This is a genomic window from Streptomyces sp. NPDC007896, assembly GCF_042959425.1.
In the GTDB taxonomy this organism is placed as follows: domain Bacteria; phylum Actinomycetota; class Actinomycetes; order Streptomycetales; family Streptomycetaceae; genus Streptomyces.
In genome coordinates this window covers 57,672-172,440 of sequence record NZ_JBIBKX010000018.1, presented here as the reverse complement: position 1 = coordinate 172,440, position 114,769 = coordinate 57,672, and the positions used below count along the sequence as shown (strand labels likewise).

The window sequence follows — 114,769 nt, the reverse complement described above, 5'->3', positions numbered from 1 at the left end:
CGATCCTGCCAGCCGGGGTGCCGTCCTGACCAGGGCGGGGCCGAGAGGAGGCCGGGAGGGGGGCGAGAGGGGGGCGAGAGGGGGCCGGTAGGGGCCCGTAGGGGTGCGACATCGGGCCGGCGGGGGTGGGGTATCGGCTCGGTAGGGTCGGCGGATGCAGACCTCGCCCGACTCCCCGGTCACTTCTTCCCCGTCTCCCGTTCCCTCCCCGGCTTCTCCCTCCCCGGCTTCCCTGGTCCGTGAGTTCCATCTCGCCTTCGGGCTCGACGCGCGCAGCACGCCGACCGAGGTCTCCCCGGCGCTGGCCGCCCACCGCGGTGAACTGCTCGCCGAGGAGGCCGCCGAAGTCGCCGAGGTCTCGGTCGCGGGCCCGCTGGACCGGCTGGCGCACGAGTTGGCCGACGTCGTGTACGTGGCGTACGGCACCGCGCTCGTCCACGGCATCGACCTCGACGCGGTGATCGCCGAGGTCCACCGCTCCAACATGACGAAGCTGGGTCCCGACGGCCGCGTCGCCCGCCGGGCCGACGGCAAGGTGCTCAAGGGGGAGCACTACCGGGCGCCGGACGTGTCGGAGGTGCTGCGGGGGCAGGGGTGGAGGGGCGCGGACGCGTAGGCCCCTCTGCTCGATCGGCCCGGCTCAGTCCCCGACGGCGGTCTGCTGCCGGGCCTCACCCTCCGCCTCGGGCCGTTCCGGTTCCGCCCCCTCGGGCTGTGCCGCGCGGCCCCGGCGCTCAAAGAGGCCGAACCGGGCCGTGAGCCGTTCGGCCAGCGGCTGGGTGTAGCGGGCGGTGAGCGGGCCGAGTACGACCAGGATCAGCACGTACGCCGTGGCCAGCGGGCCGAGTGAGGGCTCGATGCCGGCCGTGACCGCGAGCCCGGCGATGACGATGGAAAACTCGCCGCGCGCGACCAGCGCGCCGCCCGCCCGCCACCGGCCACCCACGGAGATACCGGCCCGGCGCGCCGCCCAGTACCCGGTGGCGATCTTCGTCAGAGCCGTGACGACGGCCAGCGCGAGCGCGGGCAGCAGCACCGGCGGGATGCTCGCCGGGTCGGTGTGCAGTCCGAAGAAGACGAAGAAGATCGCCGCGAAGAGGTCCCGCAACGGGCTGAGCAGCGTGTGCGCGCCCTCCGCGACCTCCCCGGACAGGGCGATGCCGACCAGGAACGCCCCGACGGCGGCGGAGACCTGGAGCTGCTGCGCGATGCCCGCGACGAGGATCGTCAGGCCCAGCACGACGAGCAGCAGCTTCTCGGGGTCGTCGCTGGAGACGAAGCGGGAGATGACACGGCCGTAGCGGACGGCCACGAACAGGACGAGTCCGGCGGCTCCCAGGGCGATCGCGAGCGTCACACTGCCCGCGGCCAGCCCGACCCCGGCCACCAGCGCGGTGACGATGGGCAGGTAGACCGCCATCGCCAGGTCCTCCAGGACGAGGATGCTGAGGATCACCGGTGTCTCCCGGTTGCCCACCCGCCCCAGGTCGCCCAGCACCTTGGCGATGACACCGGACGAGGAGATCCAGGTGACGCCCGCCAGGACCACGGCGGCCACCGGACCCCAGCCGAGCAGCAGCGCGGCGGCCGCGCCGGGCAGAGCGTTGAGGGTGCAGTCGACCAGGCCCGAGGGGTAGTGGGCCTTGAGGTGGGAGACCAGATCGCTGGCCGTGTACTCCAGGCCGAGCATCAGCAGCAGCAGGATGACGCCGATCTCGGCGCCGGTGGCGACGAACTCCTCGCTCGCGCCGAGCGGGAGCAGCCCGCCCTCGCCGAAGGCGAGACCGGCCAGCAGATACAGCGGGATGGGGGAGAACCGCAGCCGGGCGGCGGCCCGCCCGAGCAGCCCGAGACACAGGATGATGGCGCCGAACTCGATCAGCAGAACAGCAGAGTGCACGCGCTCACTCCCGTCCGAGTATCGCCGCGGCGCCGTCGACGCCTTCGCGGGTGCCGACGACGATCAGGGTGTCCCCGCCCGCCAGCCGGAAGTCCGGGGTCGGGGAGGGGATGGCCTCGGCGCGGCGCAGCACCGCCACCACCGACGCGCCGGTCTCGGTCCGCATCCGGGTCTCGCCCAGTACCCGGCCGTTCCAGCGGGAGGTCGCGGCGATCTCGATGCGCTCGGCGATCAGTCCGAGGTCGGTGGTGTAGAGCAGGCTCGGGCTGTGGTGGGAGGGCTTCAGCGCGTCGATCAGCGAGGCCGCCTCGCCGCTCGTCAGCCGCAGCGACTGGGCGCAGGAGTCGGGGTCGTCGGCGCGGTACACGCTCACGGTACGGGCGCCGTCGCGGTGCGCCACCACCGACAGGTGGCGCTGTTCGCGCGTCATGAGGTCGTACTGGACCCCGATGCCCGGCAGTGGCGTCGCCCGAAGGCGTGGCGTGGACATGATCTCCCCTTGTTGGTCGAGTCGCGGTCCTGCGTTCCCGTGCAAAACGGTCATGCTGCCATCCCCCGTACGGTGGCGACATGGGTGCTGGCACGGATGGACACGACCGCTCGACAGGCGCGAAGCTGACCGGGACAGCGGCGTCGCCGCAGCTCGGAAGGGCCGCAGGGGCGGGAAGGGACGGACAGAAGAACGTGTCGCTGTTCCGGCGGATCTTCCTGCTCAACGCCGCGGGCCTGACCGTGGCCACCGCGCTGCTGCTGGGCCCGGTCACCGTGTCGACGCCGATACTGCCGGGCGAGGTGCTGGTCGTCGTCGCGGGGCTCGCGGTGTTGCTCGTCGTCAACGCGCTCGTGCTGCGGATAGGACTGGCCCCGCTGCAACGGCTCGGCCGGGCCATGGCCGCCGCCGACCTGCTGCATCCCGGGGCCCGGGCACCCGTGACCGGCCCCGCGGAGGTCGCCGGGCTGATCACCACGTACAACACCATGCTCGACCGGCTGGAGACCGAGCGCGCCACCAGTTCGGCCCGCGCGCTCTCCGCGCAGGAGGGCGAGCGCCGACGCATCTCCCAGGAGCTCCACGACGAGGTGGGCCAGACCCTGACCGCCGTGCTGCTGCAGCTCAAGCGGGTCGCCGACCAGGTGCCCGGGGAGCTGCGGGAGGAGGTACGGCAGGCGCAGGAGGCGACCCGCGGCAGCCTGGACGAGATCCGCCGCATCGCCCGCCGGCTGCGCCCCGGTGTCCTGGAGGAACTCGGGCTGCACAGCGCGCTGCGGTCGCTGGCGGCCGAGTTCACCACGCACGGCCTGTCCGTACGCCATCACCTCGACGGAGATCTGCCGTCGCTGACGAAGGAGACGGAACTCGTGGTCTACCGGGTGGCTCAGGAAGGGCTCACCAACACGGCCCGGCACGCTGGCGCCGATCGCGCCGAACTGCGGTTGCGGCGGGTCGTCGGCGTGGACGGCGGCGACGGCGTCGAGCTCCTCGTACGGGACAACGGCAGGGGCCCCGGCCGGCTGCGGGAAGGGGCGGGGATCAGCGGTATGCGGGAGCGGGCCCTGCTGATCGGCGCCGCGCTCTCGGTCGGGGCCGGGCCGGGGGTGGGCACCGACGTACGGCTGCGGATCTCGGCGAAGACCGGCGCGGCGAAGACCGGCGCACCGAACACTGGCGTACCGCCGCAGCTCCGTGCCGCGACCGCATGCGAGGGAGACCGATGACGTCTGTGCCGCCTGTGCCGTCTGTGCCGTCTGTGCCGTCCGTGCCCGACCGGCAGTCCGGCTGGGGTCGGCCCACTCGGGTTCTGCTCGCCGACGACCACACGCTCGTGCGCCGTGGCGTACGGCTCATCCTGGACGGCGAACCGGACCTGAGCGTCGTGGCCGAGGCCGGGGACGGGGCCGAAGCGGTCGCGCGGGCCCGCGACACGGACGTGGACCTCGCCGTCCTCGACATCGCGATGCCCCGGATGACCGGGCTCCAGGCGGCCCGCGAGCTCTCCCGCCGCCTTCCGGACCTGCGCATCCTCATCCTGACGATGTACGACAACGAGCAGTACTTCTTCGAGGCGCTCAAGGCCGGGGCCTGCGGTTACGTGCTGAAGTCGGTCGCCGACCGCGACCTGGTCGAGGCATGCCGGGCGGCGATGCGCGACGAGCCGTTCATCTATCCCGGCGCCGAGACCGCGCTCGTACGCACCTACCTGGAGCGGATGCGACGCGGCGAGGGACTGCCCGTGCGGACCGTCACCGACCGCGAGGAGGAGGTGCTCAAGCTGGTCGCCGAAGGCCATACGACGAAGGAGATCGCCGAACTGCTCTACATCAGCGCCAAGACCGTGGAGAGCCATCGGGCGAACCTGCTGCAGAAGCTCGGCCTGCGCGACCGCCTCGAACTCACCCGGTACGCGATCAGGGCCGGACTCATCGAACCGTGAAAGGGCCGACCCATGCCGGGTCGGCCCTCTCGTCGCGGTGCCGGCGGGTCACTTCACCGTCACGAGGACGGTCGGCGAGACGATCTTGCCCGCCATGACCCGGAGCTGCTCCGTGCCCTTGTTGTTGAGCTTGGTGATCAGGGAGTAGCTGCTGCCGTTCTTGAGCACGGTGCTGGACTTCAGAGCGGTCCACTTACCGTTGCGCATGTGCAGCAGTACCACCTTGGTGCCGACCTTCACTCCCTTGGCGCGTCCGGTGAGCGTCACCGACTGCCCGGGGTGCACCTGGGCCTTGCTCACCTTGGCGGTGATCGAGCCGTTGGCCATGCCCATGCCGGTCCTGGTGGGCTTGGGCATGCCGGTCTTGGTGGGCTTGGGCATGCCGGTCTTGGTGGGCTTGGCGGTGCCGGTGATGTGCGGCTTCGCGCTGCCGGTCATGGTCGGCCTCGGGCTCGGTGAGGCCGCGCTCGGGGACGCGGCGAAGGCGCCCGCCGTCCCGGCCGACAGCAGAGTGACGGAGAGCGCGCCGGCGCCGATCGCCTTGGCGCAGCGGCTGCGGAGTGTGGAATTCACGTGTGGCTCCTGACGTGACGGGTCCCCCCACAAACGGATCACGCCCATATGGGCGAAATGTTCGCTTTTGAGGTTATCCATGTCATTGCCGAGCCTGCGACCGGACGAAGGCTCCATCCTCGTGCGAAAAGCGCCGAAAACCCCCATGATTCGACAAAAACGCCTGGTCGGCGGGGTTGCGGAGGGTTATCAAGTTCTTACCCAACGTCCGCGGTGGCCGCTGGAAGGAGACGGTTGATCACGCACGCCCCGGTCGTCGGTTCGCCGCGGATGACACCCCGAGGGGCCAACCGCGGCGAACCGGCGCCGTATCAGCCGTCGATGCGGTGCTGGGTCCAGAACGAGGTCAGGTCCGTGGTCGTGGCGGCCTGGGCGGCCGCCTTGAACTCGGCCGTGGTCGAGACGCCGTACCAGTGCGACGTGGCGTAGTCCTTCAGCAGCTTGGCCATGGTGGTGTCACCGAGGACGCGCCGCAGATCGTGCAGGGCGCACTTGCCGTATCCGTAGACGACGGTGGAGTACCGGGACGAGTGGGCGTCCCAGTAGGCCATCGAGTTGGTGATCTTCTCCGCCGTCGAGGCCCAGGAGACGCTGTTCCAGCAGTTCGTGCCGGTACTGCCCAGCGCCAGGTCGGTGGCGTAGTCGGTGAACGCCTCGTCCAGCCACGGGCTGTTGTACTCGTCGTCGCCGACGATCCCGTAGAACCACTGGTGCCCGATCTCATGGGTGAGCGCCGTGGTGGAGACCAGGTCGAGGACGAACCCCGGGTACTCCATGCCGCCGAACCAGAAGTTGTTGTCGATCACGGCGTCCAACTCGCCGTACGGGTAGGCGCCGAAGCGGCCCGCATGGGCGTCCACCGCGGTCTTCGCGGTGGTGAGCATGGACTGTGCGCTGGACGAACTGATCCCCGAGACGGAGTAGATGTTGATCGGGGTGCCCGCCGTCGACGTACCCGAGATCTTGGTGAACGGGCCCGCCGCCCACGCGAAGTCACGGACCTTGGAGGCGGTGGCCGTGGTGACCGTGCGTCCGCTGGAGCCGGGGGTGTCCACCGAGGTGCCCGTGGCCGGGACCAGCAGGGTGGTCGGGTGGTCGAGGGTCACCTTGAAGTCGGCGGCCAGGGAGTAGAACGACTCGCCGTTGTTGGTGTACGGGTCCAGGTGCCAGCCCGAGCCGTCCTTGATGGCGAGGACCGGCAGCGCGTTGCCGATCATGCTGAACGCGCCGTCGTAGCCGAAGCGGTCGGCGCCGCTGGGGACGGTGATCCCCAGGTCGAAGCCGATCGTGGTCGACTGGCCCTGCGCCAGCGGGGTCGGGAGGGCGATCTGCAGGGCGGTGCAGCCGACCGACAGGGCGCCCGCGGTACCCCCGGTGACGTTGCTGACCGTGATCGGCATCGCGGAGCAGGTGCCGTGGTAGTTGTCCCACAGCCTCAGGTACACCTCGCTGAGCGCGGTGGAGGAGGCGTTGGTGAACGTCGCGCTCTCGTGGCCGGTCCAGCCCGTGCCGCTCGAGTTGCTGCTCAGGCTGACGGTGTACGAGGGGGCGGCCGGCGTGCGCGTGGAGTCCGCCGGCGGGGTCGTGCCGCCGGAGGTGTCGAGGGCGATGTCGTCGAGGACGAAGCTCGTCTGGAGGCTGGAGTCCTCGGTCCCGGTGAAGGCGAGGCTCACGGTCTGGCCCGCGAACGCCGACACGTCGAACGACTTCTGCACGTAGCCGGTGGCCTTGTTGAGGTTCGAGTACGTCGCCAGTGTCGTACTGCCGATCTTCGCCGTCAGCTTGTCGTACGCGGTCGACGAGGTCGTCTCGGCGGTGTCGATGTGCAGCCAGAAGGTGAGCGTGGCGCTGCTGCACCCGGACGGGATCGTGACGCTCTGCGAGAGGGTGTCGGTGTGCGTACTGCCGACACCGTTCAGCCAGGCGAAGCTGGTGCCGCCGTGGGCGCTCTGACCGGAACGGCTGGTGATCACGGTCGACGACGACTGGGTCCAGGGCGAAGTCCCGCTCTCGAAACCACCGTTGGTGACCACCTGGGCCGGAGTGCATGCGGCGGCCAGGGGTGCGGCGTTGGGCGGAGCGGCTGCCGCCGGGGTGACGGGGAGCAGGGCGGCGGCCAACGCGGCGATGCCCAGTGCGCTCGCGGCGAGGGCCTTGTGGGGGGTCGGTCTCACACGAAACTCCTTTGAGGCGGCCGGGATTCCGGCCTGCTCGGTGGCCGCCCTGACGGCCTGGGTGCGCCGGGGGCAGCCGGGGGCTGCGCGCATCGCTTGCGCGATCGCTGGGGTGAGATTTCCGTTGCGTCTCCCTGTGGTCAGGGCGACGGCTGCGGGAAGCCTGGCAGATTTGACCGGGTCATGCCATCAGTGGCGGGTAAAAGTGTTCGCTGACCTCAAGCGTTCGGGCTCCGGCCGCGGCCGGTACGAGTCGGTCGAACTCGGTGATCAGTGGTCCGGGAGCGCGCTGCGCGGGGCGAGCTGCCGGGCGCAGACGTCCCGGGCCGGGGCGGACAGCAGGTCGCCCGCTCCGGCCAACAGCCGGCACGGGGCTGGGCCGTACCGCTCGGCCAGTTCCTCGTTGTGGGCCAGTACGTCGAGTTCGTCGGCGGCGGTGATCTCCAAGAACGCTCGCAGGCCGTCGTCCGCGGGAATGTGCTCGCGGCCGGTGAAGCGATCACGGCAGACCACGGGCCGATCGCGTCCGATCAGGAGCCGCCGGACACGGCCGAGACGCTCCAGCAGCGTGCCGCCCGGAAGCGGCATCTCGGCGGTTCCCCGCGCACGCCCCATCCCGAGGGGGCTGAAGTGGCCTAAGCGCCGGAAGGATTCAACGTCTCGGCAGGCCACTGAGAGACTCCCACCATGGAGACGACTGCGGGGGCGGACCGGACACGGCCGGGGCGGGCGCTGCCCGGGAACGGGTCGGGCCGAGGTTCGGACCGTTCCATGGAATGGGCGCTGCGCTCCGCGGAGCAGGCGGATGTCGAGGTGATCGCCGAGCTGCGGGCGACGGTGATGCGCCCGGACCTGGAGCGGCTGGGCCGGTTCGACGAGCGCCGGGTCCGCCGGCGGCTGCGGGAATCCTTCTCCCCGGGGCACACGTCGGTCGTCATCGCCGACGGCGACTTCGCGGGCTGCGTCACGCTGAGGCCGGCCGAGGACGGGCTGTGGCTGGAGCACTTCTATCTCGTTCCGGGCCTGCAGGGCCGGGGGCTCGGTTCGGCCGTCCTGAGCACCCTGCTGGACCGCACCGACGCCGACGGCATGCCCGTCCGTCTGAATGTTCTGCAGGGCAGCGCCGCCCGGCGGCTCTACGAGCGCCACGGGTTCACCGTGGAGGTTCAGGACCCGATCGACGTCTTCATGGTGCGACGTCCGGGTGCGGGCATCCTCGGCCCGTGAGGGAAGAGGTCCGTGAGGGAAGAGGTCCGTGCGGGAAGGGGGCCATCCGGGACGAGGGCTGCTCCTAGGCCGCGTTGCGCCAGACCTTCACGTCCAAGGTGGCGTACGTCGTCCCGGACGAACCCCGATACGTCACGAGCCCCACGTGCCCCGTCCCGCTGACCACGCACATCTGCTGGCCGACGGTGAGGTCCTTGACCCAGATGTAGCTCTTGTAGCCGGTCGCCGCCTTGCACGCGTCCAGGCTCCCCAGCCGCCCCACGGGCAGCAGGGCGAGGGAGCTGCCGGAGTCGGTGCCGGGGGCGAGGACCGCCCCCGAGGAGTAGACGGCGTACGTCAGATCCTCGTCGGAGGTCCCGGTGTCCGCCTTGGACTGCACCGGAGTGTCCGCGAGATACAGGTCGTGGCTCGCGGTCATCCGGATCCCGGCGTACGTCACCGGGACGGGGGCCGTCGGGGCCGCGGGTTTGCTGGACGCGGCGGTCGGGGGAGCCGAGGCAGCGGTCCGCGTGGGCGTCGGGGGCCCCGAAGGGCCGGGCGGCAGAGCGGACTCGGCCGTCTTGGGCTTCTTCGAGGCCCGGGGGGACGGGGAGCGGGACGCCGACGGCGAAGAAGCCTCGGCGGCCGTGGCCGACTGCGACGCGGCCACGTCCTGCGCCCGGCTGTCGTTCTTGTCGCCGTTCCCCGGGACGAGCAGCAGCGCGGCGGCCGCGCCACCGGCGACGAGTACGACCGCGGCTGCCGCCCATACCCAGCCCCGGGCCTTGCGGCCCTTGGCGCCCGTGCCCACCGCGGAGGTCCGGGCGGCGTCCGGCTCCTGCGGCTGCGGCCAGGGATGCGGAGCGTACGGACCCGGCGCGGCCCCTGGCCCCATCACGAAGGGCCCGGGCAGCGCGGCGTGGGACGGCGTGGCATGGGACGGCGCGGTGGGGGAGTAGGCCATCGGAGGCCCGAAAGCGCCGGGACCGGCCGGACCGGCCGGACCGGCCGGACCGGCGGGTCCGAAGGCGCCGGATCCAGCGGGTCCGAAAGCCCCCGAGGCACCGGACGCCCCCGAAGCCCCCGAAACTCCCGAAGCCCCCGAAGCCCCCGAAGCCCCCGAAGCCCCCGAAGCCCCCGAAGCCCCCGAAGCCCCCGAAGCTCCGGAAGTGTGAGTGTCCGGAACCGCCTCCGCCCGGGCCAGATTCGCCCCTTCGGACCGAGCCGCGATACCCGCCGCCAGTTCGCCCGACAGCCACGCCCCGGACGCGGACCGCGCTTCGGCACCGAGATCCGCCTGGATCGTCTGGACGGAGCGTATGACCTCCTCGACGGAAGGCCGCTCGGCGGCGGGCTTGCGCAGACACCGTGCCACCAACTCCCGTATCTCCACCGGTACGCGGCTGAGATCGGGCTCCTCGTGCACCACCCGGTAGAGCACCGCGTGCGGATCCCCGTCCCCGAAGGCGCCGCCGCCCGTCGCCGCGAACACCGCGGTCTGACCCAGTGCGAACACGTCGGCCGACGGCATGGCATCCCCGCCGAGCACCTGCTCCGGCGCCATGTAGGCGACGGTTCCAAGAGCCGTGCCGCTCATCGTCACCGACGTGGCGTCCGCGGCCCGCGCGACACCGAAGTCGATGACCCGCGGGCCGTCCGCGGCGAGCAGCACGTTCGACGGCTTGAGGTCCCGGTGCACGATGCCCTCGCGGTGCACCGCCTGCAGGGCCTCCGCGACACCGGCGATCAGCCGCAGCACGGTGTCGACGGGCAGCGGACCGTGATCGCGTACCGCGTCGGCGAGGGAAGGCCCCGGCACATAGGCGGTCGCACACCACGGCATCGATCCCCCGGTGTCGCTGTCCACGACCGGAGCCGTGTAGAGCCCGTGCACCCGGCTCGCGGCGGCCACCTCGGCCTGGAACCGCTTGCGGAACTCGGCGTTCTCGGCCAGCTCCGGCCGGATCACCTTGACCGCGACGGCCCGCCCGCCCGGCGTGTGCGAGAGATAGACCCGTCCCATGCCCCCGGACCCGAGCCGTGCCACCAGCCGGTAGCCGCCGACGACCCGAGGATCGCCGTCCTCCAGAGGCTGGAAACTCCCCGCATCGGCCCCATCGTCGCTCAACACGCCCCACTCCACCCCGAGATCCGTTCTGTGGTGCCCCATTGCATCACGGGCCCCCTCGGCCCGGCGGGGACGGCTGCCGACCTCGTGGTCGGGCCCGGCCCGCTCCTCGAAACCCTCGGGCGGGGGCTCTCCCGGAACCGCCTACCCTTGAGCCATGACCAGCAGCAGCGACCGGAGTCAGGCAGTGGACGTTCAGGAACCCAAGACCTATGAGGTGCGCACCTACGGGTGCCAGATGAACGTCCACGACTCCGAACGGCTCTCCGGGCTCCTCGAAGGCGCCGGTTACGTGCGCGCGCCCGAGGGGTCCGACGGCGACGCGGACGTCGTCGTCTTCAACACCTGCGCCGTCCGGGAGAACGCCGACAACAGGCTGTACGGCAACCTCGGCCGCCTCGCGCCGATGAAGACGAAGCGCCCCGGGATGCAGATCGCCGTCGGCGGCTGCCTGGCCCAGAAGGACCGCGACACCATCGTGAAGAAGGCGCCCTGGGTGGACGTCGTCTTCGGTACGCACAACATCGGCAAGCTGCCGGTCCTCCTGGAGCGCGCCCGCGTACAGGAAGAGGCGCAGGTCGAGATCGCGGAGTCGCTGGAGGCGTTCCCGTCCACGCTGCCGACCCGCCGCGAGAGCGCGTACGCGGCCTGGGTCTCCATCTCTGTGGGCTGCAACAACACCTGCACCTTCTGCATCGTCCCGGCGCTGCGCGGCAAGGAGAAGGACCGCAGGACCGGCGACATCCTCGCCGAGATCGAGGCACTGGTCGGCGAGGGCGTCTCCGAGATCACGCTGCTCGGGCAGAACGTCAACGCGTACGGCAGCGACATCGGCGACCGCGAGGCGTTCAGCAAGCTGCTGAGGGCCTGCGGGCAGATCGAGGGCCTGGAGCGGGTCCGGTTCACCTCCCCGCACCCCCGTGACTTCACCGACGACGTCATCGCCGCCATGGCCGAGACGCCGAACGTGATGCCGCAGCTGCACATGCCGCTGCAGTCCGGTTCGGACCCGGTCCTGAAGGCGATGCGCCGGTCCTACCGACAGGACCGCTACCTCGGGATCATCGAGAAGGTGCGTGCCGCCATTCCGCACGCCGCCATCACCACCGACATCATCGTGGGCTTCCCCGGAGAGACCGAGGAGGACTTCGAGCAGACTATGCACGTGGCGCGGGAGGCGCGCTTCTCGGCGGCTTTCACGTTCCAGTACTCCAAGCGCCCCGGCACCCCGGCCGCCACCATGGAGAACCAGATCCCCAAGGAGGTCGTCCAGGCGCGCTACGAGCGTCTCGTCGCCCTCCAGGAGGAGATCTCCTGGGACGAGAACAAGAAGCAGGTCGGCCGCACTCTGGAGCTGATGGTCGCCGAGGGCGAGGGCCGCAAGGACGGCGCCACCCACCGCCTCTCCGGCCGTGCCCCCGACAACCGCCTGGTCCACTTCACCAAGCCCGACCAGGAAGTGCGCCCCGGTGACGTGGTCACCGTCGAGATCACCTACGCCGCCCCGCACCACCTGCTCGCCGAGGGCGCCGTCCTGGACGTGCGCCGCACGCGCGCGGGGGATGCCTGGGAGAAGCGCAACGCGGCCGAGGCGCCGAAGCCCGCCGGTGTGATGCTGGGGCTGCCGAGGATCGGTGCCCCGGAGCCGCTGCCGGTCGCCACCGGCAGCGGGTGCGGCTGCGACTGACCCCGGGCGGGGGCTCCGGGAGCGGCCGGGCGGGGCTACGCTGCCGATCATGCTTGTAGCCGCCGCAGTCTGCCCCTGTCCGCCGCTGCTCGTCCCCGAGGTCGCCGCCGGTGCGGCACCGGAACTGACCGCCGCGCGCGCGGCCTGCACGGACGCTCTGGGGGTGCTGGCCGCCTCGCGCCCCGACCTGCTGGTCGTCGTCGGGCCCGCCGAACAGAGCGGGCGCGGGCCGTTTCCGGAGGGGGCGCCGGGCTCGTTCCGCGGGTTCGGTGTGGACCTCGACGTACGCCTAGGGGGAGGGGTGTCGCTTGCCGGGGCGCCGGAGCGCCCGCTTCCGCCCTCGCTCGCCGTCGCCGCCTGGCTGCTGGAGCGCACAGGCTGGTCCGACGCCCCCGTCGAAGGCCTCGGGGTGGGCGAACCTCTCGAGGCAGGGCGCTGTGTCCGGGCCGGGGCGGAGATCGTCACGCGGGCCGACCGGGTGGCCCTGCTGGTGATGGGCGACGCCAGCGCGTGCCGGACGCTCAAGGCACCCGGCTATCTCGACGAACGCGCGGCGGGCTTCGACGCGGAGGTCGCGAGGGCGCTGGGCGCGGCGGACGTGGCGGCCCTGAAGGCGCTGGACGCCGAGCTGGCGTACGAACTGAAGGCCTCCGGGCGGGCCCCTTGGCAGGTACTCGCGGGCGCGGCCGAGGGTGCGGACCTGGGCGGCGCCCTGCTGTACGAGGACGCGCCGTACGGGGTCGGGTACATGGTGGCGGCCTGGTCCTAGGGTTCCTGGGGTTCCTAGGACTCCGCCCGGAAAGCCGCCGGCCGACAGAGTCGAGCCCCGATACGGCGGCCCGGACACGGCGGACGGCCGGGAGCCCGGTGTGCTCCGCGGCCGTCCGCCGATGTGTGACGCGTGCTGATATGTGCCGATATGTGCCCGTCAGGGCGCCGGAGGCGGTGGGGGCACGTCCGGCGGCGGCGTGGCGCCGTCGGTTTCCTTGTGCGCGAGTCGGTCCATGGCGCCCTTCGCCTTGCCCGTGCCCGTCTGGATCTTGTCGCTGTACTTGCCCTTGGTCTTTTCGTCGACCACCTTCGCGGCCTTGTCGAGACCGTGGGTGACCTTGTCCCCGTGCTGTTGCGCGAGGTCCGAGACCTTGTCCTTGGCGGGTGCCAGCTTGGCTTTCAAATTGTCCAGGAGACTCATGGTCCACCTTCCCTCGCGGGACAGTTACGTGCGGGCGCCTTCGCCGGCCTCGTTGTCCGCGGCCTTCTCTGCGGTCTGCTGCTGGGGGATCTCGACATCGTCCGACGCGGCGGACCCCGCGGGCTCCGTCGCGGCGGCCCCGTCTTCGCCCGCGGAGCCGGCCGGGCTCGCGGAGCCTTCGGACTTCTCGGGCGAACCCTTCGCCTCCTCCGTCACCTCCGCCTCGGTATCGGCCGTTTGTGTGTCGGCCTCCACCGCGGCGGTTGACGCCTCCTCCGTAGCCTTCGACCTTCCAAGAAGTCGTGCAAAAACGCCCATATCCACTCCATACGTTACTCGTGAGGGCGAAATCCCGCGTCACCCGGTGCGTCCCATTGCGTCGCACGGGTCACCGGCTCTCGAAAACCGGCGGCTGGAACCTCGCAACAGGCAACGACCCGGGGCCCGTGGCGTCACGTAGCTCGTTCGAGGAGAGGCCCCGAGGTTTGCGAGACTGTGGCGGTGAGTAGCGCACCCCCCGCCCCCCGGGTCATCGCCGTCGTAGGACCGACCGCCGCAGGAAAGTCCGATCTGGGCGTTTACCTCGCCCAACGGCTCGGCGGTGAGGTCGTCAACGCCGACTCCATGCAGTTGTACAGAGGGATGGACATCGGTACCGCCAAGCTGACGCCGCAGGAGCGCGGCGGGATCCCGCACCATCTCCTGGACATCTGGGACGTGACCGTCACGGCCAGCGTCGCCGAGTACCAGCGGCTCGCCCGCGCCCACATCGACGCACTGCTCGCCGAGGGCCGCTGGCCGATCCTGGTGGGCGGCTCCGGGCTGTACGTCCGTGGGGCCGTCGACAATCTGGAGTTCCCCGGCACCGACCCCGAGGTGCGGGCCCGGCTGGAGGAGGAGCTCACGCTGCGTGGCTCCGGAGCGCTGCACGCGCGTCTGGCCATGGCCGATCCGGAGGCCGCGCACGCGATCCTGCCCAGCAACGGCCGCCGTATCGTCCGTGCCCTCGAGGTCATCGAGATCACCGGAAAGCCCTTCACCGCCAACCTCCCCGGTCACGACTCCGTCTACGACACCCTGCAGATCGGCGTCGACGTCGCGCGCCCCGAGCTCGACGACCGCATCGCGCGCCGCGTCGACCGTATGTGGGAGGCGGGGCTCGTCGACGAGGTGCGTGCGCTGGAGGCGCACGGACTGCGTGAGGGGCGTACGGCATCGCGTGCGCTCGGGTACCAGCAGGTGCTCGCGGCGCTCGCCGGGGAGTGCACCGACGCCGAGGCGCGCGCCGAGACCGTACGCGCCACCAAACGCTTCGCGCGGCGTCAGGACTCCTGGTTCCGGCGCGATCCCCGGGTGCACTGGCTGAGCGGCGCTGCGGCGGATCTCACAGAACTCCCGCAGCTCGCGCTGGCGTTGGTCGAACGACCGGTCACAGCCTGATCACGTCATGGCATCGGGACGCTCCGGCCGCCGTCCGGGCCTTCGGCGCCGTGCCATCATCGAGCTTCGATCGACCAAGTGGAGTCCGAGTTGGGAGGGCGCGTGGCGATGGAGGCCGGCCCTCGCGACACCGCACAGGACGCGGAGCACGACACCGCGCAGGAGCAGCAGAAGCCGCTGGAACCGCTGGATCGTCAGGACTTCGTCGGAGATCGCCTGGGCCCTGACGGGGACCGGCTGGGCGGCGACGGTGAGCGGCCGAGTGCCGACGGCGCGCCGCTGAGCTCCGACGGGCCCGATGAGTCTTCCGGCGGCGTGAGCGCCGACGGGCCGGCACCGGACGAGATGGTGCCGCCCGAGGTCGAGGTCGAGCTGCGCCCGCAGCGCCGACTGCGGATCTGGCAGCTCGCGCCGATCGTGATCCTGGCCGCGACGGGCTCCTTGATGTTCGCCTTCCCGCTGGCCTTCGAGTTCGGTGACGGCGGCGCGGTGGTCGCCATGCTCGGCCTGCTGATCTGCTCGTGCGCCGCGGGCTGGGGCATGATGGCGGCCCGCCGGGTCGGCTACGTCTGGCCGGGCCTGCCGCCGCGGGGCTCCGGCCGCCGTCTGGACTGGCGTGTCGTGCTCGTGTACGTCGTGGTGGTCGCGGCGGTGGCGGTACTGGCCGTCTGGCGCGTCGCCCGCCTCCGCTGAGGTCCGCCGTCACCTGGGTCCCCTGCCGGGACCGGGGTGTCGGACCGACCCCGTAGGATCGAGGAATGAGCACGCGGATCGCCTTCCTCAAGGGTCACGGGACCGAGAACGACTTCGTGATCCTCCCGGACCCGGAGAACGCCATCGACCTGCCCCCGACCGCCGTGGCCGCCCTGTGCGACCGCCGCGCGGGCATCGGCGGCGACGGTCTGCTGCATGTCGTCCGGTCCGCCGCGCACCCCGAGGCCAAGGAGATGGCGGCCGAAGCGGAGTGGTTCATGGACTACCGCAACGGCGACGGCTCCGTCGCGGAGATGTGCGGCAACGGAGTGCGGGTGTTCGCGCGCTACCTCCAGCGTGCCGGACATGTGGCCGAGGGAGACATCGCGGTCGCCACGCGCGGGGGCGTGAAGAGCGTGCACCTCGCCAAGGACGGCGGCATCACCGTCGGCATGGGCAAGGCGGTCCTCCCCGAAGGGGACGTCACCGTGAGCGTCGGCGAGCGCAGCTGGCCCGCGCGCAACGTCAATATGGGCAACCCGCACGCCGTCGCCTTCGTGGACGACCTCGCGCACGCCGGCAACCTGTTCACGCCGCCGCCCTTCGCTCCGGCCGCGGCCTACCCGGACGGGGTGAACGTCGAATTCGTGGTCGACCGGGGGCCGCACCACGTCGCCGTGCGCGTCCACGAGCGCGGCTCCGGAGAGACCCGCTCGTGCGGGACGGGCGCGTGCGCCGTGGCCGTCGCGGCGGCCCGCCGCGACGGAGCCGACCCGGCCGTGACGGGGACTCCGTCGACGTACACCGTCGACGTGCCCGGTGGCCGCCTGGTGATCACCGAGCGCCCGGACGGCGAGATCGAGATGACGGGCCCCGCGGTGATCGTCGCCGAGGGCGAGCTCGACGCGGAGTGGCTGGACACCGTCCGGTTCTGAACGGACGTCCCGGACGATGTCGTAACCCCCGTTCCTTCCAAATCCTCGCGTCCGTAAACCCCCTGAACCTTCGCTCGAATGGGTGATCCGTTTCACGCTCGGCGAGAGGCGGTCAGCCGGGCGTGGTGGGCTCGGTAGCATCAAGCACCGGCCCGGACGGGGGAATCGGGACCAACCCCTGAGCCGTGTACGCCATGGGGCACCCCGTCCGCCGGTCTACGCAGCCGGAGGTGCCCATGAGTGCGGAGGCGACGAACCCCGCGACGCCAGCCCCTGCAACGCCCTCCCCCGGGCTCTCGGCTTCTCCCCCACTCTCGACTTCGCTCGAGCGGGGGGACCCCCATGAGCAGGGGGTACCCCCATCGCACCGCAGGAAGAGCCGTCCTCGGATCGATCTGCGCCGCCTCGGCCGCGCCGCGCTGCTCGGCACCACATCCCGCGACCGGCTGCCCGACGCGATCGGCCACGTGGCCGAGGCACACCGCGCCCACCACCCCGACGCGAACCTGGAACCGCTGCGCCGGGCCTACGTACTGGCGGAGTCCTCGCACCGCGGCCAGATGCGCAAAAGCGGTGAGCCGTACATCACCCATCCGCTCGCCGTGACCCTGATCCTCGCCGAACTCGGCGCGGAGACCACGACGTTGACCGCCTCCCTGCTCCACGACACCGTCGAGGACACGGAAGTGACGCTCGATCAGGTACGCGATGAGTTCGGCGACGAGGTCTGCTATCTCGTCGACGGCGTCACCAAGCTGGAAAAGGTGGACTACGGGGCGGCCGCCGAGCCCGAGACCTTCCGCAAGATGCTCGTCGCCACCGGCAACGACGTCCGCGTGATGTCGATCAAGCTCGCCGACCGGCTGCACAACATGCGCACGCTCGGCGTCATGCGCCCCGAGAAACAGGCGCGCATCGCCAAGGTCACCAGGGACGTGCTGATCCCGCTCGCCGAACGGCTCGGAGTCCAGGCGCTCAAGACCGAGCTCGAGGACCTCGTCTTCGCGATCCTGCACCCCGAGGAGTACGAGCACACCAGGGAACTGATCGTCGACAACGCCTCGCGCGCGAGCGACCCGCTCGCCGAGATCGCAGAGGAGGTGCGCGCGGTCCTGCGCGAGGCCGGGATCCAGGCCGAAGTCCTCATAAGGCCACGGCACTTCGTCTCGGTGCACCGCGTGTCACGCAAACGCGGCCCCATGCGCGGCGCCGACTTCGGACGTCTCCTGGTGCTCGTGAACGAGGACGCCGACTGCTACGGCGTCCTCGGCGAACTGCACACCTGTCTCACCCCGGTCGTCTCGGAGTTCAAGGACTTCATCGCGGTCCCCAAGTTCAACCTGTACCAGTCGCTGCACACGGCCGTGGCGAGCGGTGACGGCGAGATCGCCGAAGTCCTCATCCGCACCCACCAGATGCACAAGGTCGCCGAGGCCGGGGTCATCGCACTCGGCAACCCCTACGCCCCTCCTTCGGAGGAGCAGTCGGACGAGCAGTCCGAGGGCCGGCCGGGCGGCGGACGCCCGGTGGACGGCGAGCGGGTGGACCCCACCCGCCCCGGCTGGCTCTCCCGGCTCCTCGACTGGCAGGAGGGCGCCCCGGACCCGGACACGTTCTGGTCCACGCTGCGCGAAGACCTCGCCCAGGACCGCGAGATCACCGTCTTCCGCGCAGACGGCGGCTCGTTGGGCCTTCCGGAGGGCGCCAGTTGCGTGGACGCCGCGTACGCGCAGTACGGCGAGGACGCGCACGCCTGCATCGGCGCCCGCGTCAACGGCCGCCTGGCGACGCTCAGTACGGTCCTGAAGGACGGCGACACCGTGCAGCTCCTCATGGGCCAGGACCCCGCCTCGGAGCCCTCCAGAGAGTGGCTGGAGCACGCGCACACGCCCGCCGCGCGGATCGCCATCCAACGCTGGCTGGCCGCACACCCCTCGCCCGTCGACACGGAGGACCTGGCGGCCAGGGAAGCCCCGGAGACCCACGAGACCCCGGCCGCGGCCCTCAGGCCGTCCGCCGAGGCACCCACGGCCCGCCCCACGGACGCATCCGCCCCCCGCCCCACCGACGCCCCTGCCGCCCGCCCCGCTGCCGCGAACGCCGTCGTCGACCAGCCCGGCGCCTCCGTACGCCTCGCGGGCTGTTGTACGCCCGTACCGCCCGACGAGGTGACCGGCTTCGCCGTACGCGGGGGAGTGGTGACCGTCCACCGCGTGGAGTGCGCCGGAGTGGCGCGCATGAAGAGCTCGGGGCGCGCGGAGGTGGAAGTGCGCTGGGGCGACACCACCGAGTGCCGGGTCACGCTGGTCGCCGAGTCCTTCGGACGCCCGCATCTGCTGGCCGACCTCACCGAAGCCATCGCCCTGGAGGGCGTCGCGATCGTCTCGGCGACCGTCGAACCCCCCAGCCAGCAGCGCGTACGCCACACGTACACGCTCCAACTCCCGGACGCGGCCCACCTTCCCGGGCTGATGCGCGCGATGCGGAACGTGCCGGGCGTGTACGACGTGAGCCGGGCGCAGCACGCGGCGGCTGCCACGCCGTAGCACCCGATCGGGTGGGTCCGGCGCGAGTCGTCGCCGTGGGGCGGGTGCGCGCTGGTAGCCGTGGTTCATGCTGCTCACCCCCCGCACCAGGAACCGTCGTATCCAGGGGGCGCTCCTCGCCTCAGCCGTCTCGGTCTGTCTCGTCGCCGCGAGCGCCCCGTCCCCGGCCACGCCCCTCGGCATCGGTGACCGCCTCTTCCCGTACCTGGGCAATCCCGGGTACGACGTCAAGTCGTACGACCTCTCCTTCACCTACCCCGGCGTCAACGACAGGCCGCTGGCGGCCATCACCACGATCGACGCCGTGACGTCCGAGCGGCTCGAGCGCGTCAATCTGGACTACACCCACGGCAAGGTGGAGTCGGTCGAGGTCAACGGCGCGCCGGCGACGTTCACGAACGCCGGGGAGGACCTGGTGGTGACGCCCAGGGATCCGGTGCCCGCGGGCGGCTGGATGCGGATCACCGTGCGGCACTCGAGCGACCCGGTCAACACCGGGAGCGGGGACGGCGGCTGGGTGCGGACGAAGGACGGCCTCGCCATGGCCAACCAGGCCGACGCCGGGCACATGGTCTTCCCGTGCAACGACCACCCCTCGGACAAGGCGATGTTCACCATCCACGTCACCGTGCCCGACGGGTACACGGCCGTGGCCAACGGACTGCCCAGCGGGGTCGACCGCGCCGGCAAGTCCACCACGTGGACGTACCGCACCGCGCACCCCATGGCCACCGAACTCACCCAGGTGTCCATCGGCCGCTCCAGCGTGCTGCACCGCGAGGGTCCGCACGGCCTGCCGGTCCGCGACGTCGTGCCCACCAAGGACAGCAAGCTGCTCGAACCGTGGCTCAAGAAGACGCCCGACCAGATCGCCTGGATGGAGAGCAAGGTCGGCCCGTACCCCTTCGAGACCTACGGGCTGCTGATGGCCGAGGCGCAGACCGGTTTCGAGCTGGAGACGCAGACACTCTCCCTCTTCGAGAGAGGGCTCTTCACGGAGCCCGCGCTGCCGAAGTGGTACGTCGAGTCGATCATGGTGCACGAGCTGTCGCACCAGTGGTTCGGCGACAGCGTCAGCCCCCGCGCCTGGTCCGACGTGTGGCTCAACGAGGGACACGCGACCTGGTACGAGGCCCTGTACGCGGAGGAGAAGGCGGACAAGCCCATGGAGACCCGCATGAAGGCGGCCTACCGCGCCTCCGACTCCTGGCGGGCCGCCGGAGGGCCGCCCGCGGCGCCCAAGGCGCCCTCCCCTGGGCAGAAGATCAGCATCTTCCGGCCGAGCGTCTACGACGGGGCCGCGCTCGCCCTGTACGCACTGCGCCAGGAGATCGGACACCCCGCCTTCGAGCGCCTGGAGCGCGCCTGGGTCGCCCTTCACCGGGATGGCACGGCCACGACCGCGGACTTCGAGCGGCTCGCGTCCGATCTCGCGAACCGTGACCTGAGCGGGTTCTTCCGGACCTGGCTCTACGACACGAAGACGCCGCCGATGCCCGGGCACCCGGACTGGAAGAGCGACGCCCCGAAGGCGCGCAAAGGCGCCTGAGAACTCGGGTGACGAGACGGGACGTGCCGTGCGACCATCATCAGGTCGGCGGCGTGGCCCCGCGGAGGGTTGGCCCGGCGCAATCCGGGAATCTCCCGGTGGTCCCGGACGTTCTTGCTTGTGACGGGCGGTGTCCGTCGCCGAACAGGTTTCACCAGTGACGCCATCGATACCTCCAGTGACGTATCGGTGTCCCCATCGACGTAAGGATCCAATGACCTCCTCTTCTTCCCCTTCCCAGGACGCGCAGAGCCTCGCGCAGAACTACCCCGAAGGTCTTCGGGCCGATGCCCTGATGGAAGAGGACGTCGCCTGGAGCCACGAGATCGACGGAGAGCGGGACGGCGAGCAGTTCGACCGCTCGGAGCGCGCGGCCCTGCGCCGTGTGGCGGGCCTCTCCACCGAGCTCGAGGACGTCACCGAGGTCGAGTACCGACAGCTCCGTCTGGAGCGCGTCGTCCTCGTCGGTGTGTGGACCACGGGAACCATTCAGGACGCGGACAACTCCCTCGCCGAGCTGGCAGCCCTCGCGGAGACCGCGGGCGCACTCGTGCTCGACGGCCTCGTCCAGCGCCGTGACAAGCCCGACGCGGCCACGTACATCGGATCCGGCAAGGCCAACGAGCTGCGGGACATCGTCCTGGAGTCCGGCGCCGACACCGTGATCTGCGACGGTGAGCTGAGCCCCGGCCAGCTGATCCACCTCGAGGACGTCGTCAAGGTCAAGGTCATCGATCGTACGGCCCTGATCCTGGACATCTTCGCCCAGCACGCCAAGTCCCGAGAGGGCAAGGCGCAGGTCGCGCTCGCGCAGATGCAGTACATGCTGCCGAGGCTGCGCGGCTGGGGTCAGTCGCTGTCCCGTCAGATGGGCGGCGGCAAGGGCGGCGGCCTCGCCACCCGTGGTCCCGGTGAGACCAAGATCGAGACGGACCGGCGTCGGATTCGCGAGAAGATGGCGAAGATGCGCCGGGAGATCGCGGACATGAAGACCGGTCGCGAGATCAAGCGCCAGGAGCGCCGCAGGAACAAGGTGCCCTCGGTCGCCATCGCCGGGTACACCAACGCGGGCAAGTCCTCCCTGCTCAACCGCCTCACCGGCGCGGGCGTGCTCGTCGAGAACGCGCTGTTCGCGACCCTCGACCCGACCGTGCGCCGGGCCGAGACCCCGAGCGGGCGGCTGTACACCCTGGCCGACACGGTCGGGTTCGTACGCCACCTGCCGCACCACCTCGTCGAGGCGTTCCGCTCCACGATGGAGGAGGTCGGCGACTCCGACCTGATCCTGCACGTGGTGGACGGCTCGCACCCGGCGCCGGAGGAGCAGCTGGCCGCCGTGCGCGAGGTCATCCGCGACGTCGGTGCGACCGAAGTGCCCGAGATCGTGGTGATCAACAAGGCGGACGCGGCCGACCCGCTGGTCCTCCAGCGGCTGATGCGGATCGAGAAGCGTTCCATCGCGGTCTCGGCCCGCACCGGGATGAACATCGACCAGCTGCTCGCGCTCATCGACAACGAGCTGCCCCGCCCCTCGGTCGAGATCGAGGCGCTCGTGCCGTACACGCACGGCAGGCTGGTCGCCCGCGCCCACTCCGAGGGCGAGGTGATCTCCGAGGAGCACACCCCGGAGGGCACCCTGCTCAAGGTGCGGGTGCACGAGGAACTGGCGGCTGACCTCACGCCGTACGTTCCGGCGCCGGTCGCGCTCTGACTCTCTCGTTGCCGCCCGCAGCGACGTACGAAGGCCCGCCCCCTCTCGCAGGGGGCGGGCCTTCGCCGTGGCCGGGTGAGCGCGGCCGGGCCTTCGCCGTGGCCGGGTGAGCGCGGCCGGGCCTTCGCCATGGCCGGGTGAGCGCGGCGCCTACTGTCCGTCGTACCGCTTGCTCATGTTCTCGTAGAGCGCCTGCGCGCCCTTGCCGAGCTGCGGCCCGGCGAGCCAGGTGTTGTCGGCCGGGCCGATCGAGGTGTTCGAGACCAGCTCGGCCTTGCCGTCGACGACCCGGAACCAGCCGCCGCCGGAGGAACCGCCGGTCATGGTGCAGCCGATGCGGTACATCGTCGGCAGGCCCGGGCTCAGCGACAGCCGGCCCGGCCGGTCGACGCACTTGAACATCTTCAGACCGCTGTACGGCGGCGCGGCCGGGTAGCCCCAGGCGCCCATCGTGCTGACGTCCCGGGCGGAGGGTGCCGAGAAGTCCACGTCCAGCGCGTTGCCGACCGTCTCCTCCAGGGACTTCGAGCCCTGCTCCGGCTTCACGTGCAGGAGCGCGTAGTCGTACGGGGCGCCCGCGCCGCCCGTCTCGTCGCCGCCCGCGATCCACTGGTTCGAGGTGGAGGCCCAGTCGGCCCACCACTGGCCGTACGGGGCGATCTGCGCGGCGGAGGCGCTCCTCAGCTCGGACTCGGACCTGCCCTGGTCGTTGTACGCGGGCACGAAGGCGATGTTGCGGTACCAGCCGCCCTTGCCGCCGGCGTGCACACAGTGGCCCGCCGTCCACACCAGGTTGGACTTGCCCGGGTGGTTGACGTCCTTGACGACGGTCCCGGAGCAGACCATCGAGCCCTCGGGGGAGTCGAAGAAGACCTTCCCGACCGGGGCGGCGTGGTCGTGGTACGGGGTCTTCTCCGCCGTGGCCTCGACCGGCGCCGGATCCGGGTCGCTGACGCCCTGGTCGGCCGCCGCGTCCTTCGCCGAGATCGTCTTGTCGGGGTCCTTGGCGGACTTCATGCGCGCGGGCTTCCACAGCCCCGCGATCACCGGGTTGACGAAGTCCCTGGCCTCACTGAGCCACTTGTCCTTGTCCCAGTTCTTCCAGCCGGCGTTCTTCCACTGGTGTAACCCCCGTTGAAGTGCTGACACCTCACTATGCCCGGGCAATTGAGGACGAACGCCGGTGGAGTGGTGAAGGTTCCTGTGCGCCACCCCACCGGCGCCCGTGCGGCCCGTGTGCGAGCCCTGTCAGGTCCGCCGGGTCACCGGCCCGCGCGTCGTCGTCTCACTGGCTCGCGAACTTCTTGCTCACCGAGTCGTACACACCCTTGGCGACCGCACCCAGGTGCGGACCCGCCAGCCAGCCCGCGCTGACCGGGCCGATCGAGGTGTTGGACACCAGGGCGGGCTTGCCGTCCGACCCGGTCGCCACCCAGCCGCCGCCGGACGAACCACCGGTCATGGTGCACCCGATGCGGTACATCGTCGGGTCCGCCTTGGCGATCGACAGCCGGCCGGGCCTGTCGGTGCACTGGTAGAGCTTCTGCCCGTCGAACGGCGCCGCCGCCGGGTAACCGGTCGCCGTGATGCTCGTGACCTTGGGCACGGCCGGGGCGTTGAAGTTCACCGGGAGCGCCGAACCGACCGTCTCTTCAAGGGACTTGCCGTTGCTGCCCTTCTCCGGCGTCACATGCAGGACCGCGTAGTCGTACGACGCGCCCTGGCCGCCGGTGGAGCCGCCCTGGGCGATCCACTGGTCCGAGGTCTGCGCCCAGTCGCTCCACCAGACGCCGTAAGGAGCGACCTCCGTCCTGGCGGCGTTCTGCAACTGCGCGGACGTCCTGCCGGCGTTGTTGTACGAGGGTACGAAGGCGATGTTGCGGTACCAGCCGCCCTTCTTGCCGGCGTGCACACAGTGGCCCGCGGTCCACACGAGGTTCGACTTGCCCGGGTGCGCGGGGTCCTCGACCACGGTCGCCGAGCAGACCATCGTGCCCTCGGGAGAGTCGAAGAACACCTTGCCCGCCTCAGGCACGCTGTCGTGATAGGCGGCGCTCACGGCCTTCGCCGCCACGGGCGCCGGAGTGGCGTCGGTGACGCCCTGGTCACCGGAGAGGTCGTTCTCGTCGACGCCCTTGTTCTTGTCCGGGTCGTCGGCGCCGCGCATCCGGTCCGGGTTCCACAGCCCCTTGATGATGGGGTTGACGAAGTCGTTGGCCTCGCGCAGCCAGTCGTCCTTGTTCCAGTTCTTCCAGGCGCCGTTCTTCCACTTGTCGATGTCGATGCCGTGCTCTTTGAGCTTGTTCTTGATGTCGTCCGGGATCTTGATCTTGTCGTCGCCGCTCTGGGACGCCGACGCGCCGGCCTGGCCGCTCGCGTTGCTGTCGCCCGAGTTGCAGCCGGTGGCGGTCAGCGCCAGCACCGCCGTCAGGCCGACGGCGGCCAGTACGGGGGAGGTTCTGCGGCGCGGGCTCCTCCCTCGACGAGCGGCGAAGGGCGGGCGTGTGGATCGCATGGTGTAACTCCCCCTGGACGTAAGAGAACCTGTCAGGATCCGCCGATCCGGAGTCCCTGGGTGCGGGACACAGGTGCATCGTTCGGTGTCTCTGAACGGCACCACACACTATGCGCTCGCTGTGGGGGACATCCTCCGGAACGGCAACGGTTTCGCTACGGGCTGCCTGATCCGGCCGGCATCCAGGGATGCGATCACCCATGGCCGAGATCTGCTTTCGTGCGCGGCCTGCACGGGGCCGGGCGGCGGCCGCCGTAGGAAGCCTGTAGAGCGGCTCGCCAGGATCGTCGGGTGGTCCCACACGGCCGTGGGGTCGACGCTGATCGCGAGCCGGTCCTCGACATCGGCGGCGAAGGCCACCACCACTATGGAGTCCAGACCTTAACTCGCCGAGTTCCCGGTGCGGGTCGACCGGCTCCTGCTGGTCGGGCGGGTACTGGCCGAGGCGTTCCAGGAGCCGGTTCTCCATCTCCTCGAGGTCGGCCGGGGCGAGAACGCGGATGTCCATCTGATTGCTCCTCAGGTGTCGTGGGTTCTTTGGCGGTTCGGGTGCGGTCAGCGGTACGGACGTGCGGACAGCCCGAAGCTCACCGAGCGGTCCGCGCGGTCCAGCAGCTCCTCCACGAGCGGGCCCTCCGTCTCGGCGGGCACCTCGTCGGACCGTCCGGCGCCCATGCCCCCGAGCCGGGTGAGCGCGGACACCAGCCACTCGGGCCGGGCGAGGAAGCCGCCCTCCGGGGCATGTCGGGCCACACCGACGCACGCGGCGGCGGCCAGGGCGGTGGCGTATCGGGATGCCAGGTCGCGCACCTCGACGGGGGCGGCGATCGACAGATCCTGCGGACCGAGGCGCGCGCACGCGTCGGCGACCGCCGCCAGGCCGCGTGCGTGACTCTCGACCGGCGGGCGTACCGGCTCCGGCAGGTCGTCGTCGAGAGCGGCGGCGAGCGAGGGGGCGACCGAATCCCGCCCGCCCGTCATGAGCCGCAGCCCGGCGAGGTCCAGGGACGGGAGCCCGGCGTCCGGAGTGAACAGCGCCGCCGGGTCTCCCACGGCACTCCCGTCAGACTCTCCGGCACCAAGATCCACACCGCGCTCGGCACCCTGCTCCTGGCCCGCGGCCGGTCGGTGACCTACGAGCAGCTCAGCGCACGCCTGTGGGGCTGGTCCCCGCCCTCCTCGACGCACGCACCCTCGCCGTCGCCGCCGAAACCGGCGCGCAGTGTGTCGCCCTCGGCCACGGCGAGCGTGACGGCGTGGCGCAGCACCTCGGCGTCGAACGGCCCGGAGTCGTAGTACACGGCGCACTGGTACAGCGGGCTCTCGGGCTCCATCCGCCCCGCTACCCACGCGCCGAGCTGCGCGGCGGTGACCGGCAGGCGGACGTCGCTGTGAACCTCGGAAAGTGCCAACCGACGCACGCTCCCAGAACGGTGGTGCGGCTCTCGGTCGCACGCTGACCGCACCGCTGACGTACGTGGCAGATGCGCAGCCACCCCTGCTCGTGCTCGTGGTGGTGCCGTGCGGAGACTCACCGCCAGGCCTATCGCGCTCCTGTAGCTGTCCGGGTGAGGGGAGTTATAGGTGGGACATAGTGAGGTCGCCCATGGTGGGCGCATGGACACTCCGGTCGGGCCCGTTCCGCATCGGTCTCCGCGTCGCTGGGCGACCGCGTGCCCCTCCCGCCCCTCGTGAGTGACGACAACGGGCCGGACACTCCCAAGGATCTTCGACTCACCCGCTTCCCCGAGCGAGTCGCGTCGTTGGTACGTACGGGGGACCTGCCGCCTGCGCTCAGAGTCCCCTGCCAACTCGCCTCTGGACAGCGGGAGGACCTGAAGTCGTGGCCGTGACCGAGTCTGCGGTGGTACCGGTGGGGCGCGAGCCCGAGGAGACGCGGGAGGGCGTGTCCGGGACGGGGCGAGAGGGGCCGGACGGTGTGCCCGTGGCGTCCGAGCGGGCGCGGGAGAGGGTGCCTGGGGCGGCCGGGAGGGCGCGAGAGACGGTGCCCGGAGTGTCCGAGGGGGCGCGCGCGGCGCACGAGGGGATTCTGCGGCGTCAGTCGGCGCGCGAGTCGGCGGCCCGCACCTACGCGCGCGCCCTGCCGATCGTCCCCGTGCGGGCGCGGGGGCTGACCATCGAGGGAGCGGACGGGCGCCGTTACCTCGACTGCCTCTCCGGCGCGGGCACCCTGGCCCTGGGACACAACCACCCGGTGGTCCTGGAAGCGATCAGAAAAGTCCTCGACTCCGGGGCGCCACTGCACGTCCTCGACCTGGCCACACCCGTCAAGGACGCCTTCACCACCGAGCTGTTCCGCACGCTGCCCCCGGAGTTCGCCGCCCGCGCGCGGGTGCAGTTCTGCGGACCCGCCGGGACGGACGCCGTCGAGGCCGCGTTCAAACTGGTGCGCGCAGCAACAGGACGCACCGGGATGCTCGCGTTCACCGGTGCCTATCACGGGATGACCGCGGGGGCGCTCGAAGCATCCGGGGGCGCGACCGAGGTACGGGTCGCGCGCCTGCCCTACCCCCAGGACTACCGCTGCCCGTTCGGTATCGGCGGTGAGCGCGGTGCCGAACTCGCCGCGCGCTGGACCGAGTCCCTGCTCGACGACACCAAGTCCGGCGTGCCACACCCCGCCGGGATGATCCTCGAACCCGTCCAGGGCGAGGGCGGGGTGATTCCCGCGCCCGACGACTGGATGCGCCGGATGCGCGAGATCACCGCGGCGCGCTCCATTCCCCTGATCGCGGACGAGGTCCAGACCGGCGTCGGGCGCACCGGCGCCTTCTGGGCCGTGGAACACAGCGGGATCACCCCGGACGTGATGGTCCTGTCCAAGGCCATCGGCGGCAGTTTGCCGCTGGCCGTCGTCGTCTACCGTGACGACCTCGACGTCTGGCAACCGGGCGCCCACGCCGGCACGTTCCGCGGCAACCAGCTGGCCATGGCCGCGGGCACGGCGACCCTCGCGTACGTCCGCGAGAACGGACTGGCCGAGCGCGCGGCGACCCTGGGCTCCCGCATGCTCACTCAACTCCGCCGACTCGCCGAGGAGTTCCCCTGCATCGGTGACGTACGGGGCCGCGGGCTGATGATCGGCGTCGAGCTGGTGGATCCCGAGACACCCCCGGACACCACCACCGACGGCCCCCGGCCCGCCGCCCCCGAACTCGCCGCCGCCGTGCAGCGCGAGTGCCTGCGCCGCGGTCTGATCGTGGAGCTGGGCGGCCGCCGCGCCAGCGTGGTGCGACTCCTCCCGCCCTTGACGATCAGCGACGAACAGGCGACCGCGGTGCTCGACCGACTGGCGGACGCGGTGGCGACGGTGGCGCGAGCGGGACTGGCCGGGCACGGCCGGGGTTCCGTGTCCGGTGACCACGCCGGATAGGACCTGCAACCGCCACGGGCCGCCCGCACGGCGCCCCCTCGACGGGCCCCCGCCCCCGGACGGGACGCGGACCTCACTCGGACCACCCCGCTCGAACCACCCCCTCGAACCGAACCACCGCCCGCCCGCCCGGACCGACCAGGAACCCCCCACGCCCCACGCACGCCAGTACCGCCCCGGTTCGTCGCCGCACGAGCCTGAACGACCCCGAGGAACTCTCTTGAACGCCACCCCCGCCCCCGACGGCCGTCCCGACACCCACGAGCGAGCGGCCTGTGGCACGCAGACCCCGCCGGTTTCGGGGGCCGACTCGGTCCCCCGGCAGAAGGGAGGGGCCCGGGAGACCGAGCGGCTGCGCGGCGCCACCGCCGATCTGCTGGAGCACCCCTCCGCCCACACCGCGGCCCAGGCGGCGGCGGTCGAGAACCTGTTGCGCTGCTGGGTACGGGAAAACAACCTGCCCGCCCCCACCGACGGCACCCTCCGTATCCCCCTCCCGGCCAGCGGCACGTCCCTCCTGACACCGGTCCACCACTGGTCCCCGACCGGCTGGCACCGCTTCGGCCTCCCGCATCTCACCGACGCTCCCGAGGGGGCACCTCCGGCCGACGCCGTCACCGTGGCGGCGCTGCTCGCGCGTCAGGCGGCGACGGTCGACGGGACGACGAGCACGGCCGAGGGGACGTCGACGCCCGTTTGCGAATCCGGCCCCGCCGGGGACGGCGCCGACCTGGTCGGCCGTGTCGCCGACTCGGTGCGGCGGACCGCCGTGTTCATCAACGACCGCAGGCAACGGCCCGCCGACACCCCCGACTTCTTCCTCGCCGCCGAACAAGCACTGGTGCTGGGGCACCCGTGGCACCCCACCCCGAAGAGCCGGGAAGGGCTCTCCGAGGCCGAAGCGCGGCTGTACTCACCGGAGCTGCGCGGCTCCTTCCCGCTGCACTGGATGGCGGTCGCCCCCTCGGTCCTGGCCGCCGACTCGGCATGGACGGAGCGCGGCCGGCCCGTCCCCGCGCAGCAGCTCACCGCGCGGCTGGCCGGAGCCGGACTGCCCCTGCCCGACGGGTACGCCGCCCTGCCGCTGCACCCCTGGCAGCTGGCCGACGTCCGGCACCGACCCGAGACCGCGGCCCTGCTCGACGCCGGACTGCTCCGGGACCTCGGCCCGCACGGCCCCGCCTGGCACCCGACCTCCTCCGTCCGCACCCTCTACCGCTGCGGCGCCCCCGCGATGCTCAAGCTGTCGCTGGGTCTGCGCATCACCAACTCCCGCCGTGAGAACCTCCGCAAGGAGCTCCACCGCGGCGTGGAGGTCCACCGTCTGCTGCGCAGCGGCCTGTCCAAGCAGTGGCAGTCCGCCCACCCGGGTTTCGACATCGTCCGCGACCCGGCCTGGCTCGCCGTCAACGCCCCGGACGGCACCCCCCTGACCGGGCTCGACGTGATGATCCGCCACAACCCGTTCGGGCCGACCGACGACGCCGGCTGTGTCGCGGGGCTGGTCTCTCCCCGGCCCCACGCCCGACCCGACGCACGCGGCGGATCCGAGGACCGGCCCGTGATGCGGTCCCGGCTCGCCGAGATCGTCACCCGCCTCGCCGGACGCACCAGCAGGCCCCGTGGCGCCGTCGCCGCCGAGTGGTTCCTGCGCTACCTGGAGCACGTCGTACGCCCTGTGCTCTGGCTCGACAGCGAGGCGGGGATCGCGCTGGAAGCACACCAGCAGAACACCCTGCTCCTGCTGGACCCCGAGGGCTGGCCCACGGGCGGCCGCTACCGCGACAACCAGGGCTTCTACTTCCGCGCGTCCCGGCGCGCCGAACTGGACGCCCGGCTGCCCGGCATCGGCGAACACAGCGACACCTTCGTCTGCGACGAGGTCACCGACGAACGCTTCGCCTACTACCTGGCGATCAACAACGTGCTCGGCATCATCGGCGCGTTCGGCTCCCAGCACCTCGCCGACGAACAACTGCTGCTCGCCGCCTTCCGCCGCTTCCTCACCGACGTGGCCTGCGGCCCGGCCCGACTGCGTACGCCCCTGCCCGCCCACCTCCTCGACTCGCCCGTCCTGCGCTGCAAGGCCAACCTGCTGACCCGGCTGCACGGCCTCGACGAACTCGTCGGCCCGGTCGACACCCAGTCCGTCTACGTCACCCTCGCCAACCCCCTCCATTGCTGACGAAGTCGCCCTCGCCGACCCCCTTCATTCCTGAGGAAGTCGCCCTCGCCAACCCCCTCCATTCCTGAGGAACATGCCCCACCCCGTCTCCTGAGAGGAGCGTCGCCGTGCCTCCCACCGATGCGAGCACCGACGCCGGTACCGCCCCCGTCACCGACCTCGGCGCCGACCCGGGCCCCGGGCCGGGCACGGACAACGAGGACACCCTCGACCTGCGCCTGCCCGACGAGCTCCTCGCGCTCCTCGGCTCCGAGGTCGAGTCGCACGGCGGAGACGACCTGCTCGACCGCATCGGTGGCTGGGGCCCGATCGCCACTCCCGTGGGCGCCTTCCACCTGGTCCCCGTCCGTGTGGAGCGTGATCTCCCGCTCGTCTCCCGCTGGATGAACGACCCCGCCGTCGCGGAGTTCTGGGAGCTGGCAGGACCCGAGTCGGTCGCCGAAGAACATCTGTGCCGCCAGCTCGACGGCGACGGCCGCAGTGTGCCCTGCCTCGGCGTGCTGGACGGCATTCCGATGAGCTACTGGGAGATCTACCGCGCGGACCTCGACCTCCTGGCCCGCCACTATCCCGCCCGCCCGCACGACACCGGCCTTCACCTCCTCGTCGGCGGTGTCGCCAACCGGGGACGAGGCCTCGGATCCGCCCTGCTCCGAGCCGTCGCCGACCTCGTACTGGACAAGCGCCCGGCCTGCGCCCGCGTCGTCGCGGAACCCGACCTCCGCAACACCCCCTGCGTCTCCGCCTTCCTGAGCGCGGGCTTCCGGTTCTCCGCCGAGGTCGATCTGCCCGGCAAACGGGCAGCCCTCATGGTCCGGGACCGGAGCCTGCGCGATCTGTTGTAGCGCCCTGCCCTCACCGCACCGCTCGTTCCGATCCGGTTCCCTGTCAAGGAGTCCCCGTGCCGCATCCATCCGCCATCCCGGCCTCCGGAGAGCAGCCCGCCTTGTACGACCCGCCCGAGCTGCGCAAAGACCGATGGGACCAGGTCGGCCGCCGACTGCTCGCGAAGATGATCGGCGAGTTCGCCCACGAGGAGATCGTCAGACCGGAACCGGAACCGGAGCCCGAATCGGAACCGGAGCCGGAGCCGGGTTCGGAGGCTCAGCGGGGCGCGGAGGGAAAAGTGGCCCCCCTCCGCAGTGAGCACGATCCGGTGACCGGCCCCGACTCCTCCGCCGGAGCGGCCTCCTCACGACCCTCACCACGACCCGCCTCCGCCCACCAGGACACCCCGCACCAGGACACCCCGTACCGGAACACCCCGCACGAGAACACCCCGCACGAGAACACTCCGCAAGAGAACACCGGGCACACCGGCACCCTCCGCCCCTACGCCCTCCGTCTCGACGCCGGCGGCAGCCTCTCCTTCCGCGCCCGCCGGGCCTCGTACGACAGCTGGCGCGTCGACCCCGCCTCGCTCACCCTCACCGAGGAGGGGGCGGAGCCGTGCCCCTTCACCGACCCGCTCGGCTTCCTCACCCGGGCCCGCGGCACACTGGAGATCGACGGCGCGACGCTCGGCCACGTGGTCCGTGAACTGAGCACGACGCTCGCCGCGGACGCCCGCCTCGACCGCGACGCCCATACGGCGGCCGAACTGGCCGACCTCGGCTACGCCGAACTGGAGGGCCACCAGACCGGCCACCCCTGGATCGTGCTGAACAAGGGCCGCCTCGGCTTCTCCGCGACGGACGCCGCGGACTGGGCGCCGGAGGCCCGCAGGGCGACGCCGATTCCCTGGATCGCGGTGCACACCACGCTCGCCACCTACCGAGGCGTCCCGAGCCTCCACTCCGCCGAACAGCTCTACGCGCGCGAACTCGCCCCCGCCACGAGGGAGTCCTTCGACGAGGTACTACGCGCGCGTGGGCTCACTCAGGAGTCGTACCTCTATCTGCCCGTGCACCCCTGGCAGTGGGACGACGTCGTGCTGCCGCTGTTCGCGCCCTCCGTAGCCGCGGGAGCGATCGTGCCACTGCCCTCCGACGGCGACCTGCGGCTCCCGCAGCAGTCGATCCGTACGTTCCTCAATGTCTCGCACCCGGACCGGCACACGGTGAAACTGCCGCTGTCCGTGCTCAACACCCTGGTCTGGCGCGGTCTGCCGACGGAACGCACGCTCGCGGCGCCCGCCGTCACCGCCTGGATGCACGCACTGAGAGACGCCGACCCGTTCCTGCGGGACACCTGTGGGGTGATCCTGCTCGGCGAGGTCGCCTCGGTGACGGTGAACCACCCCGTGTACGACGCCCTTCCCGAAGTGCCCTATCAGTACAAGGAGTTGCTCGGCGCGATCTGGCGCGAGCCGGTCTCCCGCCATCTGACCCACGGTGAACGCGCGCGCACCCTGGCCGCGCTCCTGCACACCGACCCGGACGGCCGCGCCTTCACGGCGGAGCTCGTCGCCCGCTCGGGCCTCGCCCCCAACGTCTGGCTGCGCCGCCTCTTCGCCGCGCTCCTGCCGCCGCTGCTGCACTTCCTCTATCGGTACGGCACCGTGTTCAGCCCCCATGGAGAGAACGCGATCGTCGTCTTCGACGACCACGACGTCCCCGTCCGACTCGCGGTGAAGGACTTCGTGGACGACGTCAACGTGAGTGCGGACCCGCTGCCCGAGCACGCGACCATGCCGGACGACGTACGGAACGTACTGCTGACCGAGCCGCCGGCGTTCCTGACCCAGTTCATCCACTCCGGGCTCTTCGTGGGGGTCTTCCGCTACCTCGCACCGCTCTGCGAGGAACAACTGGGCGTTCCTGAGGCCGAGTTCTGGTCGCTCGTCCGGGCGGAGATCGTCCGCCACCAGGCGCGCTTTCCCGAGCTCAAGGAGCGCTACGAGATGTTCGACCTGCTCACTCCGCGTATCGAGCGTCTGTGCCTCAACCGCAACCGACTGCACCTCGACGGCTACCGCGACCGCCCCGAGCGCCCGCACGCCGCGGTGCACGGCACGGTCCCGAACCCCCTCCACCGGCCTTGATCATCCGGCCCGTACTCGTTCTCGTCTTGATCGCGTCCGTCGGCCGGGCCTTGATCGCCCGATTGTCAGTGGCGCCCCGTAGGCTGGCAACGCTATGACAGAGCCCTCACTCCCCGAACTCCTGCATGCTGCCGTCACTGCCGTCGGCGGTACGGAGCGCCCTGGCCAGGTGACCATGGCCGAAGCCGTCGCGGGTGCCATCGACGACAGCTCCCACCTGCTGGTCCAGGCGGGCACCGGCACCGGAAAGTCGCTCGGCTACCTCGTGCCCGCGCTCGCCCACGGGGAGCGGGTCGTCGTGGCGACCGCCACCCTGGCGCTCCAGCGGCAGCTCGTGGAGCGCGACCTTCCGCGGACCGTCGACGCGCTGCACCCGCTGCTGCGCCGCCGCCCGGAGTTCGCGATGCTCAAGGGCCGGTCGAACTACCTGTGTCTGCACCGGTTGCACGAGGGCGTGCCGCAGGACGAGGAGGACGGCCTCTTCGACCAGTTCGAGGCGGCCGCGCCCACCAGCAAGCTGGGCCAGGACCTGCTGCGGCTGCGGGACTGGTCGGACGAGACCGAGACCGGCGACCGCGACGACCTCACGCCCGGCGTCTCGGACCGCGCCTGGGCTCAGGTGTCCGTTTCGTCCCGCGAGTGCCTGGGCGCCACCAAATGCGCCTATGGAGCGGAGTGCTTCGCCGAGATGGCCCGCGAGCGTGCCAAGCTCGCCGAGGTCGTCGTCACCAACCACGCGCTGCTCGCGATCGACGCCATCGAGGGCGCGCCGGTCCTCCCGCAGCACGAGGTGCTGATCGTCGACGAGGCCCATGAGCTGGTCTCCCGGGTCACCGGTGTCGCCACCGGCGAGCTCACACCCGGCCAGGTCAACCGCGCGGTGCGCCGCGCCGCGAAGCTCGTCAACGAGAAGGCGGCCGATCAGCTCCAGACCGCCGCCGAGGGCTTCGAGCGGCTGATGGAGCTCGCGCTCCCGGGCCGCCTGGAGGAGATCCCGGAGGATCTCGGATACGCGCTGATGGCACTGCGCGACGCCGCTCGTACGGTGATCTCGGCGATCGGCTCCACCCGCGACAAGTCCGTCCAGGACGAGGACTCCGTCCGCAAGCAGGCTCTCGCCTCGGTGGAGTCCGTGCACGACGTGGCGGAGCGGATCACCAACGGCTCCGAGTGGGACGTCGTCTGGTACGAGCGCCACGACCGCTTCGGCGCCTCGCTCCGCGTCGCCCCCATGTCCGTCTCCGGCCTCCTCAGGGAGAAGCTCTTCGCGGACCGCTCCGTCGTCCTGACGTCCGCCACCCTGAAGCTGGGCGGCGACTTCAACGGAGTGGGGGCATCGCTGGGACTCGCCCCGGAGGGCACCGAGGGCGACGACCTCCCGCAGTGGAAGGGCGTCGACGTAGGCTCGCCCTTCGACTACCCCAAGCAGGGCATTCTGTACGTGGCCAAGCACCTCTCCCGTCCCGCGCGCGACGGCGACCGTGCGGACATGCTGGACGAGCTCACCGAGCTGATCCAGGCCGCGGGCGGCCGCACGCTGGGGTTGTTCTCCTCGATGCGGGCCGCCCAGCTCGCGGCGGAGGAGTTGCGCTCGCGCATCCCCGAGTACCCCATCCTGCTGCAGGGCGAGGAGACGCTCGGCGAGCTGATCAAGAACTTCGCGGCCGACCCCAAGACCTGCCTCTTCGGCACCCTCTCGCTCTGGCAGGGCGTCGACGTCCCCGGGCCCAGCTGCCAGCTCGTCGTCATGGACAAGATCCCCTTCCCGCGCCCCGACGACCCGCTGATGAGCGCCCGCCAGAAGGCCGTCGAGGAGAACGGCGGCAATGGCTTCATGGCCGTCGCAGCGACCCACGCGGCGCTGCTGATGGCCCAGGGTGCCGGCCGCCTCGTACGGGCCACCGGTGACCGCGGTGTGGTGGCCGTACTGGACCAGCGCCTCGCGACGGCGCGCTACGGCAGTTACCTCAAGACGTCCCTCCCCGACTTCTGGTACACCACGGACCGCAACCAGGTACGCAGGTCGCTCACCGCGATCGACGCGGCGGCCCGGAAGGCCGAGGAGACGGTGGGGGCGGGGGAGACGGAGGAGGCGTAGGTCTTCCCCGCGGCAGGCTGAGGGACCCGCGCACTCGGCCGCACTCGGCCCGAGGCGGGCCTGCCCGGGTGCCCCTACGGGCGGAGTCGCTCCGCCTCGGCTGCCCCTCCGGCCAAACAACACCACCCACACGGCCACACCCGGGCCCCGCGAACCACCCGTCCTGTGGGCACCCCCAGCTGCCGTGCGGCCCTCAGGCTCGGGATCTCCGTCCCGGGCCTACCACCGGAACGCCCGACACCCGCGCATGCCGCGACCCCCGAGCATGCCGCACGGTGCCCGTACATATCGCTGGGCGCCCGAGCATGCCGCATGGCGCCCGCGCATATCGCTGGATGCCCGAGCATGCCGCACGGTGCCCGCGCATATCGCTCGGCGCCCGAGCACGTTGTCCGGCGCCGCGCATGTCGCCCGGGGCCTACGCATGTCGCAGGGCGCCCGGGCATGTCAGCCGGCGTCAGCGCATGTCGCTGGTCGCCTACGCGTATCGCTCGGCAACGCGTCCGTCGTCCGGCGTCTGCGCATGTCGTCCGGCAGCAACGCATGTTGTCCGGCACCTACGGACGCATATCGCTCGGCGTCCGCGAACATCGTCCGGCGCCCGGAATATCGCCCGACGCCCGCACGTGTCGCCCGGCGCCTACGCGTATCGCTCGGCGCCAACGCATTCCCCTCGGAGCCTGCGGACGATCCTTCTGCCCCCCGCGAGCAAACCCCCTTCGGGGGCGCGTAGTCGTCGGGGCGGACCATCTCTGGACGCCGCGCACGCTGCCCCCGCCCGACCCCCGGAGGGCAACGCACAGGGCCCCGGAACCGGCGCAGGTGGTCCCGGGGCCCGGTCAAGGGCGGGGCGGGGTTGTCCCGCCCGGCGTGTGCTGTCACACGCGCCGCAGCACCGCCACCACCTTGCCCAGGATGGTCGCCTCGTCGCCGGGAATCGGCTGGTACGCGGCGTTGTGCGGGAGGAGCCACACATGGCCGTCCTCGCGCTTGAACCGCTTCACCGTGGCCTCGCCGTCCAGCATCGCGGCCACGATGTCGCCGTTCTCCGCGACCGGCTGGCGCCGGACCGTCACCCAGTCCCCGTCGCAGATGGCGGCCTCGATCATCGAGTCACCGACGACCTTCAGGACGAACAGCTCGCCGTCACCGACCAGCTGCCGGGGGAGGGGGAAGACGTCCTCCACCGACTCCTCGGCCAGGATCGGGCCACCGGCGGCGATACGGCCGACGAGCGGGACGTACGACGCGGCCGGCTTGCCCGCCGTGTCCGTGGGCTGCGCCGAGGACTGGTCGGAGCCCCGGACCTCGTACGCCCGCGGCCGGTGCGGATCGCGGCGCAGGAAGCCCTTGCGCTCCAGTGCCATCAGCTGGTGGGCGACCGACGAGGTGCTGGAGAGGCCGACCGCCTGTCCGATCTCCCGCATCGACGGCGGGTAGCCGCGCCGCTGCACGGAGTCCCGGATGACCTCGATCACCCGGCGCTGCCTGTCGGTGAGTCCCGAGCTGTCGGCGCGGATGCCTGGAGGTCGCCCTGGCAGGGAGCGCTTGGGCCCCTCATGATTCGTGGCTTCGTTCATCGCATGCACCGGCTCGAGTCGGCCCTGGGAGCGGTCCTGGGCAGTGATGGTGGCACTGTCTGCGGTGGTGGTCACGTCGGCCCCTCTCGATGGTCTCCCTGCTGGACAACGGTAGTTGCTTTCGAAAGGTTGCGCCAAACACACGTTCGAGTGAAAAATTGCGGATTGCCTACCGTGATCACATGTCTGGGTGTATAGCCAACGCTGCATCCGGCGGACATAAGGGCTCATTGCTGTACTCTTCACCGCCGGGGCGATGGCCGTGCCGACAGATGTGGGCCGCGGTCCAGTCTGCCATCCGGCACCCCGTAAGTCGGGTACCGGCCCCCTTCCGCGCGCTGACCACGGTATCTCTGCGTGCCCGGGATCGGTATGACCGCGCGGCACATGCCATTACGTGTGCGACACGCGTGTCCTGGGTGAATTTAGGGGTCGATCCCCACATCTAGTGGTTGGATTGCTGTAGCAGCCCAGAAGTTGTGGTCCCCCGGGTCTTCGAGCCTCCGGTCATCGCCTATGCTTGGGGCTGCTTCGAGGGGCCCGAGAGGTCTCGCGAGGTCTATGAGTCGTGCCGTGAAGGAGGGTTGGAGCCATGCACTGCCCCTTCTGCAGGCACCCCGACAGCCGTGTCGTCGACAGCCGTACGACCGATGACGGCACGTCGATCCGCAGGCGCCGCCAGTGCCCCGACTGCTCCCGTCGTTTCACGACGGTGGAGACGTGCTCGCTGATGGTGATCAAGCGGTCCGGCGTCACCGAACCCTTCAGTCGTACCAAGGTCATCAACGGCGTGCGCAAGGCGTGCCAGGGGCGGCCGGTCACCGAGGACGCGCTCGCCCAGCTCGGCCAGCGGGTCGAGGAGGCGGTGCGGGCCACCGGGAGCGCCGAGCTGACCACCCATGACGTGGGTCTGGCCATACTCGGCCCGTTGCAGGAACTCGACCTCGTCGCCTATCTGCGGTTCGCGTCCGTGTACCGGGCGTTCGACTCGCTCGAGGACTTCGAGGCCGCCATCGTGGAACTCAGGGAAGAGACGAGGCAGCGCCCCGCCGCGGACGAGGAAGACGCGGGCGAGGCGGATGCGGACGTGGCAGCCGCGGACGCGGAGCGTCCGGAAAGCGACCGTGGGTCCGGAGGGACCGTCCAGGTCCCCGTGCCCGCCAACGCCGCCGACTGACGGAAGGGCCGACTCGGATCGGCCCCCATCGGTGGCGACCAAAGACCTGTTGCGGGCGGCCGCGTAGCGGCGCGCGCAGCACCAGACACACACCGTGCCATGGGAAGAACGTGGCACTTCAGGGCGTTTTAGCCCGATACAGGGAGGCGGCATGACAGAGACGGCGAGCGGTCCGGCACGAGGTTCCCGCGCCAAGGGCACCAAGGCCAGCAAGGGACTGCGCATCGAGCGCATCCACACCACCCCCGGCGTGCACCCGTACGACGAGGTGGAGTGGGAGCGCCGTGACGTCGTCATGACCAACTGGCGCGACGGCTCGATCAATTTCGAGCAGCGTGGCGTCGAGTTCCCCGGCTTCTGGTCGGTGAACGCGGTCAACATCGTCACCAGCAAGTACTTCCGTGGTGCCGTGGGCACCCCGCAGCGCGAGGTGGGCCTCAGGCAGCTCATCGACCGCATCGTGAAGACGTACCGGAAGGCCGGCGAGGACTACAAGTACTTCGCCTCGCCCGCCGACGCCGAGATCTTCGAGCACGAGCTGGCGTACGCCCTCCTGCACCAGATCTTCAGCTTCAACAGCCCGGTCTGGTTCAACGTCGGGACGCCTCAGCCCCAGCAGGTCTCGGCCTGCTTCATCCTGTCCGTCGACGACTCCATGGAGTCGATCCTCGACTGGTACAAGGAAGAGGGCATGATCTTCAAGGGCGGCTCCGGTGCCGGCCTGAACCTCTCCCGTATCCGCTCCTCCAAGGAGCTCCTCTCCTCGGGCGGCAACGCCTCGGGTCCCGTCTCCTTCATGCGCGGCGCCGACGCCTCCGCAGGAACGATCAAGTCGGGCGGCGCCACGCGCCGCGCGGCCAAGATGGTCATCCTCGACGTCGACCACCCCGACATCGAGGACTTCATCGAGACCAAGGTCAAGGAGGAGGAGAAGATCCGCGCCCTCCGTGACGCGGGCTTCGACATGGACCTGGGCGGCGACGACATCACGTCCGTCCAGTACCAGAACGCCAACAACTCGGTCCGTGTGAACGACACGTTCATGAAGGCGGTCGAGGAGGGCGGCAAGTTCGGTCTCACCTCCCGTATGACCGGCGAGGTCATCGAGGAGGTCGACGCCAAGACGCTCTTCCGCAAGATGGCCGAGGCCGCCTGGGCCTGCGCAGACCCGGGCATCCAGTACGACGACACGATCAACCACTGGCACACGTGCCCGGAGTCCGGTCGTATCAACGGGTCGAACCCGTGCAGCGAGTACATGCACCTGGACAACACGTCCTGCAACCTCGCCTCGCTGAACCTGATGAAGTTCCTCAAGGACGACGGCAAGGGCCACCAGTCCTTCGAGGTCGAGCGCTTCGCCAAGGTCGTCGAGCTGGTCATCACCGCGATGGACATCTCGATCTGCTTCGCGGACTTCCCGACCCAGAAGATCGGCGAGAACACCCGCGCCTTCCGTCAGCTGGGCATCGGCTACGCCAACCTGGGCGCCCTCCTGATGGCGACCGGCCACGCGTACGACTCCGACGGCGGTCGCGCCCTCGCCGGTGCCATCACCTCGCTGATGACCGGCACCTCGTACCGGCGTTCCGCCGAGCTCGCCGCGGTCGTCGGCCCGTACGACGGCTACGCCCGCAACGCGCAGCCGCACCAGCGCGTCATGAAGCAGCACTCCGACGCCAACGCCGTGGCCGTCCGTGTGGACGACCTCGACACGCCGATCTGGGCCGCCGCCACGGAGGCCTGGCAGGACGTGCTGCACCTGGGTGAGAAGAACGGATTCCGCAACGCGCAGGCCTCGGTCATCGCCCCGACCGGCACCATCGGTCTCGCGATGTCCTGCGACACCACCGGCCTTGAGCCCGACCTCGCGCTGGTCAAGTTCAAGAAGCTGGTCGGCGGCGGCTCGATGCAGATCGTCAACGGCACCGTTCCGCAGGCCCTGCGCCGCCTGGGTTACCAGGAGGAGCAGATCGAGGCGATCGTCGCCCACATCGCCGAGAACGGCAATGTCGTCGACGCCCCGAGCCTCAAGCACGAGCACTACGAGGTCTTCGACTGCGCCATGGGCGAGCGCTCCATCTCCGCGATGGGCCACGTCCGCATGATGGCCGCGATCCAGCCCTGGATCTCCGGCGCGCTTTCCAAGACGGTCAACCTGCCGGAGACGGCGACCGTCGAGGACGTCGAAGAGGTCTACTTCGAGGCGTGGAAGATGGGCGTCAAGGCGCTCGCGATCTACCGCGACAACTGCAAGGTCGGCCAGCCCCTCTCCGCCAAGACCAAGGAGAAGGAGAAGTCCGCGACCGATGCCGTCACCGCGAAGGCCGAGGCGACCATCCGCGAGACGGTCCAGAAGGTCGTCGAGTACCGCCCGGTCCGCAAGCGCCTCCCCAAGGGCCGTCCCGGCATCACCACCTCCTTCACGGTGGGCGGCGCCGAGGGCTACATGACCGCCAACTCCTACCCGGACGACGGTCTCGGCGAGGTCTTCCTGAAGATGTCGAAGCAGGGCTCCACCCTCGCGGGCATGATGGACGCCTTCTCGATCGCGGTCTCCGTGGGTCTGCAGTACGGCGTGCCCCTGGAGACGTACGTCTCGAAGTTCACGAACATGCGCTTCGAGCCGGCCGGCATGACGGACGACCCGGACGTGCGGATGGCGCAGTCGATCGTCGACTACATCTTCCGTCGCCTGGCGCTGGACTTCCTGCCCTTCGAGACGCGCTCCGCGCTCGGCATCCACTCCGCCGAGGAGCGTCAGCGTCACCTGGAGACCGGTTCGTACGAGCCGTCCGACGACGAGGTGGACGTCGAGGGTCTGGCCCAGTCCGCGCCCCGCGCGCAGGAGCTGAAGGCCGTCGCCACCCCGAAGGCCGAGGTCGAGGCGGCGAAGCCCGCCCCGAAGCAGGCCCACACCAGTGCCGAACTGGTGGAGATGCAGCTGGGCATCCAGGCGGACGCCCCCCTGTGCTTCTCCTGCGGTACGAAGATGCAGCGGGCCGGTTCCTGCTACATCTGCGAGGGCTGCGGCTCGACCAGCGGTTGCAGCTGACCTGAAGCCCTGAAGGGCGGCACGACCACCGGTCGTGCCGCCCTTCGGCGTTTTCTCGCTCCTAGAGAGAAGGCTGTTTCAGACGTCTCCTACGGAGAGGGCCGTTTCAGGCGTCTCCTACGGAGAGGGCTGTTTCAGGCGTCGTGGCGCGTGCCCATGACGCGCGGGAACTCCGCCGGGTCGGTGTCGTAGCCGTGGATCCCCGGATGGAAGGTCCACTCTCCGGAGGAGTCGCGTACGAACTCGCCGACGGTCGCGGCCGTCGCCCCCAGGACGCCGCCGAAGTTGTCCTCCGCCAGCACGGTGTAGCCCTCCCGCATGCGCAGGCCCGGGTTGAGGACGCCCACGAACGACTTGTGGCCGGAACGCTGCTGGATGAGTACGCCCACCACCACACGCGTGTAGCCGCTGTTGAGGCGGTCGAGTTCCAGCGTCATGACCTCGTCCCAGCCGAAGCCCTTGCCGTCCTTGCTGTCCCGGTTCAGGTAGATGGTGCCGTCCGGGGAGCGGCTGTCGAAGTGCACCACATAGGCGGGACTTCCGTACGGATCGGCGGCCACGTACGTCGCCGCGATGATGTCGAGGTCGGTCGCGGGCTCGCCGACGGGACTCGGGTCCCATTTCACCGCGAGTTCGACCTTGCGGATGCCCTTGTTGAGACCGGTCATTGGATCTCCCCCTCCCCGTCCCCATCTTCTTCAGCCTCCAACTGCTCTGTTGTCAAGGCCCGTTGTCCATCGTGCCACGCGCGCGGGGGCGCTCGCGCGGGTGCACTCTGCCGGAGCGTGACCGGCGCCACGCTCCGTGGCCTTACGATGGCGCGGTGCTGGTCAAGTGGATTCGCTGCACCGTGGTGGACCGCCGCGGTTTCGAGCGGGGGCAGCGAAAGTGGGCGGGGCTGCTGGGTGAGCCGGGATTCCGGGGGCAGGGCGGGGGCTGGAGCCGGGGGCGGCCCGGAGTGGCGCACATCTTCGCCTTCTGGGAGAGCCGTGCCTTCTACGACTCCTTCATGGCCCGTTCGCACGACCGGCTCGCGGCTGCCCAGTCGGGGACCTTCAAGGACTCGCAGGCCAAACTCTTCGATCACCGGTTCGATGTGAAGACCGGCTTCGAGCCGCGCTTCACGGACGCCGACCTGTTGCGGGTGGCCCACTGCCGCATCCACGAGGAACGGGCCGAACACTTCGCGCTGATGCAGGAGAAGGTCTGGAACCCCGCGATGGCGGGCTCGCCCGGCATGGTGCGGGGCCTGTTCGGTGAGGCTCCGGGCCATGAGTTCCTGATCCTGTCCATGTGGCAGTCGGCCGCCGAACACGGTAAATACCGGGCCGAGCGCGTGGAACGGCTCGCGCTGCGCGCCCAGACGGAGGCCGATGTCGCGGCCCTGACCGGCGACATAGTGGCTCTGGAGCCCTCGTGGACGGTCTGACCGGAGTGCCGTCCGCGAGTGTGATCTGCGTGGAGAACATGTGACCTACGCCGTATGGAGCCCGTACGAGTGCTCGATCGGCCGTCAGCCGTTTTAGGGTCTTGGCATGGTTCGACCACGGCGTATCGTCCTTGTCCGGCACGGCGAGTCAGCGGGCAACGCCGATGACACCGTTTATGAACGCGAGCCCGACCACGCTCTGGCGCTCACCGAGAAGGGGTGGCAGCAGGCGGAGGAGACGGGAAAACGGTTGCGGGAGATCTTCGGGCGAGAGCGCGTAAGCGTTTACGTGTCGCCGTACCGCCGTACGCACGAGACGCTCCGCGCCTTCCACCTGGACCCTGGGCTCATACGCGTGCGCGAGGAGCCGCGGCTGCGCGAGCAGGACTGGGGCAACTGGCAGGACCGCGACGACGTACGCCTCCAGAAGGCCTACCGGGACGCGTACGGGCACTTCTTCTACCGCTTCGCGCAGGGCGAGTCCGGCGCTGACGTCTACGACCGGGTCGGCGGCTTCCTGGAGAGCCTCTACCGGAGCTTCGAGGCCCCCGACCACCCGACGAACGTGCTCCTGGTGACCCACGGCCTTGCCATGCGCCTGTTCTGTATGCGCTGGTTCCACTGGACGGTCGCGGAGTTCGAATCGCTGTCGAATCCGGGGAACGCCGAGATGCGGATGCTCGTCCTCGGCGACGACGGGAGGTACACACTTGACCGTCCGTTCGAGCGCTGGTGTGAACCCGAGTCGTACGGGGACGCCGGGATAGAGTGGCAGGGCGATGACCTCTGATTCCTCTCCCGGCGGACGCCTCGACCGCGCCCTGGCCAGCCTGCGTGGACTCGCGGTGGGGGACGCGCTGGGCTCGCGGTTCTTCGTGCCCGTGAACTACCCGCTGCTCAAGCGACGCGAGCTGCCGTCCGGCCCCTGGCAGTGGACGGACGACACCGAAATGGCCTCCTCCGTAGTGGCCGTTCTGGCCCGGCACCGTCGCATCGACCAGGACGCGCTGGCCGGCTCCTTCGCCGAGCACCACGACGTCGACCGGGGCTATGGCCCCGCGGTCAACCGGCTGCTGCGGCAGATCCAGGAGGGGGGCGACTGGCGGGAGCTGGCGTCCGCCCTCTTCAAGGGACAGGGCTCGTGGGGCAACGGCGCCGCGATGCGGATCGCCCCCCTGGGGGCCTGGTACGCGGACGACCCGGAGCAGGCGGTCCACCAGGCGGAGATCTCGGCATACACCACCCACCAGCACCGCGAGGCCGTGGTGGGCGCCATGGCCGTCGCCGCGGCCGCCGCCCTGGCGGCCGACGCAGCGAGCCCGCCGACTGCCGAGGCGCTGCTCGACGGCGTCGTCGCGCTCGTCCCGCGCAGCGCTGTGGGAGCCGGTCTGCGGCGCGCTCGCGACATGCTCGACTACGGGGACACCGCGACGGTCGCCGCCGTACTGGGCTGTGGGCGGCGTACGACGGCGCACGACACGGTGCCGTTCGCACTCTGGTCCGCGGCCCGGGCCCTGGGCGACTACGAAGAGGGCTTCTGGTCGACCGCCCAGGTGGGCGGCGACATGGACACGACCTGCGCCATCGTCGGCGGTGTGATCGCCGCGGGCAAGGCGGGGGCGCCGCCGGGGGAGTGGGTGGAGCGGACGGAGAGCCTGCCGGCTTGGGTGCGGGCGGGGGCGTAGGCCGCGGGGGCGGTTCGGTGACGCCGGGGAGTCCCCGCGGAACGCGTTGCTCCGGCAGGGGCCGGGTGGGCCTCGCGCGGCACGGGTACGGCTCTGGGCTCCGGCGGCTCGTGGGGTGGCGCGTCGCACGGGGTCGTTCGTCGGCGCTGTACAGCAGTGGCCTGCTGGGCCGCCTGCGATGCCGTACCCCGGTCTGACGGCCCTTCCTTGCCGCCGTACAGCTGACCGCGAGGCCCGGACCCCGGTGCCGTACGTCCTCAAGGCCTGCCCCGGTGCCGTACAGCTGCCTTGCAGGGCTGGGCCCCGGGGTGTCGTCCCGCTGTGGATGACCGGACCGCGGTCCGAGCTGTCTGTTGCTCGGACCGGGGCCCGGCCCCTCCGCAGCCCCCGCCTAGCCCCCGACGGGCCCCGCCTCAGCCTCCGGCGGGCCCCGCCGTGCCCGCGAGGGCCTCCAGGTCGCTCTTGCGGACCCGGATCACGAGTGCGGCGGTGGCCAGGGCCAGTACCGCCATCGCGACGGCCGGGACGAAGGCGGTCGAGATGCCCTGGGCGAGCACGTCGTGGCCCCATGGAGCGGGCAGCTGGTGGGTCTTGGCGAACTCTGCCTTCTGTTCGGGCGAGGCGTTCGCCAGGAACTTCGGCAGCTGCTTCTCCGCCTCGTCCCGGCTGGCCGAGCCGAAGACCGTGGTCAGGATGGACAGACCGAGCGAACCGCCCACCTGCTGGGTGACGTTGAGGAGTCCGGACGCGGCGCCCGCTTCGTGCTGGGCGACGCCGGAGACCGCGGTCAGGGTCAGTGTCACGAAGTTCAGGCCCATACCGAAGGCGAAGAGCAGCATCGGGCCGAGCACCCCGCCGACGTACGTGCTGTCGGGGCTCATGAAGGTCAGCCAGCCGAGCCCGAGCGCGACGAGGGCGGAGCCGACGACCATGAACGGCTTAGGCCCGAGGACCGGCAGGAACCGCTGCGACAGCCCCGCTCCGATGCCGATCGCCGCCGTCACGGGCAGGAACGCCAGACCGGCCTGGATCGGGCTGTAACCCAGCACGTTCTGTACGAACAGGACGATGAAGAAGAACATCCCGAACATCGCCGCGGCCAGACTGAGCATGATCACGTATGTGCCGGAGCGGTTGCGGTCGCCGAACATCTTCAGCGGGGTGATCGGTTCCTTCGCCCGGGTCTCGATGAACGCGAAGCCCAGCAACAGGACCAGCGCCGTGGCGAAGGACCCGATTGTGAGGCTGTCGCGCCAGCCCTCCTCCGCGGCGCGGATGAACCCGTACACCAGGGAGGCCATACCGGCCGTCGAGGTGAGCGCGCCCGCGACGTCGAAGCGCCCCGGATGGCGCTCGGACTCGTTGATGTACATCGGGGCGAGCACGGTGATCAGCACACCGATGGGCACGTTCACGAAGAGCACCCAGCGCCAGTCGAGCCACTCGGTGAGCATGCCGCCCGCCAGGAGCCCGATGGCGCCGCCGCCCGCGGAGACCGCGGCGAAGACGGCGAAGGCCCGGTTCCGTGCCGGGCCCTCGGGGAAGGTGGTGGTGATGAGTGCCAGCGCGGTGGGCGACGCTATCGCGCCACCCACGCCCTGGAGGGCCCGCGCGGCCAGCAACTGCCAGGGTTCCTGGGCGAGTCCACCGAGCAGCGAGGCGAGCGTGAACAGCATGATGCCGGTCATGAAGACCCGGCGCCGACCGAGGATGTCACCCGCGCGGCCGCCGAGAAGGAGCAGGCCACCGAAGGTGAGGGTGTACGCGCTGATCACCCAGGTCAGGTCGGTCGTGCTGAATTTGAGCGCGTCTTGAATGTGCGGGAGGGCGATGTTCACAATCGTCGAGTCGAGTACCACCATGAGTTGGCAGGCCGCGATGACGGCGAGTGCGATACCGGGATGCCCCTCCCGGCGGGCCGCTCCTGGCTTTGATTCCCGGACCAATCGAGAGGTTTGAGAGGTTGTCACTATGGGTCCCCCACAAGTGCGTTAGTGAACGCTCGCGTTCACTGTTGCGTCAACGGTAGTGAGTCCCCGACAGTGAACGCAAGCGTTCACTGAAGTCGCCGCCGCGTGTCGCCACTTGACCGCTCGTCCTCCCCGAACTCCCCGCTCCCCCATGCACAACGGAGACACTCAGATGGTTACTTCGCGTTGGACGGCCGCTCCCGCTCAGGCGGCCTCCCTGCGCCGACGCGGTGCGGTGCTCGAACGCGCGATCCTCGACGCCGCGCTCGAGCAGCTCAGCACGGTCGGCTGGAACGGCCTCACGATGGAGGGCGTCGCCGCCCGGGCCCAGACCGGCAAGGCCGCGGTCTACCGCCGCTGGCCGTCCAAGGAGGACCTCGTCGCGGACGCGCTGAAGGCCGGACTGCCGAGCCTGACGGAGGCCCCCGACCTCGGAAGCGTCCGGGACGACCTGCTGGAACTGTGCCGACAGGTACGGGAGGCGATGTACTCGCAGCCCGGATTCGCACTGCGCTCAGTGCTTCACGAATGCGATGTGGCGCAGGCGGAACGCTTTCAGAGTCTGATCATCGGAGGGGTCGTCGAGCCGACCAAGCATCTGCTGCGAGAGATCGTTCACCGGGGAATCGAGCGGGAAGAGGTCCGGCCGGACGCCGCGAACTCCTACGTCTTCGACGTCATTCCGGCGATGATGATGTATCGCTCAAAGGTGTGCGCGAGCGAATGGAGTGAGCGGGATCTGGAAGAGATGATCGATCAGCTGATGGTCCCGCTGCTGCGACGGGCGGGGGCTGATCCGCGGGCGGGCGGGGCCTGACTCCGTGGATCGCCGGGTGACTGGTTCGTGTCGGTGCCGGGGCTGTGGTCGCTCAGGGAAACCTGGGTGTCGCGAGGGGTTCGGGGCGGCGTAGGCTGAGGGCGCCATGCCGTACGAACCACCTACTCACACCGTCGAGCGCTCCCTCCGCGCCACGACCGGAGCGAAGATCATTGCCGGTGTCGACGAGGTGGGCCGTGGTGCGTGGGCCGGCCCGGTCACCGTCTGCGCCGCCGTCACGGGACTGCGTCGTCCGCCCGAGGGCCTCACCGACTCCAAACTCCTCACCGCCAAGCGCCGTACCGTGATGGCCGCGGAGCTGGAGAAATGGGTGACGTCGTACGCCCTGGGGCATGCCTCCCCCGAGGAGATCGACGACCTGGGGATGACCGCCGCCCTGCGCCTGGCCGCGGTGCGGGCCCTGGAGGCCTTGCCCGTCCGCCCCGACGCGGTCATCCTCGATGGGAAGCACGACTACCTCGGGTCGCCGTGGCGGGTTCGTACGGTGATCAAGGGTGACCAGTCCTGCGTGGCCGTCGCGGCGGCCTCGGTGATCGCCAAGGTTCAGCGCGACAAAATGATGGCCGAACTGGGTGTCGACCATGCAGACTTCGGTTTTGCGGCCAACGCCGGGTATCCGTCTCCGGTGCACAAGGCCGCACTGGAGGAACGGGGCCCCACTCCGTACCACCGGCTGTCATGGGCGTATCTTGATGCGCTGCCCCAGTGGCGGCACCTCAAGAAGGTCCGCGGCTGGGCGGACGGAAGCGGTCCGGGGATCGAAGGTCAGCTCGGCTTCGATTTCTGACGGTTCCGCTCGCACTCATGTGCCACCCGCCGACGCGAGTCGCACCGGCGTTTGATAAATATCAGCTCATGCCTCTCATTCCCGAGGAGCCTCAGATTCACGAGAGTGCCCAGGGTCCCCGCGCGACTCCGGCCAGTGGCCGCACCGCGCCGACCCCCCGTCCCGTACCCGGTCCCCGTCCCGCGGCTCCGCCGCGTCCCGGACGTCCGGGACCTGTCCGGCCGATGCCGGCCCAACGCACCCCGCGTGAGCCGGTCGTGGCCACGCCGGGGTCATCCGCCCCGGCGGCCGCGCCCGCTGCCGCCACCCCACAGATCCAGCTGATCCCGGCCTCGGCCGAGGGTGCGCTGGACGCCGCCGAAGAAGCGGTCGACCTGCTGTTGGAGTCGGGCCGAGCCCCCGGTGAGGTGCTGGTGATCACCACCGGCGAACCGCACCCGTGGGCCGCGCACGAACTCTCCTTCGGCGAAGCCGCCTACTGGGCGCAGCACGACGCGGGCGACGACGTCTTCTACGCCGACGCCTCCGTCGCGGGCCGGGTCGCGTCCCGTCCCGTGGTCGTGGTCGCCGTCAACGGCGGTCCCGACGCTGCCGCCGCCACCGCCCTGCCCCTGGCCCTCGGCCGGGCCGGCGCCCTGCTGATCGTCTGCGGCGACCCGCAGCAGATCAACTCGGTGTTGGGCGCCGGAGTCTGAACGAATCCCGGACACCGTCCGGGATTCGCTCGGGCAACGGCAACGGTCGGGGTGATGTCTCGGGCGTGATGGTGGTGCCACTGCGGCACCACCTGTACGGCGGTCGTTTCGTCGTGCCTGGAGCTTGTGTGCCCGAGGGTCGCGCGCGCATGTAGTGCGTGTGCACGGAGTCCGTGTGTACGGAGTCCGTGTTCCTGCAGTCCTGCGGACGGCCACCAGGCCGTCCGGCGATGGCGTACACCGAAGAGACCCCCCGTCCACGGAGACGCCCACCGCCGCCCCCACGGCCTCGGCAGGCAAGCAGTCACTACGGGCGTTCCGCAAGGGCGCGGACGCCGCTGGATCGGGCGCAATTGCTACGGCACTGCCCCCGCCCGGTCCCGCCCGCCGCGGGGGCCGCCACGGCGCGGGCGGACGCGCCCGGGCCGCGGGGACGAGTGCCCCTCAGGGGCCCCCAAAGCTGGCCGGCGCCTGGGCGGGCGCCGACGCCGCACGGCCGCGGCCGACTCAGCGGGCGGCCGCCCGGCGCAGCACCTCCGACGCGGCGCCCCCGGTGCGCGGGAGCGGCGCTGGTGCCTCGGTCAGGGCGAAGGACTCAGGTGGGGAGTCCGCGCTCGGACGGCGTCCGCCACGGCCCTCGCCGAGTACCTGCCAGCCGTCGTGCGTCAGCGTGATGTACGCCCCGCAGCGCAGCCCGTGCAGGGTGCAGGCGTCCCGCAGCCCCCACATCCACGCCCCGTCCTCCTCGGTCCAACGTGCGTCGCCCTCGCGGCAGTAGAGCAGCACCGCCGTGCGTACCGGGGTGCGGCGCCGCAGGTCGTGCGGGATCACCCGGCGCAGCTGCGCCAGCAGGGAGTTGCGGAACATCCAGCCGTCGGCCGGAGCCGACCGCCGGGTGAAGGAGGCGCTCGCCCGCAGCCGCTCGTCCGCGTCGAGGACGGCCACGATGGCGGTCGTGGGTCTCGGCCGGTGCCGTGCGTGCAATCCGCTGACGACCTCCCGGGGATTGCGCAGCAGCGGAATCCCCGCAGCGGCCCATTCGGCGGGTTCGAGCATGCGGGTCAGTGGGTTGGCGGAAGCGGCGGACAGATCGGCAGACGTCGACATGGATGCCGCCGAGGACGGAGCGAATCCGAAGGTCACGGTCCTCCCTTCGGCTACGCGCCCACACAGCGGGCGGGGTCGGACTTGGGGGAGCGCACGCCGCAGCAGAGCCCTACCGGATCACGGGCGAGCCGTACGGGGAGCGGACCTCAATTCTTCCTGTCGAACTTGGTTGCGGCAACGAGCAATTGGGGCCACCGACCGTTTTCCGGCTATACGTCGTGTATATCCCTGCCCACTGTTCTTGATGGCGACACATGGGTCACGCCTGTACGGCCAGGACCAGCGGCAACACCCCCTGCGCCCCGGATCGTCGCAGCATGCGCGCGGCGACCGCGAGCGTCCAGCCCGTCTCGGTGGCGTCGTCCACGAGCAGCACGGGACCGCCTGCTTCCTTGAGGGCGGCTGCCAGCGCGGGCGGCACGGCCAGCGCCCCGTCGAGTGCCTTGAGCCGTTGCGCGCTGTTGCTCCGGTGGACCTGTGAGACGGCCTCGCCCACGTACTCCACGGACCCCAGCAGCGGCAGTCGGCCGACCTCCGCGATCCGCGCGCCCAGCGACTGGATCAACTGTGGACGCCTACGCGAGGCCATGGTGACGACGCCGACCGGGCGCGGCTGCGCGTCGGGCCGCCCGGAGGCCCAGCCGCCGGGCCCCTTCGCCCAGTCGGTCAGGACGCCGACCACGGCCTTCGCCACATCGTCCGGCACGGGTCCGTCCGGTGCCTGGGGTGTGAGCATCGGCCGCAGCCGGTTGCCCCAGCCGATGTCCGAGAGCCGCCCCAAGGCGCGCCCCGGTGCGGCCTGTTCGGCCGCCGGGATTCGCCCCTTCAGGTCGACGCCGACGGCCGGCAGGCCCGTCGGCCACATCTTGCGGGGGTCGACGTCGACACCGGCGCGGCCCAGCTCGCCGTTGGCCGCGTCGAGCGCGGTGGGGGACACGGACGCCTCGAACCGGGCTCCCGCGCAGGTGTCGCAGCGCCCGCACGGCTTCGCCAGCTCGTCGTCGAGCTGGCGCCGCAGAAACTCCATCCGGCAGCCGGTGGTCGACACATAGTCGCGCATCGCCTGCTGCTCGGTGGCCCGCTGCTTGGCGACCCAGGCGTAGCGCTCGGTGTCGTACGTCCAGGGCACGCCTGTGGAGATCCAGCCGCCCTGGACGCGCCGCACCGCGCCGTCCACGTCGAGCACCTTGAGCATCGTCTCCAGACGGGACCTGCGCAGCTCCACCAGGGGTTCGAGGGCGGGCAGCGAGAGCGGCCTCTCGGCGCGGGCCAGGACGTCCAGGGTCCGGCGCACCTGCTCCTCCGGAGGGAAGGCGATCGACGCGAAGTACTCCCAGATCGCCTGGTCCTCCTTGCCCGGCAGGAGAAGCACCTCGGCATGCTTCACCCCGCGGCCGGCTCGCCCCACCTGCTGGTAGTACGCGATGGGGGAGGAGGGGGAGCCCAGGTGCACCACGAATCCGAGGTCGGGCTTGTCGAAGCCCATGCCCAGCGCGGATGTGGCGACCAGGGCCTTGACGCGGTTGGCGAGGAGGTCCTCCTCGGCCTGCTGGCGGTCCGCGTTCTCCGTCTTTCCGGTGTACGAGGCGACGGTGTGCCCGCTCTGACGCAGGAACGCGGTGACCTCCTCGGCGGCGGCCACGGTGAGGGTGTAGATGATGCCCGAGCCCGGCAGGTCGCTCAGGTGCTCGGCGAGCCAGGCCATCCGGTGGGCGGCGTCCGGCAGCCGCAGCACGCCGAGGCTCAGGCTCTCCCGGTCCAGCGGACCGCGCAGGACGAGCGCGTCGGTGCTGGCGCCGGTGCCCAACTGCTCGGCCACATCGGCCGTCACGCGGGCGTTGGCGGTCGCGGTGGTGGCCAGGACGGGGACGCCCGGCGGGAGATCGGCGAGCATCGTGCGCAGCCTGCGGTAGTCCGGCCGGAAGTCGTGCCCCCAGTCGGAGATGCAGTGTGCCTCGTCGACCACGAGCAAGCCGGTCGCAGCGGCGAGCTTGGGCAGCACCTGATCGCGGAAGTCGGGATTGTTGAGCCGCTCAGGGCTCACCAGGAGCACGTCGACCTCGCTAGCGGCCACCTCGGCCTGGATCGACTCCCACTCCTCCGTGTTCGACGAGTTGATGCTCCGAGCGTGGATACCGGCGCGGGCGGCCGCCTCCACCTGGTTGCGCATGAGGGCGAGGAGCGGCGAGACGATGACCGTGGGCCCGGCGCCCCGCTCGCGCAGCAGCGCGGTGGCGACGAAGTACACGGCGGACTTGCCCCAGCCCGTGCGCTGCACGACGAGGGCTCTGCGCTTGTCGGCCACCAGGGCCTCGATGGCGCGCCACTGGTCCTCGCGCAGCCGGGCCTCGCCCGCCGGGGCGCCGACGAGGCGGGCGAGTACGGCATCGGCCGCGCCGCGCAGGTCGGTGTTGGGTGGGTCCGTGTTGGTCGGGGGGCGTGGGTCGTCGTTGCTCATGGCCCCATGCAACCCGATGGGTCGGACATCGCGCGAACGAGGCCGCCGGGTTGTGGACAAGTCGTGTCGTGGTCATGGCCAGGGTTATCCACAGGGCAAAGCGGAATTTCAAGATCCGCGGGATGGTCACGGCATGACGAATCACAGCGAAGCCGCCGGCACGTCCGGTGACAATGACATCAGCGGGCGCGGACGGCACGGGGGAGACAGCGCGGGCCACGCGCCGGGCGGGCGCAGCGGGCGGGGCGAGCACGATGGGCACGACCTGCCCGGGCAGCACCAGGTGACCCTGCGCACACCGGCCGAACTGGCCGATGCCCTGCCCTACCTGCTCGGATACCGGCCCGAGGACAGCATCGTGCTGGTCGCCCTGCACGACGGAGAGAGGCGCGGCCGCTTCGGCGGCCGGGCACGGCTCGGCATCCCGGCCCACGCGGACGACTGGCCGTCCGTCGCCGATCAGCTCGCACAAGGACTGGTGACGGGAAGCGAGCGCAGAGGTGCCCGGCCCGAGAGCATGGTCGCCTACCTCTGTCAGGAGCCGGGGACCGGAGAGTCGGGACGGGACGTCATGGAACGCCTGCGGCCGCTCGCGCAGTTTCTGCGCACGGCCTGCGGTCGCCTCGACGTCCCCGTCGTCGAGGCACTGTGCATCTCCGACGGCCGCTTCTGGTCGTACTGCTGCCCCGGCCAGGGGTGCTGTTCGACCGAGGGACATCCGATGGGACTGCCCGGCACCTCGGTCCTTGCCGCCGCCGCGACCTACGCCGGCCTCCAAGTGCGCGGATCGCTGAGGGATTTCATTGACCGGTTCATTCCGTGGGAAGGCGCGGCCGCACGTGAGCAGCAGGCCGCGCTCGACACGGCGAGCATGGCCCTGGTTCCCAGGATCCTCGACGGCGAGGGCCGTGCGGAGGTGGCCGAGGAGACCCTCGGACGGGCCCGGCAGATCATGAAGCGGTTCGCCGGCGCCCCACCCGTGTCCGGCACACGACCGGCGGACCTCCGCGACGACGGCCTCCTGGAGCACGACGAGGCCGCCACCCTGATCCTCGGACTTCAGGACCGCGCAACCCGCGACCGCGCCGCCGAGTGGATGGAAGGTGACGAGGCCGGCCCGGCCCTGCGCCTCTGGCGGGCGCTGGCCCGCCGCTGCGTCGGCCCCTACGGCGAGCACGCGGCGGCACCCCTCACCCTCGCCGGGTGGGTCGCCTGGTCGACCGGTGACGAACTGGAGGCTCGCGAGGCCCTGGCCATGGCACTCGGCGCCGATCCCGACTACCTCTTCGCCCGTCTCCTGCACCAGGCGTGCAACGAGGGCCTCAACCCGGAGTCGATCCGCCGCTGCCTGCGCGCGGAGCGCACCGGCCGGACAGGGGCGGAAGCGGAACAGCCGGCGGGTCCCGATCGCTCGGCACCGCGCGACGCCGCCGAGCCGCCGGGCACCCCGAACCGACGCCGGCGCAGGGCACGCACGGCGGGGACCGGGGCACCGCGTGGCAGTGGGCGTCACCCCGGGGTGGGTAGCCGGCGTCGGTCCGCTGATGAGGCCGTGCCTGGCGGAGAGGGGCCGGGGCGCGCGCCTGAGTCGACGAGCGAAAGGGCACGTGCCCGCCGCAAGGGCGGTCGGCGGGTTGTGGGGGAGGAGACGTGAGCGTGGGGAGCGGGGCGGATCGACGATTATCGGTTCGGGTGACACATGAGGTGCCCGGGCACCGGATGACACTCCACTCGACGCGGCGGCACGCCCCAGCCCGCGCGGCACGGGCGGGCGGCGCGCGCCCGCGATCTCCAAGCCCGAACCCCTGGCCCCCACCGTCCCCGTACCAGCCGTCCGCGGCATGCCCCACCGGCCATCCCACCGCCATTCGGTCGGCTTGCCCGGCCCAGGGCGTGACCCCGGACAGGGCCGTTCCGTTCACCTGCGTGGCGGTACCCGTGGCCGGGCCGCGCCGCCGAACGCCCTCGCCCCTCCGGATCCCCCCACCCGGCGCCGAGCGCGCCCCAGGCGCACTGACCGAGGAAGCCGCATGCCCATGCCCATTCCACCCTCCCATCCCGACGGCGCCCTCCCGCCGGTGCGCGGGCCCGCTCAGCCCTTCCCGCGTCGCGCCGGTTCGCAGATGCCCTTCGCGGGAGTCGAGAGCGCTTTGAGTCCCTTCGCGGGGCCGGGCGGGCCGACGGCTCGTCACACCCCGCTTCCTGGGCCGCGCCGGACCACGGACCTGCCGCCCGTGCACAACGCCCTGATCTGCGTCGCCCTGCCGGGACTGGCGATCTCCACGGACCAGGGGCAGCTGACCGGCCGCGGGCTGGAGGGGTTCTACCGCGCGGGCCGTCGGACGCTGTCCCGCTGCCAGGTTCGAGTGGCAGGGCGCGAACCACTCGCCGTACAGGCCCGGATGGTCGCCGCGGACCGAGCCCGCTTCGTCGGGACGGTGCGCGCCTCCGCCGACGGCGGCCCGGATCCCGACGTGGTCGTGGAGCGGACGCGCGACGCGGACGGCACGGAGCGGATCACCCTGCGCAGCGCCTCCCCCCGCGCCCTGCGCGTGCCCGTCGAGGTCGCCCTCGGTACGGATCTCGCGGAGCTCGGCTCCGTCGCCTCGGGCCGAGCCGGGCCCGAACTGCCCGCCAGCGTCCACGACTCGGGCTTGCGATGGTCCTGTGCCACCGGGAGCTCGATCGTCACCGCCGACCCACCGCCCGCCGACGCCCTGGCCTCCGCGGGACTGCTCCGCTGGGAGCTCGAACTGCCACCCGGTGGCACCCGGAGTGTGGAGCTGCGGGTGCGACCGGGCGGTGCGGGGCCGGCCAGAGCCGTCGGCCGCGGCGCCACGAGCCCGCTCACCGCAGCCCGGGCCGGCGGTGACGACCCCAGGGTCCAGGCGTTCATGGACACCTGCGTCGAGGACCTCCAGGCGCTAATGCTGCGCGATGCCGCCCACCCGTCGGACACGTACCTCGCGGCGGGGGCGCCGTGGCGATGCGGCCTGGCGCCGGCCGAGGCACTGGTCGCGGCCCGGATGACACTGCCACTCGGCACCCGGCTCGCCGCGGGCACGCTGCGGACCCTCGCCCGCACCCAAATCGCGGCCCCGGGAGCGCAGTGCGGCCTGATCCCCGGCCCGCGCCGGGACGCCGGCCCGCACCTGCCTCCGAGCTGCACGGCCACCGAGGCGACCCTGCTGTTCCCCGTACTGCTCGCGGAGGCCCGGCGGTGGGGACTTCCGGAACAGGAGACCGAGGAACTGCTGCCCGCGGCCGAGCGGTGCCTCGCCTGGCTGCGGACCACCGTCGGGGACGGCACCTATCTGCCCGACCCGCACCCCGGTGGGCCGTTCCGCTGCGAGACACAGGCGCATGCCCACCGCGCGGCGCTGCTGGGCGCCGATCTGCTCGACGCGTACGGACGGCCGGGTGGCGAGGGACTGGTGCAGTGGGCCCAGGAGATGCGGACCGCGTTCCGCGGGGACTTCTGGGCCGAGGACCGGGGAGGCGGCAGACCGGCGGCCGCCCGGGCCCCGGACGGGCGCCTCGTACCCCACCTAGGCGCGAGCACCGCACACCTCCTCGACACGGGACTGCTCGGCTCCGGCATGTTCGCCCCGGGCCTGCTCGACAAGGTGCAGACCGAGCAGCTCGCACGGCTGCTCGGCGGCCCGGTCATGGACTCCGGCTGGGGTCTGCGCAGCCTGGGCGCCAAGGAGGCGGCGTACAACCCCTTCGGACACCGCGGCGGCGCCGTGCGCGTCCAGGAGACCGCGACCGCCGTCACCGGTCTGCTCACCGCGGGCTACGAGAAGGAGGCGAGCGCTCTGTTCCGGGGCCTGCTGGCGGCGGCCGAGACCTTCGGACACCGGCTGCCCGAGATGTACGCGGGAGAGCAGCGCACGGAAGGCGGCGCCCCGCTCCCGCACCCCGCCGCCTGTCGGCCTGCGGCCACGGCGGCGGCCGCCGGGGTGCTGCTCCTCACCTCCCTCGCGGGCATCCGCCCCGACGCCCCGGCCGGGACGGTGACGCTGCGCCCGGTCAGTAGTGCGCCGCTGGGCGAGATCGGACTGACGGGACTGCGGATCGCGGGCGCTCCGTTCTCCGTGCGTGTCAGCAGACTCGGTCTCGCGATGGTGGAGGAGGCGGCCGGCGGACTGCAGTTGGGAGTGTGACCTTGCGCGACGCGTCCTCGAACGGCGACCGGCAGCGGCCGGTGGGACCCGTACAGGACGGAAGTGGATCATCAGTGGAAGCGACTGGCGAAGGGCGTGTTTATCGTCAGGCAGACGACTATGATCGCGGCATGCCCTACGACCCGTCGGCCTTTCCGCCCTTTGCCGTGACCGTGGACCTGGTCGTGCTGACCGTGCGTCGCCATGCCCTGTGTGCGCTGGCGGTACGGAGGGGGGAACAGCCTTTCCAGGGACGATGGGCGCTTCCGGGCGGCTTCGTACGGCCCGACGAGGACCTGGCACAGGCGGCCGCGCGCGAGCTGGTCGAGGAGACCGGGCTGCGCGCCCACGACCCGTCAGCCCCGGCACAGGACAACGGCGCGCACCTGGAACAGCTGGCGACCTACGGTGACCCCAAGCGCGACCCGCGGATGAGGGTGGTCAGCGTCGCCCATCTCGCGCTGGCCCCGGATCTGCCCGCGCCCAGGGCCGGAGGCGACGCCAACAGCGCGCGCTGGGCGCCCGTGGAGGAGTTGCTGCAGCAGGGCGGTTACGGCCGAGACGGAGAGCAGGCTGCACCCCTCGCCTTCGACCACGCCCAGATCCTCTCGGACGGGGTGGAACGCGCCCGGTCCAAGATCGAGTACTCGTCGTTGGCCACCGCCTTCTGCCCCTCCGAGTTCACCGTCGGAGAGCTGCGCCGCGTGTACGAGGCTGTGTGGGGGGTGGCGCTCGACCCGCGCAATTTCCACCGCAAGGTGACGGGCACTCCGGGGTTCCTCGTGCCCACGGGCGGTACGACCACGCGCCAGGGCGGCCGACCCGCGCAGCTGTTCCGCGCCGGCGGCGCCACGTTGCTCAATCCGCCGATGCTGCGCCCCGAGGTCTGACGAGGGCGGATCGACTCAGAGGGGCGTGTCGTCCCGAAAGAGTGGGAAGAGCTGCCCCGGATGAGCCGCAAGGTGCCCGAAAAACCGGAAATGTCACGCTATCTTGCTGTGAGTGATCCAGGCCATCGGATTGACCAGCAACCCCCGCAAGGAGCTTCCCCCCGCCGTCGACGACGTGTCCTTCGAGGCGCGCTCGGGCCGCGTCACAGCGCTCCTCGGAGCCCCGGGCGCGGGCAAGACGACGGCGCTGAGGCTCATGCTCGAACTCCAGCGGGGCCGCGGAACCACCTACTTCAGAGGCCGTCCACTGCACCGGATCGCCCATCCCTCGCGTGAGGTCGGTGTGCTCCTGGGCGAGGTGCCGGGCCATCCCGCGCGTACGGTCCGCGGACAGCTCGGCATGGTGTGCGCGGCCGTCGGTGTCCCGATTCGGCGCGTCGACGAAGTGATCGAAGTCGTCGGGCTCGTGAGCCTGCGCGACGAACGCCTGGGCACCTTGTCGCACGGCATGGACCGCCGTCTGGGCCTGGCCTGTGCGCTGCTGTCCGATCCGCACACCCTCGTCCTCGACGATCCCGCCGGCGGTCTCTCCATCACCGACAGTCGCTGGCTGCACGGGATTCTGCGGGCGCACGCGGCCCAGGGAGGCACCGTTCTGTTCAGCACGGACGACCCCAAGGAAGCCGCTCGGACGGCCGACCAGGTCATCACGCTGGAGGGAGGCCGGCTCGTCGCCGACCAGGAAGCCGCGGACTTCGCCCGCACCCGGCTCCGCCCCCGGGTCGCCGTCCGCAGTCCGCACGCCGTCCGCCTCGGCGCCCTGCTCACCAAGGAGGCCCGCGCCGCGCAGCGTTCCGTCGAGGTCGTGCGCGAGGACGGCAATCGGCTCTCGGTGTACGGCAGCACCTGCGCCGACATCGGCGAGACCGCCTTCCGGCACGGCATCCTCGTACACCAACTCGCTGACGAGACCGGCGACATGGGGCCACATGCCACGCTCCCTGCCGAGGGTCTCGCCCCCGCGACCCTCGACACCATGACCTCTGCCTGCGAGAGTTCCACCTCCACGGTCGATGCCCCCGTGACCGACGAATCCGCGACCGACGAATCCGCCACCGTTGTAGCCGTGACCGACGAATTCGCCACCGCCGTAGCCGCGGCCGGTGCGGACACGGCCGACGAACGGGGGCCGGCCGAGTCGCAGACCCGTCCGCCTGCTTCGCTGGGCGCGCGGGACCTGCCCCAGCTCCCGCCCCTCATCGCCGTACGCCAGGCCCCGAACCCATTGCGTCCGCTGCGCTACGAACTGCGGCGCGCCACCGGAGTGGGCACCGGCTACCTCACCGCGATCGCCGTGCTGGTCACCTCCGCCCTGCTGTCCGTAATCCTGGCCAGAATCGGTCACACACCCCAACCGCGGCTCCTGGCCGCCTGGCCGCGGGAATGCCCTCTGCCACCCGCGGCGCTCGGTGCGGGACTGCTCGGGGCGCTCGCCTTCGGCGAGGAGTTCCGCCACCCCGCCCTGGCCGCGGACCGCGGCACCGTCCCCCGCCGCCTGGGACTGCTCGCCGCCAAACTCCTCGTCGCCTCGGTCACCGCGCTGTCGCTGGCTGTCCTCACGGTGGGCTGCGACCTCGAAATGCTCTATCTCGTCTACGGACGAGAGCTCGTCGGAGTTCCCGCGGACTGGCTTTCGCTGAGTGCGAGTTGGATCGGCCTCACGGTGGGCTGCGCCTGGGCGGGAGTGCTGGCGGCGGGCATCTTCCGGTCCACCACCGCCGGGCTTGCGGCGGTGCTCGCCGTCCCGGTCGTGGTCGTACCACTCGTACAAAAGACCTTGGCGGGACCGTCCGTGCGGAAGGCGGCCGGGTTTTCCGAGCGACTGCGCGAGCTCGTGCTGATGCAATGGCCGTTCGGGGGAGAGCGCTATATCGCGGCCGGGGCGCGCCTTGTCGCCGAACCCGTGGGCGGTGCCCTGATGTTGTCGCTGACCGCTCTGCTCTGCGCGTATCTGCTCACGACCCTGCGAAGCAGGGTGCGATGACGACCGTCCTTACCCTTCCGTTCCCGCCGTGCGCACAACTCCCCGGAGAACGCCCATTTCTTTCCGATAAGGCGTCAATTGCGACGCGGTGAGCGATCACCCTTTCGTGTGCTTTTCACCAAAGACCTCAAGGGAGTTGGAGACAGCGCCGACAAATGATCCGTGAGTACCCTTGCGCACACCATGATGACCGCCGCCCGCTCCTCAGACTCCGGCCTGGCCGGCCCGGGCGGACTAGACCGCTACCCCTACGCCGAGGGCCCTGGTGCCGAACGCGTCGGCGCCTCCGCGTGGGAGGGCGCGGACCCGGAGCTGGGCCGCGTCGGCCGGCGCGCCGCGGGCAGCCGCGGACGCGGACTGCACGGCCAACTCGTCCAGCAGCTGGGTCAGATGATCGTCTCCGGCGACCTGGGCGCGGACCGACCGCTCGTCCCCGAGGAGATCGGACAGCGGTTCGAGGTCTCCCGTACCGTCGTCCGTGAGTCGCTCCGCGTCCTGGAGGCGAAGGGGCTGGTCAGCGCCCGCCCCAACGTCGGTACGCGCGTGCGCCCCGTCAGTGACTGGAATCTTCTCGACCCGGACATCATCGAATGGCGGGCCTTCGGGCCGCAGCGCGACGACCAGCGGCGCGAGCTGAGCGAGCTGCGCTGGACGATCGAGCCGCTCGCCGCGCGTCTGGCCGCCGGGCACGGGCGCGAGGAGGTCCAGCAGCGCCTCGGAGACATGGTCGAGATCATGGGCCATGCCATGGCGCAGGGTGACTCGCTCACCTTCTCGCGGGCCGACGCGGAGTTCCATTCGCTGCTCATCCAGGTATCGGGCAATCGCATGCTGGAGCACCTTTCCGGGATCGTCTCGGCCGCGCTCCAGGTCTCCGGCGGCCCCGTCACCGGCTGCGACCGACCGAACGAGACCTCCTTGACGCACCACGGCCGGATCGTCGACGCCCTGGCCGAGGCCGACGGCGCGGCGGCCGAGGCGGCCATGCGGCAGTTGCTCGCCGTTCACCCCGAGGTGGAGCGCGTGGTGCCCGCGCCGCGCGAGCACTGATCGCGCCCCGAGAGCGGCGCGGTCGGGGGGCGTGTGCCCTCTCGTGGCATCGCTTGGTCGGCGGAACATCCCCCGCCGGACCCCGTCGGATCCTTCCGGGATCCGGCGGGATCCGGCGATGTGATGCAGGTGATCAAGCCATCGGTTGAGGTGATGAACCCATCGGTTTGAGGTGATGAGTCCATCGGCTGACCTCCTCTGACCGTATCTGGCCGCTTTTGGGCACTTACGGGGTGTGACTCGGGCCACGCAGATTGGGCGTAACGCTCTTCGGAACTGCGCGATGACCTAAGAGGTGACAGCCGAGGAGGGAATACGGACGCCGTTTACGGCGCTGTGCATCCTCCCGGCTCCCGCCCGCGCCGTCGACCCATCCCCAAGTCGGCGGTCGTCGGCTCCTGTCCGCAGTGGACGGGGCCGGAAGCCGTTTTCCAACGTTCCGAGAGGTTGTTCGTGTCGGCCAGCACATCCCGTACGCTCCCGCCGGAGATCGCCGAGTCCGTCTCTGTCATGGCGCTCATTGAGCGGGGAAAGGCTGAGGGGCAGATCGCCGGCGATGACGTGCGTCGGGCCTTCGAAGCTGACCAGATTCCGGCCACTCAGTGGAAGAACGTACTGCGCAGCCTCAACCAGATCCTCGAGGAAGAGGGTGTGACGCTGATGGTCAGTGCCGCGGAGCCCAAGCGCACCCGAAAGAGCGTCGCAGCGAAGAGTCCGGCCAAGCGCACCGCCACCAAGACGGTCGCGGCGAAGACGGTGACCACCAAGAAGGTCGCCGCCACCGCCGCCCCGGCGGTGCCCGTGGCCGACGATCCGGCTGAGGACGCGTCCGCCAAGAAGGTCGCTGCCAAGAAGACGGTCGCCAAGAAGGCCGTCGCGAAGAAGACGGTCGCCAAGAAGGCCGTCGCGAAGAAGACCACCGCCAAGAAGGACGACGCCGAGCTCATCGACGACGAGGCGGTCGAGGAGACCCCGGGCAAGCCCGGTGCCGAGGAGCCCGCCGAGGACGGCGCCCAGGGCTTCGTTCTGTCCGACGAGGACGAGGACGACGCGCCCGCGCAGCAGGTCGCCGCGGCCGGCGCCACCGCCGACCCGGTCAAGGACTACCTCAAGCAGATCGGCAAGGTCCCCCTGCTCAACGCCGAGCAGGAGGTCGAGCTCGCCAAGCGCATTGAGGCCGGTCTGTTCGCAGAGGACAAGCTGGCCAACGCGGACAAGCTCGCCCCCAAGCTCAAGCGCGAGCTGGAGATCATCGCCGAGGACGGCCGTCGCGCCAAGAACCACCTCCTGGAGGCCAACCTCCGTCTGGTGGTCTCCCTGGCCAAGCGCTACACCGGCCGCGGCATGCTCTTCCTGGACCTCATCCAGGAGGGCAACCTCGGTCTGATCCGCGCGGTCGAGAAGTTCGACTACACCAAGGGCTACAAGTTCTCCACGTACGCCACCTGGTGGATCCGTCAGGCGATCACCCGCGCCATGGCCGACCAGGCCCGCACCATCCGTATCCCGGTGCACATGGTCGAGGTCATCAACAAGCTCGCGCGCGTGCAGCGTCAGATGCTCCAGGACCTGGGCCGCGAGCCCACCCCGGAGGAGCTGGCGAAGGAACTCGACATGACCCCTGAGAAGGTCATCGAGGTCCAGAAGTACGGCCGCGAGCCCATCTCGCTGCACACCCCGCTGGGCGAGGACGGTGACAGCGAGTTCGGTGACCTCATCGAGGACTCCGAGGCCGTCGTCCCGGCCGACGCGGTCAGCTTCACGCTCCTCCAGGAGCAACTGCACTCCGTCCTCGACACCCTGTCCGAGCGCGAGGCGGGCGTCGTCTCCATGCGTTTCGGTCTCACCGATGGTCAGCCGAAGACCCTCGACGAGATCGGCAAGGTGTACGGCGTCACGCGTGAGCGGATCCGTCAGATCGAGTCCAAGACGATGTCGAAGCTGCGTCACCCGTCGCGTTCGCAGGTGCTGCGCGACTACCTCGACTAAGTCTCGACCGTACTGTCGCCGAGGGCCCGACTCCCGATGGGGAGCCGGGCCCTCGGCGCATGCATGGAGTGCGCGCCGCCGCCCGCTGGATCACTCTGGGTGTTCCATGACCGTCCCAGAGTGAGGAACACGCATGCGCCGTCCTTTCACACCAGTACTGGCCCTTGCGGCCGCCGCGGCCCTCATACCGCTGGCATCCCCCGCCCCGGCCGCGACCGACGACGTCGTCATCGGGGGCCATCCGGTGGACATCGCCCAGAGTCCGTGGATGGTGGCACTGTCCAGCCGTGACCGGTTCGGGGGTACGCGGGCCGGGCAATTCTGCGGCGGCGTGGTGATCGGCCCGTCGCTCGTGCTGACCGCGGCCCACTGCCTGAGTCCGCTCGTGCTGGGGGCGCCACCGCAGCAGATCCACGATTTGAAGATCATCGCGGATCGTACCGACCTGCTGTCCGGCAACGGCAAGGAGATCCCGGTGCGCGACACCTGGGTCAATCCGCAGTACGACGCCGTCACGAACGCCGGGGACTTCGCCGTGATCACCCTCGCCTCCCCGCTGCCCCAGAGCTCGGTCATCCGTATGGCCTCCTCGGGGGATCCCGCGTACGCGCCCGGCACGGCCGCCGCGGTCTACGGCTGGGGCGATACGACAGGCACCGGCAATTACCCGCTCAGTCTGCGGTCCGCGAGCGTGAAAGTACTGTCCGACTCGGCCTGTGAGCGGGCGTATCCGGGGAGTGAGGAAGGGGCTTATCAAGCCGCTTCCATGGTGTGCGCCGGGGAGGCCGCGGGTGGGCGGGATGCCTGTCAGGGGGACAGCGGTGGCCCGCTCGTCGCCCAGGGGCGGCTGATCGGCCTTGTGTCCTGGGGCAGCGGCTGTGGGCAGGCGGGAAGCCCCGGGGTCTACACGCGGGTCTCAGGCGTCGTCAGGGCGCTCGACACGAGCCGCTGAGGCCGCGCAGGCGGAAGCGGTACGGAATGCAGCGGATCGCGGGGCGCCGGGGCGGGGCGAATCGGGGGCGCCTGGAGGGTGCGCGCGAGCGATTCGGGCCAGTGGCGTGTGGAGGCGCGCCGGTGCGGTACGGGCCGGTGGCGCGTAGAGCTGCCCGGCAAGGGTGCGAACCGGTGGCGCGTTGAGGCGCGTGAACGCGGTCCGCGTCGAGCCGCACGGGATCGTGCGGCCGCTCCGGGCGGTGGCGCACTGCACCGCCGGGAGGCGGTACGCATACGGGCGGTCACCCCGAGTAGCAGGGGTGACCGCCCGTACACCGGCCTATTGCCAGAGCTGGCTCGTCGTCGTTGACGCGAAGTGTCAGCGCTCTTCGTCGTTGGACGTTGCCGGGACCGACGTCAGTCGCTCCGTCTCGTCCTGTATCTCAGCGGCGATCTTCTTGAGTTCCGGCTCAAACTTGCGTCCGTGGTGGGCGCAGAAGAGCAGTTCACCGCCGCTGAGGAGGACGACGCGCAGATATGCCTGGGCGCCGCAACGGTCGCAGCGGTCAGCGGCCGTCAGCGGGCTCGCGGGGGTCAGAACAGTAGTCACGTCGCCTCTTCTCTAGCTCGACGAGCTGTCGTACCAGGGTCAACATCCAACCAGGCCGAAAACGTTCCCGCTCGTGGCTTTTCCTCGAAAAATTCTTCCGGGGCGGCTGTCTGCTGCCGGGTGGCGGCGAATGAGCCGTATTACGTGTCTTTGTGTCTTACGGGTTCGCGCTGTCTGTCAGGGTCAGTCCTCCCCGGCTGGCTTGCCGGTTGTTCATGAGGACGTGCCCGGAGCCTAAATGGTTCATGCCTGGAAGGGAACGTGATATGTACTTCACTCCATCGAGGGATCGAACACCCATGCGAGCCTGGACTAGTCTGAGTTCATGCGAGGGTGGCGTTACAACGGCTCTACCAGGCCTCGGTACCCTCTGAGCGGAGACCGAAGCCGGCCCCTTACCCAAAAGGGTCCCATCTGAAATTCAGCGAGGAGCGAACCGCGTGACCGCCGACACGTCCGTGCCGTCCACAGCGTTGCTGACCGGAGCAGACCGGGACGGTTCCAACTACACCGCGCGGCACCTGCTCGTCCTCGAGGGGCTCGAGGCCGTACGCAAGCGCCCTGGCATGTACATCGGCTCGACCGACAGCCGCGGTCTTATGCACTGCCTGTGGGAGATCATCGACAACTCCGTGGACGAGGCCCTCGGGGGCTACTGTGACCACATCGAGGTGATCCTGCACGACGACGCCTCGGTGGAGGTGCGGGACAACGGCCGTGGCATCCCGGTCGACGTGGAGCCCAAGACCGGCATGTCGGGCGTCGAGGTCGTGATGACCAAGCTGCACGCGGGCGGCAAGTTCGGAGGCGGCTCGTACGCGGCCTCCGGTGGTCTGCACGGCGTGGGCGCCTCCGTGGTGAACGCGCTCTCCGCCCGTCTGGACGTCGAGGTGGACCGCAGTGGCCACACCCATGCGGTGAGTTTCCGTCGCGGCACTCCGGGAGCGTTCAAGGCGGACGGTCCCGAGGCCGCCTTCGACGCGTCCAGCGGGCTGCGCAAGCTGAAGCGGATCCCCAAGACACGCACCGGCACGCGCGTGCGCTACTGGGCCGACCGCCAGATCTTCCTCAAGGACGCCAAGCTCTCGCTGGAGAACCTGCACCAGCGCGCCCGCCAGACCGCGTTCCTGGTGCCCGGCCTGACCATCGTCGTCCGTGACGAATACGGGCTCGGCGAGGGCGGCAGCAAGGGCGAGGAGTCCTTCCGCTTCGACGGCGGCATCAGCGAGTTCTGCGAGTACCTGGCCACCGACAAGCCCGTCTGTGACGTCCTCCGCTTCTCCGGGCAGGGCACCTTCAAGGAGACCGTCCCGGTCCTCGACGACCACGGGCAGATGACGCCCACCGAGGTCACCCGTGAGCTCGGCGTCGATGTGGCGCTGCGCTGGGGCACCGGCTACGACACGAACCTCAAGTCGTTCGTGAACATCATCGCCACGCCCAAGGGCGGCACCCACGTCGCCGGCTTCGAACAGGCCGTCGCCAAGACGATGAACGAGGTTCTGCGGGCCAAGAAGCTGCTGCGGGTCGCCGAGGACGACATCGTCAAGGACGACGCACTGGAGGGCCTGACCGCCGTCGTCACCGTGCGCCTCGCGGAGCCGCAGTTCGAGGGCCAGACCAAGGAGGTCCTCGGCACCTCGGCGGCCCGCCGGATCGTGACGAACGTGGTCTCCAACGAACTCAAGGCCTTCCTGACCACCACGAAGCGGGACGCGGCCGCGCAGGCCCGGGTCGTGATGGAGAAGGCCGTCGCCGCCGCGCGTACGCGGATCGCGGCCCGCCAGCACAAGGACGCGCAGCGTCGGAAGACCGCCCTCGAGTCCTCCTCGCTGCCCGCCAAGCTCGCGGACTGCCGTAGCGACGACGTCGAGCGCAGCGAGCTGTTCATCGTCGAGGGAGACTCCGCGCTCGGCACCGCCAAGCTGGCCAGGAACTCCGAGTTCCAGGCGCTGCTGCCGATTCGCGGCAAGATCCTCAACGTCCAGAAGGCGTCCGTCACGGACATGCTCAAGAACGCCGAGTGCGGCGCGATCATCCAGGTCATAGGGGCCGGGTCCGGGCGGACGTTCGACATCGACGCGGCGCGGTACGGGAAGATCATTCTGCTCGTCGACGCCGACGTCGACGGGGCGCACATCCGGATTTTGCTGCTGACGCTGTTCCAGCGGTACATGCGGCCGATGGTCGAGGCGGGGCGGGTGTTCGCGGCGGTGCCGCCGCTGCACCGCATCGAGCTGAGCCAGCCCAAGAAGGGCCAGGACAAGTACGTCTACACGTACTCGGACCGTGAGCTGCGCGAGACGCTGCTGGAGCTGCAGCGCAAGAACGTGCGCTACAAGGACTCGATCCAGCGTTACAAGGGTCTTGGCGAGATGGACGCCGATCAGCTGGCGGAGACGACGATGGACCCGCGCCACCGGACGCTGCGGCGGATCAACATCTCCGACCTGGAGGCGTCCGAGCAGGTGTTTGACCTGCTGATGGGGAACGATGTCGCTCCTCGTAAGGAGTTCATCTCCAGCTCTGCGGCGACGCTGGATCGGTCGCGTATCGACGCGTAGGCGCTGCACTGGCGGGGACGGGGGCGGGAGCCGGGTGCTTGTGGTGGGTCGGGGCCGTGGCGGTGCGTCGAGCCCGTCGCCGCTGGATCAGGCGTGGGCCGGGCATGGGAGCCGCTGCTCGATCCGGGCGTAAGCGACGGGCTTGCGACGCACCGCCACGGCCTCTTCCGTGGGAGGGCCGGCTGCGGGTGGGTGGGGGCTGGGCGCGCAGTTCCCCGCGTCCCTCCAGGGGCGCTGCGCGCATCTTCAGCCGTCCGGCGTTTGAGGACGAGGCCGTTCAGACCGTTCAGGCCGATCGGGGGTTTGGGGGCGGAGCCCCCGAGTGGGGATGGTGAGGGTCCCCCTGCTCGAGCGAAGCCGAGAGCTTGGGGGAGGGTAGGGGCGGGGGCGAGAAGCGCGGTTGGTGGGTGCGGGCCGTGGGGGCTCCACCCGTGGGTGGAGGGGTGAGGTGGGTGCGAATCCACCCACGATCCACCCCGGCTCCGATCTGCTGAGCTGCCGATTTCCGTAGCGTCGAAGGCGTCGACAGCGCTGGCTGTCGGCACCCGCTCTTCCTCGCCCACGGAGGTCGTGATGTCCGGGCTCGTCAATGCCTTGGTGATCCTCGCCGTTGTTGTGCTGGTCGTCGCGCGCCAGTTCCGTACGCGCAGGATCAGCACGGACAGGCGGTGGTGGATCGTGCCCGCGGTCCTGGCCGTGATCGCTCTGCGGGGGCCGGGCCTGATCGACATCCACCATCGGACCGAGGCGATTCTGCTGCTGGGGGCAGAGCTGTTCATCGGGCTGGCCACCGGAGCCGCGTGGGGGTGGACGACACGGATATGGGCGGAGCCGGACGGCTCGGTGTGGAGCAAGAGCACCAAGGCCAGCGCGGCCGTCTGGGGTGTGGGCATAGCCCTGCGGCTGGGACTGTTCGGCATCGGCTCCTTGTTGGGCGTCCATCAGGACAGCTCCGCCCTGCTGCTCGCCCTCGCGGCCACTCTGCTGGTCCGCTCCGGAATCCTGGCCTGGCGCTCTCAGTCTCTGCACCCGACCGTCGCGCAGGCGACGGCGTACGGTGACGACGTGCCCCAGGGCTCGTGGAAGGAGCGCGTGTGACGGAGAACGCTTTGAAGCGCTGGCCCTCCCGCGAGGCGCTGTCCCGAGCCGGAGTGGCCAAGCCCAGGCGCGCACTCGCCTGGGCCGCGCGCCTCTTCGCCCTCGGCCTGCTCCTGTGGACGACCTTCACGAGCGGCCATCTGGGCGCCTGGAAGATCGCGGCGGGCGTTTTGGGGGTCCTCGTCTGCGGGCTGGCGGCGTGGGCCTTCTGGCGGACCACGCTCGAACACCGTCTGCTGCCGTCTCTGGCGCTGCTCGCCCTGCTGCTCGTGATCGCGACGGTGGGAGTGAGCACGGGCTTCCGGGTGCCGGCCATCGTCCTGTGGTGCGGGTGCGCCATCAGCGCCATAGAGAGGCTGCCTCTCGCGGCGGCACTGCCTGCCACCTCCTTGGCACTGAGCGCGTTCGCGGCGGTCAACAACGACGTCTGGCTGACCACGGCGGCTACCGCCGGGGGTCTCGCCCTGGCCGGATACGTGCTGCGCCTCGACGCGGAGGCCCGCGGCAGTGCCCAGCGGTTGCTCGCTCAGGAGCGGGCGGCTCGTATGGCCGAGGCGGAGTCCGCGGCGCTCGCGGAGCGGGCCAGGATCGCGCGGGAGATCCATGACGTCCTGGCGCACAGTCTCTCGGCGCAGATGGTGCATCTGGAGGCGGCCCGGTTGCTGATCGAGCGGGGCGCCGACCGGGAGCAGATCCTCGATCGGGTGGTGGCGGCGCGTGGGATGGCCCGTGAGGGGCTTGCCGAGACCCGGCAGGCGCTCTCCGCCCTTCGGGGGGAGATGTCCCCGGTGGAGGACTTCCTGAGCGAACTGGTCGCCACGGCGGACGGCGCCGACATCACCGTCGCGGGTGAACGGCAGCCGCTGCCCGCCGAGGCCTCGCAGGCGGTGCGCAGGGTGGCGCAGGAAGCCCTGACGAACGTCCGCAAGCATGCGCCGGGCGCCAAGGTCCATATGCGGCTCGAGTACGGCGAGCACGAAGTGACCCTGGGTGTACGGGACTCGGGAGGACCGCCGGGCGAACTCAGCGGTGCTGGGGCCGGGTACGGTCTGCTGGGCATGCGGGAGCGTGCCGAGCTGCTGGGTGGCTCGTTGGAGGCCGGGCCGGACGAGGAGGGGTTCGTGGTGACGCTGAGGGTGCCTGTATGACGGAGGAGGAGACCAGGAAGCCGGCTCGGGTCGTGGTGGCGGACGACCAGACCGTGGTGCGCGAAGGCATCGTGATGCTGCTGGGGCTGCTGCCGGGGATCGAGGTCGTGGGTGCGGCCGGGGACGGCCACGAGGCCGTGGCACTTGTGGCCGAGCTCGCCCCGGACGTCGTGCTGATGGACCTGCGCATGCCGCGCTGCGACGGCGTCGAGGCGACCCGGCGCATTCGCGCCGAGCATCCGGGGACGCAGGTCGTCGTGCTTACCACGTACGCGGACGACGAGTCGCTGTTCCCCGCGCTCAGAGCGGGAGCCCGTGGCTATCTCACCAAGGACGCGGGTGGCGACGAGATCGTGCGCGCGGTGGAGAGCGTGCTGTCGGGGGACGCGGGACTCTCGCCGAGCATTCAGCGGCGATTGTTGGAGCGGCTGTCGGAACCGGCGCCCGCAGCCGATGTGCCCGTGGAGCCGCCCGATGGGCTCACCACGCGGGAGACCGAGGTGCTGCTGCTGATCGCCGACGGCCTCACCAATCAGGAGATCGCCCGCAGGCTGCACGTCTCCACGGCCACTGTGAAGACCCACATCAACAACCTCTTCGCCAAGACGGGCCTCAAGGATCGTGCTCAGGCAGTGCGTTATGCCTTTGGGAAGGGTCTCGTACGGCCACCGACGGGATGAGTCACCTGATGGGGTGAAGAGCGCGGAGAGAAGAGTCCGGGATCTTCCCGATCTGTCCATCCTTGGGCACGCGGCCGAAAAAGGGTCGCGGACAAGGAGAGTTCGGTGGAGAAGCACGACGGTCGCGATACCGGGGAGGTCCGGTTCGATGACCCCTGGTACGACGCGCTCGCCTCCGGCTGGGGTGAGTTGGACGGCACGGGCGCTCCCGCCGTGCCGTCCGCGCGCCTGGAGCAGGAAGGTCGCACGGGCGGGACGGCCGACGTCTATCTGGAGGTGCAGCGCAGTGCGGCCTTCCAGGAGGTGCGCAGCCGGTACCGGAGGTTCGTGGTGCCGGGCGTCGCCGTGTTCTTCACCTGGTACGTCAGCTATGTGGTGACGGCGACGACGGCGCCCGGGTTCATGGCCCGGCCCGTCGCCGGCGCGGTGAACGTGGCGATGGTGGCGGGGCTCGGGCAGTTCCTCAGCACGTTTCTGTTCACGTGGGCGTACGCGCGGCATGCGCGGCTGCGCAGGGACCGGGCCGCGCTCGATCTGCGCTGGGACACCCAGGAGCTGACCCGGAGCGTCAGAGGTGGTGAGCGGTGACCGGCAACCATCAGACGCTGGCGCTGCTGCTGTTCAGCGCGTTCGTGGCGGTGACGCTGGGGATCACGACGTGGGTGAGTCGCAACCGGCACGGGTCGGCCGAGGAGTTCTATGCCGGCGGCCGGTTGTTCTCGCCGATGGAAAATGGTTTTGCCATTTCGGGTGACTACATGTCGGCGGCGTCGTTCCTGGGGGTCACGGGGCTCATCTCGCTCTACGGCTACGACGGGCTGCTGTACGTCGTCGGGTTTCTTGTCGCCTGGCTGGTCGTCCTGTTCCTGGCCGCCGAACTGGTGCGCAACTGCGGGCGGTTCACTCTCGCCGACGTCGTCGCGGCCCGGATGAACGAGCGGCCGGTGCGGATCGCGGCGGGAACCTCTTCGGTGACCGTGTCCGTTCTGTATCTGGTGGCGCAGATGGTGGGGGCGGGCAGTCTGGTCGCGCTACTGCTGGGAGGCTCGAGCGAGGCGGCGCGGAACTGGACGGTGATCGGCGTCGGCGCGCTCATGGTGATCTATGTGTCGCTGGGAGGGATGCGGGCCACCACGTGGATTCAGATCGTCAAGGCGGTCCTGTTGCTGAGCGGTTCCATCGCCCTGACCGTGCTCGTCCTGGTGCGGTTCCACGGGGACGTGAATGAGTTGCTGCGTTCGGCGGCGGAGCGCAGCGGGCATGGTGACGCGTTTCTCGCACCCGGGTTGAAGTACGGCGGGGACTGGACGGCGCGCTTCGACTTCATCAGCCTGGGGCTCGCGCTCGTGCTCGGTACGGCCGGGCTGCCGCACATCCTGGCGCGTTTCTACACCGTGCCCACGGCACGGGCCGCGCGGCGCTCGGTGGTCTGGTCGATCGGGCTCATCGGGGGTTTCTACCTGATGACGATCGTGCTGGGCTTCGGCGCGGCGGCGATCGTCGGCCCGGAGGCGGTGCGGGGAGCGAACGCGGCGGGCAACACGGCGGTTCCGCTGCTCGCGCTCGATCTGGGCGGCGGTGCGAACTCCGCGGGAGGAACGGTTCTCTTTGCTGTTGTCGCGGCCATTGCCTTCGCAACGATCCTCGCGGTCGTCGCCGGGATCACCCTGGCGTCTTCGGCGTCTGTGGCCCACGACCTCTATGCCTCGGTGCGCCGTCGGCATGCGAAGCCCCGCAGCGAGGTCACCGTGGCGCGTACGGCGGCGGTGGGCATCGGGGTGGTCGCGATCGCGCTCGGGCTGCTGGCCCGCGACCTGAACGTGGCCTTCCTGGTGGGCCTTGCCTTCGCGGTCGCCGCCTCCGCGAACCTGCCGGTGCTGTTGTACTCGCTGTTCTGGCGGAGTTTCACGACCCGCGGTGCCGTGTGGGCCGTATACGGCGGATTGGTGCCCGCACTGCTGCTCGTCCTGCTGTCGCCGGTGGTGTCGGGGAGTCCCGATTCACTGTTCCCGAGCGTGGACTTCCAGTACTTCCCGTTGCAGAATCCCGGCCTGGTGTCGATTCCGCTCGGCTTCCTGGCGGGCTGGCTGGGCACGGTCACGTCCGCGGAGCCGCCGGACGAGGCCAAGTACGCGGAGACCGAGGTGCGGTCGCTGACAGGTGCTGGGGCGGTCTGAGGCGGCCTCAGGTGAGTGCCCGGGGGCGCCTCCAGCTAGCGGGGGCGCCCCCAGCGGCGTACGGCCCAGCGGCGTACGTCGTGCGCCGGGGTGATCCAAACGACAGGGCTTAGGGCGCCACCCAGGCGTACCGGTGTTCCGGGCGGCCCGTGTCGCCGTACTTGAGCGAGAGGCGCAGCCGTCCCGCCTGTTCGAGGTGGCGCAGATAGCGCTGGGCGGTGGAGCGGCTGAGCCCGGTCTCGGCCGCGACCTCGTGGGCCGACAGCGGCTGGTTCGCACGGTGGAGGACACCGCAGATCAGGTCCGTGGTGGGTTCCGAGTGGCCGCTGGGCAGCCCCGGCGAGGACGGGACGGGCGTGGTGCGCAGGGCGCTGAAGATCCGGTCGACCTGCTCCTGACCCGCCACGCCGCGCCCGCCGACCCGGTCGACGGTGCGCCGCAGGGCCGCGTACGAGTCGAGGCGGGTGCGCAGCGCGGCGAAGGTGAACGGCTTGACCAGATAGTGCAGGGCGCCCAGGCGCATCGCGGCCTGCACGGTCGTCACATCGCTGGCCGCGGTGATCATGATGACGTCGGTGCCGTGGCCGCGTTCGCGCATGCGGTGCACCAGTTCGAGGCCCGTCTGGTCGGGCAGATAGTGGTCGAGCAGTACCAGGTCGACGGGCGCGCGCTCCACGGCGGCCAGGGCCTGGGCAGCGCTGTGCGCGCGGGCGGCCACCCGGAATCCGGGAACCTTCCCCACGTACTTCGCGTTGATCTCAGCGACGCGGAAGTCGTCGTCCACGACCAGGACGTCAATCATCGGGCCTCTTTCTCTCAAGGCCTGGCGAGCGTTAAGCCCGTGTTTCGGCTCCGCTGTTGTAGCGCGAGCAAAACGAGCACAACAGACTCTTGCAAGCATAAGAAGGCCTTGCGCCCAGAAGACTGATGCTGTGGCCCGCGCCACACCTACGGTCCCGGGCCATGAGCGCAGACACCAGCCCCGCCATTGAGCTGCGGGGCGCGAGCAAGATCTTCAAGACCCCGTCAGGGGGTCTGCACACGGCGGTCAGGGAGCTCGATCTGACGATCGGCCGTGGCGAGTTCGTGGCCGTCGTCGGCCCCACCGGCTGCGGGAAGTCCACCACCCTGACCCTGGTGAGCGGTCTGGAGGAGCCCACCGAGGGCGAGGTCCTGGTGGCCGGCGAGCCGGTCGCGGGCGTCGGCGACAAGGTCGGCTTCGTCTTCCAGCAGGACGCCACCTTCCCCTGGCGCACGGTGCTGTCCAACGTCATGGCCGGCCCGCGATTTCGCGGTGTTCCCAAGACGGAGGCCAAGCAGCGGGCCCGCGAATGGCTGGCCAGGGTCGGACTGTCGGCCTTCGAGGACCGCTACCCGCACCAGCTCTCCGGCGGTCAGCGCAAGCGCGTCGCCCTCGCCGCGACCTTCGTCAACGACCCCGAGATCCTGCTGATGGACGAGCCGTTCTCGGCGCTCGACGTGCAGACCAGGGCCCTGATGTCGGACGAGCTGCTGGAGCTGTGGGAGGGCACCGGAGCCTCGGTCGTCTTCGTCACCCACGACCTGGAGGAGTCCATCGCGCTCGCCGACAAGGTCGTCGTGATGACCGCGGGCCCCGCCACCGTGAAGCAGGTCTTCGACATCGATCTGCCGAGGCCGCGCAAGGTCGAATCGGTGCGCCTGGAGCCGAGGTTCATCGAGATCTACCGCGAGATCTGGGAGTCCCTCGGTGAAGAGGTCCGCATCACCCGAGAGAGGGGCGCCGCGAATGTCGCCTGACGTCATGCCCGAGACCGTCGTCGCGACGACCGCCACCGAGCCCGCCAAGCCGGGGCGCGCCCACTCCCGTGCCCGTGCCGCCCGCAGACGCAGAATCATCGTCGCCGCCGTCCGCGCGGTGCTCCTGGTCGCCGTGCTCGGCCTGTGGGAGGTGTTCGCACGCGCCAAGATCATCGACCCGTTCAACTTCTCCATGCCGTCGAAGATCTGGGACCAGGTCTACACCTGGGTGACCCACGGGACGGCGCTCGGCTCACTCGGCGAGCAGATCTGGTACACGCTCCACGAGGCACTGCTCGGCTGGGTCATCGGAGTCGTGGCCGGCGTGGTCTTCGGTATCGCGCTGGGACGCATCGCCTTCCTCGCCGATGTCCTTGGTCCATACATCAAGGTGCTCAACTCCATACCCAGGATCGTCCTCGCGCCGATCTTCGTGATCTGGTTCGGGCTCGGACCGGCCTCCAAGGTCGCCTCGGCCGTGGTCCTGGTCTTCTTCCCGGTCTTCTTCAACGCGTTCCAGGGCGCCCGTGAGGTCGACCGCAACCTCGTCGCCAACGCCCGGATCCTGGGGGCGAGCGACCGCCGGGTGACGCTTCAGGTCGTCATCCCCTCCGCCACCTCGTGGATCTTCACCAGCCTCCATGTCAGCTTCGGCTTCGCCCTCATCGGTGCGATCGTCGGCGAGTACATCGGCGCCACCAAGGGCATCGGTCTGCTCGTCGCCCAATCCCAGGGCACCTTCAACGCGGCCGGTGTGTATGCCGCGATGGTCATCCTCGCCGTCGTCGCCCTGCTGGCCGAAGGGCTGCTCACCTTCGCCGAGCGCCGCATCTTCCGCTGGAAGCCGTCGGACTCCGAGAGCTGATCGGAGGACAACGCCCGCCCAGGGAGCCGGATTTCCTCTCAGAGCTCTCCAAGGTGCCCGATTTCCTTTCGGCGCTCTCCCGGGTGCCCCTTTTCCGCTCAACACTCCCCAAGGCACCCCTTTTCCCACATTGCTTTCTCACAAGGACGTGACCCATCATGCGCAAGACCGCCAGATACTCCGCACTGGCAGCCGCCGGTCTGCTCGCCCTCTCCTCGCTCACCGCCTGCGCCAACGACGCGGCCTCCACCACCGCCGACTCCGGCAGCAACGGGGGCGGCGGCAAGGGGGAGCACGTCAAGATCATGGTCGGTGGCCTGGACAAGGTCATCTACATGCCGGCGATGCTCACGCAGCGGCTCGGCTACTTCAACGACCAGGGTTTGGATGTCGAACTCCTGAGTGAGCCGGCCGGTGTGCAGGCGGAGACCGCACTCGTGTCCGGGCAGGTCCAGGGAGCCGTCGGCTTCTACGATCACACCCTCGACCTGCAGACCAAGGGCAAGGCCGTGGAGTCCGTCGTGCAGTTCTCGCACGCACCCGGCGAGGTGGAGATCGTCTCCAACAAGCGCGCGGACGACATCACCTCGCCCAAGGACTTCAAGGGCAAGAAGCTCGGCGTCACCGGGCTCGGTTCCTCCACCGACTTCCTCACCAAGTACCTCGCGGTCAAGAACGGTGTGAAGGTCAGCGAGTTCGCGCCGGTCGCCGTGGGTGCGGGTCCGACCTTTGTCTCGGCGCTCCAGAAGGGGGCCATCGACGGTGGCATGACGACGGACCCGACCGTCGCCACGGTCCTGCAGAAGGGCCTCGGCAAGGTGCTCATCGACATGCGCACGCCGAGCGGATCGCAGGAGGCGCTCGGCGGTCCGTATCCCTCGTCCAGCCTCTACATGCAGACGGACTGGGTGAACGGCCACAAGGAGACGGTCCAGAAGCTGGCCAACGCCTTCGTGAAGACCCTCAAGTGGATGTCCACGCACAGCGCCTCCGAGATCGCCGCCAAGATGCCCGCCGACTACTCCCAGGGCAACAAGACGCTCTACGCCACCGCCATCCAGAGCACGCTGCCGATGTTCACCAAGGACGGCGTGATGCCCGCGGACGGCCCCGAGACCGTCGAGAAGGTGCTCAAGGCGTTCAACCCCAACATCAAGAACGCCAAGGTGGACTTGAGCAAGACATACACCACGGAGTTTGTGAAGAAGGCCGTCACTGGCTGAGGAAGAAGGCCACCAAGGCCACCGCCGGCGGAGAAGCGAAGGCCGCCACTGGCCCAGAGCGGGCGCGGCCTCTTCCCCCGCCCCGTGGCCGCGTCTTCAGGATCTTCCCCTCTTCGGTCGTGCCCTCAGGCGCGGGTCGCCCAGACGTAGCGATGCTCCGGGCGGCCCGCGTCGCCGTATTTGAGGGTCAGCCTGGCCCGTCCCGTGCGCTCCAGGAGCTTCAGATAGCGCTGGGCGGTCTGCCGGCTCAGTCCGGTCTCCTCGGCGATCTCCTGGGCCGACAGCGGCCCCTCGGCGGTCACCAGGGCCTGCCGGACGAGCTCCGCGGTCGGGGGAGAGTGCCCTTTGGGCAGGTCCGGCTCCGCAGTCGCCGACAGGGCGCCGAAAATCCGGTCCACCTGGGCCTGCTCGGCCTCGCCGCCGCCGTCGAGCGTGCGGCGCAGATCCGCGTACGCCTCCAGCTTGGTGCGCAGGCCCGCGAAGGCGAACGGCTTGACCAGGTACTGGAGGGCGCCCTGCCGCATGGCCGCCTGGACGGTCGAGATGTCCCGGGCCGCGGTCACCATGATGACGTCGGTCTGGTGGCCGCGCCGCCGCATCTCCTGGACGACCGCGAGGCCCGTCTCGTCGGGCAGGTAGTGGTCCATCAGGACCAGGTCCAGGTGGGGAAGCGTCTCCATCCGGTGCAGCGCCTCGGCGGCGCTGTGCGCCTCGCCGGCGACACGGAAGCCGGGCACCTTGCCGACGTACGCGGCGTTGACCCGCGCGACCCGCGTGTCGTCGTCCACGACCAGGACCTCGATCATCGCGACTCCTCCTCGGCGGTCGTGGTGCCCATGCTGTCCTGGGAGAACGCGTCCGGCTGTCGTACGAGTTCCGGTGCGGGCCCGCGGCCGGGTTCGCCCTCCGGGCCCGACACTGGGCCTTCCGCCGGCCCGAGACCGGCCTCCGTGAGCGCTTCCGGCAGTACGACCGTGAACTCCGCGCCCCCTCCGTCGGCCTCCGCCGCCTGCGCGCTGCCTCCTTGCCGCTCGGCGAGCCGGCGCACCAGGGAGAGTCCGAGTCCGCGTTTGCCGTGCGCGGGTGGCGTCTTGGTGGACCACCCGTCCGTGAAGATCAGCTCCCGCCGCTCCGCCGGAATTCCCGGCCCGGTGTCCCGTACGCGCAGCACGGCAGTGCGTCCCTCGGCGCGCAATTCGACCTCCACACGCGCGTGCGGGGTGCCCGCGACGGCGTCGAGTGCGTTGTCGACCAGATTGCCCACGACGGTGACCAGCCCCCGCGGGTCGACCAGCCGGTCGGGCAGCCGGGTCCCGTCCGCGACCCAGAGAGCCACCCCGCGCTCGGCCGCCACCGTGGCCTTGCCGACCAGCAGGGCGGCCAGCAACGGATCGTGGATCTTCTCGGTGACCTGCTCCGCGGTGACCCTGTGGTCGCCGACCACCTCGCCGACGAACTCCACGGCGTCGTCGTACATCTCCAGTTCGAGCAGCCCCAGCACCGTGTGCATCCGGTTGGCGTGCTCGTGGTCCTGTGCGCGCAGGGCGTCGATCAGACCGCGGGTCGAGTCGAGTTCACGGCCCAACTGCTCCAGTTCCGTGCGGTCGCGCAGGGTGGCCACGGCGCCGCCGTCGTCGGTCGGCATGCGGTTGGCGACCAGGACGCGCTGACCGCGCACCGTCAGCAGATCCGTGCCGGTGACCCGTCCGGCCAGCACATCGGTCGTGCGGCCCGGCCCGAGCGCGTCGTCGAGCGGCTGCCCGATGGCCTCCGCGTCCAGCCCGAGCAGGCGCTGCGCCTCGTCGTTGAGGAGCCGTACGCGGCCGACACGGTCCAGGGCGATGACGCCCTCCCGAATGCTGTGCAGCATCGCCTCGCGCTCCGCGAGCAACGCCGAGATGTCGGAGAAGGCCAGGTCACGGGTCTGCCGCTGGACCCGTCGGGAGAGCAGGTACGCGGCGAACGCGCCGACGGCCAGAGCCCCGCCCGCGTACGCGAGGAGTCCCGGGATCGCGTGGATCAGCCGGGCGCGCACACTGTCGTACTCGATGCCCACCGAGACCGCGCCGATGATGTGCCCGTCGGCGTCGCGCAGCGGTACCTTGCCGCGGGCCGAGCGCCCCAGCGTGCCGCTGTCGATCTCCATGACGTCCTCGCCGGCCAGGGCCTTCTTGGGGGAGGTCGAGACGACCCTGCCGATCTGCGAGGTGTCCTTGTGCGACCAGCGCACCCAGTGCGTGTTCATCACCACGACGTACTCGGCCTTGCTGGCCTTGCGGATCCGTTCCGCGGCGACCTGTACGGGGCCGTTCACGGACGGCAGGGTTGTCTGCAGGTCCCTGGCGATCTGCGGCTGGGCCGCCGTGGTCTGCGCGATCGCGAGCGCCCGGTGCATGGCTTCGTCGTCGAGCTGGGCGCTGAGCGGGGCGAGGAACAGCCCCGTCGCGAGCACGGCGACCCCGGCGGCTATCGCCACCTGCATCAGCAGTACCTGCGAGAACGCCCGCCGCGGCAGACCGAGGCGCAGTCGCCGTGCGGGGGGAGTGGGGCTCATACCCATGACGGTACGGGGGAGCGCGCGCCGGGCCGAAGGGAGTGTGGCGTGGATCTCTCGAGTGGTGTGTGGGGAAGCCGTGGTTGGCGGGTACGGGCCGGCCCGCTCAGGAGTCTTGGTCAGCAGGCTACGGGGATCGCGGCCCGGGGCATCTCCCGTACGGCCACCACGTCCATCCGGGCCGGGGAGCCCAGCGCCGAGCCGCAGCTCTCCGGGCGGGGCGGCAGTGACGCGCCCTGCGCGACGATGACGCGCCACAGGCGCCCGTCGGTGTGGGCGACGGTCACCTCCCAGCGCGGCGCCGCGCCGTCCGTGCGGACGACGCCGAGGGCTTCCGCGGCGTGCTCTCCGCAGGCCCTGCGCACAGCCAGCTCCGCCGCCTGCCCGGGCCGCTCCCACGCCGAGTTGCCACGGCAGCCCTCCGTGACGACGCGGCCCTCCCGCACGCCCTGGAGGATCTCCTTGACCGCGTGGGCCTCGGCCCGCCCATAGGCGTATCCGAACGGCAGGACGAGCAGGGTGGGCGAGAAGCGGTGACCGCCGAGGTGGGTGACCTCCCATGCGCCCGCCACGCCCGAGGCGGCGAGTTCCGCAGCGAGGGGCCGGCCCAGGAGCGCGCAGCAGCGGTCGCGCTTGCCGTTGGTGCAGACGAGCGCGAGCGGATCGCCCGTGTGGCGCCGGCCCTGGAGAGCCGCGTCGAAGGTGCGGGGGTCTCCCTTGCCGAGCGCGGCGAAGTCCAGGTCGAGCAACCGCTCAGGAGCGCACGTCGTGGCGCTGTGCAGCCATACGTCGCCCGGCGTGGTGTGAGCCGCGTACACCTGGCGCTCGGCGGCCGTACCGCAGTCGGCGTGCCGCCCGGGGCGGCGGATGAGCGCGATCCGCACCCCGGTCTCCTGGGCCGCGGCTTCGAGCGCGCGGCCGAGTGCAGGGTCCAGGTGGCTCGACGTGAGCGCCTTCGTACCCCAGGGGCCCGGCTGTTCGAGGAGCAGCCATGTCCTCGCGGTCGCCGCGGTCCCCGCGAGGGGCTCGTCGAGGTCCCGGGACGCGGTCGTGCACGTACTCACAGAGGTGAGCCTAACCTGACTTCGACCAGGGCGACTTCCGACCGTGCGTATGGGGGCGCACTTTGGGCGCATTCGGAGCGCTGCGGGGCGCTCCGGGGCTCACTCGGGGAGTGGCTGCGGCGGCCGCGCTCCTACGTAGTGGCCGCTCGGGCGCATGCGCAGCGGGCGTTCCTCGTACTCCTCCAGGGTGTGGGCGATCCATCCCGCTGTTCGGGCGACGGCGAAGACAGTCTCCCCGGCGGAGGCGGACATGCCGGAGGAGACCGTGAGGACGGCCAGCGCCAGGTCGACGTTGGCGTGCAGGGGAGTGTGCCGGGCGGTGGTGGTCACGATGTCCTGGGCCGCCGCCAGGGCGGGCGCCGCGCCCGGGACCTCCTCCAGGAGGGCGAACAGGGCACGCGCGCGTGGGTCCTCGCCGGGGTAGAGCCGGTGGCCGAGCCCGGGGACGCGGCGTCCGGCGCGCAGTTCGTCGGCGACCACTGGGGCCGCGGTGCCCTGGTCGAGGACGTCGAGGAGCAGCCGGTGGGCGAGGCCGCTGGCCGCGCCGTGCAGAGGGCCTTCGAGCACGCCGAGGCCCGCTGAGACGGCGGCGTACGGGTGTGCCCGTGCCGAGGCGGCGACCCGCACCGCGAGCGTCGAGGCGGCCAGGTCGTGGTCGACGAGCAGGCCGAGTGCCGTGTCCAGCACACGAAGTGACGCCTCGTCGGGAGTCCGGCCGGTGAGGCGTCCCCACAGTCGGTGGGCCAGCGGGCCTTCGTCGCGGTGGTCGTGACGCAGGGGCGGGAGGGCGGCGACGAGGGTGGGGATGAGGGTGCGCGCGGTGCCGAGGACGGCGCTCTCCGAGAGGTCGAAGCGCAGTGGATCGGCGGCCGAGGCGGCGATCGCGGCGACCCGGAGCCGGTCCGTGGGGCCGCTGTGTTCGGGCAGCGCGTCCACGGCGCGGCGGGCGGCGGTGACGGACGTCTCCGGGGCGGTGAACGTGACGCCGGGGCGCAGCTCTCCGGTCCACAGCCATTCGGCGATCTCTTCGTAGGAGTGACGCGCGGCCAGTTCGGTCGCGTCGACGCCACGGTAGTAGTACCGGTCCTTGCCGATGAGAGTGATGCGGGTACGGACGGACAGCTCGCCGCCGGTGCTCGAACTCCCGCTGGAATCGCGCCTGCTGCGCCGAGCGAGCGCCTCCACGTCCTTGGCGTCGAAGGTGCTGCCGCGACCTCCGGGGTCGCGTCGGCTGCTGAGCTGACCGCGGCTCACATACGCGTACACGGTCTCGGGCTTCACGCCGAGCAGCTCGGCGGCCTCCCTGGTGCTGAGCCGCCGGCCTTCGTGGCCTCCGCGGCCTCCAGGTCCTTCGTGTCCTTCGTGTGTCGACCCTGCCGGTTCTTGATCCCTCATGGACGCCACCGTATCCGTGTATCGGCATATTGATTGAATCAATATTGACACGGATCTAGTCAAGCATGGACAGTCGAATCAAGTTCAGGGAGGAAAGCATGCCGATCAACCGGGCCGCTACCGCACCGTCCATCACCCCTGTCGACGTACCGAGAGGACTCTCGGGTGTCGTCGTCACCGACACCGCGCTGGGTGACGTCAGGGGGCGGGAGGGCTTCTACCACTATCGCCAGTACTCGGCCGTCGAGCTCGCGCAGACCCGCGGGTTCGAGGACGTCTGGTATCTACTGGTCCACGGTGAACTGCCGGACGCGGCGCGCGGTGCCGCCTTCGCCGCGCGGACTGCGGCACTGCGTGGGCTGCCGGACGAGGTGCGCGCGGCGCTGCCGGCGATCGCCGCGGCGACCGGACCGTCCGGACCGCTCGCGGGACTGCGGACCGCGTTGTCGCTGCTCGGCGCGTCGTTGGGGTTCCGGCCGGTGTACGACATCGACGTCGACCGGCGTCGCGCGGACACGCTCGCGGCGTGCGCGGCCGTCCCGACGCTGCTCACCGCGCTGTATCGGCTCGGGCGAGGGCTGGAGCCGGTGGAACCGCGTGAGGACCTGCCGTACGCCGCGAACTACCTCTACATGCTGACGGGCTCGGAGCCGGACCCGGCGCGGGCCCGGGCGGTCGAGCAGTACTTGATATCAACCATTGATCACGGATTCAATGCGTCAACCTTCACCGCGCGGGTGGTCGCGTCGACCGGGGCGGACGTGGCCGCGTGCCTGGTGGGTGCGGTCGGGGCGCTGTCCGGCCCGCTGCACGGCGGTGCGCCGAGCCGGGCCCTGGACACCCTCGACGCGATCGGCACTTCCGACCGCATCGACCCCTGGATCCGTGAACGAGTCCTCGCGGGCGATCGCATCATGGGCTTCGGACACGCGGTGTACCGCACCGAGGACCCCCGCTCCCGCATGCTCCGCGGCATCGCCCAGCAGTTCGGCGGTTCTCTGGTCGATTTCGCCGTCGAGGTCGAACACCGGGTGGAGGCGATCCTGGCCGAGCTGAAACCCGGCCGCGAACTCCACACCAACGTGGAGTTCTACGCGGGCGTGGTCATGGAACTGTGCGGTCTCCCGCGGGAGATGTTCACCCCCACCTTCGCCGCGGCCCGCGTCGTCGGCTGGAGCGCCAACATCCTGGAACAGGCGGAGGACCCGAAGATCATCCGTCCGGCGGCACGGTATGTGGGGCCGGTTCCGCCGGTGCCGGTGCCGGTGCCGGAACCGGCGGCCGGCTGACGCGATCCAGTGTCGTGACACGTGAAGGGCCCGGCATCACGTCGATGCCGGGCCTGGACGTCGTGGCCCAAGGGGTACCGGGTGGAACTCCGACCTTCAGATGCCCGCGATCGGTTCCTGGAGCCGTGCCTGGATCAATCCCTGGATCGATTCCTGGCGGCGGTGACGTCAAGCATCAGGGATGTCCTTCTTCGCGCGGAGCAGGGTCTCGCGCGTGATGATGACGATCCGCTCATAGTCGGCTCGTGCGGCGTCGGGCGGAAGCTCGGGGTCGAGTTCCTTGGTGGCCTCGCGCCCAATGACAGCGAAGCTGCCGTCACTGAGTTCGAAGATGTCGGGGCACGACTGACCAGTGGCGCTGCCGCGCTCGCGTGGTGTAGCCCCGACACGTCGCACGATCTTCACGGAGTGGTACCAACCTTATGGCTCGGACTGATGGGTGCCTCCGAGCTGTGGGGTCCTCGGAGCGTGCCTGTCTCCGAGCGGAGATGTTCGTCGGAGGCAGCAAGGTGTCTCCGAGCGCAGGGGTGTTCGTCGGAGTGGAGTGGCCGGAAATCTGGCCAGGCGACAACATAGCGGCTTCTGTTGCCCATGGTGCGCAAAGCAACAACAAGCAGTCGGCGATTTCTGCATCTCCCCTTGACGACACCTGGCATTGGGGTGATACATGCCCATCGGGGTCACTGGCGGCGCGCTCCCGGCGCGCTGGGAGTCGTCGGTGGGGCTCAGGCAGGCGACCGGTACGGCTCCGAGCGCAGAGATGTTCGTCGCAGTGGCCGGATGTCTGGCCAGGCGACAATATGGCGGCTTCTGTTGCCCATGGTGCGCAAAGCAACAACAAGCAGCCGAGTGTAGGTCGGCGCCTCCCTTGAAGGGGGTGCGAGGGTCGTGTGCGGGGCGCGCGAGGGTGGCGGACGGCGCCAGGGGTCACGGCGATTCTTCGTCGGGCTCTCCCACGACCCACCATTCGTCGGTGTCGGAATCAGTCTGATCCTGTATCAGGCTGTCCATCATCCGACCCAGTTCGGCCTCTTCGGAGGAGTCGGGCAGGCTCTTGCGGTGGTGCTCCGTCGCCACCCAGTACGCCCGGAAGATCTGGTTCTGGCACATGATGCGGAAGTGGCCGTGCAGCTCCGCACGCGTCAGGGCCCCGATCCGGTGGAAATACAGGGCGTTGATGTAGAGCGCGTTGGCGAAGAGGTACTGCCGCTGTTCCTCGGAGGTGATCTCCGTCTCGTACGTGTTCAGGACCGCGGCGAGGGCTGGATCGTCCATGGCCTTGCACAGCAGATCGAAATGGAGCCGGTGCTGCTCGGTGAGCACGGCGCGCCTGCGCTGCCGTGAGCTGCGTTCCGCGACGGCGTTGGCCGCGAGGGCGAGCTTGGCCCAGGCATCTGAGCCAAGCCTCCGTATCGCGGAATTCTGTGTGGCCATGTCAACCCCCGAATCAGGCGACCGTTCCGCCGGTCGTCGGTTGTGGGGCGACAGGGAGCGGACCGGCGAGCGGTGGGCGGCGCGCTTGCCGTCTCCCAGTTTTGCCGAGCGGCTCTGATCGGCGGGGAGGCGGAGAGGAGGCGCACGGAGGGAAGTGCGGGTCGCGTGTACCGGCGCCATGCCCAACGTGTGCCCCGCGAGCGCCGCTAACAATCGTTCACTTCGCGGGGATTCCTCCCACTCGTATCCTTGGTCGGCAGCCATTCCCCGTACGAGCGCCGGTCCACGAGCCGCCCTCGTCCATGAGCCGGTGCATGAGCCGGTGCACGCGTCGGTGTGAAAGAGGTCGCCCGTTGAGCCAGCCCAGCCCGCAGCAGGTCCCGATCGACCAGACCCCAGGTCAGGTCCCGATCGACCGGACCTCCGGTGACCAGGTCCCCGTCGACGGAGCTTCCGCCCGGCCGATCCCGGTCGTCGTCCTCGCCGGCTTTCTCGGCTCGGGCAAGACCACCCTGCTCAACCACCTCCTGCACCGCAGCGGAGGCAGCCGCATCGGCGCCGTCGTCAACGACTTCGGGGCGATCGAGATCGACGCGATGGCCGTGGCCGGGGCGCTGGGGGACTCCACCGTCTCCCTGGGGAACGGATGCCTGTGCTGCGCCGTCGACGCCAGTGAGCTCGACGAGTATCTCGAGCGGCTGACCCGGCCCTCGGCCCGTGTCGACGTCATCGTCATCGAGGCGAGCGGCCTCGCCGAGCCCCAGGAGCTCGTGCGGATGGTGCTGGCCAGTGAGCATCATCGGATCGTCTACGGCGGGCTCGTCGAGGTGGTCGACGCGGCCGAGTTCGACGGTACGCGTGAGAAGCATCCCGAGATCGACCGGCATCTCGCCCTCGCCGATCTCGTCGTCGTCAACAAGATCGACCGCGCCGACGACGGCGAGCGCGTGCTGCGCACCGTACGCGAGCTCGTCGACCGGGCCGCCGTCGTGCCCGCCACCTACGGCCGCGTCGACCCCGAGTTCCTGTTCGACTGCAGGCCGAGCGAGGAGCGCATCGGACAGCTGTCCTTCGACGACCTTCACCGGCACAACGAGAGCGACCCCCAGGGGCACCACGACCACCTGCACTCCGCCTATGAATCCCTCTCCTTCAGCTCCGAAGTGCCGCTCGGTCCCCGGGAGTTGATGGAATTCCTCGACAGCAGGCCCGAGGGGCTCTACCGCATCAAGGGTTATGTCGATTTCGGCGTCCAGGACCGGGACAACCGGTACGCCGTGCATGCCGTCGGGCGGTTTCTGCGCTTCTACCCGGAGCCCTGGGCCTCCGCCGAGGCGCGGCTCACCCAGCTCGTGCTGATCGGCTCCGGCATCGACACCGCGGCACTGACCAAGGAGTTGGAGGCGTGCAAAGAGGACGCCCCACACGCCGACGAACACAGCATGTGGGGCGTCCTCCGCTACGTGCAGGACAGCCACGTGCAGGACAGCTACGTACAGGACCGCTACGTACAGGACAGCCACGTACAGGACGAGGAGCCCGACGGTCTCGAAGAGACCGGTTGATCTACACCGGGCCCGCCACCACCGACACCGTCTTCGCCAGCGACACTCCCGAGCCGTCACGGCGCGGGTCGATCTCCGGCAGCTCGGCCGGTGTGCCGTTCTTCTGCGCGGCCCGCGCCGGGACCGCGCCCGCCCAGGCCAGCGAGAGGCAGTCCTCGCCCTTCAGGAACCGCTGGCAGCGCACGCCACCCGTGGCGCGGCCCTTGCGCGGGTACTGGTCGAAGGGCGTCAGCTTGGCCGTGGTCTGGACGGAGTCGTCCAGCGTGCCGCGCGAGCCCGCCACCGTGAAGACCACCGCGTCCACCGCCGGGTCGACCGCGGTGAAGGAGATCACCTTCGCGCCCTCGGTGAGCTTGATGCCCGTCATGCCGCCGGCCGCCCGGCCCTGCGGGCGGACCTGCGAGGCCTGGTAGCGCAGCAGCTGGGCGTCGTCGGTGATGAAGACCAGGTCCTCCTCGCCGGTGCGCAGCTCGACCGCGCCGACGATTTTGTCGCCGTCCTTGAGGGTGATGACCTCCAACTCCTCCTTGTTCGAGGGGTAGTCGGGGACCACACGCTTCACGACGCCCTGCTCGGTGCCGATCGCCAGGCCGGGCGAGGACTCGTCGAGCGTCGTCAGACAGACCACCGTCTCGTCCGGCTCCAGTGAGGACAGGAACTCCGGGATCGGCGCGCCTCCGGAGAGGTTGGGCGCCGACGCCGTCTCCGGCAGCTGCGGCAGGTCGATCACGTTCAGCCGGAGCAGGCGGCCCGAGGACGTGACCGCGCCGATCTCGCCGCGGGCCGTCGCCGGCACCGCGGAGACGATCAGGTCGTGCTTGGTGCGCTTGGCGTCCTCGGCCTCCCCGAAGGGGGCGCCATTGGCCGTACGTGCCAGCAGGCCCGTCGAGGACAGCAGCACCCGGCACGGGTCGTCGGCCACCTGGAGCGAGACCGTCGCGGCGGGGGCGCCCGCGGACTCCAGAAGCACCGTGCGCCGGTCGGTGCCGAACTTCTTGGCGACCGCGGCCAGTTCTCCGGAGACCAGTTTGCGCAGCTCGGCGTCCGAGTCCAGGATGCCGGTCAGCTCGTCGATCTCGCCGTTGAGCCGGTCGCGCTCCGACTCCAGCTCGATGCGGTCGAACCTGGTCAGGCGGCGCAGCGGCGTGTCCAGGATGTACTGCGTCTGGATCTCGGAGAGGGAGAAGTGCTCGATCAGGCGCTCCTTCGCCTGCGCCGAGTTGTCGCTGGAGCGGATGAGGCGGATGACCTCGTCGATGTCCAGGAGGGCGACAAGAAGACCCTCGACCAGGTGGAGACGGTCGCGCTTCTTGCTGCGGCGGAACTCACTGCGGCGGCGCACCACGTTGAAGCGGTGGTCGAGATAGACCTCGAGGAGCTCCTTGAGGCCCAGGGTGAGCGGCTGACCGTCCACCAGCGCCACGTTGTTGATGCCGAAGGACTCCTCCATCGGCGTCAGCTTGTAGAGCTGCTCCAGGACCGCTTCCGGCACGAAGCCGTTCTTGATCTCGATGACCAGACGCAGTCCGTGCGAACGGTCGGTGAGGTCCTTCACATCGGCGATGCCCTGGAGCTTCTTGGCGTTGACCAGATCCTTGATCTTGGTGATCACCTTCTCCGGGCCGACGGTGAAGGGCAGTTCGGTGACGACGAGGCCCTTACGGCGCGCCGTGACGTCCTCCACCGACACCGTGGCGCGGATCTTGAAGGTGCCGCGCCCCGACTCGTAGGCGTCCCTGATCCCGGTGAGGCCGACGATCCGGCCGCCCGTGGGCAGGTCGGGACCCGGCACGTACTTCATCAGCGTGTCCAGGTCGGCGCCCGGATAGCGGATCAGGTGACGGGCGGCCGCGATGACCTCGCCGAGGTTGTGCGGCGGCATGTTCGTCGCCATACCGACGGCGATCCCGGACGAGCCGTTGACCAGCAGGTTCGGGTACGCCGCCGGGAGGACGTCCGGCTCCTGCTCCTGGCCGTCGTAGTTCGGCGCGAAATCGACCGTGTCCTCGTCGATGGACTCGGTCATCAGTGACGTGGCGTCGGCCATCCGGCACTCGGTGTAACGCATGGCGGCCGGCGGGTCGTCGTTGCCGAGCGAGCCGAAGTTGCCGTGGCCGTCGACCAGCGGCAGGCGCATGGAGAAGGGCTGGGCCAGCCGCACCAGCGCGTCGTAGATCGACGCGTCGCCGTGCGGGTGGAGCTTACCCATGACCTCGCCGACGACGCGGGCGCACTTCACATAGCCGCGGTCGGGGCGCAGCCCCATCTCGTTCATCTGGTACACGATGCGGCGGTGCACGGGCTTGAGGCCGTCACGGGCATCCGGCAGGGCTCGCGAATAGATGACCGAGTACGCGTATTCGAGGAAGGAGCCCTGCATCTCGTCCACGACGTCGATGTCGAGGATCTTCTCCTCGTACGAGTCGTCGGGCGGCGGGGTCTTCGTGCTGCGGCGGGCCATCGCTGCTGCGGCTCCTTCACAGTCTCTGCCGGGGCATGAACGGGTTCTGACGCGCACCATTGTGGACCGCCGCACTGACAACGCGGACCGCGACCCGTCCATAGAGGCTCCAGGGCGCCCCGTTCCGATCGCTCACGGTGAACGGAAGTCCGGCCTCCCACCTCAGGAATTCTCGCTCTCGGCGTACGAGGTGCGGGAACTTCGCCACCTGTCGGCGCGCTTGCATACAGTGGCAGGACCGGCAGGAATTCTGCAGTTTCCGCGATCGAAGGGACGTACATGCCCATGGGTCACACGGCCACAGCTGAGGCAGGCTCCGGCGGCCTGACAGCGACCGAGCACCGCCTGGCCAACGGCCTGCGCGTGGTGCTCTCCAAGGACCACCTGACCCCGGTCGCGGCGGTGTGCCTCTGGTACGACGTCGGCTCACGGCACGAGGTCAAGGGCCGTACCGGCCTTGCTCACCTTTTCGAGCACCTGATGTTCCAGGGCTCCGGTCAGGTGAAGGGCAACGGCCACTTCGAACTGGTGCAGGGCGCGGGCGGCTCCCTCAACGGAACGACCAGCTTCGAGCGCACCAACTACTTCGAGACGATGCCCGCCCACCAGCTGGAGCTCGCCCTCTGGCTGGAGGCCGACCGCATGGGCTCGCTGCTGGCCGCGCTCGACGACGAGTCCATGGAGAACCAGCGGGACGTCGTCAAGAACGAACGCCGCCAGCGGTACGACAACGTGCCCTACGGCACCGCCTTCGAGAAGCTGACCGGGCTCGCCTACCCCGAGGGCCACCCGTACCACCACACCCCGATCGGGTCGATGGCGGACCTGGACGCGGCGACCCTGGAGGACGCCCGCGCGTTCTTCCGCACCTACTACGCGCCGAACAACGCGGTGCTCTCCGTGGTCGGGGACATCGACCCGGAGCAGACGCTCGCCTGGATCGAGAAGTACTTCGGCTCCATCCCCGGGCACGGCGGCAAGCCCGCCCCGCGCGACGGCTCGCTGCCCGAGGTCATCGGCGAGCAGCTGCGCGAGGTCGTCGAGGAGGAGGTCCCGGCGCGCGCCCTGATGGCCGCCTACCGGCTCCCGGAGGACGGCACGCGCGCGGCCGACGCGGCCGACGTGGCGCTCACCATCCTCGGCGGCGGCGAGTCGTCCCGGCTCTACAACCGACTCGTACGCCGCGACCGTACCGCCGTCGCGGCCGGGTTCGGCCTGCTGCGGCTCGCCGGAGCGCCCTCCCTGGGCTGGCTGGACGTGAAGACGTCCGGTGACGTCGAGGTCCCGGTGATCGAGTCCGCCGTCGACGAGGAGCTCGCCCGGTTCGCCGAGGAGGGCCCCACGGACGAGGAGATGGAGCGCGCCCAGGCCCAGTTGGAGCGCGAGTGGCTGGACCGGCTCGGTACGGTCGCGGGCCGCGCCGACGAACTGTGCCGGTACGCCGTCCTGTTCGGCGACCCGCAGCTCGCCCTGACGGCCGTACAGCGCGTCCTGGACATCACGGCCGTGGAGGTCCAGGAGGTCGCCAAGTCCCGCCTGCGCCCCGACAACCGCGCGGTGCTCGTGTACGAGCCGGTCGCTGCCGACACCACCGAAGAGGACGAGGAGGCGGCGAAGTGACCGAGCTCGCCACCATGGACTTCCACCCGCAGCCCCAGGCGGGTCAGCCCAAGCCCTGGGCCTTCCCGGCGCCCGAGCGCGGCACGCTGGACAACGGCCTGACCGTGCTGCGCTGCCACCGCCCCGGCCAGCAGGTCGTCGCCGTCGAGGTGCTGCTCGCCGCGCCGCTGGAGGCCGAGCCCGCGGGCCTCGACGGCGTCGCCACGATCATGGCGCGCGCCTTCTCCGAGGGCACCGACAAGCTCTCCGCCGAGGAGTTCGCCTCCGAGCTGGAGCGCTGCGGCGCCACCCTCGACGCGCACGCCGACCACCCCGGCGTACGGCTGTCGCTCGAAGTGCCCGTCTCGCGCCTGCCCAAGGCGCTCGGGCTGCTCGCCGACGCCCTGAGGGCACCGGCGTTCGCGGACAGCGAGGTGGAGCGGCTGGTGCGCAACCGGCTCGACGAGATCCCGCACGAGACGGCCAACCCGGCCCGGCGTGCCGCCAAGGAGCTCTCCAAGGAGCTGTTCCCGGCTACCTCGCGCATGTCGCGCCCGCGCCAGGGCACCGAGGAGACCGTCCAGAAGATCGACTCGGCGGCCGTACGCGCCTTCTTCGACAAGCACGTACGTCCCGCCACGGCCGCCGCCGTGATCGTCGGCGACCTGACGGGCGTCGACCTCGACGCGCTGCTCGCCGAGACGCTCGGCGACTGGACCGGCTCGCCCGCCGAGCCGCGCCCCGTGCCGCCGGTGACCGCCGACGACACCGGCCGTGTGATCATCGTGGACCGCCCCGGCGCGGTCCAGACGCAGCTGCTCATCGGACGCGTCGGCGCCGACCGGCACGACCGTGTGTGGCCCGCCCAGGTGCTCGGTACGTACTGCCTCGGCGGCACCCTCACCTCGCGCCTGGACCGCGTCCTGCGCGAGGAAAAGGGCTACACCTACGGTGTGCGGGCGTTCGGCCAGGTCCTGCGTGCCGCCCCGGACGGAACCGGTATCGCGATGCTCGCCATCAGCGGCTCCGTGGACACCCCGAACACCGGCCCGGCGCTCGACGACCTCTGGAAGGTGCTGCGCACCCTCGCCGCCGAGGGCCTGACGGACGCCGAGCGCGACATCGCCGTACAGAACCTGGTGGGGGTGGCGCCCCTCAAGTTCGAGACCGCGGCGGCCGTCGCGGGCACGCTCGCGGACCAGGTCGAGCAGTACCTGCCGGACGACTACCAGGCGACGCTGTACCAGCAGCTCGCCGCGACCGGCACCGTGGAAGCCACCGCGGCCGCCGTGAGCGCCTTCCCGGTGGACCGTCTGGTGACCGTCCTCGTCGGCGACGCCACGCAGATCCGGGAGCCCGTCAAGGCCCTCGGAATCGGTGAAGTGACCGTCGTTTCGGCGGAGTAGAGGTTCAGCGGAGCAGCGGCTCGGTAGAAGCCGGCTGGAAGCCGAGCCGCACGCGGAGCGGAAGAGCGTGACTCCGTAGGGCCCGGGTGACTGAAGAGTCGCCCGGGCCCCTTTTTGCTCGGATTTCCGCTCGGATTGCGCTTGGACCTCATCCCCAAGATGTCCGTATTGGTAGGGAGGTTGCCCGTCTGCCCTGTGGCATGCACTACAAAAACCGTGATCCGTTTGTTGATTGAAAGACGCCCCGTCTAGCGTCGGGGCGGCTGTTCGTCAGGCAGTGCGCCGCGCCCGCGGCACCGGACAGTCATCGCCGAGTCCCCGTACGGCGCGAGCCAGGGGAGCCGGGGACCCACACGTAGTCCCTGGGGTGAATCGGACGCCCTCCCTGGAGGGGGTCCGTAGGAGACCTTCCTGCTCCGAACCCGTCAGCTAACCCGGTAGGCGAGAGGGAAGGAAAGGAACAGCCCCTACATGGCGTTCACCTGTGGCCCCGGGAAACACCGCCGTCCGAGCCGCGTGAAGCGCTCCACCACGAACGCCGTCGGCGTCGCCGCGCTCACCACCACCGGTGTCATCGGAACCCTGGCCGCCCCGGCCCTCGCCGCGGACGCCTCCGTCGAGCAGACCGGGCTGACCCAGGCCGTCACCCTCGGCGACAGGGTCGCCGCCCAGATCGACGCGCAGGCCGCCGCCCAGCAGCGCGCCGCCGACGAGGCGGCCGCGCGCAAGAAGGCCGAAGAAGCCGCGCGCAAGAAGGCCGCCGAGGAGGCGAAGAAGGAGCGCGAGGCCAAGGAGCGTGCCGCCCGCGCCGCCGAGCGCAAGCGCCTCAACACCTTCGTCCTGCCGATCACCGGCTCGTACATCTCCACCGGCTACAAGACCGGCGGCAGCCTCTGGTCCTCCGGCAGCCACACCGGCGTCGACTTCCACGCCGCCTCCGGGACCTCGGTCCACGCGGTCGGCTCCGGCACGGTCGTCACGGCCGGCTGGGGTGGTGCCTACGGCAACCAGATCGTCCTGAAGATGCACGACGGTACCTACACGATGTACGGCCACCTGTCGTCCATCGGCGTCTCCGTGGGGCAGACGGTCACCCCGGGCCAGCAGATCGGCCTCTCCGGCTCCACCGGGAACACCACCGGGCCGCACCTCCACTTCGAGGCCCGCACGACGGCGGAGTACGGCTCCGACATGGACCCGGTCGCCTACCTCCGCTCGCACGGCGTGAACGTCTGACGCTCGCACGGCGTGAACCTCTGACACTCGCGCACCGTGAACGTCCGACGACCGGCGTCAACACTTCCGAAGCCCCGGCTCCCCTCAGCCGGGGCTTCGTCGTTTCGAACGACTGTCTGTCCAAAAAATATCCATGGATTCCGGCCCGCCATCGGAAATTCCGGCTCTCTGCAATAGAGTCGCTGAACAAGCGTCAATCGACCGCGTTTCGCGGGGATTAAGGCGGAGGTCCGGTCATGCGCATTCCCGCGCACTCGGTATGCACGGCGATCCGTGACGACATCGTCGCGGGTGTCTACGAGCGCGGCAGCCGGCTCACCGAGGAACTGCTCGCGCGCCGCTACGGCGTCTCGCGGGTCCCCGTGCGTGAGGCCCTGCGCACGCTGGAGGCCGAGGGCTTCGTCGTCACCCGTCGGCACGCGGGCGCGTGTGTCGCGGAGCCCACCGAGCAGGAGGCCGCGGACCTGCTGGAGATGCGCATGCTCCTGGAGCCGCTGGGCGCCGCGAGGGCCGCGCAGCGGCGCACCGAGGCCCACCTCAAGGTGCTTCGAGGCCTGGTCAGGCTGGGGCAGGAGCGGGCCAGGAGGGGGAACAGCGAGGATCTGCGCTCGCTCGGCGGCTGGTTCCACGAGACCCTCGCGCAAGCCTCCGGGAGCCCCGCGCTGAGCTCCACGCTGGCCCAGCTGCGGCACAAGATCGCCTGGATGTACGCGGTCGAGGCGCCGGCCAATCCGGCGGAGTCCTGGGCGGAGCACGGCGGGATCGTGGACGCGGTGGCGCGCGGCGACAGTGAGCGGGCGCGGGCCGTCACGGCGCTGCACACCGAGCGCGCGACGGTCGCGCACCGGCTGCGTTTTCCCGGCGGGGGAGATCGGCCGGAGCGCGTGAGGACTTCGCAACATCCCGTAAACATGACGGGCGTGCGTCATTAACACCGGCGCCGTATACAAAGAGGGGTAATTCGCGGGGGATTATTTCTGCTGCCCGCAATTGGGAAAAGCGAAGGGCCCGCCCGATGTTTTCGGGCGAGCCCTTCGAATGCGTGCGGGGCGGGGTCTTTTGGTGCGAAGGCCACTCCCGCCATCAATTGAGGAACCCCGCTCGGGGGGCTCCTTCTCAGACGGTCTCGGGGAGCTCCTCGAGACCCTCCGCCACCAGCTTCGCCAGCCGGTCGAGCGCGGCGTCCGCACCCTCGGCGTCCGAGGCGAGGACGATCTCCTCGCCGCCCTGGGCGCCCAGGCCGAGGACCGCCAGCATGGAGGCCGCATTGACGGGGTTGCCCTCCGCCTTGGCGATCGTCACGGGGATACCGGAGGCCGTGGCCGCCCGGACGAAGATGGAGGCGGGACGGGCGTGGAGGCCCTCGGCCCAGCCGACGTTGACGCGGCGCTCAGCCATGTGATGCTGCCCTTCAGGTGTTCAGGGTTGTCTAGACCAGTGTTCCACAACGTGAAGCGAGCCCGGGGTAGGGTGCTGTTCCTGTCCCGGACTCCGCGTCGGATCCCGGCCTGGATCCGACTTCGGTGCCCCTAGCCTGCCTCGCGCCGTTGTCGGACGCGAGCCGTACTCTGGGGCCCATGCAGACCTCGTCGGACCGGCACGAGTACCCCTCCCACTGGGAGGCCGACGTGGTGCTGCGCGACGGCGGCACCGCCCGCATCAGGCCCATCACCGTCGACGACGCCGAGCGGCTGGTGAGCTTCTACGAGCAGGTGTCGGACGAGTCGAAGTACTACCGCTTCTTCGCGCCCTACCCGCGCCTGTCCGCCAAGGATGTCCACCGCTTCACGCACCACGACTTTGTGGACAGGGTGGGGCTCGCGGCCACGGTCGGCGGCGAGTTCATCGCCACCGTACGCTATGACCGTATTAATGCCGATGGTCGGGCCGCCTCCGCGCCCGCCGACGAGGCCGAGGTCGCCTTCCTCGTGCAGGACGCCCACCAGGGCCGCGGCGTCGCCTCGGCCCTCCTGGAGCACATCGCGGCCGTCGCCAGGGAGCGGGACATCCGCCGTTTCGCCGCCGAGGTACTGCCCGCCAACACCAAGATGATCAAGGTGTTCACGGACGCCGGGTACCAGCAGAAGCGGCACTTCGAGGACGGCGTCGTACGCCTGGAGTTCGACCTCGAACCCACCGACCGCTCGCTCGCCGTGCAGCGCGCGCGGGAGCAGCGCGCCGAGGCGCGGTCCGTGCAGCGACTGCTCGCGCCCGGCTCGGTCGCTGTCATCGGAGCGGGCCGCACCCCCGGCGGGGTGGGACGCAGCGTCCTCGACAACCTGCGCGAGGCCGGGTTCACCGGGCGCCTGCACGCCGTGAACAAGGCACTCCAGGAGAAGGAGCTCGACGGCGTCCCGGCCCACCGCTCCGTCCGTGACATCGCCGAGCCCGTCGACCTCGCGGTCGTCGCCGTGCCCGCGCCGTACGTCCCCGAAGTCGTCGCGGAGTGCGGCGAGCACGGGGTGCAGGGCCTCGTGGTCGTCTCCGCCGGGTACGCCGAGAGCGGCCCCGCCGGACGCGAGCGCCAGCGTGCACTCGTCCGCCAGGCCCGTACGTACGGGATGCGCATCATCGGACCGAACGCCTTCGGGGTCATCAACACCTCCCCCGAGGTGCGCCTCAACGCCTCGCTCGCGCCCGAGATGCCGCGCCCCGGGCGGATAGGCCTGTTCGCCCAGTCCGGCGCGATCGGGATCGCCCTGCTCTCCCGGCTGCACCGGCGCGGCGGCGGCGTCACCGGCGTGACCGGAGTGTCCACCTTCGTCTCCTCCGGGAACCGGGCGGACGTGTCCGGCAACGACGTACTCCAGTACTGGTACGACGACCCGGACACCGACGTCGCCCTGATGTACCTCGAATCCATCGGCAACCCGCGCAAGTTCACCCGGCTCGCCCGGCGGACGGCGGCGGCCAAGCCGCTGGTCGTGGTCCAGGGCGCGCGGCACGCCGCCGCTCCCCAGGGGCATGCCGTACGGGCCACCCGGCTGCCGCACGCCACCGTGTCCGCGCTGCTGCGGCAGGCCGGGGTGATTCGGGTCGACACGATCACCGAGCTGGTCGACGCGGGGCTGCTACTGGCCCGCCAGCCGCTCCCCGCGGGACCCCGGGTGGCGATCCTCGGCAACTCGGAATCCCTGGGGCTGCTGACGTTCGACGCGTGCCTCGCCGAAGGACTGCGACCGCTTCCTCCGCTGGATCTGACCACGGCGGCTTCGGCGGAGGACTTCCACAGGGCGCTGACGAAAGCCCTCGCCGATGACAGGTGCGACGCCGTGGTGGTGACCGCCATACCGGCGGTGGGGGAGACGTCGGCCCAGGACGCGGCCCTGGCAAAGGCCCTGCGATCGGCCTCGGCCTCGGCCCCGGCGAAGCCGGTGCTCGTGGTGCACGTCGAGCTCGGCGGGCTCGCGGAGGCCCTGTCGGCGGCGGCCAGCACCGCACCACAGACGGCGTCCACCGCACCGGGTGCGCAGACACCCCGCCCCGCCGAACGCCCGGCCACCGTGGTGAGCGGTCCCCCGGAGGCGAGCCCCCGGCTCATCCCGGCCTACCCGGCCGCCGAGCGCGCCGTCCGCGCCCTCGGCGAGGCCGTGAAGTACGCCCAGTGGCGGCGCGAGGTGGCCGACCCCGGAAAGGTCCCCGAGTACGAGGACATCGACGAGAAGGGCGCCGCCGAGCAGATCGACGAGCTGCTCTCCCGGGGCTCGGGACTGACGCTCGGCCCCGAGGACGCCTGCGTGCTGCTCGGGCGGTACGGCATCGACGTACACCGGGCTCTGCCGGCGCCGACACCCGAGGAGGCGGCCGCGGCCGCGCGCACCCTCGGCTACCCCGTGGCCCTCAAGACCACCGCCCCGCACCTCAGACACCGCGCCGACCTGGGCGGCGTACGCCTGGATCTGACGGACGAGGCGCAACTGAGGAGGGCGTACACGGAGTTGACCGACCTCTTCGGAACGCCGGAGGTGCTGCGTCCGGTCGTGCAGAGTATGGCGCCGCGCGGGGTCGACACGGTCGTACGGGCCGTCATCGACCCGGCGGCCGGAGCGGTGCTCTCGTTCGGCCTGGCCGGAGCCGCGTCGGAGCTGCTCGGGGACACGGCCCACCGGCTGGTTCCGGTCACCGACCGGGACGCGAGCTCGCTGGTCCGGTCGATCCGGACGGCGCCGCTCCTGTTCGGCTGGCGAGGCTCGGCACCGGTCGACACCGTGGCCCTGGAAGAGCTGATGCTGCGCGTCTCGCGGCTGGTCGACGACCACCCGGAGGTCGTCGCCGTCTCCCTGGAGCCGGTGGTCGTCGCTCCGAGGGGCCTGAGCGTGCTCGGCGCCACCGTGCGGCTGGCCCGCGCCCCCGTCCGCGACGACCTCGGTCCCCGCACGCTTCCCGTCGTCTGAGCCGTACGGGTCCCGTCGTCCGAGCCGTTCCGGCGCCCGCCGCCGTCCACGATTCGTTCTGATCCGTCCACGACAGACACCCGCGAGCGGTGCCTCGCAGTCAGTGGGCCACCGTAGGATGGACGTCATGGCCAAGACCAGTACGACGACCCAGGGGCTGCGAGCGGCGATCGAGCGCAGCGGCTACTACCCGGCCCTCGTGGCCGAGGCGGTGGAGGCCGCGATCGGCGGCGAGACCATCCGGTCGTACCTGGTCCACCAGGAGACGACGTTCGACGCCAACGAGGTGCGCCGGCACGTGACCGTGCTCGTCCTCACCGGCAACCGCTTCATCGTGAGCCACACCGACGAGCAGAACGCGGACACGACCTCGCCGACGCCGTACGCCACGACCTCGACCGAGTCCGTGAAACTCGGCCGGATCTCGTCGGTCGTCGTCAGCCGGGTCGTCGCCAACCCGGAGTCGTACACACCGGGCACGCTGCCCCGCGAGGTCGTCCTGACCATCGGCTGGGGCGCGGTCTCCCGCATCGACCTGGAGCCCGCGGCCTGCGGCGACCCCAACTGCGAGGCCGACCACGGCTACACGGGCAACTCGACGGCGGACGACCTGAGCCTGCGCGTCAGCGAGGCCGGGGACGGCCCGGAGACGGTGCGCCAGGCCCTCGCCTTCGCGCAGTCCCTCTCCGAGGCGACCGCGGACATCACCCGCTGATGGCACTGCCCACCTGGGACCACCCGGAACCGCTGGCCATCGACTCCGCGCCCGTCCCCGAGTACGGCGCGGGCTCGCTCGCCGATCTGCTGCCCACGCTCGCCACCGGCATGGGCGTCCCCGGCATGACCACCGCCATACCGGAGCTGACCGGGGCCGACCGGAACTGCGTCTTCCTGATCGACGGTCTCGGCTGGGAGCAGCTGAAGGCGCACCCGGACGAGGCCCCCTTCATGAGCTCCCTCCTCGGGAGCTCGCGCGGCGGCACCGGCCGCCCGATCACCGCCGGCTACCCGGCGACCACCGCGAGCTCCCTGGCCTCCGTCGGCACGGGCCTGCCGCCCGGCGCGCACGGCCTGCCCGGCTACACCGTGCGCAACCCGAGGACCGGCGAGCTGATGAACCAGCTGCGCTGGAGTCCCTGGACGGAACCCCGCGCCTGGCAGCCGTACCCCACCGTCTTCCAGCTCGCGGACGCGGCGGGTGTGCACACGGCCCAGGTCTCGTCCCCGACCTTCCAGAACACTCCGCTCACGAAGATCGCCCTGAGCGGCGGAACGTTCCACGGGCGGCTGTCCGGCGAGGAGCGCATGGACCTCGCGGCCGAACAACTGGCCGCCGGTGACCGCTCGTTGGTGTACACCTACTACGCCGAGGTGGACGGCAAGGGCCACCGCTTCGGCGTCGACTCCGACCCCTGGCGCGGCCAGCTGATGTACGTCGACCGCCTGGTCCAGCGCCTCGCGGAGCAACTGCCGCCGCGCGCGGCGCTGTACATCACCGCCGACCACGGCATGATCGACATCCCCTTCGACGAGCAGCACCGCATCGACTTCGACGAGGACTGGGAGCTGCGCGCGGGAGTCGCCCTGCTGGGCGGCGAGGCCCGGGCCCGGCACGTGTACGCCGTTCCGGGTGCCGAGGCGGACGTCCTGACCTGCTGGCGCGAGGTGCTCGGTGAGCAGTTCTGGGTGGCTTCGCGCGACGAGGCGATCGCGGCGGGCTGGTTCGGGCCGCAGGTCGACGAACGGGTGTACGCCCGGATCGGCGACGTCGTGGCGGCGGCCTGCGACGACGTCCTGATCGTCGCGACCGAGCGGGAGCCGAAGGAGTCGGCGATGGTCGGCAACCACGGTTCGATGGCACCGGTGGAGCAGCACGTTCCGCTCCTGGAAGTACGTACCTGATCCCTCCCCGCCCGTTCCCCTCCGCCCGTCTCCCTTCTTGTCGAAAGGTGCTCAACTCCCCATGCCCGAGCTGGTGTTCTTCTCCGGAACGATGGACTGCGGGAAGTCGACGCTGGCTCTCCAGATCGAGCACAACCGCTCGGCCCGGGGCCTGCAGGGCATGATCTTCACGCGTGACGACCGCGCGGGAGAGGGCAAGCTCTCCTCGCGCCTCGGCCTGGTCACGGACGCCGTGGAGGTCGCGGACGACCAGGACCTGTACGCGTATCTCGTCGGCCACCTCTCCCAGGGCGGCCGGGCGGACTACGTGATCGCGGACGAGGCCCAGTTCCTGGCCCCCGGACAGATCGACCAACTGGCCCGGGTGGTCGACGACCTGGGCATCGACGTCTTCGCCTTCGGCATCACCACCGACTTCCGCTCCAAGCTCTTCCCGGGCTCCCAGCGCCTCGTGGAGCTCGCCGACCGGGTCGAGGTCCTCCAGGTCGAGGCCCTGTGCTGGTGCGGCGCCCGCGCCACCCACAACGCCCGCACGATAGGCGGCGAAATGGTCGTCGAGGGCGCCCAGGTGGTCGTCGGCGACGTCAATCAGGCGGAGGACATCGGCTACGAGGTCCTGTGCCGTCGACACCACCGGCGCCGGATGACGGCGGCGACGGCCCGCGCGAGCGCCCTCTCGCCCGACGTACTGCCGATCGCCTCCGCCTGACTCTCAGCGCGCGGCGTGGATCATCGCTCGGAGCGGATCACCGAGAACACCGCGCCCTCCGGGTCCGCCACCGTGGCCACCCGTCCGTAGGGCGAGTCGTGGGCCGCCTTGAGGAGGTGTCCGCCGAGGTCGGTGGCCTGGGCGACGGCCTCGTCCACGTCCGCGACCTCGAAGTACGTCAGCCAGTGCGCGCCGCGGTCGCGGGGCAGGCCGTGGCCGACGCCGTGAATGCCTGCCACCGGGCGGCCGTCGATGTGCAGGGTCATGTAGTCGAAGTCGGCCGAGACCACCGGCTCCGGCTCGTGTCCGAAGACCCCCTGGTAGAACTTGACGACGCTCTCGGTGTCGCGGGTCACCAACTCGATCCAGGCGGGGGTGCCGTGCACCCCGTGGAGCGCTGTGCCCAGATGGGCCGCCGCCTGCCAGACCCCGAAGACGGCGCCCGTGGGGTCCGAGGCGATCAGCAGCCGCCCGGCCTCTCCGGCGTCCAGGGGACCCACGCCCACGGTGCCGCCGCAGTGCCGTACCGACTCGGCGGTGTGGTTCACGTCCTCCGAGGCGAAATACGGCGTCCAGGCGATCGGCAGATGCCGGTCGGGCGGCATCTGTCCGATTCCCGCCACCTCGTGGCCGTCGAGCAGGGCCCGCGCATACGGGCCGAGCTGCCGTGGGCCCGGCTGGAACTCCCAGCCGAACAGCTCTCCGTAGAACTCCTGGGTCGTGGCCATCCCGTGCACCATCAGGCTCACCCAGCAGGGCACACCGGGTGCGTGCCGAGCGTTCGTGGTGCCGTTCGGGTCGGCCGACTCCCGTGCCTCGGTCATCGTCACTCTCTTCTCGGCCCCTCGCGGTGGCCGTTCACCGTCCGCCTACCAACACGCGTACCGCAATCGCGCGCGTGCACGCCCCGTGCCGATGCTCGCACCACCCGTCACCCTGCGCGCCCCGGCGGCGTCATCGTGTAGCGGTCCACTGCCGGAGAATGCCCGATGTGCCGTTTCCCATCCGTTTCCGCGCGATTGCCGGGGGGTGTCCATCGGCTGTACAGCATGTGCCCGATCCCGTACGCCCGGTGATCGGACCTGTCCGGCCGAGCAGAGTAGCCGGACCTGGACGCCGGGGCCACCCCGTACGCAAGGATGGTGGCTATGAATGCCATCATCTCCGCATCCGAACTCGCGAGCGACCTGGCGGGACCGAACCCGCCGGTCCTGCTCGACATCCGCTGGCAGCTCTCCATGGCGACGGCCGCCGGAGCCGTCCCCTTCGACGGCCGGGCCGCCTACGCGGCCGGGCACATCCCCGGCGCGGTCTTCGTCGACCTGGATGCCGAACTGGCCGGGGAGCCGGGCGCGGGCGGCCGTCATCCGCTGCCCGACCTGGAGGTCTTCGGCGAGGCGATGCGAACCGCCGGGGTTTCCGCGGACCGGGATGTCGTCGTGTACGACGGTGGCGTGGGGTGGGCCGCCGCGCGGGCCTGGTGGCTGCTGGGCTGGACGGGGCATCCGTCGGTGCGCGTACTTGACGGCGGGCTGGCCGCCTGGAGCGGGCCGGTGTCCTCGGAGATCCCCGAGCCCGCCCGCGGAACCTTCGAACCGGCCGCGGGCGCCCGGCCGCTGCTGGACGCGGACGGGGCCGCCGCGCTCGCCCGCACGGGGCTGCTGCTCGACGCCCGGGCCGGTGAGCGCTATCGGGGCGAGGTCGAGCCGATCGACCCCGTGGGCGGACACATCCCGGGCGCTGTCTCGGCGCCGACCACGGAGAACGTCACGGAGACCGGCGAGTTCCGGCCATCGGGCGAGCTCGCGGAGCGCTTCAAGTCCCTCGGTGTGACCGGCACTTCGGAGGTCGGCGTCTACTGCGGTTCGGGCGTCTCCGCCGCCCACGAGGTGCTGGCGCTCGCCGTCGCGGGCATCCCGGCCGCGCTGTACGTGGGTTCCTGGTCGGAGTGGTCGCGGGACGGCAGCCGTCCGGTCGCGGTGGGCCCCGACCCCCAGTAACGGCAAAGGGGCCCGCTCCGGCGTGGCGCGGGCCCCGATGTCATACAACTGACTAGTCCTGCTTCTTCCGTCGCGTCCCGAAGACGATCTCGTCCCAGCTCGGGACCGCCGCTCTGCGGCCCGGTCGGACACCGTCGGCCTCGGCCTGGCGGTCGGTCGCGCCGACGAGACGGTCGCGGTGGCTGCCGACCGAGCGGGGCATGAGCACGTCCGCGTAGGCGGAACCGGCACCGGCCGAGGCCGCGGGGGCCGGGGGCTCCTCCGCCTCGGGCTCGGTGGGCGGCTCCTCCGTCGCCGGGAGCTCCGTGGTGGCGGCCCGCTCGGGCACCACCATGTCGCCCCGGAAGCTGGGCACCGCTTCCAGGAGGCTGGTGAGCGAGTCGCGGTCGCTCACGCTCTCCTCGACCGGCTCGGGGGAGGGCCCGGGCAGGCTCGGGCGCTCCATCTGCCGGTCCAGGGCACGGTCCAGCGGGCGGTCGCGCGGCAGCCGTGCGATACGCGGGACGAACGGGAAGCTCGGCTCGGGCGCCGCGAGGTCGTCGGACTCGCCGATCAGCGAGCGCGCCTCGTCGTCGACGGCCTGGACGAGCCGCCGGGGCGGGTCGTACGTCCAGCTCGCCGAGTGCGGCTCGCCCGCGACCCGGTAGACCAACAGCACTTCCCACGTGCCGTCGTCACGACGCCACGAGTCCCACTGGACGGTGTCCTTCTCGGCACCCCGGATCAGCAGCCGTTCCTGGACGGCCTCACCGAGCTGGGGTCCGGCGTTCTCACCGGGGCGGCGGACAGGAGTCTTCCGGGCGCGCTCGGCCATGAAGGCACGCTCGGCGAGCACGGGGCCCTCGAAGCGACGCACCCGGTCGACGGGGATTCCCGCGAGCTGGGCGACTTCCTCCGCGGAGGCGCCGGCACGTATCCGCGCCTGGATGTCTCGGGGGCGGAGATGGCTCTCCACCTCGATCTCGATCTGGCCGAGGCGGGGACGGTCGCCGCGAACAGCGGCGCGCAGACGCTCGTCAATCGGAAGCGTGTACTCCGTGCTGTCCGCAGCCTTCAGCACCAGCCGTGTGCCGTCGTTAGAGACGGCCACGACACGCAGTTCGGGCATGGGGACCTCCCGGGTGGTGCCTGCCGACGTCACGTGCGTCGCTGCTTCCGCTAGTCGAGTGTGGCCTGCCCGGGTGCAGCCTGCCACAACCTTGCCGAGTTGCCCGGCGTGTCGGGCACGGGCCCGGGATCGCCGTTATGGCACGGTTACCTATTCGCAACGCTAAGTGACGAACTCCATCACCCTGTGCAACGAGCCCCCTCCCGGCGGTCCTGTCAGGCCCCGGACACCCTGGCGGGAGTCCGGACCCAGGGCTCGCAACAGTACTCCATTCGGGCCATGTGCGTGGATCGGCACGCCGCCCAACTTCTAGTGAGGGGTGGTAGTTGGCCGTCCACTGTGCCGTATTCGTGACCTTGAAACGTGTCGTACTTCACGTAATCGCCAGAAACGGAACTAAACTTTTCGCCCGTCCGTCCCTTTCTCGTGCAAGCGGTCGAGAAGTGCGGGAAAGGCAGGCAAGGTCCGGGGATGCGTGAGAAGTCGGATACCGGCGAGGAACAGAGCGCGAAGGAGGGGGCGCCCAGGAGGCGGCGGGTGGACCTGAGCCTTCCGCAAGTGGCGGGCAGCGCCGTGGCCGCGGTGGTGGCGGCCAAACTCGCCTCCTACTTCGGGGTGTACGGGACGATCCTGGGCGCCGGAGTGGTCAGCGCGATCGCCACCTGTGGGGGCACCGTCTTCCAGCACTTCTTCAAGCGCACCGGCGAACAGCTCCGCGATGTCACGGTCCAGGCGAAGCCGAGGGCCCAGCAGGCTCCGGTACCGGGGGCGTTCACCGAGGGCACCGTCTATCGCGCCCGGGTCAAGAGCTGGAAGCGGCCGGTGGTCGCGGCGGCGCTCGTCTTCGGCATCACGATGGCGGGGATCACGACGTACGAGCTGGTGTCGGGGCAGAGCTTCAGCGGCGCCGGCACGAGCACCACCGTCGGTGACGCCCTCAAGGGCAGCGGCTCCGGCTCCCGGTCGAAGCCCGGTACGACGCCTTCGAGCCCTACGAGCGGATCCTCTTCGAGGGAGCCGTCGGCCACCGACAGCACTCCCGGAGCCGAAGGCGGGTTCGGCACCGACGCCACTCAGGGTGACGGCCGTGCCACATCCCCTACGCCGATGCCGAGTTCCGGTGCCGCTTCGCAGGCGCCGGCCGACACCCCGGCGCCCACGGACGGTTCGCCTACGAGCCCAGCACCCGACGCAAGTAGTCGTTCCCAAAGCGCCGATCCGGGTCAAGACGGTCCCTCAGTGCCGTGAACTCGCCGAAACGCGGATACACCTTCGAGAAGTACTCCGCGTCACGGGTGTGCACCTTGCCCCAGTGCGGGCGGCCCTCGTGCGCCCTGAAGATCCGCTCGGCGGCGGTGAAGTACGCCTGATAGGGCGTACCTCTGAACATGTGGACGGCGATGTAGGCGCTCTCCCGCCCGGACGCCGTGGAGAGCGCGATGTCGTCCGCGGGGGCCGTGCGCACCTCGACGGGGAAGCTGACCCGCAGGGACGAGCGGTCGACCATCGTCTTCAGCTCGCGCAGCGTCTCGACGAGCGCCTCGCGCGGAACGGCGTACTCCATCTCCACGAAGCGCACCCGGCGCGGAGAAGTGAAGACCTTGTAGGGAATGTCGGTGTAGGTCCGCGCGGACAGCGCGCGGCTGGAGATCTTCGCGATCGTCGGGATGGTGGCGGGCGCGGCGCGGCCGACCAGATTGGCCACCTGGAAGACCCCGTTGGAGAGGAACTCGTCCTCGATCCAGCCGCCGATCTGCCCGATCGGCTTCTCGGGGCCGGCGCTGCGGTTGTTGCGCTTGGTGTTGCAGTTGCCGGTGTGCGGGAACCAGTAGAACTCGAAGTGCTCGTTCTCGGTGAAGAGTTCGTCGAAGTCGGCGGTGACCTTGTCGAAGGTCATCGGCTCCTCGCGAGCCGTGAGCAGGAAAATGGGCTCTACGGAGAAGGTGATCGCGGTGACGATCCCCAGGGCGCCGATGCCCACCCGTGCCGCCGCGAAGACATCGGGGTTCTTCTCCTCGGAGCAGGTGAGGAGCGAACCGTCCGCGGTGACCAGCTCAAGTCCCTTGATCTGCACGGCGATCGAGGCCGAGTCGCGGCCCGTGCCGTGCGTTCCGGTGCTGGTCGCGCCCGAGACCGTCTGCTCCATGATGTCGCCCATGTTCGTGAGCGACAGCCCCTCGCGCGCGAGAGCCACATTGAGACGCTTGAGCGGGGTGCCCGCCTCGACGGTGACGGTCCCGGCCTCGCGGTCGATGTTGCGGATGCCGGTCAACAGTTGAGGGCGGATCAACACGCCGTCGGTCGCGGCGGCGGCCGTGAAGGAGTGCCCGGTGCCGACGGCCTTGACCCTCAGGCCGTCGTCGGCCGCCTTGCGTACGGCCGCGGAGAGCTCCTCGACCGAAGCGGGGGTGACCTCCCGTACGGGACGGGCGGTGACGTTCCCCGCCCAGTTACGCCACGTTCCGCTCTTCCCGCTCAGTGTGGTGCTCATGGGTCCCCTCCCGCTGCGGAACCGGCCTGCTGAGCCGGCGATACCCGAGGAATCCGACCGCGACCGCGACGGCTCCGGACACCGCCGGAACCCCGTACCCGGCCTTCGCGCCGGCGGCGTCGATCACCCAGCCGGCCACGGAGGAGCCGAGCGCGACCCCGACCGCGAGTCCGGTGCTCACCCAGGTCATGCCCTCGGTCAGTTTCGCGCGTGGTACGTGCTGTTCGATGAGGGACATCGTCGTGATCATCGTGGGAGCGATGGACAGGCCCGCAACGAACAGCGCCACGGCCAGAAACGGCAAGTTTCCGACCAGTAGCAGGGGGATCATACTCACGGCCATGGCGCATATGCCCAGCAGCCACCGACGTTCGGGCGCCCCCTTGAAGTGCAGCAGTCCGAACACGGCTCCCGCCGCGCAGGAACCCGCCGCATACAGGGCCAGAACCACGCTCGCGGCACCCTTGTGGCCCTGCTCCTCCGCGAAGGCCACGGTGACCACGTCCACGGCCCCGAAGATCGCTCCGGTCGCCACGAACGTGGCCACCAGGACCTGGAGTCCGGCCGCGCGCAGCGCCGAACCGCTGCTGTGGTGCTCACGCGGGTGCGGCACGGGCTCGGTCGCGCGCTGGGAGGTCAGCCAGAAGACGCCCGCCGCCAGGAAGCAGGCGGCGAGCAGCGGGCCGGCCTCCGGGAACCACACCGTGGACAGGCCGATGGAGATGATCGGCCCGAAGATGAAGCAGATCTCGTCCACCACGGACTCGAAGGAGTACGCGGTGTGCAACTGCGGGGTGCCCCCGTAGAGGGCCGCCCAGCGGGAACGGATCATCGCGCCGATGCTCGGGACGCAGCCGATCCCGGCCGCGCAGAGGAACAGCACCCAGTCCGGCCACTCGAAGCGCGCGGCCAGCAGCAGCCCGGCGGCCGCCGCGAGCGCGAACAGGGTGACGGGGCGCAGCACCCGCCGCTGGCCGTGCCGGTCCACCATCCGGGAGACCTGCGGGCCCATCACCGCGGCCGCGAGCGCCATGGTCGCCGACAGCGCGCCCGCGAGCCCGTACCGCCCGGTGAGCTGGGAGATCATCGTCACCACGCCGATGCCCATCATCGACAGCGGCATCCGGCCGAGGAAGCCCGCGGCGGAGAAGCCCTTGGAGCCGGGGGCGGCGAACAGGGCGCGGTACGGGCTGGGCACGAGGGGTCTCCGGTGGGCTCGGCCCGGCCGCACGGTCACCGCGTGCGGTCGGACTCCGGTAAGGCGCGTAGATGGTCGATACAGCTTACGGGTTAGGGGACCCTAATGCACTCCCTCGGGTACTCCCCGATTCCGCTTGTCATGTGGCTGTTGTCCGGCTGTCGGCGACGGATGGCAGGATCGGACGCATGCCAGATGTGCTCGATGCCACCCCCTACGACGCCCTGCTCCTGCTCTCGTTCGGCGGCCCCGAAGGCCCGGACGACGTGGTTCCGTTCCTGGAGAACGTGACGCGGGGGAGAGGTATCCCCAAGGAACGGCTGAAGGAAGTGGGGCAGCACTACTTCCTGTTCGGCGGGGTCAGCCCGATCAACGACCAGAACCGTGCCCTGCTCGACGCCCTCCGTAAGGACTTCGCGGACCACGGCCTGGACCTGCCCGTGTACTGGGGCAACCGCAACTGGGCGCCGTACCTGACCGACACGCTGCGCGAGATGATCGCCGACGGCCGCCGCCGTGTCCTCGTCCTCGCCACCAGCGCGTACGCCTCGTACTCGGGCTGCCGGCAGTACCGCGAGGACCTCGCCGGCGCCCTGGCGACCCTGGAGGCCGAGGGCCTGGAGCTGCCGAAGATCGACAAGCTGCGGCACTACTTCAACCACCCCGGCTTCGTGGAGCCCATGATCGAGGGCGTCCTGAAGTCCCTCGCCGAGCTCCCCGAGGACGTACGGGCGACCGCGCACCTCGCCTTCACCACGCACTCCATCCCCACCGCGGCCGCCGACACCTCCGGCCCGGCCGAGGACCACGGCGACGGCGGCGCCTACGTCAGGCAGCACCTGGACGTGGCGAAGCTGATCGCCGACGCCGTGCGCGAGGAGACAGGGATCGAGCACCCCTGGCAGCTCGTGTACCAGTCGCGCTCCGGAGCCCCGCACATCCCGTGGCTCGAGCCCGACATCTGCGACCACCTGGAGGAGCTCCACGGGGCCGGGGTCCCGGCCGTCGTGATGGCCCCCATCGGGTTCGTCTCGGACCACATGGAGGTGCTGTACGACCTCGACACGGAGGCGACGGCCAAGGCGGAGGAGCTGGGGCTGCCCGTGCGCCGCTCGGCCACCGTGGGCGCCGACCCCCGCTTCGCCGCGGCGATCCGCGACCTCGTCCTGGAGCGCGCCGCGACAGAGAACGGGTCGCAGGTGACACCCTGCGCCCTGGGCGCGCTCGGCGCGAGCCACGGCCTGTGCCCTGTGGGCTGCTGCCCGGCCCGCGCCCCCAAGCCCGCCGCCGCGGGCGCCGACAGCCCGTACGCCTGAGGAGCCCCTTGATCGAGCCCCTGCACACCGAACTGCTCCAGCTCGCCCACGACGCCGCCCGCCGCGCCGGTGAGCTGCTGCGGGACGGCCGCCCGGCGGACCTCACGGTCGCCGCCACCAAGTCCAGCCCGATCGACGTCGTCACCGAGATGGACATCGCCGCCGAGAAGCTGATCACCGACCTGATCTCCCAGCACCGCCCCCACGACGGCTTCCTCGGCGAGGAGGGCGCCTCCAGCGAGGGCACCAGCGGCATCCGCTGGGTCGTCGACCCGCTCGACGGCACGGTGAACTACCTCTACGGGCTGCCGACCTGGGCGGTGTCCATCGCGGCCGAACAGAACGGCGAGACCGTCGTCGGGGTCGTCGCGGCACCGATGCGCGGCGAGACCTACAGCGCCGTGCGCGGCCGGGGCGCCCGGGCCACCGGGGCCTGGGTCGGCGAGCGCCGGCTGGCCTGCCGCCCGTCGCCGCCCCTGGAACAGGCCCTGGTCTCGACGGGCTTCAACTACGTGACCGAGGTCAAGGTCCACCAGGCCGAGGTCGCCCACCGGCTGATCCCCCTGCTGCGCGACATCCGGCGCAGCGGTTCGGCGGCCGTCGACCTGTGCGACGTCGCCGCGGGCCGCCTCGACGGCTACTACGAGCGCGGTCTGCACCCCTGGGACCTCGCGGCGGGCGACCTGATCGCCCGTGAGGCGGGCGCCCTGACCGGTGGACGCCCCGGAGAGCGCCCCGCGGGCGATCTGGCGGTCGCGGCCTCCCCGGGCGTCTTCGAGCCCCTCCAGCGGCTTCTGGAGGAGTTCGGCGCCTGGCACGACTGAGGTCACCCGCCGTTCTCGGTACGTACAGCACCCGCTGTTCCCGGTGCGTACACCGACTACGGAGTTCGGTACGCACAACAACGGAGCGGGGCCCCGGCACTGGATCGATGCCGGGGCCCCGCTCTCGTACGAACTGCTCAGACGCGCGACGCGCCGACCTCCACACCGTGCTCGGCGGCAAGGCGGCGCAGGTCCTCGAGCTCGGCCTGCTCGACCTCCGCGAGGAAGTCGTCGCCTGTTTCGCGAGCCCGCGTCAGGTCGGACTCGGTCGCCCTTATGCGCTGCAGAAGTCCTGCGGTGAATGCGTCCATGCTGCGCCCCCTCGTCCTGGGTCGTGGGTCGGTGGCACGGGGGTGTGCCGTTGGGAAGGGGCGATCACGTCTCCAGAGGGTGCCCAGCGCTGCCCGGGCTGGGCGGCGACGGTGCCGGACACCCACGCCCGCTCTGCGGAAGCGGTTGGACGTACCACAAGGTGGCTTGCCACATGCAGAGCGTGATCGCGGGGTGTAAAGCCGTCCTCCCCCCGCTCCCTTCCGTGGAAACCTCAACCCGAAGAGAAAATCTCGCATTCCCGGGGCCCGAGACCGTCGTACCGGGCGCCTCTCACCCGTCTTACAGCCGGTTTATGGCCGAAAAGGGCAGGATGGAGGCCTTACCCGTGACAGACCCCCCTGCCCGCGTGTGCCGAAGAGGCGCTACGCGGGTGGACAGAGGAAGGACAAGCGACGTGCGCGTACTCGTCGTCGAGGACGAGCAGCTGCTCGCCGATGCGGTGGCCACCGGACTGCGCCGGGAGGCCATGGCCGTCGACGTCGTGTACGACGGTGCGGCCGCCCTGGAGCGCATCGGCGTCAACGACTACGACGTGGTCGTCCTCGACCGCGACCTCCCGCTCGTGCACGGCGACGACGTCTGCCGCAAGATCGTCGAGCTCGGCATGCCCACGCGCGTGCTGATGCTGACCGCGTCCGGCGACGTCAGCGACCGTGTCGAGGGCCTCGAGATCGGCGCCGACGACTACCTCCCCAAGCCGTTCGCGTTCAGCGAGCTGACGGCACGCGTGCGTGCTCTCGGGCGTCGTACGAGCGTGCCGCTGCCGCCCGTCCTGGAGCGCGCCGGGATCAAGCTCGACCCCAACCGGCGCGAGGTCTTCCGCGACGGCAAGGAGGTCCAGCTCGCCCCCAAGGAGTTCGCCGTCCTGGAGGTGCTGCTGCGCAGCGAGGGCGCCGTCGTCTCCGCCGAGCAGCTCCTGGAGAAGGCCTGGGACGAGAACACGGACCCCTTCACCAACGTCGTCCGCGTCACCGTCATGACCTTGCGCCGCAAGCTCGGGGAACCTCCGGTCATCGTCACCGTGCCCGGCTCCGGCTACCGGATCTGATCCGCGGTGGCCACGACTCCCGCGCCCCCCGCGGCGCCTCCGAAGCCCACGTGGGACCCCAGGAGGGCGGAGCCTCCGTTCCCCTGGCTGCGCCCGACGATCCGCATACGGCTCACGCTGCTGTACGGCGGCATGTTCCTGATCGCCGGCATCATGCTGCTGTCGATCATCTATCTGCTCGCGGCGCAGGCGCTGAACACGGGTGCCGAGCCGCTCTTCAAGATCGTCAGCGGTACGGCGATCAAGGTGAGCAGCGACAACTGCCCCGCAGTCCAGGCGGGCAACCTGTCACTCGACGAGTTCAACGTCGCGATCAGCAACTGCATCGACCAACAGCGTCAGACGGCCCTGGACGACCTGCTCAGCCGCTCCCTGCTCGCCCTGCTCGGCCTCGCGATCATCGCCTTCGCCTTCGGCTACGCGATGGCGGGCCGCGTCCTGTCGCCGCTCGGCCGGATCACCCGCACCGCGCGCGCGGTGGCGGGCTCGGACCTGTCCCGGCGGATCGAGCTGGACGGCCCTGACGACGAGCTGAAGGAGCTGGCGGACACCTTCGACGACATGCTGGAGCGGCTGCAGCGGGCCTTCACCGCCCAGCAGCGGTTCGTCGGCAACGCCTCGCACGAACTGCGCACCCCGCTCGCGATCAACCGCACGCTCCTCGAAGTGCACCTGTCCGACCCCGGAGCCCCGATGGAGCTCCAGCAGCTGGGCAAGACACTGCTCGCCACCAACGAGCGCAGCGAGCAGCTCGTCGAGGGCCTGCTGCTGCTCGCCCGCAGCGACAACCAGATCGTCGAGCGCAAGCCCGTGGACCTCGCCGAGGTCGCCACACAGGCCGTCGACCAGGTGCACGCCGAGGCCGCGGCCAAGGGGGTGGCGATCCGCGGGGAGCGCGCCGCGGCGGTCGTCCAGGGCAACGGCGTCCTGCTGGAGCGGATCGCCCTGAACCTCGTCCAGAACGCGGTGCGGTACAACGTGCCGGAGGACGGCTGGGTCGAGGTCACGACGCAGGTCCAGCACGGGCAGGCGGTACTGGTGGTCACGAACACGGGTCCGGTGGTTCCCGCGTACGAGATCGACAATCTTTTTGAGCCTTTCCGGCGGCTGCGCACGGAGCGCACGGGCAGCGACAAGGGCGTGGGCCTAGGCCTTTCCATCGCCCGGTCGGTGGCCCGCGCACACGGGGGCCATATCGCGGCAGAGCCGCGCGAGGGGGGTGGGCTCGTGATGCGCGTCACCCTGCCTATCTGAGAACATGTCCCGGACACGCGACGATGTTCGCTTTGCGCGGAATCTTCTGGTCGCCCATCTGGGAGGCTCGTGTGTGATCGATCACAAGGGCGAATATCCGGCCATCTACTCTCCGTGGTCACGCAGGCTGCCGTAAAGCCGGGAAAATCCGGGTTTTCGGGGGTCTAGATCACGGGAAGTACACGGTGGGACGCCTTTGAAGTGGGCCCTTCGGACCGTGTACGGTCCGCATCGCCATCCAAGCCGATCACTCATGAGGAGTCCGGTTGGGTGTCGATTGAGTAACAGACCTTGATGTGAGGCAAAATCTCCGCCTCAGGTCGGGCACAAGTCCGGCCTCTCACGCGTTACGTGCGCTGAGACACCGCAGACACCCAGAGGGGGAGAGCGACATGGCAACGGATTACGACACCCCACGCAAGACCGACGACGACGTCGACTCGGACAGCCTTGAAGAACTGAAGGCTCGCCGGAACGACAAGTCGACGTCGTCGGTCGACGTAGACGAGTTCGAGGCCGCAGAAGGCCTGGAGCTGCCCGGAGCCGACCTCTCGAACGAGGAGCTGGCCGTCCGGGTGCTGCCCAAGCAGCAGGACGAGTTCACTTGCATGAGCTGCTTCCTGGTGCACCACCGCAGCCAGCTGGCCCGCGAGAAGAACGGTCAGCCGATCTGCCGCGACTGCGACTGAGGCAGGGTCGGCCGTGACTGGCTCGACCCCACCTTGGAAGCGCCGTTTCCCTTCACGGGCAGCGGACGAAGGGCCCTCAGACGGCCCTGAAGGCGTGCGTGACGACGAGCGGGGCTCTTCCCGACCAGGATCAGCCTCGCTCGAGCGGGCGCCCGCCACAGCGCCTACAGGCGCCTTTGCGCGGGCCGGCGAGGTGATGCCGGCCGACGATCCGGAACCGTCCGACGATTCGGTTCCGGCGGACGTCGCCGTCCCGGCCACCGGCCGCCGTGCGGCCGGCATTCGGGACGGGGTGAGAAAGGGCGTCCAGAAGGGCGGCAGCAGGGCCAAGGCGGGCCTGTCCCACCTCGCCGACCGGATCATCGAGATCGCGCCGCGCGTCCCCGTACGGGACCTCGCGACCCTCCGCAGGCAGTTCCCGGGACTCACCCCCGAACAGCTCGCGGACAAGCTCGTCGCGGGTGCGGCCAATGCGACGTCCACGGTGGGCGCCGGTATCGGTGCTGCCGCGATGCTGCCGGTGCCGCCCGCGATGCCGACCGAGCTCGCCGCCGAGATCACCGGCGTCGCCGCGATCGAGCTGAAGCTGATCGCCGAGCTCCATGAGGTCTACGGCCTGCGGCCGCCGGGCAATCTCAAACAGCGCAGCACCGGGTATCTGAACTCCTGGTCCTCCGAGCGCGGGATCGACGTGACCAAACCGTCGACGATCAACGCCGCGTTGGGCGGCCAGATGAAGCGTGAGCTGCGCCAGCAGATCATGAAACGCATGGTCCGGGATCTGCCGAACCTGATGCCGTTCATGGTGGGCGCCGCGGTGGGGGCGGTCATGAACCGCCGGGACACCAAGCGCCTGGCGGCACGTATCCGCAAGGACCTGCGCAAGTCCCAGGTGCCGTGGGACGCGCTCGCGGAGCTGCCGCCCCTGGAGAAGCCGGCGGATCCCCTGCGGATGGGGGAGATCCCCAAGGAACTGGGGCACTGAGCCCCGCCTGACACCGGCCGCCCGCCGAGTCGGGATGAGGTCGGGCGGGGACACCGGCTCGTGGTGGGCCGGGAGCACTGGGTGCGCAGGCGCACTGTCCGTGGAGCGGTGTGCGCCGGTGGGTAACCGCTACGCGAAGGCGCACCGTCGCGCGCCGTGGTGGTTCCGGGCGCGACTTCGTCGCAGGCGGCGCTTTCGTAGCGGGACCCTTCCCCGGGCCGCGCTCCGGAGCCGCGCCCCGAGGTTGTCCCCCGAAGCCGCGCCCCTGATTCCGGAGGCCCTACGCCGCGGCCCGAGCCGCCTCGAGCGCCGCGATCAGGCGCTCCGGCTCCCTCGTCGACAGGTACAGGTACGGCGTGGGGTCGGCCGGGTCGGTGACCTGGACGCGGAGGGCCGTGGGGATGTACGCCCGCAGGAGCATGAAGGCGCGCGGGTCCGCCTTGTACGTGCGCCAGGCGCGCGCCTCCTCCTGGTCCATGATCTCCGCGTCGCCCAGGGCCGCGACCGGGATCTTCGCCTCGCCCGCGATCAGGGAGTCACCGACGACCCGGATGCGGATCGACCCGTACGCGCTCGCCACGACAGCCGAGACCGCGGTGCCGCCGACCAGCGCGCCCAGCAGCGGCAGCGTGCCGAACGGGAGGAAGACCAGGGCCATCGCTATCCCGACCAGGAAGCAGATCGCCCACCAGCTGCGGGGGGCGGTGAGGCGTTCTTCGTACGGGGAGGCGGAGAGCTGCATGAAGCCAAGCTTGGCACGGTGCGAAGACTTGGTGGACGCGCGGGTAAGGTCTGCGGCTGTGAGTCGTACTTCCGCAGCTCTGAAGCCTCCCGCCGATGCCGTCGCGCCGGTGCGGCACCCCGACGCGCCCGCCCCCGGCGAGCTCCTCGGCGCCCACTACGAACAGTGTTTCGGGTGTGGCGGGGACCAGTCGCACGGACTGCACCTGGAGGCCCGCGCGGGAGAGGGCGTCACCGTCACGGCGGAGTTCACGGTACGGCCTGCCCACCAGGGCGCCCCGGGGCTCGCCCACGGCGGAGTGCTCGCCACCGCCCTCGACGAGACGCTCGGCTCGCTGAACTGGCTGCTGCGCACCATCGCGGTCACCGGCCGCCTGGAGACCGACTTCGTGCTGCCCGTCCCCGTGGACACGGTGCTGTACCTGGAGGCCGAGGTCACGGCGGTGGCCGGCCGCAAGATCTACTCGACCGCCACCGGGCGGATCGGTGGCCCGGACGGGCCCGTCGCCGTTCGCGCGGACGCCCTCTTCGTCGAGGTCAAGGTCGACCACTTCATCGACAACGGCCGCCCGGCGGAGATCCGGGCCGCCATGAACGAACCGGACCAGATCCGCCGTGTCCGTGCCTTCGAGGTGAACCCGTGACCCGCGAGCCCCGTCAAGAACTCGCCGTGCTGATCCGCCGCGTCGACCCGGACGTACCGCTTCCCGAGTACGCGCAGCCCGGTGACGCGGGAGCCGATCTGCGCACCACCGAGAGTCGTGAACTGAAGCCGGGCGAGCGCGCCGTACTGCCCACGGGTGTGTCCATCGCGCTGCCCGAGGGGTACGCGGCCTTCGTGCACCCGCGTTCCGGGCTGGCCGCCCGCTGCGGTGTCGCCCTCGTGAATGCCCCGGGGACGGTTGATGCCGGGTACCGTGGGGAGATCAAGGTGATCGTGGTGAATCTCGACCCGCGCGAGTCGGTGCGGTTCGAGCGCTTCGACCGGATTGCTCAACTGGTCGTCCAGCAGGTCGAGAAGGTCCGCTTCCAGGAGGTCGCGGAACTTCCCGACTCGGCGCGGGCCGCAGGGGGCTTCGGGTCCACTGGCGGTCATGCCGCCGTGGGCGGCACAACGGGTGGGAATCGATACGCTTCGGTCGTATCCGACCGGGAAGGACAGTGACGTGTTCGGACGTCGCAAGAAGGGCAGTGCCGCCGAGGACGCGGCGGGCGAGGCCGAGCAGGTCGTCGACAGTGTCGACACTGAGGCGGACGAGGCGGACCGGGAGCGCGTGAGGCTCGAGCCGGAGCCGCGGCCCGACGGACCCTGGGACGACTCGGAGGTGCGGGACCCCGCCGAGGGCCGCGTGGACCTGGGTGGTCTCTTCGTGCCCGGAGTCGACGGCATGGAGCTGCGGGTCGAGGTCGCGGGCGACGCGATCGTCGCGGCCACCGTCGTCCTCAAGGACAGCGCCATCCAGCTGCAGGCCTTCGCCGCTCCCAAGCGTGAGGGCATCTGGGGCGAGGTGCGCGAGGAGATCGCCTCCGGCATCACCCAGCAGGGCGGTGTCATCGACGAGGTCGAAGGCCCCCTGGGCTGGGAGCTGCGGGCGCAGGTGCCGGTGCAGCTGCCGGACGGCACGGGTGGTTTCCAGGTCGTGCGGTTCGTCGGCGTGGACGGCCCCCGCTGGTTCCTGCGCGGAGTGATCTCCGGGCAGGGCGCCGTGCAGCCGCAGGCCGCGGGCCTGCTGGAGCAGATCTTCCGGGACACGGTCGTCGTACGCGGTGAGGGTCCGATGGCCCCGCGCGACCCGATCGTCCTGAAGCTGCCGAACGACGCGCAGATGGTGCCCGAGGGTGTCCAGCAGGAGGAGCAGAGCGGTTCCCGCTTCTCCGGAGGCATGGGACAGCTGCAGCGCGGACCGGAGATCACCGAGGTCCGCTAGGGCTTGGCCGACGGACGCTCCGCGGGCAGAACAGTCATACGGCTTCAAAGGGCCGCACCCCTGGACGGGTGCGGCCCTTTCTCGTGTGCGATCCCTTGACGGGCAGTTGGTCTGTACCTATGGTCTCGGCCCAGCGCCTATGTTCATACAGGCGTTCATCGTTCACATACGAGAACGGATGGCCCCCCACCATGCGCCGTACCGCACTCCTCGCCACCGTCACCGCCCTCGTCGCGGGCGCCCTCGCCTGGCCCGCCGCCCGACAGGCCGACGCCGCCCCCGTCACCTTCGCGCACCCCGGAGTCACGGTCTCCAGGAGCCAGCTGGACTTCGCCCGCACCAAGGTCAACGCCGGGGCGCAGCCCTGGAAGGCCGCGTACGACCAGATGATGGCGAGCAAGTACGCCGACCTGAACCGCGTCCCGAAGCCCCGCGCGACCGTGGAGTGCGGCTCCTACTCCAACCCCAACTACGGCTGCACGGACGAGCGCGAGGACGCGATAGCCGC

General features: G+C 70.6%; 97 protein-coding genes and 1 riboswitch (1 of these 98 running past the window's edge). Of the genes, 63 read left to right on the top strand and 34 right to left on the bottom strand.

The annotated features are described in order from the left end of the window. The first annotated feature begins 154 nt into the window (after window positions 1–154). Window positions 155–616: a MazG nucleotide pyrophosphohydrolase domain-containing protein gene (locus ACFZDJ_RS43005; protein WP_391067496.1), complete on the top strand. Its 462-nt coding sequence runs from the start codon at window positions 155–157 to the stop codon at window positions 614–616. Between the two features lie 24 nt (window positions 617–640). On the opposite strand, the gene ACFZDJ_RS43000 is transcribed toward ACFZDJ_RS43005, so the two are convergent. Further along, window positions 641–1,900 carry a cation:proton antiporter gene (locus ACFZDJ_RS43000; RefSeq protein WP_391067494.1) on the bottom strand — a complete coding sequence of 420 codons (1,260 nt, stop codon included), beginning with the start codon at window positions 1,898–1,900 and terminating at the stop codon, window positions 641–643. A 4-nt stretch (window positions 1,901–1,904) separates the two neighbouring features. Beyond that, window positions 1,905–2,390 carry a cation:proton antiporter regulatory subunit gene (locus ACFZDJ_RS42995; protein ID WP_054229957.1) on the bottom strand — a complete coding sequence of 162 codons (486 nt, stop codon included), beginning with the start codon at window positions 2,388–2,390 and terminating at the stop codon, window positions 1,905–1,907. A gap of 194 nt (window positions 2,391–2,584) precedes the next feature. Here ACFZDJ_RS42995 and ACFZDJ_RS42990 point away from each other — a divergent pair, with 194 nt between their 5' ends. Together ACFZDJ_RS42990 and ACFZDJ_RS42985 are read left to right on the top strand one after the other, a co-directional pair. After that, entirely contained in the window at window positions 2,585–3,616 is a 1,032-nt protein-coding gene (locus ACFZDJ_RS42990) for a histidine kinase (protein ID WP_391067544.1), read from the top strand. Continuing rightward, the gene (locus tag ACFZDJ_RS42985; RefSeq protein ID WP_391067492.1) at window positions 3,598–4,332 is read left to right on the top strand and encodes a response regulator; all 735 of its coding nucleotides are present in this window, start codon (window positions 3,598–3,600) and stop codon (window positions 4,330–4,332) included. Before ACFZDJ_RS42990 ends, ACFZDJ_RS42985 begins: the two co-directional genes overlap by 19 nt. 48 nt (window positions 4,333–4,380) lie before the next feature. On the opposite strand, the gene ACFZDJ_RS42980 is transcribed toward ACFZDJ_RS42985, so the two are convergent. From ACFZDJ_RS42980 to ACFZDJ_RS42970, 3 genes are all read right to left on the bottom strand, one after another. Then, window positions 4,381–4,905: a hypothetical protein gene (locus tag ACFZDJ_RS42980; RefSeq protein WP_391067490.1), complete on the bottom strand. Its 525-nt coding sequence runs from the start codon at window positions 4,903–4,905 to the stop codon at window positions 4,381–4,383. Window positions 4,906–5,216: 311 nt separating this feature from the next. Beyond that, entirely contained in the window at window positions 5,217–7,079 is a 1,863-nt protein-coding gene (locus ACFZDJ_RS42975) for a M1 family aminopeptidase (protein ID WP_391067488.1), read from the bottom strand. 270 nt (window positions 7,080–7,349) lie between these two features. Then, window positions 7,350–7,667: a hypothetical protein gene (locus ACFZDJ_RS42970; protein WP_391067486.1), complete on the bottom strand. Its 318-nt coding sequence runs from the start codon at window positions 7,665–7,667 to the stop codon at window positions 7,350–7,352. A gap of 183 nt (window positions 7,668–7,850) precedes the next feature. Between ACFZDJ_RS42970 and ACFZDJ_RS42965 the strand changes: the two genes are divergently transcribed. Then, the gene (locus ACFZDJ_RS42965) at window positions 7,851–8,306 is read left to right on the top strand and encodes a GNAT family N-acetyltransferase (RefSeq protein WP_168517900.1); all 456 of its coding nucleotides are present in this window, start codon (window positions 7,851–7,853) and stop codon (window positions 8,304–8,306) included. Between the two features lie 64 nt (window positions 8,307–8,370). Here ACFZDJ_RS42965 and ACFZDJ_RS42960 read toward each other — a convergent pair whose 3' ends face one another. Continuing rightward, a complete protein-coding gene (locus ACFZDJ_RS42960) occupies window positions 8,371–10,416 on the bottom strand; it encodes a protein kinase (protein ID WP_391067484.1) in 2,046 nt (681 codons plus the stop codon). A 154-nt stretch (window positions 10,417–10,570) separates the two neighbouring features. Between ACFZDJ_RS42960 and miaB the strand changes: the two genes are divergently transcribed. After that, window positions 10,571–12,100, top strand: a complete 1,530-nt coding sequence (miaB, locus tag ACFZDJ_RS42955) for a tRNA (N6-isopentenyl adenosine(37)-C2)-methylthiotransferase MiaB (RefSeq protein ID WP_389602078.1) — start codon at window positions 10,571–10,573, stop codon at window positions 12,098–12,100. A gap of 49 nt (window positions 12,101–12,149) precedes the next feature. Further along, the gene (locus ACFZDJ_RS42950; RefSeq protein WP_390936437.1) at window positions 12,150–12,869 is read left to right on the top strand and encodes a class III extradiol dioxygenase subunit B-like domain-containing protein; all 720 of its coding nucleotides are present in this window, start codon (window positions 12,150–12,152) and stop codon (window positions 12,867–12,869) included. Window positions 12,870–13,028: 159 nt separating this feature from the next. Here the strand turns inward: ACFZDJ_RS42950 and ACFZDJ_RS42945 are convergent, their stop codons facing one another. Beyond that, window positions 13,029–13,292: an antitoxin gene (locus tag ACFZDJ_RS42945; RefSeq protein ID WP_099943665.1), complete on the bottom strand. Its 264-nt coding sequence runs from the start codon at window positions 13,290–13,292 to the stop codon at window positions 13,029–13,031. A gap of 24 nt (window positions 13,293–13,316) precedes the next feature. Beyond that, window positions 13,317–13,508 (bottom strand): gliding motility protein, encoded by a 192-nt coding sequence (locus ACFZDJ_RS42940; RefSeq protein WP_391067481.1) that lies wholly within the window; start codon window positions 13,506–13,508, stop codon window positions 13,317–13,319. 285 nt (window positions 13,509–13,793) lie between these two features. Here ACFZDJ_RS42940 and miaA point away from each other — a divergent pair, with 285 nt between their 5' ends. From miaA to hflX, 6 genes are all read left to right on the top strand, one after another. Further along, complete coding sequence (miaA, locus tag ACFZDJ_RS42935) at window positions 13,794–14,732, top strand: tRNA (adenosine(37)-N6)-dimethylallyltransferase MiaA (RefSeq protein ID WP_384915689.1); 939 nt, start codon at window positions 13,794–13,796, stop codon at window positions 14,730–14,732. Between the two features lie 108 nt (window positions 14,733–14,840). Then, the gene (locus ACFZDJ_RS42930) at window positions 14,841–15,425 is read left to right on the top strand and encodes a hypothetical protein (RefSeq protein WP_391067541.1); all 585 of its coding nucleotides are present in this window, start codon (window positions 14,841–14,843) and stop codon (window positions 15,423–15,425) included. A gap of 65 nt (window positions 15,426–15,490) precedes the next feature. After that, entirely contained in the window at window positions 15,491–16,360 is an 870-nt protein-coding gene (dapF, locus tag ACFZDJ_RS42925; protein ID WP_168511853.1) for a diaminopimelate epimerase, read from the top strand. A 236-nt stretch (window positions 16,361–16,596) separates the two neighbouring features. Further along, window positions 16,597–18,906, top strand: a complete 2,310-nt coding sequence (locus ACFZDJ_RS42920; protein WP_391067479.1) for an HD domain-containing protein — start codon at window positions 16,597–16,599, stop codon at window positions 18,904–18,906. Window positions 18,907–18,973: 67 nt separating this feature from the next. Next, window positions 18,974–20,455, top strand: a complete 1,482-nt coding sequence (locus ACFZDJ_RS42915) for a M1 family aminopeptidase (protein WP_391067476.1) — start codon at window positions 18,974–18,976, stop codon at window positions 20,453–20,455. 214 nt (window positions 20,456–20,669) lie between these two features. Beyond that, window positions 20,670–22,166 carry a GTPase HflX gene (gene hflX, locus ACFZDJ_RS42910; protein WP_390936428.1) on the top strand — a complete coding sequence of 499 codons (1,497 nt, stop codon included), beginning with the start codon at window positions 20,670–20,672 and terminating at the stop codon, window positions 22,164–22,166. Window positions 22,167–22,316: 150 nt separating this feature from the next. On the opposite strand, the gene ACFZDJ_RS42905 is transcribed toward hflX, so the two are convergent. The 5 genes from ACFZDJ_RS42905 to ACFZDJ_RS42885 form a co-directional block, all read right to left on the bottom strand. Continuing rightward, complete coding sequence (locus ACFZDJ_RS42905) at window positions 22,317–23,315, bottom strand: trypsin-like serine peptidase (RefSeq protein ID WP_391067474.1); 999 nt, start codon at window positions 23,313–23,315, stop codon at window positions 22,317–22,319. Window positions 23,316–23,451: 136 nt separating this feature from the next. Then, window positions 23,452–24,681, bottom strand: a complete 1,230-nt coding sequence (locus ACFZDJ_RS42900; protein WP_391067471.1) for a trypsin-like serine peptidase — start codon at window positions 24,679–24,681, stop codon at window positions 23,452–23,454. Window positions 24,682–24,789: 108 nt separating this feature from the next. Next, window positions 24,790–25,041 carry a hypothetical protein gene (locus ACFZDJ_RS42895; RefSeq protein WP_391067538.1) on the bottom strand — a complete coding sequence of 84 codons (252 nt, stop codon included), beginning with the start codon at window positions 25,039–25,041 and terminating at the stop codon, window positions 24,790–24,792. Between the two features lie 195 nt (window positions 25,042–25,236). Then, window positions 25,237–25,734: a hypothetical protein gene (locus tag ACFZDJ_RS42890; RefSeq protein WP_390936420.1), complete on the bottom strand. Its 498-nt coding sequence runs from the start codon at window positions 25,732–25,734 to the stop codon at window positions 25,237–25,239. A gap of 80 nt (window positions 25,735–25,814) precedes the next feature. Next, the gene (locus ACFZDJ_RS42885) at window positions 25,815–26,093 is read right to left on the bottom strand and encodes a hypothetical protein (protein WP_391067468.1); all 279 of its coding nucleotides are present in this window, start codon (window positions 26,091–26,093) and stop codon (window positions 25,815–25,817) included. Between the two features lie 560 nt (window positions 26,094–26,653). Here ACFZDJ_RS42885 and ACFZDJ_RS42880 point away from each other — a divergent pair. The 5 genes from ACFZDJ_RS42880 to ACFZDJ_RS42860 all read left to right on the top strand — a co-directional run bounded on the left by ACFZDJ_RS42880 (window position 26,654) and on the right by ACFZDJ_RS42860 (window position 35,341). Further along, window positions 26,654–28,075: a diaminobutyrate--2-oxoglutarate transaminase family protein gene (locus tag ACFZDJ_RS42880; protein ID WP_391067535.1), complete on the top strand. Its 1,422-nt coding sequence runs from the start codon at window positions 26,654–26,656 to the stop codon at window positions 28,073–28,075. A 220-nt stretch (window positions 28,076–28,295) separates the two neighbouring features. Then, complete coding sequence (locus tag ACFZDJ_RS42875; protein ID WP_391067465.1) at window positions 28,296–30,260, top strand: IucA/IucC family protein; 1,965 nt, start codon at window positions 28,296–28,298, stop codon at window positions 30,258–30,260. A gap of 107 nt (window positions 30,261–30,367) precedes the next feature. Further along, entirely contained in the window at window positions 30,368–31,105 is a 738-nt protein-coding gene (locus tag ACFZDJ_RS42870) for a GNAT family N-acetyltransferase (RefSeq protein ID WP_384915711.1), read from the top strand. Between the two features lie 56 nt (window positions 31,106–31,161). Then, window positions 31,162–33,243, top strand: coding sequence for an IucA/IucC family protein (locus ACFZDJ_RS42865; RefSeq protein WP_391067462.1), 2,082 nt, complete (start codon window positions 31,162–31,164; stop codon window positions 33,241–33,243). A 94-nt stretch (window positions 33,244–33,337) separates the two neighbouring features. Continuing rightward, on the top strand, window positions 33,338–35,341 hold the full coding sequence (locus tag ACFZDJ_RS42860) for an ATP-dependent DNA helicase (protein WP_168511876.1): 2,004 nt from the start codon (window positions 33,338–33,340) through the stop codon (window positions 35,339–35,341). A gap of 878 nt (window positions 35,342–36,219) precedes the next feature. Here ACFZDJ_RS42860 and lexA read toward each other — a convergent pair. Beyond that, a complete protein-coding gene (gene lexA / locus ACFZDJ_RS42855) occupies window positions 36,220–36,996 on the bottom strand; it encodes a transcriptional repressor LexA (protein WP_054229877.1) in 777 nt (258 codons plus the stop codon). A gap of 517 nt (window positions 36,997–37,513) precedes the next feature. On the opposite strand from lexA, the gene nrdR reads away from it, so the two are divergent. After that, entirely contained in the window at window positions 37,514–38,098 is a 585-nt protein-coding gene (gene nrdR / locus ACFZDJ_RS42850) for a transcriptional regulator NrdR (RefSeq protein ID WP_168511878.1), read from the top strand. Window positions 38,099–38,249: 151 nt separating this feature from the next. Then, window positions 38,250–41,153 carry a vitamin B12-dependent ribonucleotide reductase gene (locus tag ACFZDJ_RS42845; protein WP_391067459.1) on the top strand — a complete coding sequence of 968 codons (2,904 nt, stop codon included), beginning with the start codon at window positions 38,250–38,252 and terminating at the stop codon, window positions 41,151–41,153. A 134-nt stretch (window positions 41,154–41,287) separates the two neighbouring features. Here ACFZDJ_RS42845 and ACFZDJ_RS42840 read toward each other — a convergent pair whose 3' ends face one another. After that, window positions 41,288–41,821 carry a TerD family protein gene (locus ACFZDJ_RS42840; RefSeq protein ID WP_391067456.1) on the bottom strand — a complete coding sequence of 178 codons (534 nt, stop codon included), beginning with the start codon at window positions 41,819–41,821 and terminating at the stop codon, window positions 41,288–41,290. Window positions 41,822–41,976: 155 nt separating this feature from the next. Between ACFZDJ_RS42840 and ACFZDJ_RS42835 the strand changes: the two genes are divergently transcribed. From ACFZDJ_RS42835 to ACFZDJ_RS42825, 3 genes are all read left to right on the top strand, one after another. Continuing rightward, complete coding sequence (locus tag ACFZDJ_RS42835) at window positions 41,977–42,582, top strand: YdbC family protein (RefSeq protein ID WP_099920297.1); 606 nt, start codon at window positions 41,977–41,979, stop codon at window positions 42,580–42,582. A gap of 106 nt (window positions 42,583–42,688) precedes the next feature. Continuing rightward, a complete protein-coding gene (locus ACFZDJ_RS42830; protein ID WP_390936404.1) occupies window positions 42,689–43,372 on the top strand; it encodes a histidine phosphatase family protein in 684 nt (227 codons plus the stop codon). After that, complete coding sequence (locus ACFZDJ_RS42825; RefSeq protein ID WP_391067454.1) at window positions 43,362–44,267, top strand: ADP-ribosylglycohydrolase family protein; 906 nt, start codon at window positions 43,362–43,364, stop codon at window positions 44,265–44,267. The genes ACFZDJ_RS42830 and ACFZDJ_RS42825 overlap by 11 nt, the downstream gene beginning before the upstream one ends. Window positions 44,268–44,680: 413 nt before the next feature. Here ACFZDJ_RS42825 and ACFZDJ_RS42820 read toward each other — a convergent pair whose 3' ends face one another. Continuing rightward, on the bottom strand, window positions 44,681–46,213 hold the full coding sequence (locus ACFZDJ_RS42820) for a DHA2 family efflux MFS transporter permease subunit (protein ID WP_391067451.1): 1,533 nt from the start codon (window positions 46,211–46,213) through the stop codon (window positions 44,681–44,683). Between the two features lie 196 nt (window positions 46,214–46,409). Here ACFZDJ_RS42820 and ACFZDJ_RS42815 point away from each other — a divergent pair, with 196 nt between their 5' ends. From ACFZDJ_RS42815 to ACFZDJ_RS42805, 3 genes are all read left to right on the top strand, one after another. Then, entirely contained in the window at window positions 46,410–47,054 is a 645-nt protein-coding gene (locus ACFZDJ_RS42815; protein WP_168511886.1) for a TetR/AcrR family transcriptional regulator, read from the top strand. Window positions 47,055–47,160: 106 nt separating this feature from the next. Beyond that, window positions 47,161–47,862, top strand: a complete 702-nt coding sequence (locus ACFZDJ_RS42810; RefSeq protein WP_391067447.1) for a ribonuclease HII — start codon at window positions 47,161–47,163, stop codon at window positions 47,860–47,862. Between the two features lie 68 nt (window positions 47,863–47,930). Next, window positions 47,931–48,557, top strand: coding sequence for a hypothetical protein (locus ACFZDJ_RS42805; RefSeq protein ID WP_384915740.1), 627 nt, complete (start codon window positions 47,931–47,933; stop codon window positions 48,555–48,557). 507 nt (window positions 48,558–49,064) lie between these two features. On the opposite strand, the gene ACFZDJ_RS42800 is transcribed toward ACFZDJ_RS42805, so the two are convergent. Both ACFZDJ_RS42800 and ACFZDJ_RS42795 read right to left on the bottom strand, forming a co-directional pair. Beyond that, the gene (locus ACFZDJ_RS42800; RefSeq protein WP_384915743.1) at window positions 49,065–49,700 is read right to left on the bottom strand and encodes a hypothetical protein; all 636 of its coding nucleotides are present in this window, start codon (window positions 49,698–49,700) and stop codon (window positions 49,065–49,067) included. A 223-nt stretch (window positions 49,701–49,923) separates the two neighbouring features. Beyond that, window positions 49,924–52,122 carry a RecQ family ATP-dependent DNA helicase gene (locus tag ACFZDJ_RS42795; RefSeq protein WP_390936393.1) on the bottom strand — a complete coding sequence of 733 codons (2,199 nt, stop codon included), beginning with the start codon at window positions 52,120–52,122 and terminating at the stop codon, window positions 49,924–49,926. A 133-nt stretch (window positions 52,123–52,255) separates the two neighbouring features. Between ACFZDJ_RS42795 and ACFZDJ_RS42790 the strand changes: the two genes are divergently transcribed. The 7 genes from ACFZDJ_RS42790 to ACFZDJ_RS42760 all read left to right on the top strand — a co-directional run bounded on the left by ACFZDJ_RS42790 (window position 52,256) and on the right by ACFZDJ_RS42760 (window position 63,213). Further along, window positions 52,256–53,776 carry a DUF4192 family protein gene (locus ACFZDJ_RS42790; protein WP_391067444.1) on the top strand — a complete coding sequence of 507 codons (1,521 nt, stop codon included), beginning with the start codon at window positions 52,256–52,258 and terminating at the stop codon, window positions 53,774–53,776. A 382-nt stretch (window positions 53,777–54,158) separates the two neighbouring features. After that, on the top strand, window positions 54,159–56,288 hold the full coding sequence (locus ACFZDJ_RS42785) for a glycogen debranching N-terminal domain-containing protein (protein ID WP_391067441.1): 2,130 nt from the start codon (window positions 54,159–54,161) through the stop codon (window positions 56,286–56,288). 131 nt (window positions 56,289–56,419) lie between these two features. After that, the gene (locus ACFZDJ_RS42780) at window positions 56,420–57,178 is read left to right on the top strand and encodes an NUDIX domain-containing protein (RefSeq protein ID WP_054229890.1); all 759 of its coding nucleotides are present in this window, start codon (window positions 56,420–56,422) and stop codon (window positions 57,176–57,178) included. Window positions 57,179–57,290: 112 nt separating this feature from the next. Beyond that, window positions 57,291–59,222 carry an ATP-binding cassette domain-containing protein gene (locus ACFZDJ_RS42775; protein WP_391067439.1) on the top strand — a complete coding sequence of 644 codons (1,932 nt, stop codon included), beginning with the start codon at window positions 57,291–57,293 and terminating at the stop codon, window positions 59,220–59,222. Window positions 59,223–59,384: 162 nt separating this feature from the next. Then, window positions 59,385–60,272, top strand: a complete 888-nt coding sequence (locus ACFZDJ_RS42770; RefSeq protein WP_159064415.1) for a FadR/GntR family transcriptional regulator — start codon at window positions 59,385–59,387, stop codon at window positions 60,270–60,272. A 453-nt stretch (window positions 60,273–60,725) separates the two neighbouring features. Further along, window positions 60,726–62,261, top strand: coding sequence for an RNA polymerase sigma factor (locus ACFZDJ_RS42765; protein ID WP_101403801.1), 1,536 nt, complete (start codon window positions 60,726–60,728; stop codon window positions 62,259–62,261). A gap of 133 nt (window positions 62,262–62,394) precedes the next feature. Continuing rightward, on the top strand, window positions 62,395–63,213 hold the full coding sequence (locus tag ACFZDJ_RS42760; RefSeq protein ID WP_390936381.1) for a trypsin-like serine protease: 819 nt from the start codon (window positions 62,395–62,397) through the stop codon (window positions 63,211–63,213). 360 nt (window positions 63,214–63,573) lie between these two features. Here the strand turns inward: ACFZDJ_RS42760 and ACFZDJ_RS42755 are convergent, their stop codons facing one another. Further along, complete coding sequence (locus ACFZDJ_RS42755) at window positions 63,574–63,804, bottom strand: hypothetical protein (RefSeq protein WP_075030622.1); 231 nt, start codon at window positions 63,802–63,804, stop codon at window positions 63,574–63,576. A gap of 440 nt (window positions 63,805–64,244) precedes the next feature. On the opposite strand from ACFZDJ_RS42755, the gene ACFZDJ_RS42750 reads away from it, so the two are divergent. The 6 genes from ACFZDJ_RS42750 (at window position 64,245) to ACFZDJ_RS42725 (ending at window position 71,471) form a co-directional block, all read left to right on the top strand. After that, entirely contained in the window at window positions 64,245–66,368 is a 2,124-nt protein-coding gene (locus ACFZDJ_RS42750) for a DNA gyrase subunit B (RefSeq protein ID WP_390936378.1), read from the top strand. A 573-nt stretch (window positions 66,369–66,941) separates the two neighbouring features. Further along, a complete protein-coding gene (locus ACFZDJ_RS42745; protein ID WP_391067437.1) occupies window positions 66,942–67,466 on the top strand; it encodes a DUF1453 domain-containing protein in 525 nt (174 codons plus the stop codon). Beyond that, the gene (locus ACFZDJ_RS42740; RefSeq protein ID WP_390936374.1) at window positions 67,463–68,614 is read left to right on the top strand and encodes a histidine kinase; all 1,152 of its coding nucleotides are present in this window, start codon (window positions 67,463–67,465) and stop codon (window positions 68,612–68,614) included. The genes ACFZDJ_RS42745 and ACFZDJ_RS42740 overlap by 4 nt, the downstream gene beginning before the upstream one ends. Beyond that, a complete protein-coding gene (locus tag ACFZDJ_RS42735) occupies window positions 68,611–69,294 on the top strand; it encodes a response regulator transcription factor (protein WP_168511906.1) in 684 nt (227 codons plus the stop codon). Before ACFZDJ_RS42740 ends, ACFZDJ_RS42735 begins: the two co-directional genes overlap by 4 nt. A 105-nt stretch (window positions 69,295–69,399) precedes the next feature. Beyond that, window positions 69,400–69,882 (top strand): DUF485 domain-containing protein, encoded by a 483-nt coding sequence (locus ACFZDJ_RS42730; protein ID WP_391067434.1) that lies wholly within the window; start codon window positions 69,400–69,402, stop codon window positions 69,880–69,882. Then, window positions 69,879–71,471 carry a cation acetate symporter gene (locus ACFZDJ_RS42725; protein ID WP_391067431.1) on the top strand — a complete coding sequence of 531 codons (1,593 nt, stop codon included), beginning with the start codon at window positions 69,879–69,881 and terminating at the stop codon, window positions 71,469–71,471. Before ACFZDJ_RS42730 ends, ACFZDJ_RS42725 begins: the two co-directional genes overlap by 4 nt. A 109-nt stretch (window positions 71,472–71,580) precedes the next feature. Here the strand turns inward: ACFZDJ_RS42725 and ACFZDJ_RS42720 are convergent, their stop codons facing one another. Then, window positions 71,581–72,273 (bottom strand): response regulator, encoded by a 693-nt coding sequence (locus tag ACFZDJ_RS42720; protein WP_054229901.1) that lies wholly within the window; start codon window positions 72,271–72,273, stop codon window positions 71,581–71,583. Window positions 72,274–72,434: 161 nt separating this feature from the next. Here ACFZDJ_RS42720 and ACFZDJ_RS42715 point away from each other — a divergent pair, with 161 nt between their 5' ends. From ACFZDJ_RS42715 to ACFZDJ_RS42705, 3 genes are all read left to right on the top strand, one after another. Then, on the top strand, window positions 72,435–73,250 hold the full coding sequence (locus ACFZDJ_RS42715) for an ABC transporter ATP-binding protein (protein WP_054229902.1): 816 nt from the start codon (window positions 72,435–72,437) through the stop codon (window positions 73,248–73,250). Continuing rightward, on the top strand, window positions 73,240–74,115 hold the full coding sequence (locus ACFZDJ_RS42710) for an ABC transporter permease subunit (protein WP_391067428.1): 876 nt from the start codon (window positions 73,240–73,242) through the stop codon (window positions 74,113–74,115). The genes ACFZDJ_RS42715 and ACFZDJ_RS42710 overlap by 11 nt, the downstream gene beginning before the upstream one ends. A gap of 158 nt (window positions 74,116–74,273) precedes the next feature. Continuing rightward, the gene (locus ACFZDJ_RS42705; protein ID WP_384915774.1) at window positions 74,274–75,338 is read left to right on the top strand and encodes an ABC transporter substrate-binding protein; all 1,065 of its coding nucleotides are present in this window, start codon (window positions 74,274–74,276) and stop codon (window positions 75,336–75,338) included. 125 nt (window positions 75,339–75,463) lie between these two features. Here ACFZDJ_RS42705 and ACFZDJ_RS42700 read toward each other — a convergent pair whose 3' ends face one another. From ACFZDJ_RS42700 to ACFZDJ_RS42685, 4 genes are all read right to left on the bottom strand, one after another. After that, window positions 75,464–76,144 (bottom strand): response regulator, encoded by a 681-nt coding sequence (locus ACFZDJ_RS42700; protein ID WP_390936364.1) that lies wholly within the window; start codon window positions 76,142–76,144, stop codon window positions 75,464–75,466. Next, window positions 76,141–77,892: an ATP-binding protein gene (locus ACFZDJ_RS42695; RefSeq protein WP_391067425.1), complete on the bottom strand. Its 1,752-nt coding sequence runs from the start codon at window positions 77,890–77,892 to the stop codon at window positions 76,141–76,143. Before ACFZDJ_RS42695 ends, ACFZDJ_RS42700 begins: the two co-directional genes overlap by 4 nt. Window positions 77,893–78,011: 119 nt before the next feature. Next, the gene (locus ACFZDJ_RS42690; protein WP_391067423.1) at window positions 78,012–78,956 is read right to left on the bottom strand and encodes a sucrase ferredoxin; all 945 of its coding nucleotides are present in this window, start codon (window positions 78,954–78,956) and stop codon (window positions 78,012–78,014) included. A 99-nt stretch (window positions 78,957–79,055) separates the two neighbouring features. Continuing rightward, window positions 79,056–80,351, bottom strand: coding sequence for a citrate/2-methylcitrate synthase (locus tag ACFZDJ_RS42685; protein ID WP_391067421.1), 1,296 nt, complete (start codon window positions 80,349–80,351; stop codon window positions 79,056–79,058). A gap of 98 nt (window positions 80,352–80,449) precedes the next feature. Here ACFZDJ_RS42685 and ACFZDJ_RS42680 point away from each other — a divergent pair, with 98 nt between their 5' ends. Beyond that, window positions 80,450–81,640, top strand: a complete 1,191-nt coding sequence (locus ACFZDJ_RS42680) for a citrate synthase (protein WP_391067418.1) — start codon at window positions 80,450–80,452, stop codon at window positions 81,638–81,640. 168 nt (window positions 81,641–81,808) lie between these two features. Here ACFZDJ_RS42680 and ACFZDJ_RS42675 read toward each other — a convergent pair whose 3' ends face one another. After that, entirely contained in the window at window positions 81,809–82,045 is a 237-nt protein-coding gene (locus tag ACFZDJ_RS42675; protein WP_054229908.1) for a hypothetical protein, read from the bottom strand. A 522-nt stretch (window positions 82,046–82,567) separates the two neighbouring features. Continuing rightward, a complete protein-coding gene (locus tag ACFZDJ_RS42670) occupies window positions 82,568–83,074 on the bottom strand; it encodes a DUF6082 family protein (protein ID WP_168496440.1) in 507 nt (168 codons plus the stop codon). Between the two features lie 353 nt (window positions 83,075–83,427). Here ACFZDJ_RS42670 and ACFZDJ_RS42665 point away from each other — a divergent pair, with 353 nt between their 5' ends. Then, window positions 83,428–84,639, top strand: a complete 1,212-nt coding sequence (locus ACFZDJ_RS42665) for a GTP-binding protein (protein ID WP_391067415.1) — start codon at window positions 83,428–83,430, stop codon at window positions 84,637–84,639. A gap of 1 nt (window position 84,640) precedes the next feature. Here ACFZDJ_RS42665 and ACFZDJ_RS42660 read toward each other — a convergent pair whose 3' ends face one another. Further along, window positions 84,641–87,100: a DNA topoisomerase (ATP-hydrolyzing) gene (locus ACFZDJ_RS42660; protein WP_391067413.1), complete on the bottom strand. Its 2,460-nt coding sequence runs from the start codon at window positions 87,098–87,100 to the stop codon at window positions 84,641–84,643. Between the two features lie 279 nt (window positions 87,101–87,379). On the opposite strand from ACFZDJ_RS42660, the gene ACFZDJ_RS42655 reads away from it, so the two are divergent. The 4 genes from ACFZDJ_RS42655 to ACFZDJ_RS42640 all read left to right on the top strand — a co-directional run bounded on the left by ACFZDJ_RS42655 (window position 87,380) and on the right by ACFZDJ_RS42640 (window position 92,273). Continuing rightward, the gene (locus tag ACFZDJ_RS42655; RefSeq protein ID WP_391067410.1) at window positions 87,380–88,720 is read left to right on the top strand and encodes an insulinase family protein; all 1,341 of its coding nucleotides are present in this window, start codon (window positions 87,380–87,382) and stop codon (window positions 88,718–88,720) included. Next, window positions 88,717–90,105 carry an insulinase family protein gene (locus ACFZDJ_RS42650; protein ID WP_391067408.1) on the top strand — a complete coding sequence of 463 codons (1,389 nt, stop codon included), beginning with the start codon at window positions 88,717–88,719 and terminating at the stop codon, window positions 90,103–90,105. The genes ACFZDJ_RS42655 and ACFZDJ_RS42650 overlap by 4 nt, the downstream gene beginning before the upstream one ends. Window positions 90,106–90,403: 298 nt before the next feature. Continuing rightward, window positions 90,404–90,564: riboswitch (cyclic di-AMP (ydaO/yuaA leader) on the top strand. Between the two features lie 12 nt (window positions 90,565–90,576). Further along, window positions 90,577–91,341, top strand: coding sequence for a M23 family metallopeptidase (locus tag ACFZDJ_RS42645; protein ID WP_168496448.1), 765 nt, complete (start codon window positions 90,577–90,579; stop codon window positions 91,339–91,341). 236 nt (window positions 91,342–91,577) lie between these two features. Beyond that, entirely contained in the window at window positions 91,578–92,273 is a 696-nt protein-coding gene (locus ACFZDJ_RS42640) for a GntR family transcriptional regulator (RefSeq protein ID WP_384915803.1), read from the top strand. A gap of 184 nt (window positions 92,274–92,457) precedes the next feature. On the opposite strand, the gene ACFZDJ_RS42635 is transcribed toward ACFZDJ_RS42640, so the two are convergent. Then, a complete protein-coding gene (locus ACFZDJ_RS42635) occupies window positions 92,458–92,739 on the bottom strand; it encodes an HPr family phosphocarrier protein (RefSeq protein WP_054229914.1) in 282 nt (93 codons plus the stop codon). A gap of 179 nt (window positions 92,740–92,918) precedes the next feature. Here ACFZDJ_RS42635 and ACFZDJ_RS42630 point away from each other — a divergent pair, with 179 nt between their 5' ends. The 4 genes from ACFZDJ_RS42630 (at window position 92,919) to ACFZDJ_RS42615 (ending at window position 98,346) form a co-directional block, all read left to right on the top strand. Beyond that, window positions 92,919–95,735 carry a GNAT family N-acetyltransferase gene (locus ACFZDJ_RS42630; RefSeq protein WP_391067405.1) on the top strand — a complete coding sequence of 939 codons (2,817 nt, stop codon included), beginning with the start codon at window positions 92,919–92,921 and terminating at the stop codon, window positions 95,733–95,735. A gap of 127 nt (window positions 95,736–95,862) precedes the next feature. Next, a complete protein-coding gene (locus ACFZDJ_RS42625; protein ID WP_211118828.1) occupies window positions 95,863–96,450 on the top strand; it encodes a DUF5998 family protein in 588 nt (195 codons plus the stop codon). Continuing rightward, window positions 96,450–97,637, top strand: coding sequence for an alkaline phosphatase family protein (locus tag ACFZDJ_RS42620; RefSeq protein WP_168511928.1), 1,188 nt, complete (start codon window positions 96,450–96,452; stop codon window positions 97,635–97,637). The genes ACFZDJ_RS42625 and ACFZDJ_RS42620 overlap by 1 nt, the downstream gene beginning before the upstream one ends. Before the next feature lie 61 nt (window positions 97,638–97,698). After that, complete coding sequence (locus ACFZDJ_RS42615) at window positions 97,699–98,346, top strand: thymidine kinase (RefSeq protein WP_390936336.1); 648 nt, start codon at window positions 97,699–97,701, stop codon at window positions 98,344–98,346. 20 nt (window positions 98,347–98,366) lie between these two features. On the opposite strand, the gene ACFZDJ_RS42610 is transcribed toward ACFZDJ_RS42615, so the two are convergent. Next, window positions 98,367–99,170, bottom strand: a complete 804-nt coding sequence (locus tag ACFZDJ_RS42610) for a VOC family protein (protein ID WP_391067402.1) — start codon at window positions 99,168–99,170, stop codon at window positions 98,367–98,369. Window positions 99,171–99,494: 324 nt separating this feature from the next. Here ACFZDJ_RS42610 and ACFZDJ_RS42605 point away from each other — a divergent pair, with 324 nt between their 5' ends. Then, window positions 99,495–100,346, top strand: coding sequence for a rhodanese-like domain-containing protein (locus ACFZDJ_RS42605; RefSeq protein WP_391067400.1), 852 nt, complete (start codon window positions 99,495–99,497; stop codon window positions 100,344–100,346). A gap of 52 nt (window positions 100,347–100,398) precedes the next feature. On the opposite strand, the gene sepH is transcribed toward ACFZDJ_RS42605, so the two are convergent. Beyond that, on the bottom strand, window positions 100,399–101,454 hold the full coding sequence (sepH, locus tag ACFZDJ_RS42600) for a septation protein SepH (protein ID WP_385381390.1): 1,056 nt from the start codon (window positions 101,452–101,454) through the stop codon (window positions 100,399–100,401). A gap of 471 nt (window positions 101,455–101,925) precedes the next feature. Between sepH and ACFZDJ_RS42595 the strand changes: the two genes are divergently transcribed. Then, a complete protein-coding gene (locus tag ACFZDJ_RS42595; protein ID WP_391067397.1) occupies window positions 101,926–102,702 on the top strand; it encodes a hypothetical protein in 777 nt (258 codons plus the stop codon). On the opposite strand, the gene ACFZDJ_RS42590 is transcribed toward ACFZDJ_RS42595, so the two are convergent. Together ACFZDJ_RS42590 and ACFZDJ_RS42585 are read right to left on the bottom strand one after the other, a co-directional pair. Continuing rightward, window positions 102,626–103,945 (bottom strand): D-arabinono-1,4-lactone oxidase, encoded by a 1,320-nt coding sequence (locus ACFZDJ_RS42590; protein WP_391067394.1) that lies wholly within the window; start codon window positions 103,943–103,945, stop codon window positions 102,626–102,628. The two genes, ACFZDJ_RS42595 and ACFZDJ_RS42590, sit on opposite strands and share 77 nt — an antisense overlap. After that, complete coding sequence (locus tag ACFZDJ_RS42585; RefSeq protein WP_390936325.1) at window positions 103,905–105,143, bottom strand: MFS transporter; 1,239 nt, start codon at window positions 105,141–105,143, stop codon at window positions 103,905–103,907. The genes ACFZDJ_RS42590 and ACFZDJ_RS42585 overlap by 41 nt, the downstream gene beginning before the upstream one ends. Before the next feature lie 188 nt (window positions 105,144–105,331). Here ACFZDJ_RS42585 and ACFZDJ_RS42580 point away from each other — a divergent pair, with 188 nt between their 5' ends. Then, window positions 105,332–106,459: a ferrochelatase gene (locus ACFZDJ_RS42580; RefSeq protein WP_391067391.1), complete on the top strand. Its 1,128-nt coding sequence runs from the start codon at window positions 105,332–105,334 to the stop codon at window positions 106,457–106,459. An 8-nt stretch (window positions 106,460–106,467) separates the two neighbouring features. Next, window positions 106,468–107,283 (top strand): inositol monophosphatase family protein, encoded by an 816-nt coding sequence (locus ACFZDJ_RS42575; protein ID WP_390936321.1) that lies wholly within the window; start codon window positions 106,468–106,470, stop codon window positions 107,281–107,283. A gap of 137 nt (window positions 107,284–107,420) precedes the next feature. On the opposite strand, the gene ACFZDJ_RS42570 is transcribed toward ACFZDJ_RS42575, so the two are convergent. Then, entirely contained in the window at window positions 107,421–107,594 is a 174-nt protein-coding gene (locus tag ACFZDJ_RS42570; protein ID WP_165854003.1) for a hypothetical protein, read from the bottom strand. A 416-nt stretch (window positions 107,595–108,010) separates the two neighbouring features. Between ACFZDJ_RS42570 and ACFZDJ_RS42565 the strand changes: the two genes are divergently transcribed. From ACFZDJ_RS42565 to ACFZDJ_RS42550, 4 genes are all read left to right on the top strand, one after another. Next, a complete protein-coding gene (locus tag ACFZDJ_RS42565) occupies window positions 108,011–108,664 on the top strand; it encodes a response regulator transcription factor (RefSeq protein WP_010983842.1) in 654 nt (217 codons plus the stop codon). A 6-nt stretch (window positions 108,665–108,670) separates the two neighbouring features. Next, window positions 108,671–109,918, top strand: coding sequence for an ATP-binding protein (locus tag ACFZDJ_RS42560; RefSeq protein WP_390936318.1), 1,248 nt, complete (start codon window positions 108,671–108,673; stop codon window positions 109,916–109,918). 392 nt (window positions 109,919–110,310) lie between these two features. Next, window positions 110,311–110,607, top strand: a complete 297-nt coding sequence (locus tag ACFZDJ_RS42555; RefSeq protein ID WP_003997302.1) for a DUF4193 domain-containing protein — start codon at window positions 110,311–110,313, stop codon at window positions 110,605–110,607. A 13-nt stretch (window positions 110,608–110,620) separates the two neighbouring features. Beyond that, entirely contained in the window at window positions 110,621–111,592 is a 972-nt protein-coding gene (locus ACFZDJ_RS42550; protein WP_168511946.1) for a hypothetical protein, read from the top strand. Window positions 111,593–111,872: 280 nt separating this feature from the next. Here ACFZDJ_RS42550 and ACFZDJ_RS42545 read toward each other — a convergent pair whose 3' ends face one another. Next, window positions 111,873–112,334: a DUF3093 domain-containing protein gene (locus ACFZDJ_RS42545; RefSeq protein ID WP_168496468.1), complete on the bottom strand. Its 462-nt coding sequence runs from the start codon at window positions 112,332–112,334 to the stop codon at window positions 111,873–111,875. 58 nt (window positions 112,335–112,392) lie between these two features. Between ACFZDJ_RS42545 and ACFZDJ_RS42540 the strand changes: the two genes are divergently transcribed. From ACFZDJ_RS42540 to ACFZDJ_RS42525, 4 genes are all read left to right on the top strand, one after another. Then, on the top strand, window positions 112,393–112,977 hold the full coding sequence (locus ACFZDJ_RS42540; RefSeq protein ID WP_391067386.1) for a hotdog domain-containing protein: 585 nt from the start codon (window positions 112,393–112,395) through the stop codon (window positions 112,975–112,977). Next, on the top strand, window positions 112,974–113,498 hold the full coding sequence (gene dut, locus ACFZDJ_RS42535; protein WP_054229931.1) for a dUTP diphosphatase: 525 nt from the start codon (window positions 112,974–112,976) through the stop codon (window positions 113,496–113,498). Before ACFZDJ_RS42540 ends, dut begins: the two co-directional genes overlap by 4 nt. A gap of 1 nt (window position 113,499) precedes the next feature. After that, window positions 113,500–114,261: a DUF3710 domain-containing protein gene (locus tag ACFZDJ_RS42530; protein ID WP_101401168.1), complete on the top strand. Its 762-nt coding sequence runs from the start codon at window positions 113,500–113,502 to the stop codon at window positions 114,259–114,261. A 191-nt stretch (window positions 114,262–114,452) separates the two neighbouring features. After that, window positions 114,453–114,769, top strand: partial view of an alginate lyase family protein gene (locus ACFZDJ_RS42525; RefSeq protein ID WP_168511954.1) — the 5' portion only. The gene runs 862 nt beyond the window's last position; only the first 317 of its 1,179 coding nucleotides appear in the window; its start codon is at window positions 114,453–114,455; the stop codon falls past the right edge of the window.

Excerpts from the sequence above, each read along its gene's own strand:
- ACFZDJ_RS42915 (WP_391067476.1), top strand. The coding sequence starts at position 18,974 with ATGCTGCTCACCCCCCGCACCAGGAACCGTCGTATCCAGGGGGCGCTC.
- ACFZDJ_RS42735 (WP_168511906.1), top strand. The coding sequence starts at position 68,611 with ATGACGGAGGAGGAGACCAGGAAGCCGGCTCGGGTCGTGGTGGCGGAC.
- ACFZDJ_RS42825 (WP_391067454.1), top strand. The coding sequence starts at position 43,362 with ATGACCTCTGATTCCTCTCCCGGCGGACGCCTCGACCGCGCCCTGGCC.
- ACFZDJ_RS42970 (WP_391067486.1), bottom strand. The coding sequence starts at position 7,667 with ATGCCGCTTCCGGGCGGCACGCTGCTGGAGCGTCTCGGCCGTGTCCGG.
- ACFZDJ_RS42635 (WP_054229914.1), bottom strand. The coding sequence starts at position 92,739 with ATGGCTGAGCGCCGCGTCAACGTCGGCTGGGCCGAGGGCCTCCACGCC.
- ACFZDJ_RS42930 (WP_391067541.1), top strand. The coding sequence starts at position 14,841 with ATGGAGGCCGGCCCTCGCGACACCGCACAGGACGCGGAGCACGACACC.
- ACFZDJ_RS42610 (WP_391067402.1), bottom strand. The coding sequence starts at position 99,170 with ATGACCGAGGCACGGGAGTCGGCCGACCCGAACGGCACCACGAACGCT.
- ACFZDJ_RS42780 (WP_054229890.1), top strand. The coding sequence starts at position 56,420 with ATGCCCTACGACCCGTCGGCCTTTCCGCCCTTTGCCGTGACCGTGGAC.
- ACFZDJ_RS42670 (WP_168496440.1), bottom strand. The coding sequence starts at position 83,074 with ATGGCCACACAGAATTCCGCGATACGGAGGCTTGGCTCAGATGCCTGG.
- ACFZDJ_RS42790 (WP_391067444.1), top strand. The coding sequence starts at position 52,256 with ATGACGAATCACAGCGAAGCCGCCGGCACGTCCGGTGACAATGACATC.
- ACFZDJ_RS42785 (WP_391067441.1), top strand. The coding sequence starts at position 54,159 with ATGCCCATTCCACCCTCCCATCCCGACGGCGCCCTCCCGCCGGTGCGC.
- ACFZDJ_RS42965 (WP_168517900.1), top strand. The coding sequence starts at position 7,851 with ATGGAATGGGCGCTGCGCTCCGCGGAGCAGGCGGATGTCGAGGTGATC.
- ACFZDJ_RS42720 (WP_054229901.1), bottom strand. The coding sequence starts at position 72,273 with ATGATTGACGTCCTGGTCGTGGACGACGACTTCCGCGTCGCTGAGATC.
- dapF (WP_168511853.1), top strand. The coding sequence starts at position 15,491 with ATGAGCACGCGGATCGCCTTCCTCAAGGGTCACGGGACCGAGAACGAC.
- ACFZDJ_RS42705 (WP_384915774.1), top strand. The coding sequence starts at position 74,274 with ATGCGCAAGACCGCCAGATACTCCGCACTGGCAGCCGCCGGTCTGCTC.
- ACFZDJ_RS42685 (WP_391067421.1), bottom strand. The coding sequence starts at position 80,351 with ATGAGGGATCAAGAACCGGCAGGGTCGACACACGAAGGACACGAAGGA.
- ACFZDJ_RS43005 (WP_391067496.1), top strand. The coding sequence starts at position 155 with ATGCAGACCTCGCCCGACTCCCCGGTCACTTCTTCCCCGTCTCCCGTT.
- ACFZDJ_RS42625 (WP_211118828.1), top strand. The coding sequence starts at position 95,863 with ATGGCCAAGACCAGTACGACGACCCAGGGGCTGCGAGCGGCGATCGAG.
- ACFZDJ_RS42715 (WP_054229902.1), top strand. The coding sequence starts at position 72,435 with ATGAGCGCAGACACCAGCCCCGCCATTGAGCTGCGGGGCGCGAGCAAG.
- ACFZDJ_RS42950 (WP_390936437.1), top strand. The coding sequence starts at position 12,150 with ATGCTTGTAGCCGCCGCAGTCTGCCCCTGTCCGCCGCTGCTCGTCCCC.
- ACFZDJ_RS42640 (WP_384915803.1), top strand. The coding sequence starts at position 91,578 with ATGCGCATTCCCGCGCACTCGGTATGCACGGCGATCCGTGACGACATC.
- ACFZDJ_RS42570 (WP_165854003.1), bottom strand. The coding sequence starts at position 107,594 with ATGGACGCATTCACCGCAGGACTTCTGCAGCGCATAAGGGCGACCGAG.
- ACFZDJ_RS42845 (WP_391067459.1), top strand. The coding sequence starts at position 38,250 with ATGACAGAGACGGCGAGCGGTCCGGCACGAGGTTCCCGCGCCAAGGGC.
- ACFZDJ_RS42710 (WP_391067428.1), top strand. The coding sequence starts at position 73,240 with ATGTCGCCTGACGTCATGCCCGAGACCGTCGTCGCGACGACCGCCACC.
- sepH (WP_385381390.1), bottom strand. The coding sequence starts at position 101,454 with ATGCCCGAACTGCGTGTCGTGGCCGTCTCTAACGACGGCACACGGCTG.
- nrdR (WP_168511878.1), top strand. The coding sequence starts at position 37,514 with ATGCACTGCCCCTTCTGCAGGCACCCCGACAGCCGTGTCGTCGACAGC.
- ACFZDJ_RS42840 (WP_391067456.1), bottom strand. The coding sequence starts at position 41,821 with ATGACCGGTCTCAACAAGGGCATCCGCAAGGTCGAACTCGCGGTGAAA.
- ACFZDJ_RS42985 (WP_391067492.1), top strand. The coding sequence starts at position 3,598 with ATGCGAGGGAGACCGATGACGTCTGTGCCGCCTGTGCCGTCTGTGCCG.
- ACFZDJ_RS42920 (WP_391067479.1), top strand. The coding sequence starts at position 16,597 with ATGAGTGCGGAGGCGACGAACCCCGCGACGCCAGCCCCTGCAACGCCC.
- miaB (WP_389602078.1), top strand. The coding sequence starts at position 10,571 with ATGACCAGCAGCAGCGACCGGAGTCAGGCAGTGGACGTTCAGGAACCC.
- ACFZDJ_RS42815 (WP_168511886.1), top strand. The coding sequence starts at position 46,410 with ATGGTTACTTCGCGTTGGACGGCCGCTCCCGCTCAGGCGGCCTCCCTG.
- ACFZDJ_RS42805 (WP_384915740.1), top strand. The coding sequence starts at position 47,931 with ATGCCTCTCATTCCCGAGGAGCCTCAGATTCACGAGAGTGCCCAGGGT.
- ACFZDJ_RS42795 (WP_390936393.1), bottom strand. The coding sequence starts at position 52,122 with ATGAGCAACGACGACCCACGCCCCCCGACCAACACGGACCCACCCAAC.
- hflX (WP_390936428.1), top strand. The coding sequence starts at position 20,670 with ATGACCTCCTCTTCTTCCCCTTCCCAGGACGCGCAGAGCCTCGCGCAG.
- ACFZDJ_RS42760 (WP_390936381.1), top strand. The coding sequence starts at position 62,395 with ATGCGCCGTCCTTTCACACCAGTACTGGCCCTTGCGGCCGCCGCGGCC.
- ACFZDJ_RS42595 (WP_391067397.1), top strand. The coding sequence starts at position 101,926 with ATGCGTGAGAAGTCGGATACCGGCGAGGAACAGAGCGCGAAGGAGGGG.
- ACFZDJ_RS42745 (WP_391067437.1), top strand. The coding sequence starts at position 66,942 with ATGTCCGGGCTCGTCAATGCCTTGGTGATCCTCGCCGTTGTTGTGCTG.
- ACFZDJ_RS42590 (WP_391067394.1), bottom strand. The coding sequence starts at position 103,945 with ATGAGCACCACACTGAGCGGGAAGAGCGGAACGTGGCGTAACTGGGCG.
- ACFZDJ_RS42545 (WP_168496468.1), bottom strand. The coding sequence starts at position 112,334 with ATGCAGCTCTCCGCCTCCCCGTACGAAGAACGCCTCACCGCCCCCCGC.
- ACFZDJ_RS42630 (WP_391067405.1), top strand. The coding sequence starts at position 92,919 with ATGCAGACCTCGTCGGACCGGCACGAGTACCCCTCCCACTGGGAGGCC.
- ACFZDJ_RS42605 (WP_391067400.1), top strand. The coding sequence starts at position 99,495 with ATGAATGCCATCATCTCCGCATCCGAACTCGCGAGCGACCTGGCGGGA.
- ACFZDJ_RS42580 (WP_391067391.1), top strand. The coding sequence starts at position 105,332 with ATGCCAGATGTGCTCGATGCCACCCCCTACGACGCCCTGCTCCTGCTC.
- ACFZDJ_RS42995 (WP_054229957.1), bottom strand. The coding sequence starts at position 2,390 with ATGTCCACGCCACGCCTTCGGGCGACGCCACTGCCGGGCATCGGGGTC.
- ACFZDJ_RS42680 (WP_391067418.1), top strand. The coding sequence starts at position 80,450 with ATGCCGATCAACCGGGCCGCTACCGCACCGTCCATCACCCCTGTCGAC.
- ACFZDJ_RS42620 (WP_168511928.1), top strand. The coding sequence starts at position 96,450 with ATGGCACTGCCCACCTGGGACCACCCGGAACCGCTGGCCATCGACTCC.
- ACFZDJ_RS42830 (WP_390936404.1), top strand. The coding sequence starts at position 42,689 with ATGGTTCGACCACGGCGTATCGTCCTTGTCCGGCACGGCGAGTCAGCG.
- ACFZDJ_RS42945 (WP_099943665.1), bottom strand. The coding sequence starts at position 13,292 with ATGAGTCTCCTGGACAATTTGAAAGCCAAGCTGGCACCCGCCAAGGAC.
- ACFZDJ_RS42615 (WP_390936336.1), top strand. The coding sequence starts at position 97,699 with ATGCCCGAGCTGGTGTTCTTCTCCGGAACGATGGACTGCGGGAAGTCG.
- ACFZDJ_RS42655 (WP_391067410.1), top strand. The coding sequence starts at position 87,380 with ATGCCCATGGGTCACACGGCCACAGCTGAGGCAGGCTCCGGCGGCCTG.
- ACFZDJ_RS42695 (WP_391067425.1), bottom strand. The coding sequence starts at position 77,892 with ATGAGCCCCACTCCCCCCGCACGGCGACTGCGCCTCGGTCTGCCGCGG.
- ACFZDJ_RS42810 (WP_391067447.1), top strand. The coding sequence starts at position 47,161 with ATGCCGTACGAACCACCTACTCACACCGTCGAGCGCTCCCTCCGCGCC.
- ACFZDJ_RS42860 (WP_168511876.1), top strand. The coding sequence starts at position 33,338 with ATGACAGAGCCCTCACTCCCCGAACTCCTGCATGCTGCCGTCACTGCC.
- ACFZDJ_RS42900 (WP_391067471.1), bottom strand. The coding sequence starts at position 24,681 with ATGCGATCCACACGCCCGCCCTTCGCCGCTCGTCGAGGGAGGAGCCCG.
- ACFZDJ_RS42645 (WP_168496448.1), top strand. The coding sequence starts at position 90,577 with ATGGCGTTCACCTGTGGCCCCGGGAAACACCGCCGTCCGAGCCGCGTG.
- ACFZDJ_RS42660 (WP_391067413.1), bottom strand. The coding sequence starts at position 87,100 with ATGGCCCGCCGCAGCACGAAGACCCCGCCGCCCGACGACTCGTACGAG.
- ACFZDJ_RS42555 (WP_003997302.1), top strand. The coding sequence starts at position 110,311 with ATGGCAACGGATTACGACACCCCACGCAAGACCGACGACGACGTCGAC.
- ACFZDJ_RS42700 (WP_390936364.1), bottom strand. The coding sequence starts at position 76,144 with ATGATCGAGGTCCTGGTCGTGGACGACGACACGCGGGTCGCGCGGGTC.